Origin of the sequence: Maribacter sp. 1_MG-2023, assembly GCF_030547005.1 — a bacterium.
Classification (GTDB): Bacteria; Bacteroidota; Bacteroidia; order Flavobacteriales; family Flavobacteriaceae; genus Maribacter.
In genome coordinates this window covers 1-115,343 of sequence record NZ_JAUOPN010000013.1, presented here as the reverse complement: position 1 = coordinate 115,343, position 115,343 = coordinate 1, and the positions used below count along the sequence as shown (strand labels likewise).

The following is a 115,343-nucleotide window of genomic DNA, read 5'->3' as shown; positions in this document are numbered from 1 at the left end:
TGGCAGGTTCTGCATCAACAACAAATGCCGCAGCATTAGCTTCTTTTCAAGCGGTTAGAGATAGAGCTGGTTTACCGGCAACTGTTTCAACCATTACTAAAGAAGATCTTTTAGTGGAAAGAAGAGTGGAATTAGCATTTGAGAATCAACGTTGGTTCGATTTACTAAGGTTTGGCGTTGCTGAAGCTGTACTAAGTGCTCATTCTGCTGAAATGGGATATGTATTTGATGCTAGAAAATTATTATTGCCAATTCCGGCAAGAGAAATAAATATAAGCGGCGGACTTTTGACGCAAAACCCGGGATATTAAATTTTAAAACTTTTAAACTATGAAAATTAAACAAAATATTTTCCGAAAAACAACTCTGTTACTCTTTAGTATAGTAATTACAAGTTCTTTTGTTGGTTGTGTTGGTTCAGATACTTTTAGAGATGATTTGCCAGATTCTAATTCAAAGGCAGATACGATATTTCCAGAAGCTAATTTTGATTATACGGCGGATCAAACAGATTTTACTATAATAAATTTTACTGATCTTTCAACTGAAGCGTCTTCCTATTTATGGGATTTTGGTGGCGGTGAAACTTCTACAGATCGTGATCCTACATTTCAGTTTTCTGGTGAAGGTACATTTCCTGTTACTTTGGTTTCAAGTGATGGTAATGGTGTTACATCAACTGTTACATTAGATGTTGTGGTTGTAGATGAGTTGGTAGCGGCTTTTCAGTGTCCAGATTTCTTGTGTGATCCAAGAACACCTTGGGCCGGTGTAGATAGGGGAACTACTAGTTCTTACTCTGCAAGTTCTTCGCCAACACCACCAGAAGATAATGGTGCGGCTAAACTAAGTAGCAGTTCTAACTTTCTTGATCAAAGCATCCGTGTGGTTTCTGGTGCAACTTATGAGATAACGTTCTGGTATGTAAGTAAAACTACCGGTACTTCTGCAGGTACATTATTAATAGAAGATGCAGATACAGGAGATGATTTTCTTTTACAAGAAATTCCGTTAACTGATCAAGCTTCATCATACGTTCAAACATCATTCTCTTTTACAACAGGTGATGATACAGAGAACATGAGATTTAATATTGAATATGCAGGAACAGAATGTAGATTCTCTAAAATTAGTATTGATAGACTGAATTAGTGAAAATTCTTGAAAATGTAATTTAAAAATGCCACTGCAGTTAACAGTAGTTTCATTTTTAGATTACACTTCAAGACATCATGTATATTCTTGAACAGAAATTTAAATTGTTTAAGAAGCATCTAACAAAAAATAAAAAAATATAATATTATGAGTTTAATTAAAAAAGGAATAAGTGCCCTTTTGATAACTGGTCTTATCATGTCATGTGATGAAGATGGTTATGAGCCAATTGAGCCAGTTGATTCTTCTGGTGGTTCTATTGGAAGCGTATTTTCAAGTTTTGATGTATCAGCTAGTGGAGATGGTACCATTGTTACGGTAACACCGTTAACTGTTGGTGTAGATTCGTACGTAATTGATTTTGGTGATGGTAGTACACCGTTAACAGCATTGCAAGGAGAATCCGCTACATATGATTATTCTAATGTTGAAGCATCTGCAGACTATACCATAACCGTTACGACTAAAGCTTCAGGGCAAACTGATCTGGTTAAAACTGAAGATATTACGGTAGAGCATACTGTGCAATCTATTGACAGTGCTCCTGCGTCACCAGAAGTTAAAAGATATAATCTTTTAAACATTTTTACAGACGCTAGTTCTGTTGGTACAGCGGGTACAGGTGGTAAGGCTGTAATTTTGGATTCAGGAAACAATCTATTGGAATTTTCTAGACTACATAGTGATGTAGGTGAATTTGCTTTAAGTGATGAGGTGGTTGCAGCAGACGCATTCTATAGCGGTGTTGGATCAAATGATATTCATTTTGATGTATATTCTGAGTTTGCTACAGGTATAGACAAATTAAAAATAACTTTGGTAGATAGTACAAATGGTACTAGTCATGTAATTGATGATTTAGATTTAACAGATGGTGAGTGGTCAGGTTTTGATTTAGACTTGGCTACAGATTTTTCATCTCCTGTATCGCAATTTGAAACAATCCTTTTTGAATTAGGAAGTACGGGTACAGCAAATGATCATGCAACAATTACGGTAGACAATATTTATATGTCAAGAATGACAGGTTCTTCTATTTTGAACGGTGATTTTGAAGATGGTCAAGATTTTTGGAAATGGACAACATTTACGGATGGGGAAACTAATCCTTTTGGTTCTAGTTCAGATGGTTCTAACCAAGATTATGATGGAGTTGATACGGGTAGTAAAACAAGAGGGGCAAAATGGTCATCAAGTCAATCTGGTGGTGATTTAAGAACTTCTAGTTCTAGATATGCATATCAAGAGCTTAATTTGGTTCCTGGTGCAGATTATATTTTAGAATATCAATATGCAATAAAGGACGATAGTGGTACCGATCCAATTGGTGGTAGAAAAATAGTAGGACTAATTCTAGATGGTCAGTATGATGATGGTGCAGATGCTGTTGACAACATAGGGGATAATTTAGGATTTAACGAAGGCTATGTAGCAGAAGGTAAGTTCTCAGATACCACAGATGGTGCAGGTACCTTAGTGCAGATTCCTTTTACTGCAAATGACAGTGGAGAAGTTGCTATAATGTTCTATGCGGTAACACCAAAAGATGCATACATAGATAATGTGAAGGTTCGTTCAGTGAATCCATAATTTGTAATTCATGCAAAACACCCGAAAAGGAATATTGGTATTTTTAGTATTACTATTTCTATCTGTAAACGCTACTTCTCAAAATCAGAAAAGTAGCGTTTCAGAATCGGATGTAAAACTTAAAAAATCCAAGAAAAGAAAGAAGAAAGTTAAGCTACCGGAAATTGATTTAAGTAACTGGAAGGTTACAATACCAGAAGGTAGTGGTAAAGGAGGGGCAATAAGTGTAGCACCGCCAGAGATTTTGAATTATGCTACAAATGAGGTGCTGAAACCTTACATGTACAATGATTCTACAAAAGGAGCTCTCACTTTTTATGCGTATCCAACAACTGCAACAACTGCCAACACTAAATATTCTAGGTCAGAATTAAGAGAACAAATGGCTCCAGGAAATGACAATGTAAATTGGACATTTAAGCAAGGGGGCACTTTAAAGGCAAAACTGTCAGTTGATGAGGTTTCAAGAGATAAGAATGGTAAATATCATAAAGTAATCATTCTACAAATTCATGGTAGGTTGACCAATGATCAAAAAGATTTAATCAAGCAAAAAGACAATAATGCGCCGCCGGTATTAAAGGTATATTGGCAGAATGGTAAAATTAGAGTCAAAACAAAAAAATTAAAATATGCAGATGTAAATGCTCTTGGCATATTGCATGAAGAAGCTTGGACAGATGATGAAGGATTCAATTTTGAAGAAGAAGTAGGTTTCGGTAAGTTTCAAATTGAAGTGAAAGTTACAGATGGTAAAATGGTAGTCTCATTAAATAAAACAGAATTCGCCGTTTACGATGATTTCAATATGAAAAGATGGGGTGTATTTGAAAATTACTTTAAAGCTGGTAATTATTTTCAAAGCAGAGATAAAGGTTCATTTGCCAAGGTCAGTTTTTATGAACTTGAAGTAAAGCATTAATAAGAATTATATGATTACAAATTATATTTTACGTTTTTGTAAACCAACGATAGCAAATTATTTTTTTGCTTTTGCAATGGCATTTGCCGTTGTAGGTTGTAGTAACGATGCAGAAACGGCAGAAGAGGAAATTGTTCAGGAAGAAGAAGTGGTTGAAGAAGAGGTAGAGGCAACTCCTGAACCAGAAGAGGAAGTGGTTATTGAAGAAGAACAGGTAGAAGGAGTGGACTTTTTTTTGCCGAGTATTGATTTGAGCAATTGGAAAGTAACATTGCCAATTGGTAGTCCTGATGAAGTGGAGCCGCCAGAGATTATAGATTATGCAACAGATGAAAGGTTGATACCTTATATGTATAATGATTCTACTGATGGTTCTTTGGTATTTTACACAACACCAGGTTCTTCAACAGCTAATTCATCTTACTCAAGAACAGAATTAAGAGAACAAATGGTGCCTGGTAGTAATAGTACTAATTGGACTTTTACAGAAGGTGGTCGAATGAAGGGCACTTTATCCGTGCCAGAAATTACTACAGATGCTGGTGGTGATTTTCATAGAACTTTGGTCATGCAAATTCACGGTAGATTAACAAATGATCAAAGAGATTTAATAGGGGAAGATGATAATAATGCTCCTCCAATGTTGAAAATTTATTGGCAGAAAGGCAAAGTAAGAGTGCTTACTAAAAAGCTTAAGGACCTTAATGCTACAGACGAAGAGATTTTGCATACAGATGCTTGGGAAGATAATGAAGGACATACTTTCTCAGAGAATATAGGTGCTAATACATTTACTCTAGAGATTATTTCTTCAGACGGTAGGTTGGAGGTGATTTTAAACGAAACCGATTCCGTTGTCTATGAAGATATACATATGCAAAAGTGGAGCGTTTTTGAAAATTATTTTAAAGCGGGTAATTATTTGCAAACCCTAGATGCTGGCGCATCAGCCAGAGTAAAATATTACGAGTTAGAAGTCACTCATGAGTGATATAAGATAAATATACCTAGTATAAATAAGAAAGTTGTTTGAGTTAGATTTGTTGAAATGAGTTTACCAGTCTTTTTTAAGGCTGGTAAATTTCATTAACATTCGCTGTTTTGAAATATGTAATTATCGTTAAAAATAAAACTTCTTATTTTAGCAAGTGGTTATTATGGTTTTAGGTGAACGAATTTGGTAATCAATTTTCCTTTAAAGCAAGTTATATATGAAATTAGAAATCCTCACAAGGACTGAAAATCAGGAAATACAAAATGAGATTATAGTTCAGCTTAGAGATTTAATGAATAATAAAAATCTTGAACCTGGTGATAAATTGCCGTCTGAAAGAATGCTTTCAGATAAATTCGGAGTTAGTCGAAGCAATGTTAGAGAAGCAATTCAGAAATTAGAATTTTATGGAATTTTAATTTCAAAGCCTCAAAGTGGAACTTTTGTAGCAGATATAGGTCAGATTGCTATGAACGGTATGGTGAACGATATTCTGCGCCTAGAAGAACCTGATTTTAAATCATTGGTAGAAACTAGAATTCTTCTTGAACTAAAAACCGTAAGGCTTGCGGCTAGAAGAAGAACAGATACAGATTTAAAGCAATTGAAAAGTGCTTTGGATGCTTATCGTAAAAAGGTCGAGAATGGTGAAGATGCAGTACAGGAAGATTTGCTATTTCATTTGGCTATAGCAAAAGCTAGCGGAAACAGTACTATGAACACTTTCATGCTTATTATTACACCAGAAATACTTACAAATTTTGAGAAGTACCATGTTTGTGATAAAAATATGGCATTTAGAGGGATAGAAGAGCATCAAGATATTTTTGACGCTATAGAGGAACAGAATCCGCAATTGGCGAAAGCAAAAATGAAAGTTCATTTTAAGAACTTATATCAATTTTGCTATAACATTTAGAAGAATAAGCTAAATAGTTATTGCCTACTAATCTTCGAAATCATTTTTATAATAATAGACCTAAAGAATAAATAAAATGAATAATTCAGCCAAACTATCAATTTGGAAAAAAATATTGGCTTTAGTTTTGGCATTTGGTCCTGGAATATTCGCTATTGGGTATACTATTGGTACTGGTAGTGTAACGTCAATGATTGTGGCAGGTAGTACATATGGTATGCAACTTTTATGGGTGCTACTTTTAAGTTGTATTTTTTCAGGTTTGTTAATGTATGCTTACGGTAATTTCGCTTTAGTCACGGGTGAAACTGCACTTTATGCTTTTAAAAAACATTTAAAGTGGGGTAAGTTAATTGCTATTCTTATAATTCTTGGAATTTCTTTTGGTCAGTGGAATTCATTAATGGGTATTCTTGGTATTTCCGCGAATGTCATTTATGAGATATTTTTAATTTATTTCCCAAATTTGGTAGATTTCAAATATGAGTCTGTTTTAATAATAGCAATAACTGTTATTGTTATATTTTATGGATTGTTAATGGTTGGTAAGTATGCCTTTTTTGAAAAAATATTGGTCATTTTTGTAACTATCATGGGGCTTTCATTCATAATTTCCTTATTTATGGTGTACCCATTACCTGTTGAAGTTGTAAAAGGTTTGATACCGACAATACCAAAAGTTGAAGGGGGTCAGATGATGGTTGCTGCTTTTGTAGGCACGACCATGGCTGCAGCTACGTTTCTTTCGAGACCACTTTTTGTAAAGGGAAAAGGTTGGACGATAAAAAATCGATCGCAACAAAAGAAAGATGCAATAATTGCAGCTTCGCTTGTGTTTTTTATTAGTGCATCTGTAATGGCTGTAGCTTGTGGAGCTTTATTTCATCAAGGGAAACCGGTAACCCAAGTATTGGATATGGTGAATACATTAGAACCCGTTGCTGGTAAATTTGCCCTTACACTTTTCTTTTTTGGAACATTAAGTGCTGGCTTATCATCAATTTTTCCATGTCTACTAATTGCTCCAATATTATTGGCAGATTATCAATCAGGGGAGTTAGATACTAGTTCAAAACAATTTAGAATAATTACAGCAATAGCCTCATTATTTGCGCTGATAGTTCCTGTATATGGAGCTAATCCTATTCAAATGCAAATACTATCTCAAGTGTTTAATGTGTTTGTTTTGCCATTGGTGATATTAGGAATAATACTTCTTATAAATAACAAGAATTTAATGACCAAGTATAAGGCGGGAGTTTGGCTTAATTTAGGACTCTTTGCAGCACTTTTCTTTTCTTGCGTAATTTCTTATAATGGCGTTGTAGCATTGTTGGATTATTTCTAGTTCAAAACAATTTTATAGTCTCGCTTCTGAATAAAATAGGATAAGTAGTATCTTTGTTGACTTGTTTAGAGTTTTAACGGGATATTAGCTCAGTTGGTTTAGAGCGCTGCCTTGACAGGGCAGAGGTCACCGGTTCGAATCCAGTATATCCCACAAATTTTTATCTAGTATATTTAAATTTATAGAAGGTCATTTTTTGTTTAGATTCTAGATAAATACTTGCCCTCTTTCTACAATCTATACTTGTTTCCTACGTTTATTGTCAGAGGCTTGTAGTTTATAATAAACAAGTAGGTTTATAAGTTTTATGCTAAACGGATTAATTAAATATCTTGTGAAGAATAAACTAATTGCATTTGTAATGTTATTAGTTCTTTTGACATGGGGTTTAATGAGTGTTCCAATTACTGTAGACAATGTATTGGTCGGGTCAAATCCGGTTTCGGTAGATGCTATTCCTAATCTTGGCGATAATCAACAAATAGTTTATACAGAATGGGAGGGACAATCACCTCAAGATATTGAAGATCAGGTTACCTATCCTCTTACTTCTAATCTATTAGGGCTTCCGGGTGTAAAATCTGTGCGTAGCTCTTCTATGTTTGGTTTTTCGACTATTTATTTGATTTTTGAAGATGATGTAGAGTTTTATTGGAGCCGTAGCCGAATCTTAGAAAAACTTAGTAGTCTACCATCAGATTTATTGCCTAAAGGCGTTTCTCCAAAACTGGGTCCTGATGCTACAGCTTTAGGTCAGTTATTTTGGTATACGCTTGAAGGTAGAGATGAAAATGGAAAGGTTACTGGTGGGTGGGATCTGCATGAGTTAAGAAAAGTACAAGATTTTTATATTAAAAATGCACTTTCTTCTGCACGAGATGTTGCAGAGGTAGCCTCAATAGGTGGTCATATTCAAGAGTATCAAATTGAGGTCAATCCTCAACTTATGCGCCAATATCAAATTGCATTAAAAGATGTTGTTAAGGCAGTTAGAGAAACGAATAAGAATGTTGGTGCAAAGACCATTGAGATTAATAATGCAGAGTACTTAATACGGGGCTTGGGTCTGGTTAGAAAAATCGATGATATCGAAAGTTCCGTGGTGGTTTCAAATGATTTTGTTCCAATTAGAGTAAAAGATATTGCCAATGTAACCTTAGGTCCAAAAGAACGTAGGGGTATTTTAGATAAAGAAGGAGCTGAGGTCGTAGGTGGTGTGGTGGTAAGTAGATATGGTTCAAATCCTCAAAAAGTAATAGAATCAGTCAAGCTCAAGATAAAAGAGTTGGGGAAGGGTATGCCTTCTAAAAAATTAAATGATGGTTCTATTTCTAAATTGACCATTGTTCCGTTTTATGATAGAACCGAACTCATAAAAAGTACTTTGGGTACTTTAAGTTCGGCACTGTATTTAGAGATATTAATAGCAATATTAGTTGTCCTAATAATGCTACGTAACTTAAAAATATCAATTATAATATCTGCATTATTACCTGTAGCGGTGCTAATGGTTTTTATTGCTATGAAGTTATTTGGTGTCGAAGCTAATATTGTAGCATTGTCAGGTATAGCCATCGCAATAGGTACAATGGTCGATTTAGGTATTATTTTGTCAGAAAATATTGTTAGAAAACTTGAGCAAGATAAAAGTGATAAGTCAATTGACGATGTGGTAATTGAAGGTGTTAATGAGGTGTCTGGTGCAATAGTTACAGCTGGTTTAACAACAATTTTAAGTTTTGTTCCTGTTTTTGCTTTAAGTGGTGAAGAAGGTAGATTGTTTACACCTCTTGCTTTTACCAAAACAGCTGCATTGCTTGCCGCCATGTTGTTGTCTTTATTTGTTATACCTCCAATAATTGCAAAATGGTATAGTATTGACTTCAAGAAATTTAAAGTAAAAAATATTGGTTCTTATCTAATAGGTTTACTCGGTTTACTATTAATATTGTCTGGTTTTTGGATAGGTCTGGTGCTATTAGGTTTAATGATTTTGAACTTATTAAAAGAATATGGGGTAGTCGATAAAAAGTATTTTAAACGAATAAGAGTTTTATATCTAGTATCATCAATACTGCTTATTCTAACCTATTATTGGAATCCGTTAGGGTACGATAATAATTATTTTTCAGACTTTTTGTTTGTGCTATTGGCGGTCTTCTCTATTTTGGGAGTACTTTATGTTTTTCATGAATTTTATGAAAGGATATTGCTTTGGGCAATGTCTCATAAAGCTTATTTTTTAAGCTTGCCTGTATTTTTATTGCTATTGGGTTCATTGGTATACGCATCTATTGGTAAAGAGTTTATGCCGAAATTAAATGAAGGGTCATTTTTGTTAATGCCTACGTCTACAGCTCATTCTGGTATTTCTGAAAATAAAAAAATATTGCAACAATTAGATATGGCAGTTGCATCTATTCCTGAAATCGAAACAGTTGTTGGTAAAGCAGGTCGTGTTAGTTCGGCACTTGATCCAGCTCCATTGTCAATGTTTGAAAACGTAATAATTTATAAAACTGAATTTATGTTAAACGAAAGTGGAAAGCCTCTTTCGTTTAAGGTTTCAGAAGACGGAAAGTTTGAGACTAAGGGTGGAGAATTCGTTGCTACCGGATCGGGTATTTCTCAAAATAATTTAATTGTTGATAGCAACGGTGAATATTATAGAAATTGGCGTTCACATATAAATAGTGCAGATGATATTTGGAATGAAATTGTAAAAGTCACAAGTATACCTGGTGTTACCTCTGCTCCTAAATTACAGCCAATTGAGACTAGGTTAGTAATGCTTCAAACCGGTATGCGTTCATCAATGGGTATTAAAATTTTTGGTCCCGATTTAGAATCAATTGAAAAGTTTGGTTATGAGTTGGAGAGGGAATTAAAACAAATAATAGAAATAGATTATGCCTCGGTTTTTTCCGATAGAATTGTGGCAAAACCTTACATCAATGTTGTATTTGATAGAGATAGGGCAGCGAGATATGGAGTGACTATAAATGAATTGCAAGAAATGTTGGAGTCTGCAATAGGGGGCAAAGTATTGACCCAGACCATTGAAGGAAGGGAGCGGTTCGATGTAACTATTCGATATCCTAGAGAATTAAGGTCTGATCCTAAAGACTTAAAAAATATAATTGTCTCATTACCAGATGGCAGTTCTGTGCCTTTTTCAGAATTTGCGAATATTAAATTCGAAAAAGGACCTCAAATGATTAAAAGTGAGGATGGTTTTTTAACAGGTTATGTTTTGTTTGATAAAGCAGACGGGGTTGCAGAAGTTACGGCTGTAGAAAAGGTGAAAGAAATTATTGAAAACAAAATAACAGAAGGAGATTTGATTGTTCCTGATGGTGTTCGTTATAGATTTGCTGGTACCTATGAGAATAATGTTCATGCTGAGAAAACCTTATCTTTAATTATTCCGTTGGTACTAATAGCGATATTATTTATACTGTATCTGCATTTCAGGTCTTTAGCAGTTTCTTTAATGATATTTTCAGGTGTAGCAGTTGCCTTTGCAGGTGGTTTTATGATGTTATGGCTTTATGGGCAAGACTGGTTTTTAAACCTTTCTTTTTTAGGAAATGATTTAAGAAGTGTATTTAATGTTAGAACCATAAATATCAGTGTCGCCGTCTGGGTCGGTTTTATTGCATTGTTTGGTATTGCAACAGATGATGGTGTAGTTATTGCTACGTATTTAAAACAAAGTTTTGAAGATAAAAAGCCCAATTCAGTGAAAGAAATAAGAATAGCGGTATTGAATGCGGGTAAAAAGAGAATACGACCATGTTTAATGACTACGGCGACTACTTTATTGGCGCTCTTGCCGGTATTAACAGCAAAAGGGCATGGCAAAGATATACTTATACCTATGGCTATACCTGCTTTTGGTGGAATGTTGATAGCTCTAGTGACGCTATTGATTGTACCTGTTTTATATAGTCTTTGGCAAGAATTAATTTTTAAAAAAAATAGCTAATGGGAAACTTAGCAAAGTATTCAAAATACGCGGTCTATTTAGCAGTATTGCTTTTTGGCTTACTGTTAGGGTATTTATTCTTTGGGGAGTCAAAAAATGATAAATCTATTGATGTTGAGTCACATGTTGATAAAGTCACATACACCTGTTCTATGCATCCAGATGTTGTTAGTGAGGAAAAAGGAACATGTCCAATTTGTGGAATGGACCTTGTTAAAATGAGTGTTGAAGTTAGTACGGACTCTGATAATCGTTTTGAGATGAGTGAGCGTGCAGTTGCTTTGGCAAATGTTCAAACAAGCACTATTGGTTTTAATACACAAAATGGACAAGTAACCTTGTCTGGTGAGATTACTTCTAACGATAAAACAAATGCTACTCAGACTACATTATTCGATGGTCGATTAGATAAATTAGAAGTAAATTATATTGGTGAGTATGTTAGAAAAGGTCAAGTTATAGGAACAATTTATAGTCCCGATTTGTATTTGGCTCAAGATAAATTACTGACATCTGCTTCGTATAAAGATACTCACGAAAAATTGTATGCTGCTGCGAGAAATACTTTGGGACTTTGGAAGTTAACTGATCAACAGATAGATGATTTGTTAAAGACAGGTAAACCTATTCAGAATTTTCCTTTAGTTGCTGATGTTGCTGGTACAGTGGTAGAAATTATAGCTTCTGAAGGTAATTATTTTAAACAAGGTGATCCTTTGTTTAAGGTGTCTCGTTTATCAACGGTTTGGGCGGTATTTCAAGCATACGAAAATCAAATGCCACTATTGAAAAAAGGGCAGCAAATTGAAATTAGCTCAGAAGCATTCAAAGGAACTCCGCTTAAAGCAACTATATCTTTCATAGAACCTATACTAGATAGGGGCAGCAGAGTAGTCTCTGTTAGAGCTGATATTTCAAATAAGGAAGGTAAATGGAAACCAGGTATGTTTATTGAGGGTAAGGTAAATGTTGATAGTGCGGATGATAATTTATTGATGGTGCCAAAGAGTGCTGTTCTTTGGACAGGCGAACGGTCTGTGGTCTACAAAAAAGTAAATGCTGTTAAACCTGAATTTGAACTTTTAAGAGTTCAGTTGGGAGAATCTGTTGGTGATAATTACATAGTATTAGAAGGTTTGCAAACCGGTGATGAAATTGTCACCAATGGTACTTTTGTTATTGATGCTGCAGCTCAGTTGCAAGGAAAGAATTCTATGATGTATTCTAATGATAATGAATTGAAGCAAAATAAAAAGCAGCAAGAACATCTAAATAAATTGACTTCAAATCAAAATCAGAAGTTGAAGGAAGTTTTAAAGGTTTATTTTGATTTTAAGGATGAATTAGTTGCATCGAATTCTGATAAGTCAATATTATTCGCCGAGAAGCTGAATAAGGTATTGGTCTCAGTAGATCAAACAGGAATGGATAATAATCTTCAAGGTAATATTAAATCTGCCATCACATCTCTTGTTATGATTGAAAAGAGTAAGGATTTGGAGAAGAATCGTTTAGAATTTAAGAATTTATCAAAGGCTATTATTTTTGTATCTTCTCAAATAACTGATTACGGCAATCCAATTTATATTCAACATTGCCCTATGGCAGATAACAATACTGGTGGTGACTGGCTAAGTTTAGATAAGGCTATTAAAAATCCATATTTCGGTGATAAAATGTTGACCTGTGGTAGTGTAGTGAAGGTCATAAAGTAATATTATAGATAGTCTAAAACGCGTTCTAGAGCCATGCCTCTTGAGCCTTTAATCAAGAAAGAAGATTCCGTTTGTTTAGGCTTGTTAACTAAGTAAGCTTTCAATTCTTCAAAACTCTTTAGTCTAATTGCAGTAGAGTTAGTAGAGTAAAAATTCTCTCCAACCAATATCACTTGTTCAAAATTTAAGCTTGTTGCTAAATCTGAAATATTTTGATGTTCTTCTTTTGCAGACTCTCCTAATTCGAACATGTCGCCTAGAATCAAAACTTTTTGGTCTTTTTTTAACGAATTGAAATTTTCTAATGCCACTTTCATACTCGAAGGGTTGGCGTTATAAGCATCAAGAATAATATAGTGTCCGTTATTATGTAATATCTGAGATCTATTATTGTCTGGAGTATATTCTTCAAGTTCCTTTTTTATTTCGCTTAACTCAACATTGAAATATTTTGCCATAATAATTGCTGCACAGCAGTTCGGGAAATTATAGGCTCCAATTAAATTCGTTTCTATATTAATGTTTTCTACAATTAGATTAACAAAGGGTTGAGCTTCTATTAATTTAATAGTGTAATATTTAGAATCATTACAACTAAAACCGATTTTTTTAGTGTAGGTGCTTAGTTTGTCTTTTTGAATTGGATCGTCGGCGTTTAAGAAAATCGATTTTTTATGGGAAATCAGGTAATCATATAATTCGCTTTTTCCTTTTTTAACACCTTCAATTCCTCCAAAGCCTTCTAGGTGTGCTTTTCCAAAATTAGTGATATAACCAAAATTTGGCTCTGCAATTTTACATAAAAATTCAATTTCCTTTAGATGATTTGCGCCCATTTCAACAATGGCGATTTCAGTGTCAGGTTGAATGGTTAATAAGGTTAATGGCACCCCAATATGATTGTTAAGGTTTCCTCTGGTCGCTATTGTTCTATAAGTATTGCGAAGTACAGCGTTAATTAATTCTTTGGTAGTTGTTTTGCCATTGCTACCTGTTAGACTTATAATCTGCGCTTTAGATTGTCTTCTGTGAAAATTTGCTAGTTGTTGTAGTGTTGTTAAAACGTCTTTTACTAGTATTGTTCTGTCATCAATAAAATATTTCTCTTCATCAATAACAACTAGAGCAGCTCCGTTGTCTAAAGCTTTTTGAGCATAAGTGTTGCCATTAAAGTTATCTCCTTTTAGTGCAAAGAAAATATCGTTCTTTTTAATTTTTCTGGTATCAGTACTGATATAAGGGTTGGCTAGAAAAGCGGAATGTAAATCTTGAATTTTCATAAAATCGAAGATAAAAAAAAGCCCCTTAAGAAAGGAGCTTTTTATAGTTCGTAAAAAGAAAAATTATTTAGCTTTTTTTCCTCTAACTGTTTTGTTTTTTGTTTTTGATTTAGAACCAACTCTAGACATTGCACATCTGAAACCAATATTATCAGTAGCCATGTATTGTGGCAAGTATCTTCTTTGTGCTGGATCTAACCAGTATGCTCTATCTCTCCAAGAACCACCTTTGTATACTCTAACTTCATCATTAATTAATGTAGTTCTGTTGTTTGAAGCATCATAGCCTTTAACAAGGTTTCCTAATGAATCTCTTTCAACAGAATGCTTAGGTGAGTTGTACATTTTCTTGTTTGGATCTTCTTCTTCACCGTCATTAAATCTGTCATAAAATCTTGAAGAACCAGAATCACCATCTCTGTAACCTCTGTTATCACTAGAAGAGAAGTTTGTTCTTAAATATGTTTCTTCCTCATCAACAGCTACCATTTTAATTTCACCTGGTAAGTTTACTGCAACTACTTTTCCGTTCGGTAAAGTATCATAAACAATAGAATCTCTTAATATTTTAACTTTACCATCTTCGCCTATAGCGCTTTTCATGTAAATGTTACCTCTGTAGTAGTTAAAATCACTTACTTCGTCATCAACTATTGGTCGGTAAACATCAGCTGTCCATTCGGCAACATTACCAGCCATGTCATAAAGACCTAAATCGTTAGGCTTATAAGACATTACTTGTGCGGTAATATCGGCACCATCATCAGACCATCCTGCTATTCCGCCATAATCACCTTTACCTTGTTTGAAGTTGGCTAGTTGGTCACCTCTACCTACACGTTGTCCGTTACGAGTGTAATCACCTTCCCAAGGATATTTTTTTCTACCTCTATAGTTATTGTATTCTCTCTGTCCAACTTGAGCCTGAGCAGCATATTCCCATTCAGTTTCAGTAGGTAGTCTATATTCTGGCATAATAACACCACTACTCCTTTTTGCGAAAGTAGATGTGCTATCTTTTTTCTGCTTTCCTTGTAATGAATCAATTTGTCCGTTATAAACAGATTCTGGTCTGTTTAAGTAAGCTTCAGTACTGAAGGTACCTTGAACTTCACCTGTGGCTGCTTGGTATTTCGCATCTTCAGATAAGTAACCTTCTCTTTCTAGCATAACTTCGTTTACACGGTCAGTTCTCCATTCTGCAAATTGTGTAGCCTGAATCCAGTTTACACCTACCACAGGGTATTCTGCGTATGCTGGGTGTCTCAGGTAATTATTTGTCATTGTTTCGTTGAAGCCTAATCTATTTCTCCATACTAAAGTATCTGGTAATGCACCTACATATATGTTAGTGTATTTTGGATTTTCTGGAGGATAAACACTTTTTAGGTAATCAAGGTATTCTAAGTACATTACATTAGTTACCTCAGTTTCGTCCATATAAAAAGACTGAACATGTTGCGAGGTAGGCGTGTTATTCCAATCATGCATCACATCATCTTGTACTTTACCTTTCGTAAATGTACCACCTTCAACAAACACCAATCCAGGAGCAGTTTCTTGCTCTTTAAAATCGGTATTATATTGAAAACCACCTTCTTTGGCATTTATCTTCCAACCTGTAGCTCTAGATGTATTTTTTCCAGATGAGGATTTAGAACAGCTACTTACTGTAAAACCTCCTACTAATACAGTGCATGAGAGTACAACTTTTATTAAATGTTTCTTCATAATTAGGACTTGAGTTCAATTTACATATGCTATAGTAGTTTGGTAGCTACAGAATATGATACTATAATTTCTTTTAATTTGTTTGTCACTTTCGCTCAATAGAACGGTGTTTTTATGAGATTATTTTACAATCGAAAATAATTTTAAAAATCTCACGGCGAACTGTCAATAAATTTAGGCTCGCTTAAATAGGTAAACGCTTAAAACAACTAATTAGTATGGTTTTTGATAATTCTTTTAGAAAGTATAAATAACTATTATTTTTTATGATTAAAGAAGGTAAGAAATAGATGGTTTGTTGGTCTGCTGGCAAATTCTTACAAAATTCTTGTTGCTTATGCAAGATAACGGGAAAAACAGCGTTTACATGTAAAATAATAATAGTAAATATTTTTAAAAGGTATATTTCATCCTTTTTACTAAAAGAACTAATTCTAATGCGAAAAATTTCAATAGTTTTCTTTGTATTAATTATAGGTAAGGTTTTTGCGCAAGACAACCAACGTGTAATTACAACGGCAGTGCCATTTCTAACTATTGCCGCAGATGCAAGATCTGCGGGTATGGGAGATATGGGTGTTGCAACTTCAGCAGATGCTTTTTCTCAACAATGGAATCCTGCTAAATTCGCTTTTGCAGAACAAAAAATTGGTATAGGTGTAAGTTATACTCCTTACTTAGAAAGTATTATCACAGATATTTCTTTGTTGAACGCTAGTTTTTATAATAAAATTAATAATCAAAGTGCTTTTGCAGTAGGTTTAAGATATTTTACGTTAGGTGAAATAGAGTTAAGACGAACTCCTGATGAAATAGGAACCATTGTGAAGCCTAATGAATTTGCTTTAGATGGTTCGTATTCTTTAAAACTAAGTCCAACATTCTCTATGGCTGTAGGAGGTAGGTTCATTAGTTCAAATTTAAAATTTCAAGATTCTAGTGTAGATTCGCAAGCGGCAAGTGCATTCGCGGTTGATGTTGCGGGTTACTATAGGTCTAAAGAGGTGGCTTATAAAAATTTTGATGGTAGATGGAGGGCAGGTTTTAACTTCTCTAATATTGGGGGTAAAATTCAATATGATGCAGGTGGACAAGAAAACTTTTTGCCAAGTAAGTTAAGTTTTGGTGGTGGGTTTGATTTTATTTTGGATCAAGACAATGTTATTGGTATAACAACAGAATTTACAAAGTTACTGGTACCAACACCTCAAGATTATGATGGTGACGGTGAAATAACTTCTGCGGATAATGATATTTATCAAAATGAAAGCGGATTCAGTGGTATTTTTAATTCTTTCTCTGATGCACCAGATGGTTTTAGTGAAGAGCTTAAAGAATTTACCTGGGCTTTAGGTGCTGAATATGTATATCAAGATGCTTTTATGTTAAGAACAGGTTATTTTAATGAAAGTGAAGAGAAAGGGTCTAGAAAGTTTTTTACACTTGGTGCAGGTTTTAAATTTAAAGCGGCACAAGTTGATCTATCTTATTTATTTTCAACCTCGCAAGTAAGAAATCCGTTAGAGAATACGCTTCGTTTTTCTCTTACATTCAATTTAGGTGAAGAGCTTTATAATGATTAATAGATATAGATTTTTGTAAAAAAAACTGCTTTATGCAGGTTTTTTTATGCGTTAACTTTTTATTCTCGTTTATTATTAAGGACAAGTATATATTCGTAGATTGAAAAATAAATTTTAAAATGATCAACCAAAAAAAGATAAGTTTTGATATTACGGTGTACGATTCGTTAACCGAACTTAAAAATAATGATCAAAATCTAATGTCAGCTGCTGTAAAAGCTAGACAAAAAGCTTATGCTCCATATTCTAGTTTTAATGTTGGAGCTTCGGTTTTATTGGAAAATGGAGAAATTATAGAAGGTAATAATCAAGAGAACGCATCATATCCATCTGGGTTATGTGCAGAGCGGGTTGCTGTTTTTTATGCGGGTGCAAAATATCCTAGTATGAAAATAAAAGCGATTGCTATAACCGCGGCATCCTTAAATCATGAAGTAAGTGAGCCGGCTGCGCCTTGTGGTAATTGTAGACAGGCTATTTCTGAATATGAATTTAGACAGCAAGAACCTATAAGAATTCTTTTAATGGGTGAAACCGGTTGTATAATAGAGTGCGATTCTTTGGCAGATTTATTACCACTTGGCTTTAATAGCAGTTTTCTTAATTAAAAAATTCTGCAAAAAGTATTATAAATAAACACGTTATATGCTTTATTTGTTAAGCATGTAATTTCTGAATGGATTTGCTTCTAATATTTTTATCGATTCATTTATATGTGTATTTTTGCTCTTCTGGTATACTTAGGTCATTCTGCCTCTGTTATCAATAAAGAATTTTAAACCTTTAGTTAAAATTGATGAAAAAAATCACCAAGGAAACGTATTTAAAGTGGTATGCAGACATGCTATTTTGGAGAAAATTTGAGGATAAATTAGCTGCTGTTTACATTCAGCAAAAGGTAAGAGGATTTTTACATTTGTATAATGGGCAAGAAGCTGTTTTGGCTGGTGCACTTCATGCAATGGATCTTTCTAAAGACCGTATGATAACTGCTTATAGAAATCATGTTCAGCCAATAGGTATGGGCGTAGATCCTAAAATGGTTATGGCTGAGTTGTTCGGTAAAGTAACTGGTACCTCAAAGGGTATGGGAGGTTCAATGCATATTTTTTCAAAAGAATATCGTTTTCATGGCGGTCATGGTATCGTTGGGGGTCAAATTCCATTAGGTGCAGGTATGGCTTTTGGCGATAAGTATGCAGGTAGAGATAATGTTACCTTATGTTATATGGGTGATGGTGCTGTAAGACAAGGAGCTTTACATGAAACTTTCAACTTGGCTATGTTATGGCAGTTACCTGTTGTCTTTATTTGTGAAAATAATGGCTATGCAATGGGGACTTCTGTGGCGAGAACATCTTTTTCTACAGAAATATGGAAATTAGGTTTGGGTTACGAAATGCCATGTGGACCTGTCGATGGTATGAATCCTGTAACTGTTGCTCAAGAAATGAGTAAGGCAATAGAAAGAGCACGTAGTGGTGGTGGACCAACTTTTCTTGAAATGAAGACTTATAGATACAGAGGTCATTCAATGTCAGATGCACAGCATTATAGAACTAAAGATGAAGTTGAAGAGTACAAAAAAATAGATCCGATTACTCAAGTTTTGGATATTATTAAAGAAAATAAATACGCAACTGACGCTGAAATTAAAGACATTGACAAGAATGTCAAGGTTATGGTTAAGGAATGTGAAAAGTTCGCCGAAGAATCAGATTATCCACCTATAAACCAATTGTATGATATGGTTTATGAACAAGAGGATTTTCCATTTGTTGAACATAAATTTTAATTAGATGGCTATAGTTGTAAATATGCCCCGTTTAAGCGATACCATGGAAGAGGGTACCGTAGCTAAATGGTTGAAAAGCGTTGGAGATAAAATTGAAGAAGGAGATATATTAGCCGAAATCGAAACAGATAAGGCAACGATGGAGTTCGAATCATTTAATGAAGGAACGCTATTGTATATTGGTATTCAAGAAGGTGATACTGCACCTGTAGATAGTCTATTGGCTATTATTGGTGATGAAGGTGAAGATATTTCTGCTTTAGTTAGTGGAGGTAGTTCAACAGTTTCAGTAGAGGAGACGTCTGAGGATAGTCCGGTTGTAGAAGATGAAGAAACGCAAGGCGGTGGTGAAATTCCTGAGGGAGTTGAAATTATAAAAATGCCTCGTTTAAGTGACACCATGGAAGAAGGAACTGTGGCGACATGGTTGAAGAAAGTTGGTGATGATGTTGAGGAAGGTGACATATTAGCAGAGATTGAAACCGATAAGGCTACTATGGAATTCGAGTCTTTCTATAATGGTAAGTTATTGTACGTTGGTATACAAGAAGGAGAATCTTCTCCTGTAGATGCTGTCTTAGCAGTTATTGGGCCAGAAGGTACCGATGTAGATGCTGTTTTAAGTAGCGGGTCTGGTGGTAGTAAAAAAAGTGCTGCAACAGAAACCAAAAAAGAAGCGCCGAAATCTGCAGATTCATCTGATAATAAAGAAGTTTCTAAGCCAGTTGCGGATGGAGCAAGAATTTTTGCATCACCTTTGGCCAAGAAAATAGCTGCAGATAAAGGTGTAGATTTAGCTAATGTTTCGGGTTCTGGTGATAACGGTAGAATTACTAAGAAAGATATAGAGAATTACACGCCAAGTAAAACGGCTGCACCGGTTGCTGCCTCTAACGTAAAAGCAGATAATGCAATAGCATTTCAACCAGTATCTATGGCATTGCCATCTGGTGAAGAAGGTACTGAAGAAGTTAAGAATTCTAATATGCGTAAAGCAATTGCTAAAGCATTAGGTAATTCTAAATTTAACGCACCACATTTCTATTTGACTATTGAAGTTGATATGGATAATGCTAAAGCGTCACGTGCTCAGATAAATAGTTTGCCAGATACCAAAGTGTCATTTAATGATATGGTTTTAAAGGCTTGTGCTATGGCACTTAGAAAGCATCCTCAAGTAAATACTTCTTGGAGTGCAGACGCTACTAAATATCATAAGCATATACATATGGGTGTTGCGGTAGCTGTTGATGAAGGTTTAGTTGTGCCTGTTGTAAAACATGCAGATTTACTAGGTTTAACACAAATAGGTAGCGCCGTTAAAGATTTAGCAGGTAAAGCACGTAATAAGAAAATAGCCCCTTCAGAGATGGAAGGTAGTACCTTTACGGTATCAAATTTAGGAATGTTCGGTATACTTGAGTTTACAAGTATTATCAATCAGCCAAACTCAGCTATACTTTCGGTTGGTGCAATTGTTGAAAAACCAGTTGTTAAAAACGGAGAAATAGTTGTAGGTAATACAATGAAGTTGACACTTGCTTGTGATCACAGAACTGTTGATGGTGCTGTAGGAGCTCAGTTCCTTCAGACATTAAGATATTTTGTAGAGAATCCGGTTACTATGTTAGCGTAGAACTTGATTCTAAAATAGAATTGCTAAAGCATCCTTTTATCGGGATGCTTTTTTTTTATCTTTATATTCTAAATTTGATGTTGTTATGAAATATATAAGTATTGTACTTCTAAGTACTTTGGCTCTAGGTTGTGGTGGCGCGAAAGTTGATCAATCAACAGTTTTGAACCCAACGAATCCTAAAGGTGTTAAGGGTTCGGTTCTGCCTGCATCGAAAAATGCTCAATTGGAAAGTGTAAAGTCAAAAGTTTCTGCTAAGGCGTTATCCGTTGATATAGAAGCAACCATGATTTTCTTGACGTCAGATGAATTACAGGGTAGAGATACTGGAAGTGAGGGAATTGAAAAGGCTGCGGATTATATTCAAAATATATTCAAGAACAATAATGTTCTACCTTATTTTGCATCATATAGAGATACATTGGAAAACTATAGTGACGGTATAGCTTATAATGTAGTAGGTTTTTTACCGGGTACTGATGAAAAACTAAAAAATGAATTTGTTCTAATAGGAGCACATTATGATCATATAGGTTTGATTAGTGGAGATAGTAACGATAAAATTGCGAACGGAGCCAATGATAATGCTTCAGGCACTACAACTGTTCTAGAATTCGCCAAATACTTTGGGAAGTATAAAAACAATAAACGGAGTATAATTTTTGCCTTATTCACCGCAGAAGAAAAAGGATTGGTAGGTTCTAAGCATTTAGCTAAAAAATTAAAGGCTGAAAATATTGATTTGTACACTATGTTGAATTTCGAAATGGTAGGGGTGCCAATGGTAGGTAAAGATCATAGTCTTTATTTAACCGGGTATGAATTATCGAGTTTAGCAGAGTTGAGTAATGGTTATGCAAATAAAAATTTAGTAGGATTTCTTCCGAAAGCAAAAGAGTTTAATTTGTTCAGACGATCAGATAATGCTCCTTTTCACGATGAGTTTAATGTGCCATCTCAGACTTATAGTTCTTTTGATTTCACCAATTTTGGCGAGTACCATAAAGTAGGTGATGAGGCATCGTTGATGGATTATGAATTTATGGCAACAATTGTAAATGAATCAGTACCGATGTTAGAAGGTATTATTAATGCACAGGTAAAAGAAGTAAAGTATAATTAATGGAATACGTAATTGTAACAGGTACCAGTAGAGGAATTGGTTTTGAATTAAGTAAGTTATTAGCTGATGCCGGTTATAAGGTCTTGGCGCTATCTAGAAATGAAAAACCGATTAAAAGTCTTAATCATAAAAATATTGAAGCTTTTTCTTTTGATGTGTCATCGGTAGAAGATAGAGATAACTTGTCTAATTATTTAAAAGATAAAAAGGGAAATGTTATTGCGCTAGTAAATAATGCAGGCAAGCTTATAAATAAACCATTTCTAGAAATAACAGAAGAGGAATTTAAGGCGGTATATGATGTAAATATATTTGGTGTGGCCGCTGTTACAAAACTGGCTATTCCGTTCATGAGTAAAAGCGGTCATGTTCTTACCATTAGTTCTATGGGCGGCATACAGGGTAGTGCTAAATTCCCGGGACTTTCAGCTTACAGTTCAAGTAAAGGAGCGGTATTGACTTTGACGGAATTATTGGCTGAAGAATTTAAAGAAACTGGTCCGTCATTTAACGCATTGGCTTTGGGGGCAGTACAAACAGAAATGTTAGAAGAGGCATTCCCAGGTTATGAAGCTCCGGTAAGTGCAAAGGAAATGGCAGAATATGTAATGGACTTTGCATTAAAGGGACAGAAAATGTATAACGGTAAAATATTACAGGTTAGTAGTAGTACGCCATAATAATGCAGCAAACATTAGCTAAATATCTTCCTGAGTTAGCGGTTAGTCCTTGTTTTGAACTAATTAAGGATACTCAGGTGCATTTAAAAATCGTTAATGAGCGTGTAACTAGGCATGGAGATTATAGAAGAAGAAAAGACGGTAATCATCAAATAACAGTAAATGCTTCTTTAAATAAATACAGGTTTTTAATTACTTTAATTCACGAAATTGCCCATTTAATTGCTTTTGAGAAATATGGGCGTGGTATTAAACCGCATGGTCTAGAATGGAAAAAAACATTTCAACATTTAATGATCCCGTTTATTAGACCAGAGATATTTCCATCGCAATTATTACCGTTATTAGCTAGACATTTTAAAAATCCAAAGGCAAGTAGTAGTACTGACGCTCAGTTATCTATTGCTTTAAAACAATTCGATGAACAACAATCGGAAAAAACTTACGTTTACGAATTACCAATCGGGTGTGTGTTTCGCATCTATAATGGTAAATTATTTAAAAAAGGAAATAAACGAACTAAGCGTTATGAGTGTGTAGAATTATCCTCAGGGAGGATGTTTCTTTTTCAACCAAATGCTGAAGTCGAATTAATAAAAAGCTGACATGAACAAAAATTATTATGCCGTTTTAATGGCAGGCGGAGTAGGATCTAGATTCTGGCCAATAAGTACAAGTGAGAATCCGAAGCAATTTCATGATATGTTAGGTACGGGTGATACTCTTATTCAAAAAACGTTTCAAAGATTAAACAAATTCGTACCTACTGAGAATATTTTGATTCTTACCAATGAACGTTATAATGATTTGGTGTTAGAGCAATTACCAATGGTAAAACAAGAACAAGTAGTTCTTGAACCTGCAATGAGAAATACAGCACCATGTATTTTATATGCCGCAATGAAAATTCAAAAGATGAATGAAAATGCGGTAATGATTGTTGCACCAAGTGATCATTGGATAGAAGATGAAGATGCATTTGCAAAAGATGTTACCGCATGTTTTAAAAAGTGTGAAACCGAAGATGTTTTATGTACGTTAGGTATAAAACCTTCTTTCCCTAATACAGGTTTTGGGTATATAGAGTCTAATAAAACTGATACTGCTTCAATTAAAAAAGTAAATCAGTTTAGAGAAAAACCTGATTATGAAACTGCAAAAGATTTTCTTGCACAAGGTAACTTTTTGTGGAATGCAGGAATATTTATGTGGAGTGCAAAAACTATAGTCAATGCATTTGAAAATTTTCAACCTAAACAATATGCGTTGTTTAGAGATGGTCTAGTGTGCTATAATACTGACGATGAAAAGAAATTTATCTCTGAGAACTATCCAAAGGCTGAAAATATATCCATCGATTACGCTATTTTAGAAAATTCAAAAGCGATCTATGTGAAAGAAGCTACTTTTGATTGGAATGATTTAGGTACTTGGGGTTCGTTATACGACAAGCTAGATAAAGATGAGAATAAAAATGCTATAGTAAATGCTAAAGTGTTGACCGAAGATGCTAATGGTAATATGATTAGATCTAAAGCTGGTAAAGTTGTTGTTGTAGACGGACTTAACGATTATATTATAGTTGATAAAGATGAAGTACTTTTGATCTATCCAAAGACCAAAGAACAAGATATTAAACAAGTTTTAAATAAGGTAAAGGATACCTTTGGTGATGAATTCGCTTAAATATGGAGAACAATCTTAATCAAGATAATATTACCCCTAACAATAATGAGGGTAGTGGTAGTGAAGAAGTGAAAAAAGATTTTCAAGGTCTTTTAGGTAGTGTAAAAAAGTTTCTTTCTGAGTTGTTGGACATTAGAACCAATACAGATCAACAAGCAACTAAAGAAGCTATTATTGCAGATATTCCTTTTAAGGGGCATACTTCTTGGATTTTGATTTGTTCTATTTTTATTGCATCTATTGGTCTTAATGCCAATTCTACTGCGGTAGTAATTGGCGCCATGTTAATATCGCCACTTATGGGGCCTATTTTAGGAATAGGGATGTCAGTTGCAATTAATGATATAGATACATTAAAAAGATCATTAAAGAATTTTGCTGTAATGGTAGTTCTTAGTGTCATCACAGCGTATTTGTTTTATCGCTTTTTTCCTTTAAGGGATGAATCCTCAGAGCTTTTGGCTAGGACAGAACCAGATATTAGAGATGTTTTAATAGCATTTTTTGGTGGTTTAGCATTAGTGATAGCCCGTGCTAAAAAAGGTACAATTGCTAGTGTAATTTTTGGTGTTGCAATTGCCACAGCTTTAATGCCGCCTTTATGTACGGTAGGGTTTGGTTTAGCTATCGGAAACTGGGAGTATGCAAGTGGTGCAATGTATCTGTTCATTATTAATACAATTTTTATAGCCTTGGCAACCTTCTTGGTTATAAAGCTCTTGAAATTTCCCATGGTTCGTTACGTAAATTCGCAACGAAGAAAATTAATAGCTAGGCTAGCTTCTTTATTGGCTGTTTTGGTTATGATACCTGCAGGTTTTACATTCTATAACGTATTTAAAAAGTCATTATTTAATAGGGATGCAGAGTCTTTTATTACAGAAAAAATAGAACCATATCAATTCACTGGCGAAGGTAGATTTCTTAGAGATTTTAGTGAAGTAGCTTACGATGATAAGGGTAATTCTAAAATTGAATTGTTCTTTATGGGTAATGAGGGCATACCTGAAAATGTAATTGCAATGTGGCGTACGCAAATGGCAGGTTATAAACAATTAAATGGTACTGAGCTTGCCGTTGTTCAGGGTTCTAGAAGCGATGAGGCGAATGAACTTAAATATGTAAATGAGTTATATGAATCTCAGAAAAGTATTCTAACCAGTAAAGATGAGAAAATACAGGTTCTAGAGACTGAGTTGATGCGCTTAAATCAAATTTCATCAAATCAAATTCCTTTTCAAGAAATTAGTCTTGAGGCAAAAACAAATTATGAAAATTTAGAGCGAATAGGTTATGCTTATTTAATTTCAACAGATTTTGCTAAAACCGATAGCATACCATTATTTGAGGTGACATGGAAAAAGGAAGCCAAAAGAGCAGAAACGGTTAAAGATATGACCAAGCTACAAGATTGGTTGCGTCTAAGATTGAGTAATAAGAATATTCAGATTAAAGAGGTGCCTATAGAGTAGGCTTAGTTTTGTTCTTTAATATACATTTGGCGTACTTTCTTGAAAAGGTCAGATGAATAAACAAAATTAGTTACCGCTTCATTGTCCGTTTTGAAGATTTCGTTTTTAGTCCCTTCCCATTCTAGGAGTCCGTCTTTTAGGAAGGTTATTTTTTCACCTATTTGCATTACCGAGTTCATATCATGAGTATTTATTACTGTAGTGATATTATACTCCTCGGTAATTTCTTTGATAAGGTTGTCAATAAGAATAGCGGTCTTAGGGTCTAAACCAGAATTTGGTTCGTCACAAAAAAGATATTTAGGATTCATAACTATCGCACGAGCAATAGCCACACGTTTTTGCATACCTCCAGAAATCTCAGATGGAAATTTATGATGCGCATCAATTAGGTTTACCCTTTTTAGCACTGCATCTACACGGTCTTTCATTTCAGATTTAGACTGTTTGGTAAACATTTCTAAAGGGAACTTTACATTACCTTCAACTGTCATACTATCAAAAAGGGCGCTACCTTGAAAAACCATGCCCATTTCTTGTCTAAGGTCACGTTTCTCTTCATCGGCAAGATCAGCATATAATTTTCCGTCATATGCAATACCACCTTCTTCAGGTTCAAAAAGACCCAATAAACATTTTAGAAAAACGGTTTTACCTGATCCACTTTGCCCAATGATTAAATTAGTTTTCCCTTTTTCGAAAGTGGTCGAAATCCCCTTGAGGATATGAGCATCGCCAAAAGATTTATGTATGTCTCGTACTTCTATCATTATCCTAGTAAAAGTTGGGTTAATATGTAGTTGAGTATGATAATTACAACACTCGTCCAAACGAACGCGGTTGTACTTGCCTTACCAACTTCTAGAGCTCCGCCGCGCATATAAAATCCATGGAATGATGGTATCGTCGCAATTGCAAAAGCAAAAATCAAGGTTTTAACAAATGCATATGCAATATGAAAAGGAACAAAATCTGATTGCAATCCTGTAATAAAATCTTCACTAGTTAAAAATCCGCCGAAAACTCCGGCCATCCAACCTCCGAATATTCCAACATACATAGAAATTGCAATGGCGAATGGGTAAAAAAGCATTGCAATAATCTTAGGAAATACTAAGTAATTTAATGAATTAACACCCATTACCTCTAAAGCATCTATTTGCTCGGTTACACGCATAGTGCCAATACTAGATGTAATATAGGATCCTACTTTGCCAGCCATGATAATAGATACAAAAGTTGGTGCAAATTCTAATATTACAGATTGTCGAGTTGCAAAACCAATTAAATCTCGCGGTATTAATGGGTTGGTAAGATTAAGTGCTGTTTGTATGGCTACAACGGCACCGATAAAAAACGAAATGAATATGATAATGCCCAGTGAGCTAAAAATCAACTCATCTATTTCCTTGAATATAAGGGACTTCATTATTCTCCATTTCGTAGGTTTTTTAAAAACCTCGCGGATCATAATTGCATAGCTCCCTACAGATGCTAAATAGTTCATTGATTGAAAATATATTTCTTACCGTAAAAATAACAATAAAGGACCTGATTTAACCTCCGTTTAATCTTTAAAGATGTAAATTATTTTACATTTGTGTTACAATCCTATCCGTATGAAAATGAAAAAATATTTTGTCGCTTCTTTATTTGTAAGCACGATGTTATTGGTAAACGCTTTAAACGCTCAAAAGAAAAATAAGGAAAATTCAAATGATGACCTTTTAAGGGTGAAACCGAAATTGGTAGTTGGTATTGTAGTAGATCAAATGCGTTATGATTATATAACACGTTTTTACGATCATTTTGGCAATGATGGATTCAAAAGACTTGTAGAACAAGGATTTAATTGTAAAAACAACCATTTCAATTATGCGCCAACAAGCACAGGACCGGGGCACACATCTGTATATACTGGTACAACACCTGCAGTGCACGGTATAATCGGTAATAATTGGTATGATAAAGAGATTGGTGAAAGTGTGTATTGTGCCAGTGATGATACGTATACATCTGTAGGGACAACGGCAGATGCAGGAAAAATGTCACCACACCTTATGGGCGTTACCACGATAACAGACGAAGTTCGTTTAAATAATCAAATGCAAGGCAAAACCATCGCCATTGCCTTAAAGGATAGAGGTGCCGTTTTACCTGGTGGTCATACGGCTAACGCGGCTTATTGGTTTCATGGTGCAGATGAAGCAAAATGGATAACAAGTTCTTATTACATGAATCAACTTCCAAAATGGGTTAATGATTTTAATTCATCTGGAACAGCACAATCTTATAAAAGAGAATGGAATACGTTAAAAGATATTAAGGAGTACAAAGAGAGCGGAACTGATAATAATCTTTTTGAAGGAAAATTTGAAGGGGAGTCAACAACTTCATTCCCTCACAATACTCCTGTTTTACTAGATAAGACAAAAGATTTTGATATTATAAAGGCAACGCCATTTGGTAATTCTTTAACTGCAGATTTTGCTATAGAGGCATTGAAGCAAGAGGGTTTGGGTAAAGACGATATAACAGATTTTCTAGCGGTAAGTTTTTCAAGTACTGATTATGTTGGGCATATGTATGGCGTAAATTCAAAAGAAGTTCAAGATACTTATTTAAGGTTAGATGCAGATTTAGAAAGGTTTTTCAAAGCTTTGGATAAGAACGTAGGAGAAGGAGAGTATACGTTATTCTTAACTGCAGATCATGGAGCAGTTGAGGTGCCAACGTATTTAAAAAGTGAAAAAATACCGTCAGGTTATATAAACACAGCGGCGAACAAAAAAAGGTTGGCGGAGTTTTTACAGTATAAGTATGGTACAGAAGAAATTATTAAAAACTATTCTAATGATCAAATATTTTTAGATCATAAAATTGTTAAAAACCTAGACCTTAGCTTGGCTGAGGTGCAAGTCGAAATAGCTCAAGAAGTTTTAGGTTACGATGCAATAGATAGGGTCTATACTGCAAATCAAATGTGGAGTACTAATTACACACATGGTATTCCTTATATCTTGCAAAATGGCTATAACCAAAAAAGATCGGGTGATGTATTGGTAGTTTTAAAACCAGGATTTATTTCTTATAATACTACAGGGTCTACACATGGCTCACCACAAATTTATGATACACATGCGCCATTATTGTTTTATGGTATGGGTGTAAAACCGGGTTCGACAGTTAACAGAACAGAGATTCCTGATATTGCACCAACCATTTCGGCGTTGTTAGGTATATCTTTTCCAAATGGAGCAACTGGTAAGCCTATAACAGAAGTGTTTAAATAATATGGACGATAGGCAAATAGGTATTTTTGATTCTGGTATTGGCGGCACATCTATCTGGGGCGAAATTCAAGAGCTTATGCCTAATGAAGATTGTATTTATTTAGCAGATAGTAAGAATGCACCTTATGGTGAAAAATCTGAAGAGCGAATTCTAGAACTGAGTATAAAGAATACTGAATATTTATTAAGCCAGGGTTGTAAGATTATAGTCGTTGCCTGTAATACGGCAACGACAAACGCTATTGATTATTTAAGGGCAAACTATACTGTTCCTTTTATAGGTATTGAGCCTGCATTAAAACCTGCGGCTATAAATACCAAATCTAAGATTGTGGGCGTTTTAGCTACTAAGGGGACTTTGTCGAGTAGTTTGTTTCATAGTACCTCAAAAAATCATGCTGCAGGTATAACAGTTTTGGAACAACGAGGTACCGGTTTAGTAGAGATGATTGAAAACGGAAATCTTCAAAGCGATGAATTATACCAATTGTTAGAGGGGTATATAAAGCCTATGCTTGAAAAGGGAATGGATTATCTTGTTTTAGGCTGTACGCATTACCCATATTTAATTCCGCTATTGAAAAATATGCTACCAGAAAATGTAACTATAATTGACTCTGGACAGGCGGTGGCTCGACAAACTAAAACAGTTTTAGAGAAAAATGAATTGTTGACAGGTGCTGCACAGCAGGGTACACATCAATTTTACACAAATGACGATGAAAAAGTACTTATTTCGATTTTAGAATCGGCTAAGCCTAAATACACTGTATCTTTTAAAGACTTTTAAGGATATTCTCTTTTTTAACGTAGGTTAAATAAGTGAATGATAACTTGTGTTTTTCGTCTGTTGGGTGAAACTCTTGGTTTGTTAGCATCCAATAGTTCTCGTCAATTTCTGGAAAAAAGGTATCCGCATCTTCAAAAGTGGCATGCACACGGGTTAGTTCTATTTTGTCAGAACGTTTTTCACCTTGCTTATAAATTTCTCCGCCACCAATTATAAAGGCAATTTCATTGTCTACTAAATCTATTGCTTCATCTAAAGAGTGCACAACAATACATTCATCATAGTCTACCGAGTAATTTTTATCTCTGGTAATGATAATGTGAGTTCTATTTGGTAAAGGCTTAGGGAAACTTTCATATGTTTTTCTACCCATGATAATTTTATGACCAGACGTTAATTTCTTGAATCTTTTAAAATCATCTGGCAAATGCCAAAGTAAATCGTTGTCTTTGCCAAGCGCGTTGTTTTCTGCTGCCGCAGCAATCATTATGAGTGTACTCAAAGTAGTTTTTTTTTAGGTTCGGGTTCAATTGAGGTAGGTTGTTTTATTTCCTGTTCAATTTCTTTTTCCATTTCAGCAATACGTTGCTTTTGCTTCGCTACTAATTTTTCTCTTTGAGCGCGTTCCCAGTCATTACCCATGAATTTATTGGTAATAAAGACATTAAAAATATGTAGCACAAACAGAAATCCCCAAAAGGTAATTGCCCAAACAAACCAATTATATTCTTGTCCGTATTTTAATATTTTATTAATAAGCACCAAGAAAACACTACCAACTAAAAATACTACGAAATGCGTGTAAAGGCGTTTTTTTTGTTTAACCCTTTTTTGAGCATTCTCTAATAGCTCATGCTGCTCTAAATCTAATTTGGAGGTATTTTTATTTCTAGAAAACATACTCTTCCTATCTTTGGTATAAAGATACAGGAAATGTATTATACGCTATAATCAATGGAAAAATTTAGAAAAGAATTCCCAGTTTTAAGAAAAGGTATTTATGCGAACACTGCAGTATATGGTTTGCTGTATGATTCTTTGTTAGAATGGCGACAAGAACATGATCTAGACTTTTTAATAGATGGTAGCGATATGCGCGAGCAATCGTTAAAGGTAATTTCAAATACGCGCACTAGCGTTGGTAAGTTCTTTAATTGTAAACGAGAGAACGTAGCTTTAGTGAGCAATTTTTCATCAGGACTTAATGTGTTGTTAGAGGGGTTAAATTCCAAGAAAAAGGTGCTACTTGTTGAGAATGATTATCCTTCTCTTAATTGGAGTTTTGAGAATAGAGATTTTGAGGTTGCCTATATATCTATGACTGCTGATTTAGAAGAGCGTATTCAAGAAACAATATCAAGTCAGAAAATCGATGTGCTTGCTTTGAGTTTGGTACAGTGGCTAGATGGTTTTGCCATTGATTTAGGATTTTTGAAAGATTTAAAAAAACAACATCCTAATTTGATTATCATGGTAGATGGTACTCAATTTTGTGGTAGTGCTAGCTTTGATTTTGATAATTCTGGAATTGATGTTTTAGGAGCTAGTGCTTATAAGTGGTTGTTGGCTGGTTATGGTAATGGATTTATGTTGTTTTCAGATCAAGTAAAAAATGAGTTTGCGATAAATAATATTGGTTTTAATGCTGCTGACGGAGATTTTGATAAAAAAGATGAAATTAGATTCGCTAAGAAACTTGAGCCAGGTCATTTGTCATCGCTGATTTTTGGGAGTTTAAAGTTTTCTCTAGATTTTTTTGAAAGAATAGGGATGGATAAAATAACAGCACATAACCGTAAGTTATCAGAGAAGGCAAAGGCAGAATTTCAAAAACTAGGACTATTATCTGATGAGGTTTTGGGAAGAAAGCAGCATAGCACTATTTTTAATATAAAAGCAAATGAAGCTACTTATCAAAAACTAATAGACAATGATGTGTTTTGTGCTCAAAGAGGTGACGGAGTACGTTTAAGTTTTCATTTCTATAATACCGAAGCAGAAATAGATGCAATTGTAAAAATCTTAAAAACAGGAAAGTAGCTATTCATGATAAAGTAATTTTTCAGGGTTAAATTTCGTTGTACATCTATAAAAAGCATAAATTTTAAGGATTTGATAAAAATCTCTTAAGTGTTGTAAATGAGTATTTTATTATACTAGTTTTGCTTTAAATATTAAATCTAATATCATGGCAATTGCAAAAAAATATTTAAAAACTAAGCCAGTATGTAAGGTTACTTTTACGGTACCTACAGACGATGCAAAAAAAGTAGCTGTTGTAGGCGATTTCAATAACTGGAACGCAAAAAAGAGCGCATTGAAGAAACAAAAAAATGGTTCTTTTAAAGGTACTTTTGATCTTCCAAAAGAGAACTCATTTGAGTTCAAGTACATTGTAGATGGAGAATATGTGAATGATGGTGAGGCTGATCGTTATCAATGGAATGATTTCGCTGGTTCTGAGAATGCCGTGTTAGAATTGTAAAAAGAATAATACTGAAATATACAAAGCCTGCTATTTAAAATAGCAGGCTTTTTTTATTCTATTTAGAAGTAGAATCTAAGCTTTTTTAAAGACACAGTTTTTATAGCCATATGTTTTTGATTCATACGAGGTAGTCATTTTTAAACCAGATTCTTTTGCAAGCCAATTAATTATTTCATCATCATACTTTTGTGAAATTTCGGTATGTATAGTCTCCCATTGGTTAAAGTTGACTGTTAACTCTAAATTTTCAATTTGTACGCTTTGTTCAATTTTCGAAACTAAATAACTCTTTGCAGTTCCTGTTTCGGGGTTATACACTTCCCAATGTAAAAACTGTTCTAAGTCAAAATTTGCACTTAGTTCGGTATTTATTCTAGCAAGAACATTTTTGTTGAATGCTGCGGTAACACCTTCTTTATCATTATAGGCATCTAATATGGTCTGCGGATTTTTCTTTTGGTCAAACCCCATGAACAATAAGTCTTCTGGTTGCATTAGCTTTTGAATCTTATTCATAAAAACAACTGCCGGCTCATGCTCTAAGTTGCCAATATTAGAACCTAAAAACAAAATTATTTTTCTGTTCTCGCGATTGTTTATTTCTTTAAGAGCTTCAAAATATGTTCCTTGAAAAGGTTGAACTTGTACTTCTGGCAGTTCTTTTTCAATAGAATTCTGTAATTGATTTAATGCGTTGTCACTAATATCGATAGGTACATAAGTGAAGTCGATTTTTTTGTCGCTGAATTCTTTTAATAGAATTTTAGTCTTTTTACCATCTCCAGCACCAAGTTCAATTAAGTCAAATGATCCAAAACCGGTAAACAGATTTGAGATTTCTTCTTTATTGCTTTCAAGAATTTCGTACTCAGAATCAGTTAGATAATAAGTAGGCATTGCCATAATATCTTGAAAAAGCTTATCTCCTTTTTTGTCGTAAAAATACATTGAAGATAAGTGCTTAGGGTTGTCGGTCAAGCCTTGAGAAACTTCTTTTTCAAATTCACTTGTATTGGTAAGTGTAGTTTTTGTGTCTTGCATACGTAATCTGTCGTATTTATTTAGCTAACCTTATTCCGGTAAACTGCCATTTTAAATCAGTTGGAAAAAAGTTGCGATAGGTGTGTCTTGCGTGTTTGGTAGGTGTTGCTATTGAGCTGCCTCTAAGTACCTTCTGGTTCACCATAAACTTGCCGTTGTATTCACCTAAAGCGCCATCAACTTTTTTGTAATTAGGGTAGGGGAGGTAGGCACTTTCTGTCCATTCCCAACGTTGTCCCCAATTAAATTGTTCCTGCGCAGCTTCCCACTCAAATTCAGTAGGTAGGCGACATTCTTTATATTGAGCAAAGGCAAATGCTTCAAAATATGAAATATGGGTAACAGGTGCGTCTAAATCAACTTCAGTCAATCCGTTAAGGCTATAGTAATACCATATTCCATCAATCTCGTGCCAATATAATGGTGATGTTATTTGGTTTTGTTGTACCCAATCCCATCCAGCGGCATGCCAAAGGTCGAAACGTTTATACCCGCCTGCCTGTATGAATTCAATATATTCGGCGTTAGTAACAAGTTTGTTTGATATTTGATAATCATGTAGATATACTTTGTGTCTACCTAGTTCATTATCAAAACAGAAGTCAGTAGAATTATGACCTATTTCATAAACGCCTTCGGTCATAGAAATCCAGCTTTGAGTACCTTTCTCAATGGTAAATTCTAGAAAAGTATCTGAGTATTTAGGTAATAGCGGGTTGTTTCCGAGAATATATTTAATATCTGTAAGCAATAATTCTTGATGCTGCTTTTCGTGATGAATACCAATTTCAAGAACAGCTAATAATGTGCTGTCTTCATTAGATTCTAGTAGGCTCTTCATTGCTTGGGTTACATATTGTCTGTATTCATACACCTTCTTTACTGAAGGTCTAGACAGATTACCGCGATCGGCACGAACAACACGTTTGCCTACGGTTTCGTAGTAGCTGTTAAATACAAATGAAAAATCTTCATCAAAAACCGTATAAGATGTATCGTATGATTTAAGGATAAATTCTTCAAAAAACCAAGTTGTATGACCTAGATGCCATTTTGGTGGAGAGACGTCTATGATAGGTTGTACCACATAATCTTCAATTTCTAGAGGCTTGCAAATAGCCTCGGTGTGTTCTCTGGTTTCTAAAAAGAAATCTAAGAACGTATCAGTACTAACCATGAAAACAATTTTTATGGAAAGTTAAATAAAAATGATCAATTGAGTTTAACCTGATAAATTAAGAAATTGATACTATTAAAGCTTGAATATAATGGGAATGGAAAATGGAATCTTTTTTGGGGCACCATTTTGACGACCAGGTTGAAACTTTGGGAGTAAAGAAATAATTCTTCTAGCTTCATTTTCTAAAATAGGTGCAGAGCCTTTTGTTTTAATGTTGCCAACATTTCCTTCTTTGTCAATATAGAACATAATACTTACTCTACCGCTCACTTTTTTTGCAATAGCTTCTTTAGGATAAATAAAGTTAGAACCAATATGTTTTTGCATAAGCGATGTAAAGGTTCTTCTATCAGTTAAATCATCTACTCTTGGTTGATTGGGGAATAGGGGCGTTTCTTCAATGACACCACCTTTGAAAATGAAATTACTATCTAAGGGAATTTTGTTTAATTGATTATTGCTAGTTAAATAATCGTAATTCAAAAAGTATTTTGGTCTGTAATTATCGGGTTTTTTATTATCGACTCTTAAAACATGCAATTCAGCAATTCTTTGATTGAGCTCTTTAGTGAATTTTTTATTCAGTTTTTTATCATTGATGTAAGTATGAGTTCTTTCATCATTAATCTGATTTAAATCATTTAATTCAAAAGTGATTCTTGCTTTTAACGTATCAATTTCCTGGTTCCTTTTTTTAAATAAACCCTCTAGAATATCAAGTACTTCGTCTTCAATTTTATGACTTAAGCAGTCATTTTTATCTAAAGCATCGGCACACTGATCAATAACGATTTCTTCTTGTGGAAAGTAAATAGAATCGTCTTGCGAAAAACAATTCATTGAAATGAAGGTGCAAACGATAAGTAAAATTGATGCTTTTATTTTCATAGTTTAGATAGCTACTTTCCCTTTTATATGAGGATGCGGGTTGTAATCTGCCAATTCAAAATCTTCAAATTTGAAATCAAAAATATCTTTCACATCAGGATTTATTTTCATTTTTGGCAATGCTCTAGGCTCTCTGCTTAGTTGCAATTCAACCTGCTCCATATGATTATTGTAAATATGGGCATCACCGAAAGTATGAATAAAATCGCCGGCTTCATAACCACAAACTTGAGCCATCATCATGGTGAACAATGCGTAAGATGCAATATTGAATGGTACGCCTAAGAAGATATCTGCACTACGTTGGTACAATTGGCAAGATAATTTGCCGTCTGCAACATAAAACTGAAAGAATGCATGGCAAGGGGGTAAAGCAGCTTTGTCGTTAGAAACATTCTCGGAAAAGGATTTAGAAGTATCTGGCAACACGCTAGGGTTCCAAGCAGATACTAACATTCTTCTACTATTGGGGTTCGTTTTTAAAGAGTGTACTACTTCTTTGATTTGATCGATTTCATCATCGTTCCAATTACGCCATTGATGACCATAAACAGGACCTAAATCTCCATTATCATCAGCCCATTCGTTCCAGATTCGAACACCGTTTTCTTGTAAATACTTGATGTTGGTATCACCTTTTAAAAACCAAAGTAATTCATATACAATAGATTTTAAATGTAATTTTTTGGTGGTAACCATGGGGAAACCTTCGCTGAGGTCAAATCTCATCTGATACCCAAAAACACTTTTAGTTCCGGTTCCTGTACGGTCACCTTTTTGGTTTCCTTCATTAAGAACATGTTTTAAAAGGTCGTGGTATTGTTTCATAGCAATAGAATTATGTATACGCCAAATTGATTCATCGACGTATTGCAAAAATACTATTTAGATGAATTTTTGAGCAGAATTTAAAGTATGGGTTATGAAAATCTTATTAACTAAATTAAAGTCGAAAATATAAGCTACCCTAAAATCATACCTGCAATAGTTGCAGAAAGTAATGATGCTAGAGAACCACCAAGAACAGCTTTCATTCCAAATTCAGATAAAGTCTTTCTTTGTCCTGGTGCTAGTGATCCAATACCACCTATTTGAATACCAATAGATGCAAAGTTTGCAAAGCCACATAACATATAGGTAGCCATAATAACAGACTTGTTAAACTTTAAATGTGGTAAGGTGCTAAGATCTTTAAGTTCTGCTAATTGTATATAGCCTACAAATTCACTTGCCACTAATTTAATGCCTAGCAATTGACCCATAAGCATGATGTCTTCATTGGCTACGCCAATTAACCACATTAAAGGGGCAAATATAGTGCCTAGAATTGCTTCAAGAGAGAATTTAGAATACGAGGTATTTTCAGCTATCCAGCTATTTAAGTGAGTAAAATCTCCGGTCCATTCTAGAATACCGTTGACCATCGCAATAATGGCTACGAAAACTAAAAGCATAGCACCTACATTAACAGCTAGCCTTAGTCCTTCTGTAGTACCATTTGCTATAGCATCTAATACGTTGGCGCCAATCTTTTCAGAAGAGACATGAACTTCAGTATTTACTTCTTCTGTCTGTGGATATAGTATTTTAGAAATTACAATCGCTCCAGGAGCAGCCATAACGGAGGCAGCTAATAAATGTTTCGCAAATACCAACTGTAGCAATTCATCTTCACCACCTAAAAACCCAATGTAGGCAGCTAAAACAGCACCGGCAACGGTTGCCATACCACCAATCATAACCAGCAGAATCTCTGATTTGGTCATTTTTTCTAGGTATGCTTTTATTAAAAGAGGTGCTTCTGTCTGCCCAAGAAAGATGTTTCCGGCAACAGAAAGACTTTCAGGTCCTGAAATACCCAAGGTTTTAGAAAGTGCCCAAGCAAGCCATTTTACTACTTTTTGTATTAATCCTAAATAAAATAGTAAGGATGTTAGAGCTGAGAAAAATATGATTGTTGGTAGTACTTGAAAAGCAAAAATGTATCCGAAAGTACCAGTATCAACGACTAAACCTTCAAAAAGGAATTTACTGCCCGCACGTGTAAATTCTAGTATGCTGACAAAGATTCTTCCTATTTGTTCAAAAACTAATTGTACGAAAGGTATTTTTAGTACACCAACGGCAATAACCAATTGAAGCGCCAGACCTATACCTACAGTTTTCCAATTAATGGCTCTTCTGTTAGAGCTGAATAAAAAGGCTAAAAATAATAAGACTACCATGCCTAAAACTCCTCTGCCGAGACTGTTGAAAGAAAATCCTTCATTGATTTCCATTCCCATAACACCAGCAGTAGCAACATCTTCAGCCAAAGTAGTGTCAGTTGTACTTTGTAAAGGTTGAGTTACGTCTACGTCTTGAGCAAAAGTAATTGTGGTAAGAATCAGTGCAAAAAATAGCAACCATTTGCCCTTTTTCATAAACTATAATTTAATGTTTAGTTGCGTTTAGAGATTTCATCTCTCAGTTTTGCCGCCTTTTCGTAGTCTTCGTTGGTGACTGCCTTTTTTAATTCTGCTTCTAATTCATCTATAGTAAGTTCTGTGTAGCCATCGCTTGCACCAGATTCTATTTCTATAGTTTCCCCTTCTTGCAAAATTTCATCGACCATAATACTATCGTCGTTATCTTTTTGATCTTTCTCTTTAGATGAGAATTTCAAGAAAATACCAGCTTTGTCCAATATAGTCTTATAGGTGAATATAGGAGCGTTGAAACGCAATGCCAAGGCAATTGCATCACTAGTTCTTGCGTCAATGATTTCTTCAATACCGTCTCTTTCGCAAATGATGCTAGAGTAAAATACGCCATCCACCAATTTATGTATAATCACCTGTTTGATAACAATATCAAACCTGTCGGAAAAATTTTTAAATAGGTCGTGAGTAAGTGGTCTTGGGGGCTTTATCTCTTTTTCCAAAGCAATTGCTATGGATTGAGCTTCAAAAGCGCCAATGACTATAGGTAATTTTCTATCGCCTTCAACTTCGTTCAAAATAAGAGCATAAGCTCCGTTCTGAGTTTGGCTGTAAGAGATACCTTTTATTTTTAATCGTACTAGACTCATAGGTTTTTAACTAAAAAAGGCTGTTCGAATACTTGGGGTTCCAACTATACGAACAGCCCTTTAAGGGGCACAAAATAACAAAAAATTACCCGTTTTGTGCTTTAAAATCCTTTAATTTTTCAATCAATTGAGGAACTACTTCAAAGGCGTCTCCAACAATACCGTAATCAGCAGCTTTAAAGAAAGGCGCTTCAGGGTCATTATTGATTACAACTTTTGTTTTAGAAGCACTTACCCCTGCTAAATGTTGGATTGCTCCAGAAATACCGATGGCAATATAAAGATTACTTGCAACAGGCTTTCCTGTTTGTCCAACATGCTCACCGTGCGGTCTCCATCCAAGATCAGACACTGGTTTGGAGCAAGCTGTTGCAGCGCCTAAGATATCTGCAAGTTCTTCTATCATTCCCCAGTTTTCTGGTCCTTTCATTCCTCTTCCTGCAGAAACAACAATATCAGCATCTGCTATAGTAGCTTTACCGACAACTTTATCTATTTCAACAGATTTGGTATCATTCGTAGCAGCATCTGCAGCGCCACTAATTTCTTCAACAGAAACTTCTGTCTTGTTTTCGTGAGCACCAAAGGCATTATTAGATACACCCACTATTTTAATATCTGTATCTATTTGAGTGTGTGCAAAACCTTTATTACTGAAAGCAGTTCTTTTAACCATAAATGGTGCAGTGCTATCTGGTGCCTGAACTACATTTGGTGCGTAACCAGCAGATAGTTTGGCAGCTAATAAAGGAGCTAAATACTTTGTATCTGTACTTGAGCTAAGTATCACCACTTTTGCATCTGTACTTTTTACTGCTTCAGCAATAGATGCTGCGAAACCGCCAGCGTTAAAAGTTTCTAATGAGCTGTCTTTAACGTTCATTACTTTAGAAACTCCGTATTCGCCAAGAGATTCACCCTCAGTAGTGTTGAAAGCTATTGCGGTAACAGTTGTACCCATCATTTTGGCAACTGCAGAAGCGTAAGAGGCGACCTCGAACGCATTCTTTTTAAATTTTCCTTGTTCTGATTCTGTATATACTAAAACTGACATCTTTTTTGTTTTTAATTATTACCTAATAAATAGGTTATTAAATGACTTTGGCCTCATTATGTAATAGATCAACTAATTGATCTACACTATCGGCAAGTTTAACTTGACCTTTTGGAGCTGGTTTGTCGAATTTTTTGTCTTCGGTAGCTTTGATAGCCTCAACCGGTTCAAGAACAGAAAGACTTTTCTTTCTTGCCATCATAATGCCACGCATATTAGGTATACGTAAATCACTTTCTTCAACAAGACCTTTTTGTCCACCTACTACTAAAGGTAGTGAACTACTTAATTTTTCTTTTCCACCATCTATTTCTCTAACAGCAGTAACATTGTTTCCGTCAATTTCAAGACTAATACAAGAATTGATGAAATTCATATTTGTTAAAGAAGCCAAAATACCTGGTACCATACCACCATTATAATCAATAGATTCTCTTCCGCCGATTACTAAATCGTAACCACCGTTCTTAACAACTTCTGCAAGTTGTTGAGCAACAGAAAATCCGTCAGTAGGCTCTGTGTTGATTCTAAAAGCTTCATCTGCTCCAATGGCTAGTGCCTTGCGCATTGTAGGTTCAACGGTTGGACCGCCAACAGTAGCTATGTGTACTGTAGCACCTTGTTTTTCTTTAAACCACATAGCTCTTGTTAACCCGAATTCATCATTCGGGTTAATTACAAACTGTACACCGTTGGTGTCAAATTTTGTATCGCCATCTGTGAAATTTATCTTAGACGTAGTGTCTGGAACATTACTTATGCAAACTAATATCTTCATGTTTAAAAAACTTTATATCAATGGTGACGAAGATAGCTATTTAAATCCTAATTTACTATGCATGCATAGTAAATTTTATAACTTTTTTTAAATCTGGCAGTCTATTTTTTGATATTATATTTCATATTTTTGCTTGCTTTATAGCGTATAACAAAGAATAATATTTACCATACATGAAAACACTACAATTTAGGCAAGCAATAGCCGAGGCCATGTCCGAAGAAATGAGGAAGGATGAATCTATCTATTTGATGGGTGAAGAGGTAGCGGAATATAATGGCGCATATAAGGCTTCCAAGGGTATGTTGGATGAGTTTGGCCCAAAGAGGGTTATTGATACTCCAATCTCAGAACTTGGTTTTGCAGGTATAGGCGTTGGTTCGACAATGACCGGTAATAGACCTATTATAGAATTCATGACCTTCAACTTTGCGTTGGTAGGTATTGATCAAATTATAAATAACGCTGCTAAGATCAGACAAATGTCTGGTGGACAATTTCCTTGTCCTATAGTATTTAGAGGTCCTACAGGTTCTGCTGGTCAATTGGCGGCGACGCACTCACAAGCTTTTGAGAGTTGGTATGCCAACTGTCCGGGTTTAAAAGTAGTTGTACCATCTAACCCAGCAGATGCAAAAGGATTGTTGAAAGCTGCAATTCGCGATAATGACCCTGTAATATTTATGGAGTCTGAGCAAATGTATGGTGATAAAGGTGAGGTGCCAGAAGGTGATTACACTATTCCATTAGGTGTTGCAGATATTCGTAGAGAAGGTAAAGACGTAACTATTGTTTCTTTTGGTAAGATTATTAAAGAAGCTGATAAAGCTGCTGATGAATTAGAAAAAGAAGGTATTAGTTGTGAGATTATTGATTTACGTACGGTAAAACCTTTGGATTACGAAGCTATTTTGAAATCTGTTAAAAAGACAAACCGTTTGGTAATTTTAGAAGAAGCTTGGCCATTTGGTAATGTAGCAACAGAAATTACATATCATATACAAGCACATGCATTTGATTACTTAGATGCACCAGTTGTTAAAATTAATACAGCAGATACACCAGCACCATATTCTCCAGTACTTTTGGCAGAGTGGTTACCTAATCATAAAGATGTGGTTGAAGCTGTTAAAAGAGTTTTATACAAATAAAAGATTTACTTTTGTAAAGTACTTTAGCTTCTCCGACCAAGTCTGGAGAAGCTTTTTTTATTAGGATGTTATTTGTTAAAATAATTTTTATTGAACGACGAATTTTAATGAGAGGGATAATTTTCATATTCTTAAGTCTATGTGTCTTCATAGGGCAAGGTCAGACCAAAATTGGTGGTATTGTCATTGATGAGCAGGGTGAGCCTGTATCCTTCGCTAACGTATTCTTTAAAAAATCTACAGAAGGTACCATTACAAATGATGATGGTCGGTTTTATTTAGAGTCTGAAAATGAATATCCTACAGTAATTATATCTTTTATCGGTTATACAGATTACGAACTTCAGTTAGATTCTAAAGTTGCATATGACTTAAAAATAACCATGGTTGAGGCTGCAGAGCAGTTGAACGAAGTGGTGTTGATAGCCGGTAAGCAATCCAAAAAGAATAATCCTGCGGTAGATATTCTTCGAAAAATTTGGTCAAAAAAACGCCAGAACGGTGTTAGGCAGTTTGATCAATACGCTTTTGATAAATATGAAAAGGTAGAGTTCGATTTAAATACAATTGATAGTGCACTTATAAAAAGTAAGGTGTTTAAAGGGCTCGAATTTGTTTTTCAAGATTTAGATACTTCTCGTATTACAGGTAAAACCTACTTGCCAATTTTCTTAAACGAGACTTTTTCTAAAGTTTATGGAGATAACAAAATCAGCGAAGAGAAAGAGGAGGTTTTAGGAAATAAGAATTCCGGATTCGAAAATAACCAAGCTATTATTGCATTCGTAAAAGATTTATATCAAGAGTACGATGTGTATAATAACTATTTAAAGTTCTTTGATAAAAGTTTTACGAGTCCGCTATCAAAAACCGGAGTAGATGTTTATAATTATGCGCTCCGAGATAGTGCTTTTATAGACAATAAGTGGTGTTATAATATTGTATACTATCCGCGTCGGAAAAACGAATTGACCTTCAAAGGAGACTTTTGGGTAAATGATTCTACTTGGGCGGTGAAAAACATTAATCTTCAAGTTACCAAAAGTGCCAATATCAACTGGGTAAAAGAAATCTACATTGAGCAAGATTTTGAAGTAATGAATGATTCTGTGTTTCTTTTGAAGCGCGATTATATGTTAAGTGATTTCAGTTTTAACAAAAAAGAAGAATCAAAAGGGTTGTATGGTAAACGAACAAGTGTTTATGATAATTACGACTTCAACAAGGTTAAACCCAGAGAGGTCTATAAAAAAGATAGAAACCCTTTAGACGTAACGCAGATTATTAAAGACGATGCCTTTTGGGAACGGAACAGGTTAGAGAGCCTAAATAAAGATGAGCAGGGTATTTACAAATTGCTCGACACTCTTAAGACCGTACCCAAATTTAAAACCTATTATAATTTTGTAAGTATTTTAGGGTCTGGGTATGTTGAGGTTGATAAATGGAACCTAGATTTAGGTTCTGTCTATGATTTTTTTGGATATAATAGTGCAGAAGGCGCAAGGGTTAGATTGGGTGCAAGAACCTATTTTGGACAAAATGATCTTTGGCGATTAGAGGGCTTCACTGCTTACGGTTTTAAGGATCATAAATTTAAACATGGTTTAGCAGGTAAAGTACTTTTAGATAAAAACAGTAGATTAATTGTTTCGGGAGGTAACCGAAGAGATATAGAGCAACTTGGTGTAAGTTTAACCGCAACAAATGATGTACTTGGTCGTAGTATTGCTTCATCTGTAATATTTACGGTTGGTGCAAATAATAGATTAACGAATATTAATCTAAGTGCGCTTAATTTAGAGATTGAACCAATAAGGAATTTAAAACTATCTGTTGGTGGTACTTTTAGAACCTTAAGTTCTGCTTTGCCAAATGATTTCAGTTTAGATTATGTTGATCCAGAATCTCCAACGGGCGTGTCCTCTGAAATACGACAATTTGACTTTAATGCTATTGTTTTATATACACCTGGCAAAAAAACTATAGGTTTTGGTGTAGAGCGCAGAGATGTTAATGATACATATAGTACGCTATTATTAAATTTTACGAAAGGAACAAAAGGAGTTCTTGATAGTGATTTTGATTATAGTAAACTTCAGTTTTCATACAGTCAACCTTGGCAATTAGGTGGTTTTGGTAGGTTATTAAGTACGGTTGAACTTGGTAAAACATTTGGTGAGGTCCCTTTGGGTCTGTTGAGCGTTGTACCAGGTAACCAGACATTATTCTCTAATTATGGATCCTTCCCAAATTTAGAGTTCTATGAATTTGTGACCGATACCTATGCTGCAGTGCATCTGCAGCATAATTTTAATGGTCGGTTTTTTTCAAGAATACCATTTCTTAGAAAATATAATTTGAGGGAGATTATAGCTTTACGTGGTGTTTGGGGGGAATTGTCTGATGAGAATATAGCTTTAAGCGCACCCGCAGCGGTAAATACGCCGTTACTTGCGCCTTCAGATAAAATATATTATGAATATTCTTTCGGAATAGGGAACATATTTAAAGTATTCAGATTAGATTTCAATTTTAGAGGAAATTATTTAGAAAATCCCGATGCAAGAAAGTTCGGTGTAACCGGTACGTTTGGATTTGTCTTTTAATTCGATTAATTTTTACAATTATAACAACTTAGTAACGTTTCATAAGAAACTATAAATTAAACAATTTTTAATATGGCAGCAGAAAAAGGCTTAACCTTTGATGTTTTAATAGAAATTCCGAAAGGAAGCAGAAACAAATACGAGTACGATTTTGATTTACATAAAATTCGTTTTGATCGTATGTTATTTTCTTCAATGATGTATCCTGGTGATTACGGATTCATACCTGAAACTTTAGCGTTGGATAAAGATCCATTAGACGTTTTAGTAATGGGAACAGAACCAACGTATCCAATGACGGTGATGGAAGTAAAACCTATAGGTGTATTTCACATGACAGATGAGAAAGGTCCAGATGAGAAAATTATCTGTGTACCAGTTTCAGATCCAATCTGGAGCAATAACAATGATATAAGTGATTTGAATCCGCATAGATTAAAAGAAATCGAACATTTCTTTCAAGTATATAAAGATTTAGAAGAGAAAAAAGTTGATACAGGTGGGTGGAGTGATGCTGCTAAAGCAGTCGAAATTTACCACGAATGTGTTAAGAGATATGATGATAGTGAGCACAAAGCGAAGCGCACTTTTGTGATATAAATAATATTTTACATCATTTAAGCCACTTTTTTTAATAAAAAGTGGCTTTTTTTATTCTATTCTAATTTACTACATTAGTCGAACTAACAACTAACAATAGATTAAATGGAGTCAATGATGATTTACATGCCAATTCTTATGGCAGTATTAGGCCTAATTTACATGGGCATTAAAAGATCTTGGGTATTGAAACAACATGCCGGAGATGGAAAAATGAAAGAAATATCAGATCACATTTATGAAGGCGCCTTAGCCTTTTTAAGTGCAGAATATAGGCTTCTGGCTATATTCGTGGTAGTTGTAAGTATTCTGCTTGCAATCGTTTCTTTCGTAGTGCCAACAACACATTGGCTAATTGTAATAGCATTTATTTTTGGAGCGGTATTTTCTGCCTACGCAGGTAATATAGGTATGAAAATAGCAACCAAGACCAATGTAAGAACTACACAGGCAGCACGTACAAGTTTGCCTAATGCATTAAAAATATCTTTTGGTGGCGGTACTGTTATGGGACTTGGTGTTGCTGGTTTAGCAGTATTGGGACTTACGATATTCTTTATATTATTCTTTCAGTTTTTTATGGGAGGTGTTTGGACATCGACTATGGATATGACAATAGTTTTAGAAACCCTAGCAGGTTTCTCTTTAGGTGCTGAGTCTATCGCACTATTTGCTCGTGTAGGTGGTGGTATTTATACCAAAGCAGCCGATGTAGGTGCAGATTTAGTAGGTAAGGTAGAGGCAGGTATACCAGAAGATGATCCACGTAACCCAGCTACAATTGCCGATAATGTTGGTGATAACGTAGGTGACGTTGCCGGTATGGGTGCAGATTTATTTGGTTCTTATGTTGCAACAGTTTTAGCAGCTATGGTTTTGGGTAACTATGTAATTAAAGATATGGGTGGTAATATTACAGATGCCTTTGGTGGTATCGGACCAATATTATTGCCAATGGCAATTGCTGGTGCAGGTATTATTATATCTATCATCGGTACCATGTTGGTGAAAATAAAAAGCAACGATGCCAAAGAAGCTGAGGTAATGGGTGCTTTGAATATTGGTAACTGGACATCAATTGTTTTGGTTGCAATCTCATGTTTTGGTTTGGTTACTTGGATGTTGCCTGAAACCATGAAAATGGAATTCTTTGGTGAAGGACTTTTAGAAATATCTTCCATGCGTGTATTCTATGCCACTTTGGTAGGTTTAGTAGTAGGTGCAGTGATTTCTTCAGTAACAGAATATTATACAGGATTAGGGAAGTCTCCGATCTTAAAAATTGTACAGCAATCTTCAACAGGTGCGGGTACGAATATTATCGCAGGTTTGGCTACGGGTATGATATCTACATTCCCATCAGTTTTATTGTTTGCAGGTGCTATTTGGGCATCTTATGCATTTGCAGGTTTTTACGGTGTTGCTTTGGCTGCTTCTGCAATGATGGCAACTACAGCTATGCAATTGGCGATTGATGCCTTCGGACCAATTTCTGACAATGCAGGTGGTATTGCTGAAATGAGTGAGCAAGAACCTATCGTAAGAGAAAGAACAGATATATTAGATTCTGTAGGTAATACAACTGCAGCTACAGGTAAAGGTTTTGCTATTGCTTCTGCAGCATTAACATCTTTGGCATTATTTGCCGCCTATGTAACTTTCACGGGTATTGATGGTATTAACATATTTAAAGCTCCGGTATTGGCCATGTTATTTGTTGGTGGTATGGTGCCAGTGGTATTTTCTGCATTGGCAATGAATGCTGTTGGTAAAGCAGCAATGGAAATGGTACAGGAGGTTAGACGTCAGTTTAAAGAGATACCTGGTATTATGGAAGGTACAGGTAAGCCAGAATATGATAAATGTGTAGCAATTTCTACAAAAGCTTCTTTGAAGGAAATGATGCTGCCAGGTTTGTTGACTATTGGTTTTCCATTGGTAATTGCATTCGTTCCTATGTTATTCGGAATGAATAAATTGGCTATCGCAGAAATGTTAGGTGGTTATATGGCAGGTGTTACCGTATCTGGTGTATTATGGGCAATTTTCCAAAACAATGCAGGTGGTGCTTGGGATAATGCAAAGAAGTCATTTGAAGCGGGAGTTGAAATTAATGGTGAAATGACGTATAAAGGTTCAGAAGCTCATAAGGCAGCGGTAACTGGTGATACTGTTGGTGATCCTTTTAAAGATACTTCAGGTCCTTCAATGAACATCTTAATTAAATTGACTTGTTTAATAGGTTTGGTAATTGCGCCAATATTAGGTGGTCATGCAGATGAAGGTGTTGCAACGTTAAATGATACAAAAGAGGTTACTATAGAAATGAATGTAGAAAGTGCAGATTTGGCGGAAGCTATTGTTACGTATTCTACAACGGTAAATGGTGAATCTATTACTGAAGAAGTAGTTTATAATGGTACAAAAGCTGAGGTTGAGGCACAATTGCAAGCATTTGAAAATGCAACAATTGCCAAGAAAGGAACCGCTACAGAAATTACTATAGAAAAAGTGGAGATTAATAAACAGTAATGTTTTACTTGAAATATAAAAACCATCAGCATTGCTGATGGTTTTTTTGTTTTATAACTATTGTAGTTTGAATGTGATAGGAATTGCGAAAGATACTTTTACAGCAGAACCTCTTTGTTTACCAGGAGTCATTTTTGGTAATTTAGATAAAATTCTTACGGCTTCTTTTTCTAATACATCGTGTGGACCTCTTTTTCGAATAGCTCCAATAGTGCCATCACTATTTATCATAAATTGAGTATTCACTCTACCTTGTATATTCATTTCTTGAGCTAATTCTGGGTAACGAAAGTTTTTACGAATATGCTTTTGCATCATGTCATTAAAGCAAGCCCTTTTGTCTTTTTCATTTTCACAACCTGGGAATACCGGAACTTCTTCAATTGTTGTCCAAATAACTTTTACCTCTTCCTCTTCTTCTATAACCTCGAAATCTGATGCGTTTATCACCTCGGTTTCCGTGTTTACTTCGATGGCGATAACTTCAGTTTCTTCAGTTGGATCATCATCAGCGATAATTTCTATCTCAGTTGGTAAAACTGGTGGTTTTGGAGACGGAGTTACTTCTATTTCGAAAATTGGAACTTCTTCATCGTCAATTGAGTCATCAACATCGTTCAAGGCTACATCAATATCATAGATAGGGTCAAATGATTTCCATTCTAATGCGGTGTACACCATACCTAATACTAATAGTAGTCCGATTACAAAGAACGTTCCGCTCTTTTTGTTCAGGTCTTTCTGTGGATTTTTTTTTGGTCTCATAATGTTTGAATTTTAGACTTGCATAAACAAGTAGGGTTATTATTTATTTGCTTGTCTAAAACTATAGTAAACCTAAAGGCTGTGAAACGAGTAATGAGTTAACGCTGCTTTTGAGTGAGTGAAAGAGACATTCATTTGAAACAGGCTCTTATAATTGCTTATAGGTGGTAAAATCAATAATTCTTGAAATAAAAATTTTAAAGGTTGTTGAAAGACCGTAATTTTAACGTCATGGGTATTTTTAAAAAAGATAAACTTCAGATTATTAATTTTCAGTCCTACGGTAGCGCTAATCGTTTGTATGTAAGAGGTAGGGCAATTGAAGATGAAAATATCGATTTAGATCAAAAAGGTTTTTTCAATTTGATTAAAAATACATGGAAGCGTTTTGAAACCGATGAAATTAAAAATGCTCCTTTAAAAATTACATTTTCTAACGGTGAAACAGTAGAAGGTACTACTGATGGTGATGGTTATTATCTAATTGATGAGAATATAGAGGGGCTTCAAGATTTGGCAAATGATGAAGGTTGGGTAAAATTTGAGCTATCGTTTGGCAATACAAATTTAAAAAGGGAGATACTTCTGCAAAATCGTTTTCCCGGTGAGATGTTGATACCTAGTGAACATGCCAAGTTTGGGGTTATCAGCGATATTGATGATACTATTCTGCATACAGGCGTGGTTTCTTCGCTAAAATGGAAAGTGATTTTGAATACCATGTTCAAACGAGCAACCAAGCGATTACAATTAGAGGGAACTTCAGATTTTTACACAAAACTACATCTAGGTAAAACGGGTAATGAGGCAAACCCAATATTTTATGTAAGTCATAGTCCGTGGAATTTATACAGATATCTTGAACTCTTCTTGAAAACGAATAATTTCCCCAAGGGTCCTATTCTATTACGTAGTATGGCGAGCTTTAAAGTGAGAACAAAAAGTGATGAGAAACCGCAGAAGCAAAAAGAGATATCGAACTTATTAAAATCCTATCCAGATTTGAAATTTATACTAATCGGTGATAGTGGTGAAAAAGATGGCGATATTTATCAGGAAATTTCCACACTTTTTCCTGGTAGAATAAAAGCTATTTATTTACGAAGTGTAAATCACTCAAAACGAATGAAGAGAATAGAAAATCTATTTGTAGATTTTAAAAACATTCCCTTTTTAATGGTCAATAAAACAGAAGAAGCTATAGACCACGCCAAGAAAAACGGATTCATTTAGACCTTTAGTCCCTTTTGATGTTCTGAATGGGATTCCACCTGTTTTCATCAAAATCATTGAGTGCATTAACCAACTGAAAACTTTCAAAATTTTGCAGCTCATCTACCGAAATAGATTTCTCGATAATACTATTTTTAGCTAAAAGTCTCGCTCTGCAAGTACCTTCAAGTAGTGGAGTAGAAGGCGTTACTATTTGTTTGCCATCAAAGAAAAGTACGTTTGAGTAAGATGCGTCTGTAACTTGTCTGTTTTTAATAATCAATACATCATCAGCTTCTCCTCTTTGTAAAAAAAGGGCATTTAACTTTTTGCGATTGTTCTTTTTTAAGGCGTAAGAAATGGTGTCGTCACTCACCAACTTTAGTGAGGTCGCTATGTTATTTTCATATTCAGAAAAAGAGAAGCGTGTACCGTTTTGTTTGTAGCCAATGCGCAACTTATATTTTAAGGTATCGTCTAAATTTGTTAGATGTATACCATCGAACAAAGTGTAGGTTGGGTGTGTTTTATACTGCTGCATATAAGACCTATTGAATCTAGCCTCATGGTATGCTGCATTCTTAATTTGGCTATTCTCAATACAAACAGATTCAAATAATGGGTACATATATTTTTTCTAAAAGTTCTTGGTATTCCTCTTCCATCTCGCTCAAGTGAGTAATGCCACCGCCACTTTTGTAAAAAAGCCTTTTATTATTTTTTTCAATAAATCGTATACTTACGGCACTGTCAATTTGGTCTCCATCGAATACACCAAAGATCCCGGTATAGAAACCACGTGGTTCAATTTCCGCTTTAGAAATAATTTCTAAAGTTTTCTTTTTTGGTGCTCCGCTTATCGATCCTGCCGGTAATGTTTTTAGTAATAAAGAGGCGAAGTTATCTTTCCAGTTCTCAGGTAATTCTCCTTGAATTTCGGTACTGGTCTGTAATAGTTCTTGATCTCCTTTTTTAATTTTATCTACGAATCTAAATTTATTTACCCTTACTTTTTTAGCAATCATAGAAAGGTCGTTTCGTATAAGGTCAACGATAGTGTTATGCTCGTACAGTTCTTTTTTATTCGACAATAATAGTTCTTCAGCATTTGGCACATCACTGTTGATAGTGCCTTTCATTGGGTACGAGAAAATGCTTCCGTTCTTTATTTTTAGATAGCATTCTGGTGAGAAAACAACGAATTTGTCTTTGTAAAGAAGCTTATATGGGGCATGGGCTTTTTGATAAATCTCATTTAAATCTACCGCTGTATTGAGAGCAGTAGGGAACGTAAGATTTAGCAAAAAGCTATTGCCATTATTCAATTCTTGCTTGACGGTGTTGAAAGCTCTTTCGTAAATTTCTTTAGAAACCAATGTTGGTTTTAAATCAAAATCGACACCTTCAAGATTAGTTTTAGCAAGATTTTCATCATTACCGTTGCCTTTGATATTGAAGAAGATATTTTCGTTTGCAGCTTCTTCAAACGTAAAAACCTTTTTTACCTCTTTTTCAAAATCTATAATAAAGAAAAACGGAATTTCATCTTGAAGAAAGCTTGTGACTTTTTTTTCAAAATTTTCCAATGGTTTCGGACTTTGCGAAATTGAACTTAAAATAGACCGTTAATTTGAGCGTCAATTTTATTAAGGATACTACCTAAATCTTCAGGATTGTCAACAAAATCTAAATCGTCAACATCGATGATCAATAAGTTTCCTTTTTCATATCCATGAATCCAAGCTTCGTAACGTTCGTTCAATCGGCTTAGATAGTCAATAGAAATAGTGTTTTCATATTCTCTACCTCTCTTGTGAATTTGCTTCACCAAATTAGGAATAGAGCTACGTAGGTAAATCAAAAGATCTGGCGGGTCCACTAAGGTCTCCATCAAATCAAATAAACTAGAATAGTTCTGAAAATCTCTATTGGTCATTAGACCCATAGCATGTAGGTTGGGTGCAAAAATATGTGCATCCTCATAAATAGTTCTATCCTGAATTATTTCTTTACCACTTTCTTTAATTTGAAGAATTTGGCGGTACCTACTGTTTAAAAAGTATATCTGAAGATTAAAACTCCAGCGTTCCATCTGATTGTAAAAATCATCTAAATATGGGTTCTCAACAACATCTTCATAATGAGCTTCCCATTTATAATGTTTTGAAAGTAATCTAGTTAGGGTTGTTTTTCCGGCACCGATATTTCCGGCAACTGCTATGTGCATAGAATTAAATTGATTAATGGTTGTGTTCTTATTTCAGAATAAGATTCTGATGGTACAAGATACAAGATAACTACAGGAAGTAAAAACATATTTGTTGTATGGCATAAAAATAATTATCTGAATTCATTTATTAACAGATATCGATTAAACCAAAAGCGAAAAATAATGTCATACTTCTATATTTAATTCTAGAAAATGAAAAGATTTAATTGGTTTATAGCATTTGCAATTGTTTTTATAGGTGTTACCGGGCAAGCACAAGATTTTCAAGGTAAGGCAGTTTATCAGAGTAAAACTCAAGTAAATTTCGATTTTGGGAACAGAAATATTCCTGAGGATAGAAAAAAAGAAATGTTGGAGCGTATAAAAAAGGCAAATGAAAAGACCTTTGTACTCAATTTCAATCAAACAGCATCAATTTATCAAGAAGAAGAAAAATTAGAACAACCAGGTGAAAGAGGTGGAGGTCGTGGTCCGCGTTTTGGAGCTATGGCCGGTACTGATGGTGATTTGTATAAGGATATTAAAGAGCAACGTTATTTGATAAAAAATGAGCTGTTAGGTAAAATATTCTTGATCGATGATGAACTGGAAGCCTTAGAGTGGAAAATGGGTAGCGAATCTAAGAAAATTGGAAATTACACTGCCTTTAAGGCAACAGCAACTAAAACCATTAAACGACCAAATATGAGTGCTATTTTCAGAAGACCGGGTAGGGGAGAAGAAAATAAAGATGAAGAGAAGAAAGAGGAAGAATTTACGATTAAGGAAGTAGAAATTGTAGCGTGGTATACACCAGAAATTCCAATAAATCAAGGTCCTGGACTTTATTGGGGGCTGCCGGGTTTAATATTAGCGGTAAATGATGATATTACTACAATTGTATGCTCAGAAATCACAATGAATCCTTCTGAGAAAATGGAAATAAAAGCACCAAGTAAAGGTAAAAAGGTATCCCAAGCAGAGTATGATGAAATCTCTCAAGAAAAGATGAAAGAAATGCGAGAGAATTTTAGAAACAGAGGCGGTCGTGGTGGCGGTAGACCAAACTAAATATTGTACTACATAATTCATTCTTTTTTATTGCTATCACATGAGAAATAAAGTATTTATTACCCTGCTTTTATTGGCTGTTGCTATTGGTTCAGCTCAAGAAATAGCATTGTCGGGTACTGTAAAAGATAGTCTGGGCGTTGGTGTCGATATGGCAAACGTAATTGCTATAAATACGGCCACACAAGGTTTGGAATCTTATGGGATAACCAACCATGCAGGTTTATTTAAGCTGAAGCTAAAGTCTGGTCAGCAATACACGGTTAAAATCAGTTATCTCGGTTTTAAACCAGAATCGTTCACATTTACGGCTGGCGAAAACGATGCTGTCAAAGATATTGTATTGCAAGAGCAAGCGGCGCAATTAGATGAGGTAGATGTTACCTATGAAATGCCGGTTTCTGTAAAAGGAGATACAATAGTTTATGATACCGATTCGTTTGTATCGGGTACCGAAAAGAAATTAAAAGATGTGTTGGAAAACCTTCCGGGTATTGAGATAAACGATGATGGTCAAATAGAAGTAGAAGGTAAAACCGTGAATAAGATCATGGTAGAAGGCAAGGATTTTTTTGATGGCGATACCAAATTGGCGGTAGAGAATATTCCGGCGAATGCCTTAAGTAAAGTAGAAGTGTTACGTAATTTCAATGAGGTTTCTCAAATGAAAGGGTTGACTAATGACGATGACAATGTGGCTTTGAATATAAAACTGAAAGAGGGGAAAAAGAACTTTTGGTTCGGAGAAATAACGGCAGGATATGGTCCTGATGATCGCTATTTAGCACATCCTAAATTATTCTACTACAGTCCTAAATACAGCATAAATATTATCACCGATTTAAATAATATAGGTGAAGTACCATTTACACGTAATGATTACAGAAATTTTACAGGCGGATTCAGGAATTTGAATTCTAGAGGAGGAAGCTCCATTTCTACAGGTGCAGATGCGTTAGGACTTTCTTCTGCACAGAATAATAGGGCAAATGATATTGATACCAAATTCACGGCAGCTAATTTTAGCTATGCGCCGATGGATGGTTTGGACCTAAGCGGATTCGGAATTTACTCGTACACTGGTACACTCATGAAATCTGAAGGAACCACATCATATATTGCAAGTAATGATATCGAAAGCACCACAACCAATACAAACCAGACCGTACATTTAGGTTTAGCAAAGTTAAGTGCCAAGTACAAGCCTAATGAAGATTTTCAATTAGATTTTGATGCACTGCTAAAACAGTCAGATGATAATGAAGAGGTAGATGTACTTTCTATATCTTCTATTACCGATCAAATTGCAGAGGTAAAAAAGCAGAAGCCGTTATCTGTAAATCAGAATTTAAATATTTACTATACTTTAAATGAGAAGAACATTTTTGCAGTAGAAGCACAATATTTATATCAAGATGAAGATCCTTTTTATGAAGCAATACGAAACGAATTTGCCTTTGTTGATATTTTTCCGGTAGATGAAACTCAAGACTTATATAATATCAATCAGGCAAAAACCGTAGTAACCAATAAGGTCGATGCCAAGGTAGATTATTATAGGGTTCTAGGTACAAAGAGTAACATCAATCTAACGTTAGGTACAACGCAAAGTAATCAGAATTTCAATTCTAACATTTTTCAGATATTAGATAATGAAGATGTTTTGAATTTGAGCGGAGATGAATTTGGTAATGAAGTAGCGTTTCATGTTTCTGATATTTATGCGGGTCTACATTACAAAGTTATTTCAGGGATATTCACTTTTAATCCTGGTGTAACCTTGCATCAATTTAATGTTAAGAATGAACAATTAGGTACTGTGGTAGAAGATAACTTAACGTCTTTGTTGCCTGATTTGTATATTAATGCACAACTGAAGAAATCAGAAAACCTTCGCTTTAATTATCGTGTATCTCGTTCGTTTACAGATGTCAGCAATTTTGCACAAGGGTATGTGCTCAATAATTACAATTCGTTGTATAGCGGTAATCGCGATTTAGAAAGTGCGTTGAACCATAATGTATCGCTTAATTTTTTCAGCTTTAATATGTTCAATTTCACTAACATTTTTGCTAACGTAGCATATACCAAAAGAATAGATGCCTTAAAAAGTGGAGTGAATATTATAGGTATTAATAGGGTGAGTAGTACTATTAATTCAAATTTTGACGATGAGTCTTTAACCGCAAGCGGAAAGTATGAACGTACCTTTGGTAAAATAAAAGCATCTGTTCAAGGTAATTTGGGGTGGTCCACTACCAATAACTTGGTTGACGATACGCAGCGTACCTCAAACTCTTTAACTCAGAATTATAATGCAGCACTTTCTACTAATTTAAAAGACGCTCCTAATCTAGAATTAGGCTATAGATACACTGTAAATAATTATGAGAATGGAGATTTAGAAACCACATTCTATACGAGCAGACCCTATGCTCGTTTTGATGCCAGTTTTTTAAAGAACTTCATATTTACGGTAGATTATGATTATTATGATTATACCGATGACGCTGATACCATTTCTAATACCTATAGTTTCTTAGAATCTGACCTAACATACCAGAAAAAAGATAGCCGCTGGGAATACGGAATAAAAGGCACTAATTTATTAAACACTACTACGTTAAATAGAGATAGCACCAACGAATTATTCTTTAGTACACAAGCCTATTTTGTACAACCTAGATATCTATTAATGTCTGTGAAGTATGATCTTTAATTCTAGCAGATTTATACTTAGAATTATCAATTCATTTAATTGAGTCAATAAATAACACCATATTAAGAATTGAACAGAACATTTTTTCTATTTTTGCATCTGAATTAAAAAAGTGAGGAGGGATTTGACTGATTGCAACCTCTGTTTTAGCCTTAGGGTATAAAGCGAAAAAAATGCTAAAGCAGTTGATGTTGATATCACTTCGCATCATACTTCTTTTCGGCATTCATTCAAATCCTTTGAAAAAAAAAGATTGTTATGCCATATTTATTTACATCAGAATCTGTTAGTGAAGGACATCCGGACAAAGTTGCGGATCAAATCAGTGACGCGTTATTAGATAATTTTCTTGCCTTTGATCCAGAAAGTAAAGTTGCTTGCGAGACATTAGTAACAACTGGTCAAGTAGTATTAGCGGGAGAAGTGAAAAGTGATACCTATTTAGATGTACAGAACATTGCTCGTGAAGTCATCAATAAAATAGGATATACAAAAGGAGAATACCAGTTCAGTGGAGATTCTTGCGGAGTGATATCGTTGATACATGAGCAGTCTCAAGACATTAACCAAGGTGTAGACCGTGGTTCAAAAGAAGAGCAAGGTGCCGGTGATCAAGGTATGATGTTTGGTTACGCAACTAGCGAGACCGAGAACTACATGCCATTAGCATTAGATATTTCGCACAAAATTCTACATACTTTGGCAGAAATGCGTCGTGAAAATAAAGAGATTTCTTATTTAAGACCAGATGCAAAAGCACAGGTTACTATAGAATATTCAGATGCCAATGAGCCAATACGTATAGATACTATTGTAGTTTCTACACAGCACGATGCTTTTGATGCAGATGATGAGAAAATGTTGGCAAAAATTAAGTCCGACATTATTTCAAAATTGATACCAAGGGTAAAGGCACAATTACCTGTAGATACTCAGAAATTGTTCGATGATCAGATCAAGTATCATATTAATCCAACAGGTAAATTCGTAATCGGTGGTCCGCATGGCGATACCGGTTTAACAGGTCGTAAGATCATTGTTGATACCTACGGTGGTAAAGGAGCTCACGGTGGTGGTGCTTTTAGCGGTAAAGATCCAAGTAAGGTAGACCGTAGTGCAGCTTATGCAGCACGTCATGCGGCTAAGAACTTAGTAGCTGCAGGTGTAGCGACTGAGATTTTGGTGCAAGTTAGTTATGCGATTGGTGTGGTAGAGCCTACCTCTATTTATGTAGATACCTACGGAACATCAAAAGTAGGATTGAGCGATGGTGATATTGCCAAGAAAGTAGCGCAGTTATTTGATATGAGACCTTTTGCTATTGAAGAACGTTTAAAATTAAGAAACCCAATATATTTAGAAACCGCTGCATACGGCCACATGGGGAAACAGCCAACAACTGTTACTAAGGTTTTTGAATCGCCATATAACGGTCGTATCGAAAAAGAAGTGGAATTATTCACTTGGGAAAAATTAGATAAAGTTGCAGAGATAAAGTCAGCGTTTAGTTTGTAATTCATTGCGAGCGAAGCGAAGTAGCTGTTTATGATGAAATCATATTTCAATATGTCATATTTAGCGCAGTCGAAATAGATTGCTGTTAGAAAGTATATTTGATGTAGTATGAGTATTGTATTTCAAGTAATTAGAATATAGGTGCCTCGTGTTTCACGGGGCATTTTTTTTGTCTCAAAATTACTTCACAAGCCAATTAACACCCATTCACAACAAGTTGGCATACTTTGACCACATAATCCATTTTGTAGGAAAAGGATTACATATATTTGAAATGTAATAATTAGAGAATCCCTAATCTCGCCACCTACCAAGATGAAATAGATACTAGTAGTACAAATAAAAATAGACAGGAATAAGTTCAAGTTGAAGCCCCAAAATTCAGCTTAATTTTAAATCTGTTTAAGGTATTGAATCTTTGAAAAACCTATTAAAGTAATAACTTAACCTACGAATGCCATGTCATTAACCCACAGAATTTCTCTTGCATAATATTACAATCTTGCTCAAAAGAAACCGACCTGATTTCTGAGTATGTTGTTTTAGATGCAGACAAAACCGAATATCGTTCGGTGAAAATTTACTCGGATTTTGAAATTGAAAAATCTGAAAAAACAGTTGCATTAATTCCTTTTTCTGATTAAATTCCAACACACTAAACATTAACTTAATGAAAAAACAATTACTCCAAGAAACTACTGTTCAAGAATATAAAGGAGATTTTTTTTCGGGCATACTTATCCTTGTTAGAAAGTTGTTCATGGTATAATCTTGTTCACAATTGCTTCATAAATGCTATCGTCGATAGCATTTATGAAACATTTTCCCCTTCTAAATAACACCGCTTATTTTGTAAATTATATTGAGTCCGCCTATTAATTTGTATTGCGTAGTTGATAATCTATGACGTAATTTGGCAAACTTCAACTTAGGTATTCGATAGGTCAAAATTTTACTGCGTCTACCTATCTATAAATCTTCAAAAATCGAGTAAACTTTCTTAGCTTTAAGAATTCAAATTCTTAAGACATGCCGAAGATTACCATCAAACACTTTTTTACCTTTATTTTACTGGCTACAGTACTTGTTTCCTGTAGAAAAACAGCACCTAAAGTAGCAGATGCAGAAGTTTCTGATACCTACGTTGCAGACAATTACACGAAGAAAGAAGTCGATATCACCATGCGTGACGGCATTAAACTGCACACTACGGTCTATTCGCCAAAAGATACTTCAAAAGAATACCCGATTATCATGCAACGAACTCCCTATAGTTCACAACCATACGGAGAAGGTAAATTCAAGACAAAAATTGCTCCGAATATTCACATGATGCAAGATGGCTATATTGTCGTTTACCAAGATGTTCGTGGGCGTTGGTTAAGTGAAGGTCATTATGAGAACATGCGTGCTTTCAATCCGAACAAAAAATCAGAAAAAGATATTGATGAAAGTTCAGATACCTATGATACGATTGAATGGCTGGTAAACAATGTTGAAAACAATAATGGTAATGTGGGTATTTGGGGAATCTCCTATCCTGGTTACTATTCTACGTATTCCGTTGTAGATGCACACCCGGCATTAAAAGCAGCTTCGCCACAGGCGAGTATTGCAGATTTCTTTTTCGATGATTTTCACCATAACGGAGCATATTTGTTGAGTTATTTTAGGGCAACATCATTATTTGGTACTCCTAGACCAGATGGCGATAAGCCTATTGATACGGCATGGTATACACTACCAGATTTACCTACAGAAGATCAGTACCAATTCTTTTTAGATGAAGGTTCGCTGAAAAATTTAGATCGCTTCTTTGAATATGAAACTACAGATACGCCACGTATGGCAAAAGAAGGTGTAACCGACGATTATTTCTGGAACGAGCTAAAGCAACATCCTAATTATGATGAAATGTGGCAGAGCAAGGGATTAATTCAGCACTTAAAGAATGTAAAACCAACAGTAGCGACTATGGTTGTTGCAGGGGAATTTGATGCTGAAGATTTATACGGACCATTAGAAACCTACAAGAATATTGAAAAGTACAATGCCGATAATTACAACACTTTGGTTTTTGGACCATGGGATCACGGCGGATGGGCACGAAGAAAAGGACAGAATATTGTGGGTAATTATTACTTCGGTGATAATATTTCAGAGTTTTTTCAAGAGAATATAGAAGCCAAATTCTTTGACCATTTCTTAAAAGGAAGCGGAGATAAAAATAGCGGATTACCGGAAGCCTACGTTTTCGATACAGGAAGAAAAGATTGGAAAACTTACGATACCTGGCCACCAGCAGGTGTAGTCAAAAAAGATATGTATTTATCTCCAAATCAAGAACTGACTTTTGAGCCAAAAGGCGTTGAGGAAGTCAAGTTTATAAGTGATATTAAAAAACCAGTACCTTATTCAGAAGATATTAAAACGGTATTTACCCCAAGAAAGTACATGACGGACGATCAGCGTTTTGCGGCTCGCCGTGGCGATGTATTGGTGTTTGAAACGGAAGTGATGGAAAATGATATGACTTTGGCAGGCGATATTCTAGCAAAGCTAAAAGTAGCAACTACAGGTACAGCTGCAGATTGGATCGTTAAAATCATTGACGTTCATCCGGCAGATGAACCAGCCTACGAAGGTATGCAAGACCACTTGAAAATGAGCAATTATCATTTAATGGTTCGTAGCGAGGTGTTGAGAGGACGATTTAGAAATAGCTTTTCAGAGCCAGAGCCATTTGTAGCAAACCAAAAGACAGATGTTACTATTAAGCTGCAAGATGTTTTTCATACCATTAAAAAAGGGCACAAGTTACAAGTGCAAGTACAGAGCACTTGGTTTCCGTTGATAGATTTAAACCCGCAGACCTACGTAGATAATATCTTCGAGGCAGATGAGTCAGATTTTAAAACCCAAACCCATACGGTTTTTACAGATTCTAGTATTGAGTTTTCTGTGTTGGAGTAGGGTATATTTTGATATTATTTATAATTGAAAACAATGAAGAAATGGCTAATTAAGCAAATGGAAAAATTTGGACTTGACGCTTCGAATTTAAAAACAGATGTAGAACTTAAAGGTCGTTTTCTTGAAGTTGGGGAATCGGAAAAAATTATATTTCCAAAAGAATTGGACATAAGTACTGAATGGAGGATTAAAGAATGATTTTTTGAAAAAGGACAATTAGTGAATCCAGGTGATATTGTCGGAGCTGTTGAGAATCAAAAACAAAGGTTCGAGTTTGAATCTCTTGTTGGCGGAAAGTTGAATTATTTTATACTAGTTGGATGCAAAGTTGAGGGCGGCTCAGTTTTGGCTGAAATCACTGGAAATTAAAATTTTGAAACAAAAACATTTTTCGAATTTTCATATATATTTATAGAATGGATAAAATTAATATTACTAACAGTTGAAACATGTGTTTTTTAAAGCTGAATTTTATCCAATCAGAGAAAAAAATTAAAATCAATAATCAATTACAATGTATCTAGCTTAACCTCTTTACCCCTCTCTTTTTGTTTATATAAATTATAGTAAATTCAAATTTAGATCAAAATATATGAGCTCAAGCTTTGTAGAATATTTTACAGATTAAGGCAATTGATTTAATGATTCTTCAGAAATAGCTCTGATAAAATCACCAAATACCATTTGCGGTCTTATAATCAAAATATTAAGTGCTATAGTTTAAAATTTCCCTACTTTTAATACTAATCAAACTCACCAAACAACCAAAATGAATAAACTAATCCTAGCCATAGTAGGTTTACTTTTCCTGTTGCCAATTAGTAGTGAAGCTCAAAAAAGTAAAAATAAAAAGCCGAATATCATTTTCATCATGTCAGATGATCATGCTTATCAAGCCATTAGCGCGTATGATGATAAATTGTTGAATACGCCCAATATTGATCGTTTGGCAAAAGAAGGAATGCTATTTACCAATGCGAGTGTTACCAACTCCATTTGTGCACCATCACGTGCAACAATACTAACAGGTAAGCATACGCATATCAATGGAAAAGTAGATAATTACTTTCCGTTCGATACTACACAAGTCACCTTTCCGCAAATATTTCAAGAGAACGGCTATAAGACAGCCATGTTTGGTAAACTTCATTTTGGTAACAACCCGAAAGGGGTAGATGAGTTTATGATACTTCCGGGTCAGGGCCATTATATCAATCCCGATTTCATTGTCACCAATGGCGATACCATTACCAAGCAAGGTTATGTTACCGATATCATCACAGATGTATCTTTAGATTGGTTAAAGAAAGAAGCTGCAGATGACGAACCATTTATGATGATGTATTTGCATAAAGCACCACATAGACCTTGGTGGCCAAGAGCTGATAAGTTTAAGGAGTTTATACAGAAAACATTCCCAGAACCAGAAACACTTTTTGATGATTATAGCAATAGAGGTTCTGCGGCGAAAACGGCAGAAATGAATTTGCTAACCCACATGATGTATAGTCATGACAGTAAAATAAGACCAGAGACCTTAGCTAAAATGGAAGGTAAAGTATTGCCTGTGGTCGAAGAATTTCCGAATAGTTTTTATGGTCCGTACAACCGTGCTAGGGCAGAACAAAAGGCATTGTATGATCCGGTTTTAGATTCCATCAACGACTTCTTTTATGATAATTGGTCAAAGATGACCGATACCGAAAAAATGAAATGGAAATACCAGCGCTATATGCAAGACTACTTGGGCAGCATTTCTTCGGTAGATGATAATGTAGGTCGACTATTAGACTATTTAGATGAGTCTGGTTTAGCAGAAAATACAATAGTCATTTACACCTCTGACCAAGGATTTTATTTGGGCGAACACGGTTGGTTCGATAAGCGATTCATTTATGATGAATCTTTTAAAACTCCATTATTGGTGCGTTGGCCCAATGTGGTAAAACCAGGTTCTGTTGAAAATGAAATGGTTCAGAATTTAGATTTTGCACAGACCATGTTAGAAGCAGTAGGCATCACGCCGCCAAGTGATATGCAAGGGGAGAGTTTAATTCCGCTACTGAAAGGCGAAAAAGACAAGTGGACAAGAGATGCGGTGTACTATCAGTATTACGAATATCCATCGGTACATATGGTAAAACGCCATTATGGTATAGTAAACAAAGAATTTAAGCTAGTACATTTTTACTATGATGTTGACGAATGGGAACTGTACGATAGATTAAATGACCCCAAGGAAATGAACAATGTCTACCATGATCCAGCGTATGCAGCTACGGTTAAAAAATTAACGGCAGATTTAGTAGAAATGAGAAAATACTACAAAGATTCTCCAGAGCAAGATCAGAAGTATATTGATAAGTATAAGAGTGCTGGTATGATCGATTAGTTTCTGGTTGTTGGTTGTTGGTTGTTGGTTGATGGTTGATTGTTGATGGATGAAAATGTCAGTTCGAGTGTTTTTGACCTAATTTTTCATTATGACAAAGGTGTATCGAGAACTTCAAGGGTCAGCATGATTGTAATTGTTCCTAGTTCAAAAAATAACCTTTAGCAAGCAAGCTTCTCGATACTTGCACGACCTGAAGGCGGGCAATTTTTACTCCCGAAAAGGTCGTAAAAACCATTCGAAGTGACATCCGTACTTAGTTTAGTGAAGTTTTTAAAATTCAAATAGCCGTATTGTCAGTTCGAGTGTTTTTGAGTGTAGTGCAATGGATACTCAAAAATGTATTGAGAACCTCGTAGTTGATGAGGTTTCTCGTTTCCTTGAAACCCGCAGAAAAATAACAACACAACCTCAAATTATATTTTTTTCTTAAAATCTTAGGTTATTAGAAACTTCTGCCCTTATATTTGCTAACTCAAAGTTCAAACACTTATTGAATAGTTATCAAGAAAGGTGGAGGGATTAGACCCTTTGAAACCTTAGCAACCCTTTGTTCAATACAAAGAAGGTGCTACATTCTACCCTTAGGGGATGGATAACAGTAATCGAATTTTCTTCGATATTACTTTCTTATAACTTTTTGATTTTACCTACCCGCATAGTATGCTGGTCAAGGTTTGGCTTTTAATTTTTAATATCCTTAGGATTAACAATTTTTAAAAACAACAAAATCATGAGTAATTACAAACTAGCAACAAACGCATTACACGCAGGTCACGACACAACTACCAATGGTGGTACAAGGGCAGTGCCTATTTATCAAACATCATCGTATGTGTTCAATGATACCGACCATGCTGCAAACTTATTTTCGTTAGCAGAATTAGGTTTCATTTATACAAGATTGAATAACCCCACCAATCAAATTCTACAAGACAGGTTAGCTGCGGTAGAAGGCGGAATTGGAGCGGTGGTTTTTGCATCGGGTACAGCGGCAATCTCAACAGGGTTGTTGACATTGTTGAAAGCAGGTGATCACATTGTGGCATCGAGCAGTTTATATGGTGGTACGTTTAATTTATTGAACGTAACATTGCCAAGATTCGGTATTACAACAACGTTCGTAGATGCATCTGATCCTGAAAATTTTGGAAAAGCTGTACAGGGGAATACAAGAGCATTCTTTGTGGAATCTTTAGGGAACCCTAAATTAGATGTGTTGGATCTGAAAGGAATTGCAAAAGAATCAAAAGCAGCAGGTGTTCCATTTATAGTAGATAATACTGTGGCTACTCCGTCATTATTGAATCCTATTGAACACGGAGCTAACCTAGTAATACATTCATTGACAAAATATATCGGCGGACAAGGAACTTCATTAGGTGGAGCAATTATTGATGCTGGTACTTTTGATTGGACCAACGGAAAATTCCCAGAGTTTACTGAGCCATCTGCTGGGTATCATGGTTTGGTATATAGCGAAGCATTAGGTGCGGCAGCATTTACATTTAAATTAATATTAGAAGGCTTACGTGATTTTGGTGGAGCTTTAAGTCCGTTTAACGCATTCCAAATTATTCAAGGTTTAGAAACATTACCGGTACGTATCAAGCAGCATAGTGCAAATGCATTAGAGCTCGCTACATGGTTAGAAGGTAGGTCAGAAGTGGAATGGGTGAATTACCCAGGACTTAAAAGCAATAAATACAACGAGTTGGCTAAAGAGTACTTGCCAAAAGGACAGAGTGGATTAGTTACCTTTGGCGTTAAAGGCGGATTTGAAGCTGCTAAAAAAGTGACCGATGCGACTAAGATATTTTCGTTGTTAGCGAATATTGGTGATACCAAATCATTAATAATTCACCCAGCAAGTACCACACACCAGCAATTAACTGCAGAGCAGCAAGAAAGCGCTGGTGTAGGTCAAGATTTAATTCGTTTGTCTGTTGGTCTAGAAGATATTGAAGATTTAAAAGCCGATTTAGAACAGGCATTTGCAAGTCTTTAATCTCGGTTACCGTTATAAAGCAAAATTGAAATAATTGGTCATTGATCTAAAACTAAGTGACCGGTTATTTAAAATAGGAAAATAGTACTGGCTGAGTGAAGTTGAAGCCATAAATTGATTTTGAAATAGATGCTACATCAATTACAGATAAAAAAATACAAAACCTTAAGTGGTGCCTCTCAAGATATTCAATTGTCTTATCAGGTATTTGGTAAAGAGCTACATACAGCGCCTATTATTTTGGTGAACCATGCTTTGACCGGTAACTCTAATGTTACTGGAGAAGATGGCTGGTGGTCAGCACTTATCGGTGATGAAAAATGTATCGATACCCAAAAGTATACCATTCTGGCATTCAATATTCCGGGAAACGGACATGATAAATTCGTGATTGAAAACTATAAGGATTTTGTTGCTGGCGATGTAGCTAGAATGTTTTTATTGGGTTTGCAGCAGTTGAAAGTAGACCGTTTATTTGCTTTGATCGGTGGTTCTTTAGGTGGTGGTATTGCTTGGGAAATGGCAGCATTGCAACCAGATTTAACCGAGCATTTAATACCTGTGGCATCCGACTGGAAATCGACCGACTGGTTAATTGCCAATTGTCAAATTCAAGAGCAGTTTTTGGTGAATTCTAAGCAACCGGTACACGATGCACGTATGCATGCAATGTTGTGCTATAGAACACCCGCTTCCTTTAAAGAGCGCTTCAAAAGAAGTACAAATGAAGAGCTAAAGGTTTTTAATGTAGAAAGTTGGTTAATGCATCATGGCGATAAGTTGCAAGAGCGTTTTCAATTATCTGCCTATAAATTGATGAATCAGTTATTGAAAACGATTGATGTCACTAGAGGTGGAGATGAGAATTTCATCAGACTGCAAAATAGTGATACCAATATTCATATTATAGGTGTCGATTCTGATATGTTCTTTACCGCACAGGAAAATAAAGATACGTTTAAGCAGTTGGCGCAAGCGAAGAGTAATGTTACTTATGGCGAAGTACAGTCGCTACATGGGCATGATGCCTTTTTGATCGAGTTTGATCAAATGGAGAAATTGCTTGGTGGTATTTTTAATACCAACGGTAATATCAAGAAAATAAAGATTCTGAAGTTTGGTGGTAAGTCCCTGAGTAATGGAGAAGGACTAGAGCGTGTTTTAGATATCGTTGCCAATAAGGTAAAGAACGATGAGAACATTGCCATTGTTTTATCCGCTAGGGAAAAAGCTACGGATCAGCTAGAAGATATGTTGCAGAAAGCTGCAAAGGGTAAAGACTATCAGTCCGATTTTGTAGCTCTAGAAAAATATCAAAAGCATACCTATAAGAATATCAATTTATCGGCAGAGTTTAAGGGCTTAGCGAAGTTATATGAAGGTGTTTCTTTATTGGGTGATTACAGTGCTAAAATTAAAGATGAGGTACTGGCTTATGGTGAATTGATTTCTGCAAAATTGGTTACTAAATTACTAATAGGTAAAGGCATCAATGCAGTACTGGTTGATACACGTAAGGTGATAAAAACCGACAATACATTTGGTGATGCCAAGGTCTTGGAGGCAGAATCAAAAGAGCAGGTATTACTGAAGTTTGCTGAAATACCGAAAGATACCGTAGCCGTAGTTACGGGCTTTATTTCATCTACATTAGATGGAGAGACAACTACTTTAGGTAGAAATGGCAGTAATTATTCTGCAGCTCTATTGGCTAACTTTTTAGATGCTGAAGAATTACAGAATTATACTCATGTTGACGGAATATATACTGCGAATCCTGATTATGTACCAGAGGCTAAAAAGCTAGAAAATCTGTCGTATGAAGAAGCGAATGAGTTGGCTAATTTCGGAGCAACAATTTTACATGCGAAAACGATTATTCCGCTTATAGAAAAGAACATTCCGTTGCGTATTTTAAATACGTATAATGATGATAGTGAAGGAACTTTAATAAGTGCAAAATCAAGCAAGGAAGGTATTAAGTCGCTTTCTGTAATTGAAGATGTAGCGATGATCAATATTGAAGGTCGCGGATTATTAGGTAAAGTAGGTGTAGATGCCAGAATATTTAAGGCGTTAGAATCAAGTAATATTAGTGTTAGTATAATATCTCAAGGTTCTTCGGAAAGGGGAATCGGTCTTGTGGTGAAGAAAGACAAGGCGAAAAGAGCAAAATTGGCTTTAGAGAATGAATTCAGTAATGATTTCGAATCTAAAGATGTAAATATGATTACGGTGATAGATGATGTTTCAATTATATCTATTGTCGGTCAAGATTTAAGTACGTTCCATAATCCGTTTAACGCATTGATTAAAAACCAGATTGTGCCGTTGTTGTTCAATAACACGGTATCGGGTAACAACGTGAGTTTGGTGGTGAAGAAATCTGATTTGCACAAGGCGGTAAATGTCATGCACGGACAAGTATTTGGTATCAGTAAAAGGATAAATATTCTTGTCTTCGGACATGGAAATGTAGGCGGAACACTGATCGATCAAATTCTGAAATCAGCAAAAACAATTAAGGATCGTAAAAAATTAGATTTGCGCGTATTTGGAATCGCCAACTCTAAAAAGATTTTGTTGAATGAAAAGGGAATCACCAAAAACTGGAAAACGAATCTAAAGCAAAAAGGAAAGGCGTATAAAGTTGAAGATGTTTTTGATTTTGCAAAACGTCATCATTTAGAAAACCTGATAGTCATTGATAATACGGCAAGTAAAGATTTTGTGGCAAATTACTTTGAATTCGTAGAACGCGGATTTGATATTGTTTCATCAAACAAAATAGCCAATACCTTACGATACGATTTTTATCAGCTATTGCGAGAAGAGCTGCAGAAAAATCAAAAGCAATACTTGTATGAAACTAATGTAGGTGCAGGATTACCATTGATAGATACCATAAAGTTACTCCATTTGTCCGGAGAGAATATTACCAGAATAAAAGGAGTGTTCTCGGGGTCATTGAGTTATATATTTAATACCTTCTCAGAAGTAGATGTGCCATTTTCGTCCATTTTAAAAGATGCGATGCAACAGGGATTTACAGAACCAGATCCGCGTGAAGATTTATCAGGAAATGATGTAGGTAGAAAGTTGTTGATTTTAGCAAGAGAATTAGATTTACATAATGAGTTTGCAGATATAAATATTGACAATCTAATTCCGAAGAAATTACAAGACGGCGAAGTGGCTTTCTTTTTAGAGAATTTAGATGTATTAGATGCTAAGTTCAATGAGATTAAAAAGAATCAGAAGCCAAATCATGTATTACGATATGTAGGTGATTTACATGGTAACCTTCAAAAAGAAAAAGGAGTATTAGATGTGAAGTTAATATCCGTACCAAAAGAAAGTGCCTTAGGGCAAGTAAAGGGGTCGGATTCCATTATAGAAATTTACACGGAGTCTTACGGAGAAAATCCGTTAGTAATTCAAGGTGCAGGTGCAGGCGCAGCAGTTACGGCAAGAGGTGTATTTGGAGATATTTTGAGAATTGCGGAGAAAGGGTAGTGAAAAGTACAAAGTCAAAAGTACGAAGTTTATGAAAGTAGAAATTGGAATAGAGAAGAATTAGTGCAATGAAAAAGAACAACAATAAATTTGAAACGAACGCTATACGACAGCAACTAAAGCGTACAGAGAACTTAGAGCATTCTGTACCGTTGTATTTGACATCTAGTTTTGTGTTTGAAGATGCGGAAGATATGCGTGCATCGTTTGCAGAAGAGAAAGAGCGTAATATATATTCTAGATATTCGAATCCGAATTCAACTGAATTTATAGATAAAGTGTGCCAGATGGAAGGCGCAGAGAGTGGATTCGCATTTGCATCGGGTATGGCAGCAGTTTTTTCTACATTAGCGGCATTATTAGATAGTGGTGATCATGTATTATCGGCAAGAAGTATTTTTGGTTCAACGCATTCATTGTTTACGAACTTCTTCCCGAAATGGAATATTGACCATACCTATTTCAAGATAGATGCATTAGAAGAAATAGAAAGTTTAATCACTCCGAAAACAAAAATCATTTATGCAGAGACTCCCACGAATCCCGGTGTAGATGTTTTAGATTTAGAGGAGTTGGGTAAGATTGCGAAAAAGAACAATTTGATTTTGGTTATCGATAACTGCTTTGCATCACCTTATTTACAGCAGCCGATAAAGTTTGGTGCAGATTTGGTCATTCATTCAGGTACAAAACTAATGGATGGTCAAGGTAGAGTATTGGCAGGTATTACGGTAGGTAGTGCAGAGTTGATGGACAAAGTATATCGCTTTTCAAGAATTACAGGTCCCGCTTTATCGCCATTCAATGCATGGGTATTATCTAAAAGTTTAGAGACATTGGCAATACGAGTAGATAGGCATTGCGAAAATGCTTTGAAACTGGCGGAGTATTTAGAAGCTCATGAAAATATAAATTGGGTAAAATACCCGTTCTTAAAATCGCATCCAAAATATGAGATAGCCATTAAGCAAATGAAAGCGGGTGGCTGTGTAGTAGCTTTTGAAGTTAAAGGCGGATTAGATGCAGGTAGAGAGTTTTTCGATTCCATTAAGCTGTTGTCCCTTTCTGCCAATTTAGGAGATTCAAGAACTATAGTTACGCACCCGGCATCAACAACACATAGTAAGTTGAGTATAGAAGAACGTGCTGCAGTAGGTATATCTGATGGCACAGTTCGTATTTCGGTAGGGTTAGAACATATAGATGATATTATCGCAGATATTGCTCAGGCACTAGGGTAGTGTAAAAATAAAAGAAACAAAAAATGCCCGGTATATACCGGGCATTTTAGTATGTATAAATGTTGTTTTATTTACTTAACGTCATGTTGTAAGTAGCGCTAACAGTAGAAGTCCCGAAGAACGATTCAACAGTTTCGTTTAACTCGTAACGAAGCGACATTTTAGAATCATTAAGTTCAACAATAGTGTAGCCAATTTCTTCTTCGCCAGAACCAAAGTATAACGTACTGCCATCTAGTCTCCATTTTTCAGATGCAAAAAAGTCTTCGCCTTCTTGCTCTTGTGTGTCATTTTCTCCTGCTATAGTAGTACTTAATACGGTAGTATAAGAACCTTCGCTAGTGACTACCTGAGGATCTTCAGAAAAAGTTACAATAGTTTGAAAATCTTTACCTACTGCTTTAAAAGTAGCAGGAATTGTGGTTCCTTCAATAGTCGTATCTGATCTACCATCGGTAGCTTCAAGTGCTGTTAGGTTCCATGTGCCTACAACTTCTTCTTCAGTTGCGCTAGATACTGCGCCATCGTCATCATTAGAACAAGATGTGAAGACTAAAGTAAAAACTGTGATAATCGATAATAAGAATACTTTTTTCATAATTAATTTAATGGTTGTGACTGTATAACGACGTTTTGTTGGTTCAAGTATTTAACACATATTTTTTATTTGGCTATCTTAGCATCATGCTCTCGAAAAAGACAAAATATGGGTTGAAAGCACTGGCGTACTTAGCGGCACAATCCGATAAGAAACCAGTTCAAATTTCAGAAATTGCTGAGAAAGAGAATATCTCCCAGAAATTCTTGGAGAGTATACTCTTGAGTTTAAGAAAAACAGGATTCTTAGGTTCAAAAAAAGGCAAAGGAGGTGGTTATTATTTAATAAAATCTCCCGAAGAAATATCTATGACCGATATTATGAGAGTTTTAGAAGGACCAATTGCCATGGTACCTTGTGTAAGTCTTAATTTCTATGAAACCTGTGATGACTGTCCTGATGAAAACACCTGTTCCGTTCATAAGTTAATGCTGCAAGTGCGTGATAGTGCATTAGATGTATATCGTAACAATACATTAAAGGATATCATCTCGTAAATCCCCTTATTTTAATTAATCTTCATTTTGCAGTAACTCTATTCATTGCGAAATATTAATTTTTCATGCTCTTTTGTTAATAATCTACTAAATCTATAGGATAAATGAAATTTATCTAAAATATGGGCGACTACTTTGGAAAATAATACTATTTTTGAAAACTCTATTAAATTAGTAGGGTAATAAAAATTGAGTAAAAGATGATTGCAGATCAACTTATATTAAATAAAAAGGAAAACAAAACTACGTATCAAGATGATAAAACATCTGAAAAGCCAATTCGTAGTATTGCCAAGGCTTTCAGTTGGAGAGTAATAGGTACGGTAGATACGTTAATCATATCTTATATACTTACTGGCGAGTTTTCGGTAGCAGCATCAATAGCCTCTATAGATTTTGTAACAAAAATGATATTGTATTTCTTTCACGAGCGTTTTTGGAATTTAGTAAAGTGGGGTAAATAATAAAGAAAAGGATTATGGCATTGACAGAAGCACAAGTTCAGAAGTTGAACATTCAATTTAAAGGTATACCGCCAGAAGAAATTATTTCTTGGGCGGTAAAGCATGCAGAAACTCCCGTAGTAACAACAAACTTCAGACCATATGAAGTAGCTATTTTACATGCGGTATCTGGTGTAAAAAAAGATATTCCTGTAGTATGGTGCGATACGGGTTATAACACGCCGAAAACGTACAAGCATGCAGATGAGATAATCAACAAGTTGAATTTGAACGTAAAATTGTTTGTACCAAAACAAACTACTGCACATAGAGATGCTGTAATGGGTATTCCGCAAATTGATGATCCAAGACATGCATTATTTACTGAACAAGTAAAGTTGGAACCTTTTAAAAGAGCTATGGCAGAATTTAAGCCAGATGTTTGGTTTACGAACCTGAGAAAAGGGCAGACTGCACACCGCGACAGTTTAGATATTTTAAGTCTAAGCAAAGACGGCGTTTTAAAGGTGAGTCCGTTTTACCACTGGAACGATACGCAATTAGATGCCTATTTAAGAAAGTATAAGTTACCGAACGAGCATAACTATTTTGACCCAACTAAGGTGTTAGAAAATAGAGAATGCGGATTGCATAGTTAATCAGCGGTTGTAGAAAAGAATAAGATAATTTATCTAAGAAAATATAGAATGAGTAATACAAGTACGGAATTGGAAGTAACCCCATCCATAGAACTTTTAAAAGATACCTCTCATATAAATGCCCTTGAAAATGAGGCGATTTATATTATAAGAGAAGTTGCTGCTCAGTTCGAGAAGCCGGTTCTTTTATTCTCTGGAGGAAAAGATTCGATTACATTGGTTCGTTTGGCACAAAAAGCATTTTGGCCATCGAAAATTCCTTTCCCATTAATGCATATTGATACAGGTCATAACTTCCCTGAAACTATCGAATTTAGAGATAGATTGGTAGAAGAGTTAGGGTTAGAATTGATTGTGCGTAATGTGCAAGATTCAATCGATCAGGGTAAGGTAAAAGAGGAATCAGGTAGATACTCAAGTAGAAATAGTCTTCAGACAACAACATTATTAGATGCAATCGAAGAATTTAAGTTCGATGCTTGTATCGGTGGTGCACGTAGAGATGAAGAAAAGGCTCGTGCTAAAGAACGTATTTTCTCTGTTCGTGATGATTTCGGACAGTGGGATGAGCGTAACCAACGCCCAGAGTTGTTCGATATGTTAAACGGACAAATAGAATTGGGTCAGAATGTAAGAGTTTTTCCAATATCTAACTGGACAGAATTAGACGTATGGTCTTATATCAAAGAAGAGCAAATTGAAATTCCTTCAATTTACTTCGCACACAAACGTAAAACTTTCTTAAGAGATGGTATGATATGGTCTGCAGAAGACGGTATCGTATTTAGAGAAGAAGATGAGGTTGTAGAAGAAAGGTTAGTTCGTTTCCGTACGGTCGGCGATATGTCATGTACCGCAGCAGTACTTTCAGATGCAGAATCTATTGATAAAGTAGTAGAAGAAATTAGAGATTCATCTATTTCTGAACGAGGAGCACGTATAGACGACAAGCGTTCAGAAGCGGCAATGGAGAAAAGAAAACAACAGGGATATTTTTAGAATTTTCTTTAGAAAATTCTGCCCTTAGCTTTTGGCTATCGGCTATTAGCCTTATTTAATAATTTAATAGCCAGAAGCTAAAAGCAAATGGCTAACAGCATAAAAATGGAAGTACTAAAAATAGCAACGGCAGGTAGTGTAGATGATGGTAAAAGTACCTTGATTGGGAGAATGCTTTACGATACAAAATCTTTGACCAGTGACAAGTTAGAAGCAATAGAAAAGACTAGTAAGCAAAAGGGATACGATTATTTAGATTTCTCTTTGGCAACAGATGGTTTGGTAGCAGAACGTGAGCAAGGTATTACTATAGATGTGGCTCATATTTATTTCTCTACCGCCAAGAAAAGTTACATTATAGCAGATACTCCTGGGCACGTAGAGTATACCCGTAACATGGTTACAGGTGCATCTACATCTCAGGCAGCAATTATATTGATTGATGCACGTAAAGGCGTAATCGAACAAACGAACAGACACTTTTTTATCAATAATTTATTGCGCATTAAAGATGTTGTAGTAGCTATTAATAAAATGGATTTGGTGGACTATTCAGAGGAAACTTACAACGCTATTAAGGCTGATTTTGAGGAATTGATGGCGAAAAGAGATTATCAAGATCAGAAGATAACCTTCATTCCGGTAAGTGCATTGAAAGGTGATAACGTAGTAAATAAAACAGACAAGACACCTTGGTATACAGGTCCGACTTTGTTAGAACATTTTGAAGCGTTGGATAGAAAAGATATTTTCAATGCAGGTACCCCACGTTTCCCGGTGCAATATGTTATCCGTCCGAAGACAGATGAGCACCACGATTTCAGAGGATTTGCTGGTAAGGTTTACGGTGGTGAGCTAAGTGTTGGTGATGAGGTTGTAGCGCTTCCATCGCAAACACGTTCAAAAATAAAAGAAATTTATTTCCACGATAAAAAGTACAAAACAGCATCAAGACGTTCTTCGGTAACCATAACGTTAAACGATGAAATTAATTTAAGTCGTGGTGATATGTTAGTGAAGGTTGATGATCTACCAACCGTAGATAAGCAATTTACTGCTACTATTTCTTGGATGGATTCATTGCCGTTAGCTGCTGGAAATAAATATATAGTACAACACGGTGTCAATAAAGTATTGGCAAAAGTGGAGCAGGTACATCATAAGATAGCTCCTGATTATTCGGGTATCGATACAGAAACAGATTCGTTGGGTATGAATGATATTGCCCAGGTAAGTTTCCGTTTAAATAAACCAATTTTCTACGATCAATTTAAAAATCATAGAACTAACGGTTCATTTATTTTAATAGACACCAAATCTAATAGTACCGTAGGAGCGGGATTCATTAGTTAAATAGAAAAGGTCAATTTTAATATTGGCTGTTTTAATTAAGTCTATGAAATCTATAGGCAAAATAGAGTAAAAGTTAATTTTAGTACTGAATATTTAATACCGAACGATGCAGAGTTTTAGAACAGAGATAGAGAATCAAGTAGTTGCGAATGATATTTTAGAATTGGAACGCAAGATTCATGAGTTCCATGGCGGCAAATTAGATGAAGAGAAATTTAGAAGCCTTCGTTTAGCTCGTGGGGTATACGGTCAGCGTCAAGAAGGCGTTCAAATGATCCGTATAAAATTGCCATATGGTAAGGTGACTTCTCAGCAATTGCTTCGTATTTGCGATGTGTCTGACGAGTATTCTACAGGTAGATTGCACATTACTACACGTCAAGATATTCAAATTCACTATGTAGATTTGAACAGGACTCCAGAGTTATGGTCGGAACTTGAGAAAGACGATATCACGTTAAGAGAAGCTTGTGGTAACACCGTACGTAATGTAACGGCTAGTGAAACTGCGGGTGTAGATGTCGATGAGCCTTTCGATGTTTCACCGTATGCACATGCATTATTTCAGTATTTCCTTAGAAATCCTGTAAGTCAAGAAATGGGACGTAAGTTCAAGGTTTCTTTCTCGGCAAGTGATGCTGATACCGGATTATCATACATGCATGATTTAGGTTTTATCGCCAAAATCGAAAATGGAGAAGTAGGTTTTAAAGTGATGTTAGGTGGCGGTTTAGGTTCTCAGCCAAGACATGCAGATGAATTATATAGTTTCTTGCCTGCAGATCAGATCATTCCGTTAATGGAAACGGTAATACGTGTTTTTGATCGCTACGGTGAGCGTAAGAGTAGAGCAAAGGCAAGAATGAAGTTCTTATTGAAAGATTTAGGCTTGGACGGGTTCAAAGAATTATTGGCTGCTGAGAAAACGGCTGTGCCTTTTGATACTTTTCCTATTGATCCAGAAGACTATCCGAAAACTAAAGTTTCAGATTTAAAAGTTCCTGCAGTTGAAATAGCAGATTCAAAGGAATTTGAAAAGTGGAAATTAACTAATGTTGTTCCGCAGAAACAACCAGGTTATGTTGCTTTGGGTATAAAAGTTTTATTAGGAGATTTCTATACGGATAAAGCACGTTTGTTAGCGAACCTGGTACAGAAATATGCAGCAGGTGAGTTAAGGTTGTCATTACGTCAAAATATTTTGATTCCGTTTGTAAAAGAAGAGAATGTTGAATTTTTCTATACGGAATTAAAGAAATTAGGTTTTGCAGAAGCGGGTTACAATAAAGCACTAGATATTACAGCTTGCCCAGGTACAGATACCTGTAACTTAGGTATAGCAAGTAGTACAGGTATTGCAGAAGAACTAGAACGAGTTATAAAAACAGAATACCCTGATTATATCAATAACGAAGATGTTGTTATAAAAATCAGTGGTTGTATGAACGCATGTGGTCAACACAATATGGCAAATATTGGTTTCCAAGGAATGTCCGTTCGTACAAAAGATAAATTAGTTGCTCCGGCATTACAAGTATTGTTAGGCGGCAGCACAGATGGTAACGGTCAAGGTCGTTTTGCTGATAAAGTAGTAAAGGTGCCAAGTAAAAGAGGACCTGAAGCATTACGTTTAATTTTGAATGATTTTGATGCTAACGGTGGCGAATTGTCGTTCCCAGATTACTATGCGGAAAAAGGGCAAATGTATTTCTACGATTTTCTGACACCACTATCATCTGTAGATGATTTAACGGCGGAAGATTTTATCGACTGGGGAAATACAGAACGTTATGAAAAAGCAATTGGAGTAGGTGAATGTGCAGGTGTGGTTATTGATTTAATAGCAACGCTTCTTTTTGAAAGTGAAGAGAAAATACAGAATGCACAAGATATGTTCGATGCAGAGAAATGGTCTGCAAGTATCTACCACGCATATTCTTCAATGGTAAATTCAGCGAAAGCGATGTTAACCTCAGAGAATACAAAAGTGAATACGCATGTAAGTATCATTAAAGATTTTGATGAGAAGTTTGTTGCCGATGGTAGAATTGCTGTTGCGGGCGGATTCGAAAAATTGGTACTTCAATTGAATCAGAATGAACCAACAAAAGAATTTGCCGAGTCTTATATAAAGGATGCTAAAGTATTCTTAGAAACGGTTGCAAAGTTTAGAGAACAAGAATTAGCAGAAGCATAACATGCATACTAATAATCTATCCAATCAAAAAACAATCAATTCAATAGTTGATACTCCCTCGCAGAGTCAAGGGAGGTTGACTGTTGTTGGTGCAGGACCTGGTGATATTGAGCTCATCACTTTAAAAGCAATTAAAACTCTTGAAAATGCCGATGTGGTTTTGTATGATGCTTTGGTTAACGAAGAGTTGCTGAAGTATGCCAATAATGCAGAGTTGATTTTTGTGGGTAAGCGCAAAGGATGCTATGCATATCAGCAGGAACAAATAAATGAGTTGATTGTTAGCAGGGCAAACTCTGACGGACACGTGGTAAGATTAAAAGGCGGAGATCCTTTTGTATTTGGTCGTGGTTCAGAAGAGATGGAATATGCAGCTTCACATGGTTTAGAAGTGGCCATGGTGCCAGGTATTTCTTCAAGTTTAAGTGTGCCGGCTTATCAGAATATTCCAGTAACAAAAAGAGGGGTATCAGAAAGTTTTTGGGTAATAACAGGCACTACCAAAGAACATAGGCTATCAACAGATGTTGCTTTAGCTGCAAAAAGTAGCGCAACGGTGGTGATATTAATGGGAATGTCAAAACTACCCCAAATAGTAGAGCTGTTTAAAGGTGAGGGCAAAGCAGAAATGCCAATAGCCATTATTCAAAACGGAACTCGTAAAAATGAAAAAGTAGGTATAGCGACTATTGAAACTATAGCTGAGGTTGTGGAAAAAGAAGAATTATCGAATCCTGCAATCATTATTATAGGTGAAGTGGTAAAACATCGCGAAGCATTAGTAGCAGCGAAAAATCAGTATTCAAAAGAAAATGTTAGTTTGAGCGAAGTCAAAACCTCATAATAGGAAGTATATAGTACATAAACTAAGTGAAATAAAAAGAAGCTAAAAAGTAGTTGTATAGTATGATGTCAACTTTGTACTAATTACTTTTTACTAAAAAGAAGATTATGATTAAAACAGATATGCTCATTATAGGAGCGGGACCAACCGGATTATTTACGGTGTTTGAAGCAGGATTATTAAAATTAAAAACGCATTTAATAGATGCATTGCCACAGCCAGGCGGACAGTGTTCAGAGATATATCCTAAGAAACCTATTTATGATATTCCGGCTTTTCCAGAAATTTTGGCGGGTACTTTGGTAGATAATTTAATGGAGCAAATTAAACCTTTCGAGCCAGGGTTTACCTTGGGTGAAAGAGCAGAGACTTTAGATAAGTTAGAAGATGGTTCTTTTGTAGTAACTACAAATAAAGGAACTCAGCACAATGCGCCAGTTGTAGTTATCGCAGGCGGGTTAGGTTCTTTTGAACCAAGAAAACCGCCTATCTCGAATATTGTAAATTTTGAAGATACCGGTGTTTCTTATATGATTAAGGATCCAGAAGTATATCGAGATAAAAAAGTGGTGATTGCCGGTGGTGGAGATTCAGCTTTAGACTGGGCTATATTTTTAACCGATGTAGCTTCAGAAGTAACTTTGGTGCATAGAAGAGATGAATTTAGAGGAGCTTTAGATTCTGTTGAAAAAGCTGCTGAGTTAGCTAAGTTGGGTAAAATTAAATTGATAACGAAAGCTGAGGTTAAAGAATTGCATGGCAAAGATCATCTTGAAGCTGTTGTTATCAAACATACAGATAAAGAGAAAGACGATACGTATTTAGAAGTTGATAATTTTATTCCGTTGTTCGGTTTATCACCTAAATTAGGTCCGATAGGTGATTGGGGCTTAGATATTCATAAAAATGCGATTAAGGTAAACAATGCAAAAGATTACCAAACAAACATACCTGGAGTATATGCTATTGGCGATGTAAATACATACGAAGGTAAATTAAAATTGATATTGTCAGGTTTTCATGAAGCTGCGGTAATGTGTCAGTTTGCATACCAACAAATTAATCCGGGTAAGCGATATGTAATGAAGTATACTACCGTTGGAGGAGTCGAAGGATTTGATGGTTCTAAGAAAGAAGCTAAGAAAGAAGTAGTACAGAGTATAGCATAAAACACTTAAGTAATATGGCAGAAACCTCTGGTTCTTTAATGATTCAGAGGTTTTTTTATGACAATTCCCCAGAATTTCGTTAACTAAATAACCTATTGAAGTTTTGGATAAGAGCATACTGTGCCGTTACTTTGCAATTAGTTCATAAATATATTGAAACGTTATCAAGAAAGGTGGAGGGACTAGACCCATTGAAACCTTGGCAACCCTTTCCAATATGGAAAAGAAGGTGCTACATTCTATCTTTATTCTGCTTACTTCTGCAGAATGTGTTATTTTAAATAGCATTAAAAAAGACAGATAACTTAAGAAAAGGCATCTAGCCTAACTTTCCTTACTTGATTTCGAATTAGTTTTTTATTGAATGTAGAATCTTTTTACAACGTAAAATGAAGGATATAAAAGAAATTTTAAAAGAGCGAATTCTCATATTAGATGGTGCCATGGGTACGATGCTACAACGCTATAAATTTACTGAGGAAGATTTTAGGGGAGAGCGTTTTAAAGAATGGGAACACCCTTTACAAGGCAATAATGATTTATTGTCTCTAACTCAGCCTGAAGCAATTGCTGAGGTTCATCGTAAATACTTCGCTGCAGGTGCCGATATCGTAGAGACCAATACATTTTCAGGTACTACTATCGCTATGGCAGATTATTACATGGAAGACTTGGTGTACGAGTTGAATTATGAGTCTGCACGTATCGCTAAAATGGTAGCAGATGAATTCACGGCTAAAGAACCGAATAAGCCAAGATTTGTAGCCGGTAGTATAGGACCTACGAATAAAACGGCAAGTATGTCTCCTGATGTAAACGATCCGGGATATAGAGCAGTTTCTTTTGATGAGTTACGTATAGCATATAAACAACAAGTAGAAGCCTTGTTAGATGGTGGTTCAGATTTACTTTTGGTAGAAACTATTTTTGATACGCTGAATGCAAAAGCTGCTTTGTTCGCTATTGAAGAAGTAAAAGAAGAACGAAATATTGATGTTCCTATAATGGTGAGCGGTACAATAACCGATGCATCAGGTAGAACGTTATCTGGTCAAACCGCAGAAGCATTTCTAATATCGATATCTCATATTCCGATTTTATCAGTCGGGTTTAATTGTGCTTTAGGTGCGAATCAATTGGTTCCGCATCTAGAGGTACTGTCAACCAAAAGTGAGCATGCGGTTTCGGCACACCCCAATGCAGGACTACCAAATGCATTCGGAGAGTACGATGAGACTCCTGATCAAATGGCAGAACAAATTAAAGAATACGCAGAAAAAGGATTAGTAAATATAGTAGGTGGTTGTTGTGGAACAACGCCTGAGCATATTACGGCGATAGCAGAAGTAGTGGAAAATTTTGCTCCGCGTCAATTTTAGTTGTTGGTTGTCGGTTGTTAGTTGTTGGATAAAGAAATAGTAATACTATGAAAGTCTATACAGAATTGGATGTTTGGAAGGAGTCAAGAATTCTTGTGAAGGATATTTATACTTTGACCAAGTCGTTTCCAAAAGAAGAGATTTATGGACTTACTAATCAACTTAGGCGATGTGCTGTATCTATTCCTTCTAACATAGCAGAAGGATGCGGGAGAAGGACAGCTGCTGACACGATACAGTTTTTACATATTTTAAGAGGTTCATTGTATGAGTTGGAAACTCAAATTTATATAGCCCTTGATTTGAATTATATTGAGAATGATGATTTTAAAGCTATTAATAAGAGAATTATTAGCTGTAAGAAATTGGTAAATGGATTTATCAATTATTTTAAAAAGTGATATAGATTAAATGAGCAATAGGTCTGAAATACTAACAACCAACAACCAACAACCAACAACCAGATATCTACGGTTGAGCGGATTAGAACCCTTAATAGTCACTCCCGAAACCAACTTTATCAACGTTGGTGAACGGACAAACGTTGCTGGTTCAAAAAAGTTTCTACGTCTTGTAAAAGAACAGAAGTTTGAAGAAGCATTAGCTGTTGCTAGAGAGCAGGTAGAGAATGGAGCCCAAGTTATTGATATTAATATGGATGATGGTTTGATTGATGGTAAGGAAGCCATGGTCAAATTTTTGAATCTAGTTATTGCCGAGCCAGATATTTCTCGTGTTCCCATTATGATTGATAGCTCTAAATGGGAAATTATTGAGGCGGGTCTGCAAGTAGTTCAGGGTAAATGTGTGGTAAACTCTATCAGTTTAAAAGAAGGAGAAGAACAGTTTTTACACCATGCCAAATTGATAAAGCGATATGGTGCGGCGGTTATTGTCATGGCGTTCGATGAGGTAGGTCAAGCAGATAATTATGACCGACGTATTGAGATAGCCAAGCGTTCGTATGATGTTTTAGTGAACAAAGTAAATTTTGCGCCAGAAGATATTATTTTCGATTTAAATATTTTCCCTGTTGCTACAGGTATGGATGAGCATAAACTGAATGCCATCGATTTTATTGAAGCAACAAGATGGGTGCGTGAAAACTTGCCACATGCCAGTGTTAGTGGTGGGGTAAGTAATGTTTCTTTCTCTTTTAGGGGTAACAACCCGGTTCGTGAGGCAATGCACTCGGTATTTTTATATCATGCAATAAAAGCAGGTATGAACATGGGTATCGTAAATCCTAGTATGCTTGAGGTTTATGATGATATTCCTAAAGATTTATTAGAGCGTGTTGAAGATGTTATTCTGAATAGAAGAGACGATGCAACAGAGCGCTTACTTGATTTTGCAGAATCTGTAGTAGGTAAAACAAAGGAAAGTAAGGTAGACTTATCATGGAGAGAAGAACCATTACAAAATAGAATAACACGAGCGTTGGTAAAAGGTATTGACCAATATATAATTGAAGATATAGAAGAAGCTAGGCTTGCCGCAAGTAAGCCAATTGAGGTTATTGAAGGTAATTTAATGACCGGTATGAATGTAGTGGGTGATTTATTCGGAAGCGGAAAAATGTTCTTGCCACAGGTGGTAAAATCTGCCCGTGTAATGAAAAAAGCGGTAGCCTATTTATTACCATATATTGAAGAAGAGAAATTGCTTAATCCACAGGAAGGTGATGATAAGGGTGCAGGTAAAATTTTAATGGCAACCGTAAAGGGCGACGTTCATGATATTGGTAAAAATATTGTAAGCGTGGTGCTTGCGTGTAATAATTATGAGATTGTTGATTTAGGGGTAATGGTACCGCCTGAAAAAATAATTGCAGCTGCTATTGAGCATAATGTAGATATAATAGGACTTAGCGGATTGATTACGCCATCTCTAGATGAAATGGTTCATTTAGCAAAAGAAATGGAGCGTAAGAAATTTAAATTTCCACTGTTAATTGGTGGTGCTACAACAAGTAAAGCGCATACGGCCGTAAAGATAGATACCCAGTACAGTGAAGCGGTAGTCCATGTAAACGATGCCTCTAGGGCGGTAACCGTTGTGGGAGATTTACTTAAAGAAGAAACATCACAAGGTTACAAAAAGAGTATTAAAGATGATTATGATGTATTTAGGGAGAAGTTCTTAAATCGTTCATCAAGCAAAACATATAAGCCTATTTCTGCGGCACGTAGAAACAAGTTTAAAATAGATTGGAAAACGTCTGAGATAGTTAAACCGAATACCTTAGGTATTCAAGTAATTGATGATTTAGATTTAAATCTTTTGCTGCCTTTTATAGATTGGACTCCATTTTTTAGAAGTTGGGAATTACATGGTAAATACCCCGCAATATTAACTGATGATGTTGTAGGTGTTCAAGCAACTGAGTTATTTGCAGATGCTCAAGAAATGCTAAATACCATTATTTCTGAGAAGAAATTAAAGGCAAAAGGTATTTTTGGACTCTTTCCTGCAAACTCCGTCAACGATGACGATATTGATGTCACCTTGAACGCAGTCCAAGGGCGAGATAAAGAGCAGTATACTTTTAGAACCTTACGCCAACAATTAGAGCGTAGAGAAGGTGTAGCAGATTATGCTCTGGCAGATTTTATAGCACCGAAAGAATCTGGAAAACAAGATTACATGGGTTGTTTCTGTGTGTCTACAGGTTTTGGTACTGCGGAATTAGCGGCAAAATATGAAGCCGATTTAGATGACTATAATTCCATTATGGTAAAGGCTTTAGCGGATAGATTGGCAGAAGCTTTCGCAGAATATTTGCATAAGGAAGTCCGGCTGAAACACTGGGGCTATGCGGCAAATGAAGAGTTAAGCAATGAAGATTTAATTAAGGAATCTTATAAAGGAATTCGTCCTGCACCAGGGTATCCTGCTTGTCCTGATCACTTAGAGAAATTGACTATTTGGGATATTTTAAATGTAAAAGAGACTATTGGTGTTGAACTGACGGATAGTTTGGCTATGTGGCCAGCAGCATCTGTAAGTGGGTATTATTTTGGAAATCCGCAGGCACGTTATTTCGGATTAGGAAAAATAAAAGATGATCAGGTTAAAGATTTTGCCGAACGAAAAGGCATGCCATTGGAGGATGCCGAAAGATGGTTGGCACCGAATATAGTTGACTAGTGCGTTAGGGATTGAAGCGGCATCTTTTTCTATTTTAGCAGTGAGGATGAAGTTTTGCTAAAGTTTTTAAATAGAAAAAATAAAGCTGAAAGCCCGCTCGAACGCCACAATAATTAAATTATAACTAATAATGCCTCATTGAGGTCTGCTCACAAAAAGAGTAATAGTATAGCATATGAAAGTAACAGACCATATCATTAATGCAAACGGAAAGACACTTTTTTCATTTGAAATAGTGCCTCCGGTAAAGGGTAAAAATATTCAAGAATTGTATAATAATATTGACCCATTAATGGAATTTAAACCTCCGTTTATTGATGTGACCACATCTCGTGAAGAAACTATTTATATTAAAAAAGAGGGTCTTTTAGATAAGAAGACTACACGTATGAGACCAGGTACTGTGGGTATTTGTGCCTCTATACAGCATAAATATGACGTTGATACGGTACCTCACGTAATTTGTGGTGGTTTTACAAAAGAAGAGACCGAGTACATGTTGGTAGATTGTCATTATTTAGGTATACAAAATGTAATGGCTTTACGTGGTGATGCCCGTAGCGAGCAAAAATATTTTGAACCTACCGATGGCGGACACCCTTTTGCGATTGACTTGGTAAAACAAATTCAAGAATTAAATTGCGGTAAGTATCTGCATGAAACAATAGAAAGCGAACACTGTAGCGATTTTTGTATCGGTGTGGCGGGTTATCCGGAGAAGCACTTAGAATCACCTTCATTACAATCAGATTTAAAACGATTGAAAGAAAAAGTAGATGCAGGTGCCGATTATGTGGTAACACAAATGTTCTTCGATAATAAAAAGTATTTTGAGTTTGTAGAAGCTGCAAAAAGTATGGGAATTACCGTACCAATTATTCCGGGAATAAAGCCTATTGCAGTTAAAAGACATATGCAATTATTACCACAGGTATTTAGAATTGATATGCCACAAGATTTAATAGAAGCGGTAGATGGTTGTGCAACCAATAGAGATGTGCGTAAAGTAGGTATTGAATGGGCAATTCAGCAATCTAAAGAGCTGAAAGCTGCTGGTGTGCCTGTGTTGCATTACTACTCTATGGGGAAATCTGATAATATTAAGGCGATAGCGGAGGCACTGTTTTAGTTTCCGTGAAGCTAGTTTGTCAGTTCGAGTGTTTTTATATCGTAGAGTAACGGAGATGTAAAAATGTATCGAGAATCTTTGGAACATGACAGCTTCTCGATAAAAATTTATTCGTACCTCATAAATTCACTCGAAGTGACATTGTTACTTTTGTAATCACATAATTTGTAAGAAAGAACTTTGTACTTTGTATATGGTACTTCGTACTTATAACTATTTTTGCCCCCGATGAATTTTAAGTTTCTATCCATTTTACTGATTTCAGTAAGTTGTTGTTTCGCACAAGAATCTGGTGAGCAAAAAAAGTATACCCTAGATGCTAGTCAATTCTACGGGTCTATCATTCTGCATAATCCAGATATATCGCATTTGATAACTTCGCATCCTGCGGGAGTGATTTTGAGCTATAACCGAAAAACTTATGGCTTAAATGAGTGGGAGGAGTTGTATAATTATCCTGATTTTGGATATTCTTTCATATATCAGAATTCTAATAATAGTACATTAGGTGATAATTACGGACTTTACGCTCATTACAATTTTTATCTTTTTAAGCGTAACGTGCAGCTTCGCGTTGGGCAAGGGGTCTCTTATGCTACTAACCCGTATGATAAAGTAACAAATTTTAGAAATAACGCATACGGATCAGATGTATTAAGTTCTACGTATTTAATGTTCAATTATCATAAGGAGAATATTATTAAAGGACTAGGATTCAAAGCTGGTATCTCTTTAATACATTATTCAAATGCTAATTTTAGGGCTCCGAATACCTCGACCAATACCTTGGCTTTCAATGCCGGTGTTGTATACGATTTAGATGGAGGTAAAGAAATAGAATATATACATCGAGAAAAAGAAAAAGTTACAGAGCCTTTACGTTACAATTTTGCTTTAAGAACAGGTATAAATGAAAGTGATGTTATTGATTCTGGTCAGTACGGGTTTGTTGTACTCTCTGCCTATGCCGATAAAAGGGTAGGAAGAAAAAGTGCGTTACAATTTGGGGTAGATGCCTATTTCTCGAACTTTTTAAAGGAGTTGATTCGCTATCAAAGTATAGCTTTTCCAGAAAATGGTGTTGATGCAGATGACGATTATAAAAGAGTAGGTGTTTTTGCTGGGCATGAGTTGTTCATAAATAGAACGTCGGTAATTTCTCAGTTCGGTTATTATGTTTATTATCCGTTTGATTTTGAAGGGCGTACATATTTACGTGTAGGGTTAAAACGTTATTTTGGAGAAAAGATATTTGGGGCAGTTACCTTAAAGTCTCACGGAGCAAAAGCAGAAGCAGTAGAATTCGGGATAGGAATACGATTATAAGATGATAAAAATGATAAATAATTCACTTAGTTGTCTGGTCGAGCGCAGTCGAGACCTTATAGTCTTGACGGTAATTTTGGTTTCCCTATTTATTTCTTGTGATTCTGAAAATGCTTCGGATTGTTTTCAAAGTGCTGGTGAGATTATGAGACAAGAAGTTTCGGTTGCCGAGTTCTCTTCAATAACAGTTTTTGAGAATGTAGCTCTAATTATTAAACAAGGAGATACACAAAAAGTAGAAATTGAAACCGGTGAAAATTTGCGTAATGAAGTAGCTGCAGTGGTGGAAGATGGGCGATTACTGCTTACAGATACAAATGACTGTAATTATGTACGTGATTATGGAACCACGGTAGTTTATGTGACCACTCCAAATTTAACCAGTATTCGTAGTAGTACCGGTTTTCCTGTTCAAAGTGACGGAGTTTTGGCTTTTGAAAGTTTAAGCTTGCTGTCAGAGAGTTTTACAGATCCAGAAGCAGAAACTACAGATGGGGAATTCAATTTAGAATTAGACGTTACTAGTTTAAGTATTACAAGCAACGGAATATCATATTTCAATTTAAAAGGAAATGCTGAAAGCTTCAATATTAGCATTGCAGCAGGCGATTCTAGGGTAGAGGCAGAAGAACTGATAACCCAGCGGGTAAATTTTAACCATAGAGGTTCAAATGATATTTTAGTAAATCCGCAAGAAAGTTTAATTGGAGTTTTAAGAGGTCCAGGAGACCTGCAGAGTTTTAACCGACCGGCAACAGTGGATGTTGAAGAATTGTATAACGGACGCTTGATCTTTGTGGAATGAACCCTATACTTAAATATCTGAAAAACATGTTTGCTGCTAAACGTATTTTGGCGGATGATACTGAGTTAACAGGATTGGTAAAAGTAGATTACCTACTTCAACAATTAATAATAGAAGATAAAGTACCCGGAATTGCAATTACGGTTTTAAAAGAGGGAAAGTCAGTTTTCCAAAAAGGGTATGGGTATGCCAATATTAAGGAGAAACAATATGTAGACCCTAAAAAATCTATTTTTAGAATTGCTAGTGTCTCAAAGCCTATTGCTGCAACAGCATTGGCTTATATGGTGCAAGATGGTCTTATAGATTTAGAGGAATCTTTCTATACATATCTTCCAGATTATCCTAAGAAAGAATGGGATTTTACTATTCGTCAATTAGCTAGTCACACAGCAGGCATAAGAGTTTATAAAGGCAAGGAATACGGATTGAACGAACCTTTGTCAATAAAAGAAGGTTTAAATGTATTTAAAGATGATCCTTTGGTATATGAACCGGGTACCGAATATTTGTACAATAGTTTTGACTGGGCAATGATTTCTGCGGCAATGCAAGAAGCAAGCGGAATTCCGTTTGAGGAATATGTGCAAAAGAAGGTGCTGAATCCGCTAGGGATGAATTCTACTTATTGTCCCCAATGTTATTATGAGTCAGACTCACAAGGCAGTAGTGAAAACCCTGATGCTCTTGAGGTAAAAGATATTTCGGCATTGAAGGAGCAAAACCTTGTTACTGCATTTTACACAAAGAGCATTTCAGGATTTAGAAAGGCGATACCTGTAGATAATTTTTACAAATTAGCTGGCGGTGGTTATTTATCTACGTCAGAGGACATCGCAAAATTCGGACAAGCATTTTTAGATAAGAAAGTTAATGTCAAAGAGGCTATTCTAAATCAATTTTTAACCGCTCAGCAAGTTGATGGTAATTCTACGTACTACGGTTTAGGTTGGCAGGTAAGCGAAGATGCAAAAGGCAGAAAGTTCTTTGGGCATGTTGGTAACGGAGTAGGAGGGTATGCTAATTTCTTTGTCTACCCCAAAGAGCAACTTGTTTTTTCAATTTTTATTAATTGTACAGATCCTAAAATACAAGAAGATTTGGATGCTGTTATTGATAGTATTTTAAGTGCAAAATAAACTTTAATAAAAAGTTACCATTCCTGCTAAATGTGATACTGCTACAATTTTGACTTCTTTTTTCAGTTAGTGCTTAATATTTGTAATGTAAATATTAACAAACAACCAATCGTAATTATGAAAAAACCGAATTTATTTATCCTGTTCTTTTTAAGTCTTATCATTTTTTCTTGTTCAAATGATGATAGTAATGAAAGCCTCTCTGGTGATATTGATCCAGATGGAGTTAATGTAAAAGAAGAAGTTTTATTAGATGTAAATGCAACCTCTTCTGGTATAGTAATAGATGGGGCAACAATGAATGATGGCGGGGTAACGCCAACAGGAGGTGTAGATTTCAGCTTAGATTATACTACTCAAACTGCATTTCAAGATCATGGATTTGAAATAATATTTGATGCACCAACAGATTTTGCTGGAGCATATATTCAGTTGTTTGATGAAAACGGAATGGCTGATAGTTATATAGATGTACCTTCAAGTGCAACGGAAACTTATTACGGAGGTAAATTTTTATCAAAAGAAAGAAAAGATATTTTCGCTAAAAAAGAAGCATCTACTCAAAAAGATGAAGATACGGTAATAGATGTTAATTTTTCTAACGCTATTCCTGCCGGTACATTCTGTTATGCTATTTGTGTTTATGACAACCAAGGTAATATTAGTCAGCCAGTAGAAGTTTGTGTAACAGTTGAATCTTGGGGAGGTAATGTAAATCTTGTAGGTGAATGGGATTTTACAAAGCAAATTGATAACGGAGAAACAATTGAAGTGGGTGAGGAGTCATGTGAGAGCTACGACTCTACATTATACTGTGAAAATGGAAATCAAGTAGATGTTGAATTGGATGAATGCTATGCACTTAACGAACTAGCAATAACATTTAATGAAAACGGAACCTATTTCTTTAGCCAAGAATCTGATTATAAAAGTTTGGATTACACTGCATCTAATGAAGCATGCGAAGTTGTATATGAAGAAGATGGTGGAGAATCTTATACTTCAACAGGTAACTGGGCTTTTAACGAAGAGGAGGGTATTTTGACCTTGGTAGAATTTGAATATACTGAAACTGAAGATGGTGAAACTTATACTGATGCAGAGCCAGATGGTTATTTATTGTTAGAAGGTGAAATTAGTCTTTCACCTAGTGAATTGATCATTTCTGAATCAGATACATTTTCTGGTGAAACATATCTTTACGAATATTTTTTCAGTAAAAAATAAAGTAGTGTCCTTTAACTTATTCAAAAGACCTCTTTCTAGAGGTCTTTTTTTATTTCTAATAGTAATTCATATTTCATTCAATTTTTAACACAAAACCTTCGCTTTTTGAGATAGAAATTGATTTTTTTAAAATAATAAAAAGGAAAACATCCATTTTTAAATATAATTACTACTTTAGCCAAAGTTTACAAGCACAATGACAAAACAATATTTCTGGAACGGTTTTTATTTTTACTTCTTTTTTAAGAGAGGTACGGGACTGTTGTAGTATATTTTAAATATAAAATAGAATCTAAGTTCCGATATATATCGGAACTTTTTTTTTGTTCAAAAATTGAATTCATCCTGAACGTAGTCGAAGGGTGTTGCAGAAAGTTGAAATGTGAATTATGAGTTTAAAAATAGCCATACAGGGAATTAAGGGAAGCAACCATCATCAGGTAGCAAAAGATTGTTTTGGTGACGATATCGAGTTGGTAGAATGTCTTTCTTTCGATGCTTTGGTAGACAAGTTATTGTCTAATGAAGCGGATCAAGGGGTTATGGCAATCGAGAATAGCATTGCGGGTTCAATAATACCGAATTATGCATTGGTCAATCATAATAACTTGCACATTATAGGTGAGTATTACTTAAATATTCATCATAATTTAATGATGTTGAAGGGGCAGAAAATTGAAGATATAACAGAGGTCAGTTCCCACCCGATGGCTTTGTTGCAGTGTAAAGAATATTTTAAACAATATCCACATATAAAACTGGTAGAAGATGTTGATACAGCAGAGACGGCTAAACGTATTCAAGAGAAGAAATTAAAGCATGTAGCCGCTATTGCACCTCAAGTCGCGGCAGAATTATATGGGTTGGACATCGTAGCGAATGACATACAGACGATACAAAATAACGCTACTCGTTTTATCATTGTAGAGATAAAAAATAATGTGTTGCCAGAGGCTGATATTACAAAGGCTTCATTACGGTTCATAACCGACCATAAAAGGGGAAGTTTAGCGGCTGTGCTTAATGTTATGAGCGATTGTAGATTGAATTTGACAAAAATACAGTCGTTACCAGTAATAGAAACACCATGGAAATATGCATTTTTTGTGGATGTTACTTTTACCGATTATGCAGATTTTACTAAGGCTAAAAGTCTATTGAACATCATGTCAGAAGACTTTAAAGTTTTGGGCGAATATAAAAATGTAAGACAATGATACGTACAGCCGAAAGGTTAAATACCATACAGGAATACTACTTCTCAAAAAAGTTGAGAGAGGTACGCGGCTTAATGGCACAAGGTAAACCAATCATAAATATGGGTATTGGTAGTCCGGATCTGACTCCGTCTCAAGAAGTATTAAATGCAATACAGAACGCGGTATTAGAAAACGGTGCACATCAATATCAAAGTTACCAAGGGTTACCTCAGTTAAGAGGTGCAATTGCTGATTTTTATAAGAACAGGTTTAATGTTGATGCCAACCCTGATACTGAGATTTTACCATTAATGGGATCAAAAGAAGGTATAATGCATATTAGCCTTTCTTTTTTGAATGAAGGAGATGAGGTTTTAATTCCTAATCCGGGATACCCAACGTACACTTCTGTAACTAATTTGGTAGGTGCAGTGCCTACATATTATGATTTGACAGAAGATAATGGCTGGTTTCCAGACCTAGAGGCATTGGCAAAGCAAGATTTATCTAAGGTAAAGATTATGTGGTTGAGTTACCCACATATGCCAACAGGTGCTTCGGCAACTAAAGAGCAGTTTGTGAAAATAGTAGACTTTGCGAAGCAGCATGATATTCTGTTAGTAAACGACAATCCGTATAGTTTTGTCTTAAATGACGAACCTGCGAGTATTTTGAGTATACCGAATGCAAAAGAGGTGTGTTTAGAATTGAATTCATTGAGCAAAACCTTTAACATGGCCGGTTGGCGTGTAGGTTTTGTATTAGGTAGCGAAGAGCATATCAATGCTATTTTAAAGGTGAAGAGTAATATGGACTCTGGTATGTTCTACGGAATTCAGAAAGGAGCCATAGCAGCATTAGAAAGTACCGATGAATGGTTCGAGAACTTGAATGCCGTATATAGTGAGCGTAGAGAGTTGATTTTTGAATTGGCAGACACGCTTGGGTGTACATATGATAAAAATGCCGTTGGCTTGTTCGTATGGGCAAAATTACCAGAAGGCAGTGTGTCATCAGAAGAATTTATAGATAATGTATTGTATACAAAAGATTTGTTCATAACTCCAGGAACCATATTTGGTAGTAATGGCGAAGGTTATATTCGCTTTTCTCTTTGTATCACAAAAGACAAAATAAAAGAAGCAATTAAAAGATTTGATTAGTTAAAAGAAAAATAACTAAAGCGTAGCTTTAATAATGAATGTATTTGTAATAGGTATCGGTTTAATAGGAGGTTCTTTAGCGAAAGACATAAAGTCGGCAGTCGACAATGTTACCGTTTATGGCATAGAATCTAATGAAGCAAATTTAGCTGAGGCATTGTCTTTGGGTATAATCGATAAGACGGCTACCTATCAAGATTTACAATTAGCAGATATGGTCATTGTAAGTATACCTGTTGATGTTATGGTTACAGAGCTTCCGGTAATATTAGATGCTGTTCATGAAGACTGTGTAGTTTTTGATGTGGGATCCACCAAATCTTTAATCTGTAAGGTTTTAGAGAATCATCCTAAGAGAAGAAACTTTTTGGCATGTCATCCCATTGCAGGAACAGAATTTTCTGGACCATCTGCAGCAATAAATAATTTGTTCAAAGACAAAACGAATATTATTTGCGAGGTAGAATTAACAGCATTTAAGCTTCAAGAAAGAGCTTTGAAAGTTTTTCAGGCAGTTGGTATGAGAATCAGGTATATGAATCCTATTGCTCATGATAAGCACATTGCTTACGTTTCTCATTTATCGCACATAAGTTCATTTATGTTAGGTAAAACAGTGATTGAAAAAGAGAAGAACGAGCGCGATATTTTTGATATGGCGGGTAGTGGATTTGAAAGTACAGTGCGTTTGGCAAAGAGTTCACCAGCCATGTGGACGCCGATTTTTAAACAGAATAAAGAGAATGTAGTCGAGACATTAGAAGAGTACATTCAAAATCTTACGGCATTTAAAGAAATGCTGCAGAAAGATGATTACGAGGGCATTTATAATGAAATGAATAATACGAATAAGATTAAAGGAATACTAAAAAGAAATACCGTTAAACAAGAAATAGAATAAGTAAAAATGGAAAATTCAAAACAAATGAGAACATGGTTGGATGATTTAAACCTTGACCATCCACTAGTAATAGCAGGGCCATGTAGTGCGGAAACAGAGGAACAAGTGTTAGGTATAGCACACTCTCTAAAAGATACCGATGTAAATTATTACAGAGCCGGTATTTGGAAACCTCGTACTCGCCCAGGAAATTTTGAAGGTGTAGGCGCTTTAGGGCTTAAATGGCTTCAGAAAGTTAAGGCTGAAACAGGTATGAAAACAGCAACAGAAGTTGCTAACCGTGCACACGTTGAATTAGCTTTAGAGCATGATATTGATTTATTATGGATCGGAGCAAGATCAACGGTAAGCCCGTTTATCGTTCAAGAAATTGCCGATGCATTAAAAGGAACCGACAAAGTGGTGTTGGTAAAGAATCCTGTAAATCCAGATTTAGCTTTATGGTTAGGAGCCGTTGAGCGTTTGGCTACTGCAGATATTAAAAATTTAGGAGTAATACATAGAGGTTTCTCTACGTATGAGAAAACTAAATATAGAAATATTCCAGAATGGCAAATGGCTATTGATTTACAGACTAAATTTCCAGATTTACCTATTATCAATGATCCATCGCACATTACAGGAAATAGAGAAATGATTTTTGATGTATCACAAACTGCTCTTGATCTTAATTTTGACGGATTGATGATAGAAACACATCATGATCCAGATAATGCATGGAGTGATGCTGCACAGCAAGTGACGCCAAGCAAATTGGTTCAGATCATGAGAGATCTTAAGATTCGTAAAGAGGATAATACCGAGGCTGAGTATAATGCAAAGCTGAACAACCTTAGAGCCAATATTGATATTATTGATAATCAATTAATTGAAACTTTAGGTAAGCGTATGAAAACTTCAGATGCAATCGGAGAGCTTAAAAAGGAGAAAAACGTAGCAGTGTTGCAAAGTACACGTTGGAACGAAATTTTAGGAGCTATGATACTTGAAGGAGAAAGCAAGGGGCTAAGTGAAGAGTTTGTTCTTCGTATGTTCAAAGCAATTCACCAAGAGTCTATTCGTCATCAAGAGAAGATTGTAAACGCTTAAGATTCGCTTAACGTTATAAAAACAAAACATCCGTATTATGCGGATGTTTTTTTTGTTTAAATTTTAATAAATAAGAAAAGTAGTATATTGATTATCTTTCTAATGTTTGTGTCAATAACTTCAAAAGCATATTAGTTAGAATTTTATAAATTAAAATCACGGCAATTAATTCAAAACTAAATGACCATGAGTAATAATATAGCGACCTTATTTGTTATCAAAAATAGGTTGTTCTATGATAATTAATTTTTGTTACTAGGGGGGTAAGTTGTTAATACGTTATAAGAGAATATACTTAATAGATTTTTTTTTGAAAAGTTGTAGAACAAAGAGTGACGTAAAAAGTATACAGTCATTAAAAGCTATTGAGATAGTTGTAGACAAAAAAAGACCCGATGCTAAAAGCAACGGGTCTATAATATAAAGTGAATTTTCTATTGAATAGAGAAATCGAAAACAGATTGGTTTTCTCTACCCTGAGGTACTTGACCTTGATAAATGAAGCAATACTCGCCTGGCTCTAAAACGTCGGGAGTAACCTTAAATTTATTCCCTTCAATTTCTTCGATAGAAAAGTTAAGTGCGTATTCCGGGTCAATACCACTAGTGCTACTTATTCGACTTTTTTTACCGGTAATTACTTCTCTAAGGTTTTTCTTTTCTTTTACTGTAAGTTTTACCAAAACAAATTCATTTGGGTTGCTAGCAATTCTAAACCACCAGTTAAACATACCAGTATCGCCACCTTGATTGTTTTGCATATTGTCAACTTCGGTGACACTTGGGTCAAAAATGAAGGTGAACTCAGGTTGGTTCTGACGAATAACGTTGTTCGATTGTGTTTTTGGTAGTTGTGCTTTCTGTTTAGAATTTAAATAGTTAGAAACTAGTACCTGGGCAATTGCATTAGAATTCGAGCCAGAAAAAACACTTGGCTGAACTAATTGGTCTTCACCGCTAGCATCGGTATAATAAATTCCAGTTTTAGATTTAGTATTCTGTTTTGATTTATCCATTATTAAGGATAAAATTTCAGAAGATACGCCCGCTTTTTTCATTTGTCCGAGAGCTGAAATAGAAGCATCGAATTTAACATCTGAAGTGTTTATTTTATCGATAATCATATAATCGTCAAAACCAAGTTCGACCATTTGTACTACAGATTCGTTTGTGATAGTTTCTTGTGCAGACCCAAAAGTAAGTGCAAATAATGCAAGAATCAGCAATGATATATTAATGAATTTCATTTTCTTGTTTTCGGTTATTATTTAATGTTATATTTCTAATTTCTAATTTCTAATTTCTAATTTCTAATTTCAAATTTCAAATTTATGTTAATTTTTATATTTAAAGCAGTTACTTTGTATAAAAGGAAGGTATTTTGGACAAATGGTAGGAATTGTTTATAAATCTACGGGAAGTTGGTACACTGTTAAGGCAGAAAATGGTGATTTCTATGAATGTAGAATAAAAGGGAAGTTTAGAATAAAAGGAATAAAAAGTACGAATCCCGTTGCTGTAGGCGATAGCGTTCGCTTTGAGGTTGAGACCATCGGCGATGATACCATCGGTATTATCAATGAAATTGAAACCCGTAAAAACTATATTATTCGTAAGTCTGTAAACTTATCAAAACAGACACATATCATAGCTGCAAATTTAGACCAGGTATTTTTATTGGTTACATTGAATAATCCGCCTACGTATCCTGTTTTTATAGATCGCTTTTTGATAACGGCAGAAGCATACGAAATACCTGCGGTTTTACTTTTTAATAAGGTAGATACTTACTCCCCAGAAGAGCTGGATGAAATTAAATTCTTGGCTGCATTATATCGTAATATCGGTTATACCTGTTTAGGTATTTCGGCAGCCACAGGTAAAAATGTAGATAAGGTCAAAGAAATGATGGTAGGTAAGACCTCTATGTTTTCTGGTCATTCTGGGGTAGGTAAATCGACACTGGTAAATGCCATAGAGCCTAACTTAGATATTAAAACAAAACAAATTTCTCAACAGCATGCACAAGGTCAGCATACCACTACGTTTGCAGAAATGTTCGATTTAAGTTTTAATGCTAGAATAATAGATACACCCGGCATAAAAGGATTTGGAATTGTAGATATGGAAAAGGAGGAAATAGGGAACTATTTTCCAGAGTTCTTTAGGCTGAAACAACATTGTAAGTTTAATAACTGTATTCATGTAGACGAACCAAAATGTGCTGTAAAAGATGCCTTAGAAACTGGCGATATTGCATGGAGTAGGTATAATAGTTATTTGCAGATGATAAAAGGCGAAGATGAGCATTATAGGGTAGATATACATGACGAGAAAAAATGAGAGCAGTAATACAGCGCGTTTCCAAAGCTAGTGTAACGGTTGATGGAAAACAGATTAGCGCCATCGAACAAGGTGTTTTAATACTCATCGGCATTGAAAATGAAGATACACAAGACGATATCGATTGGCTTACGAATAAAATAGTCAACCTTCGTATTTTTAATGATGACAACGGAGTAATGAATATGTCACTTTTAGCTACAAAAGGCGATGCAATTGTGGTTAGTCAATTTACGCTACACGCTAGTACTAAAAAAGGCAATCGCCCATCATACATAAAAGCAGCAAGACCAGAAGTAGCTATTCCACTATACGAAGCTTTTATTGCTACCATAGAATATAAAATGGATAAGAAAGTAGGTACAGGCATATTTGGGGCAGATATGAAGGTAGAATTGTTGAATGATGGACCGGTTACAATTTTAATAGACACGAAGGATAAAACTTAGGATTCAATAATATTTCCACATATTTTGTAAGAAAAATTATATTTCATCGTTAGTATTGCTTAGCCAAACTAAAAATAATGCGTTTTTTTTTATTACTGAGCTTGATCTTTACCACGGTCCTAAGTGCTCAAACAAACTACTCTATTCTATCAATAAATGACTCTTTAAAAGAAAATGCCAATGCGGTAGTTCGCTTAGATGAGACAATTGTTGAAATCACTGCAAAAAATAAAATGGAGGTAACCAATCATAGGGTTATTACCATCCTAAAAAAAGCTGGTGAGAGTTCAATTAACCCTTATGCATTTTATAGTTCCAAAACTAAGATAACAGATATTTTAGCGCATGTTTATAATGAACAGGGCGAAGAAATTGAAAAAATTAAACGAAAGGATTTTATTGATATTAGTGCAGTTGATGGCGGTACATTATATGGTGACTCTAGGGTTAAAGTATTTCGGTATACACCAACTTCTTACCCATATACCGTTGATTTTTCTTACACATATACAACACCTAACACGGCATTTTTACCAAGATGGATGCCTATAGATGATTATATGGTTAGTGTTGAGAAAAGTGTTTTTAATATGCAAATAGCTGAATCATTAAAATGGCGGAAAAAAGAAAAGAATTTTGATAATTATGTTATTATAAATCGATCATCCGAATCACTTGTAAGTTATGAGATGAATCAAATTCCGGCACAAAAAAGAGAAGCATTAAGTCCTTCTTTTTATTATTATGAGCCTCAGCTTATGGTTGCATTAGAGGAGTTTCATCTTGAAGGAGTAGATGGCTTCGCTACAGATTGGGAGTCTATGGGGAATTGGCAGTATAATAGTTTGCTTTCTAACCGTGATAAACTACCTGAGAGTACTGTAAGTCTTATGAAAGAAAAGCTTACAGGGATTACTGATAGGGAAGAGAAAATAAAGAAAGTATATGAATATGTTCAAAACAATACCCGTTACATTTCAGTACAACTTGGTATTGGAGGTTGGCAACCAATTTCTGCCGAAGAAGTAGATAGAGTAAAGTATGGGGACTGTAAAGGGTTGACCAATTACACAAAAGCACTTTTGAAATCTCAAGGAATAGAGTCGTTTTACAGTGTGGTACATGCAGGTCAAACAAAACTAGATATGGAAAAGGATTTTGCGATCATGCAAGGTAACCATGTTATTCTGAACGTACCTAACGAAGAAAATGATATATGGCTAGAATGTACAAGTCAAAAAATTCCATTTGGATTTTTAAGTGATTTTACTGATGATAGGGATGTGTTGGTAGTTACGCCTGAAGGGGGGAAGATAAAACATACTCAATCTTATTTGAATGATGAAAATTCACAGATAACCACAGGTGATTTAGTGCTTGACAATGTTGGGGATATTAAGGCAAATTTGGAAATTAAGACCTACGGGTTACAGTATGATAAACATTCTCAGGTAGTAACAATGTCTGGCAAAGATCAGAATGATTATTATACGGAATATTGGAATAATATTAATGCCTTAGAATTAGAGGGTGTTGTTTTTGATCATGACAAGAAAAATGTCTATTTATCTGAGAAAATAAAGGTGTCCGCTCAATCTTATGTAACGAAAATCGGCGATAATTTACTGTTTAAACCTAATGCTTTTAATGTAAGTAAATACGTTCCGAGTAGGTATACGGATAGAAAATTGTCTTTTGAAATTGATAGAGGCTATACAGATAGCGATGAGATCAGTATAAAGCTTCCCGTCGATTTTAAATTGGGAAAATTACCCGATCCTGTCGTGATTACTTCTGAATTTGGTAATTACGAAATGGCGATTCAATTAATCGATAAAAATCGATTGAAATATACAAGAAAAATTCAGCTAAAAAATGGATTATATGACAAAAGTAAATATGATGATTATCGAAATTTTCGTAAAAAAGTTAAAAAGTATGATAACATTAAAATAGTACTAAATAGATAAACTTTAAATATGTCCCAAACTAAATTAATTATTTTAATATTCCTGTTTTTTTCAGTAATCAGTAACGCTCAAGATTATGAATTTGGAAAAATATCAAAACAAGAATTAGAGGAGAATCTATATTTACCTGATTCTTCTGCTGTTGCCGTCTATCTTTATAAATTTAGAAAAACTTATTATGTGTATAGCCAAAATAGTGGATTATCACTTATTACTGAGATTCACGAACGTGTAAAAGTATATGATAAAGCCGGCTTTGATTACGCTACAAAAATAATAAACTTAAGCAAAGGTGTTGGTAGTGCAGAGACTATTTCTAAAACTAAAGGCTATACCTATACATTGGTGGAAGGGGAAATAGTAGAGACTAAATTGGAAAAAGACGGTATATTCAAATCTGAGTTCTCAAAAGGAATTAATCAAGTGAAATTAACTATGCCAAAGGTGAAGGAGGGTAGTATTCTTGAGTATAAATATAGGATAGCTTCTCCATACTATACTAGTTTAGATGAGTTTCGTTTTCAGGAAGAAATACCTATTAAAAAGCTTCGGGCAAGTATGGCTATTTTTGATTATTTCAGGTTTAATCAGCGCCAAAAAGGCTTTTTGATTCTAAAACCTACTACAAAAAGGGTAATGAATAATCAAGTAGGTACCTATGATATTATAACCTCTTATGATTTAGAAAATATTCCAGCGTTAAAAGAGGAAAGTTATGTAAGTAATATTAATAATTATAGAGCAGGAGTAGATTTTGAAATTGTATCTGTTCAAATTCCCGGTGAGATCACGGAAAATTTTGCAAAATCCTGGGAAAATGTTGTGGAGACAATTTACAAAAATACTTCATTTGGGAATGAGTTGAAAAAGAAAAACTTTTTTGAAGAAGATTTGGACAAAGACCTGGAAGGGATTGCAGATGAGAATCGACGAGCACAGGCCGTTCTAGCATTTGTAAAAGAAAAGGTCAAATGGAATAAAAATTACGGTGTTGGGACTGAGGAAGGTGTAAAAAAGGCATATAAAGAAGGTATAGGTAATACTGGTGATATAAATTTATTTTTAGTGACCTGTTTAAAATATGCAGGTCTAGACGCTTATCCTGTAATTTTAAGCACTAGGGATCATGGCGTTCAATTATTTCCCACTTTAAAAGGGTTCAATTATGTAGTCGCTGGTATAAAAAATGGCGATTCTTATGCTGTCTTAGATGCAACTGCAAAGTATAGCGCTGTTGATGTTTTGCCAATGCGAGATTTAAATTGGTTTGGTAGAGCGGTTCAAAAAGATGGTACCGGGGTGATGGTGGACATGTCTCCGGAAAGAAAATCTATTGAGACTACCATGGTGAATTTGGTTCTTGGTGATGATTTAAATTTTAAAGGTTCTGTGAAACAGCGTTATTCAGATTATTATGCAATGCTTTTAAGAGAAAAGTATAATAATGTAACCGAAGCTGAATATATTCAAGATTTAGAAACAAAATATGAAGGGCTTGAAATATCAGATTTTAAAATAAAGGATGCAGCTCAATCTGGCAAAAAATTAAACCAAGCTTATAGCGTTAGTTTAGAAGAAAGTGTTGATGATACCGGAGACAAATTATATTTTTCCCCATTATTATACTTATCTCAATTAGAGTCACCTTTTAAAGCTGAAAAAAGGGAGTTTCCAGTTGATTTTGGTTATCCATGGGAAGATCGTTTTATAATTAATATTGAACTTCCAGAAAATTATCAAGTAGGAGCTTTACCGGAGAATAAAATACTTTCTTTACCAAATAAATTAGGACAATTTCACTTTCAAGTAACTAATTTGAAAAATACACTTCAAATTTCTTCTAAAATCAGTTTTAATAAATCTTTGGTTTCTAGTGAAAATTACGAACAATTGAAAGAATTTTATCGCCAGATTATTGAGAAGCACTCGGAAAAAGTCATGTTAGAGAAAATTTAGGAAACTCAAGAATCAAGTTTGAGGATAATTCTTTATCTAATAATATTCATCAATTTATTACTATTTATTTATGCCCTATTTTAGAGTAACAACAATTTTTTGCGCATTATTTTTTTACTTTCAAAGCGGTATCTCTCAAGAAAAACCAGAGTTTGGTGCTATTTCACAATCAGAAAGTGCATTTACATCTTATGAAAAAGATGAAGAAGCAACAGCAGTTTATCTGTATGAGTACGGAGATAATTATTTTGAAATTAGAGATGATTATATATTACTAATTACAAAATACCATGCTAAAATTAAAATACTAGAAAAAGAGGGTTTTGAATATGCGAATATTGAAATTCCTCTTTACCGTTCTAAGACAAGAAAAGAGAAAATAGTTAATATAAAGGCACTCACGCATAACGGTGAAATTAAACATTCAGTAAATACGGGTGAATTTTTCAATGAAGAAGTCAATGAAAAATGGTCACAAACAAAATTCACTTTTCCTAACGTTAAAGTTGGGTCTATTATCGAATATGAATTTGAGATGCAATCTCCTTTTTACTTTAATTTTACAGGGTGGGATTTTCAATCTGATATTCCTAAGGTATACTCTGAATTTAATGCTAAAATACCCGGTAATTGGCTATATAATAGAAGTTTAAAAGGAAATTTGGGCCTAGATGTCAATGATGCTAATGTTGTAAAAGGGTGTTTTAAATTTCCAGGGACCAAAGATGATAGCGATTGCGAGTCTTTAAAATATGTAATGAAAGATATTCCTGCATTCAAAGATTCTGAAGCATATATGTTATCATCCAATAACTATAGGTCAAAATTAGAATTTGAACTATCGGAGTATAAAAGTTTCTATGGTGGTACCGAAAAGTATACGAAATCATGGAAAGATGTAGATAAAGAATTTAAAACGGATAAGGACATTGGTAGTCAGCTTCGTAAAAAGAGTTTTTTTGAAAAAAATGTAGATAAAAGTTTATTGACGGAAGGCGATGAAATTACCCGTGCCAAGAATATTTATGAGTTTTTAAAAAATCATTTCACTTGGAATGAAAAATATAGTATTTGGCAAGGTAACAAGGTTAAAAAAGCTTTTGATGAGAAAAAAGGTAATGTAGCCGAAATAAATATTGCATTAATAAACCTTTTAAATGCAGCTGATATAGAAGCGAACATGATGGTTATGGCTACTCGAAAAAGAGGATTACCAAAGAAGACACATCCGGTTATGAATGATTTCAATTATATAGTTGCAAAAGTTGATATTGATGGCGAGTCATATTTGTTAGATGCTACTGATAAATATATGCCTTTTGGCATGTTGCCATTTCGTTGTCTTAATTACTATGGCAGAGTTATGGATTTTGATAAAGAAAGTTATTGGTACGATATTGTAGCCGAGAAAAAGAATTCAATTATGCTACGTGCACAAATGTCTATAGATTCAAATGAAAAAAAGTTAGAAGGTGTATTTGACTTAATTAATACAGGTTATAAAAAAGTTTCTCAAGATGAAGTGTTAGCAACAATAAAAGAAGATAGTTATATTGAGAAATTAGAAGAAGAGATTTCAGATGATTTCTATATTATTTCTCACGAAAAGAATTTAAAATATTCTAATGAGAAAAAGTTGACTGAGCGATTCAATTTTGAAATTGAAAACTTATTTCAAGGAGATAATATTTATCTTAATCCGTTTGTGATTAAATTCTTTGATAAGAATCCTTTTGTAGCTTCAGAGAGAAACTATCCGGTAGATTTTGGTTATCCAATGAAATATCAATATGTCGTAAATATTAAAATACCAGATGGGTATAATGTAAAGTCGATACCCGAGAATAAAAATTTTAGTATGCCAGATAATGGAGGTATCTTAAAACTAAATGTATCTGATAATAACAGTGGTGCCCTTAATTTATTTTTTACTTTTGATTTGAATTCTGCACATTATAATAATGCATATTATGAGGGGTTGAAACAACTTTTTAATGAAGCTGTAAAAAGTCAGAGCCAATCTTTAATTGTTTTTGAAAAAATTTAGAATAACATATGAATATCGAAAACGCACAACTAGAAGTAGATAACTGGATCAAGGAACATGGCGTTCGTTATTTCAACGAGCTTACCAATATGGCACAGTTGACAGAAGAAGTAGGCGAGGTAGCTAGAATTATTGCTAGACGCTATGGTGAGCAAAGCGAAAAGGAATCTGATAAGAACAAAGATCTGGGCGAAGAATTGGCAGATGTAATGTTTGTGGTATTATGTTTGGCAAATCAGACAGGTATCGATTTACAACAAGCTTTTGATAAAAAGTTAGATTTAAAAACAAAGCGTGATCATGACCGTCATCACAACAATAAAAAGTTGAAATAGGCGTATATTTGGCGTTCTATTTTTAAAACCATACGCTTTGAAACTTCACTTAACCGGTCCGTCAAATCATCAATTAAAAGATACTATAACTATTACAGGTTCTAAAAGTGAATCTAACCGTAGTTTATTATTGGCGGCACTATACCCAGATATTAAAATTGAAAATATTTCAAATTCTGATGATGCTCAGGTAATGGCAAAAGGTTTGGAAATTTCAGAGGGTACGGTAGATATTCATCATGCTGGTACGGCAATGCGTTTCTTAACAGGGTATTTCTCTTCTCAAGAAGGTAAAGATGTAATTCTTACCGGATCTAAAAGAATGACCGAAAGACCTATTAAAATTCTTGTGGAAGCTTTAAGAACATTAGGGGCAGAAATCTCTTATGTACAAGATGAAGGGTATCCGCCTATAAAAATTAAAGGTCAACGTATTGAAAAAGATAAAGTAAGTCTGCCTGCTAATGTGAGCAGTCAGTACATTTCTTCTTTGTTATTAATTGCACCAAGTTTAGAAAACGGACTAGAATTAGAACTGGTCGGTAAAATTACTTCGGTACCTTATATTAAAATGACTTTAGCATTGCTTGAAGAAATAGGTGTAGAAACCTCTTTTGAAGGTAATATGATTAAAGTTTCACCGAAAGTAAAAGTAGTACCTACAACCTTGGTGGTAGAATCTGACTGGAGTTCGGCATCTTACTTCTATGGTATTTGTGCACTTGCAGCACCAGGTACTGAAATTACCTTATCTGCCTATAAAAAGAAAAGTCTTCAGGGCGATAGTGTACTTGCAGATATTTATAAAGCCTTCGGAGTAGAAACTACCTTTGGTGAGAATAAAGTCACCTTAAAAAAGACCGATAAAAAAGTATTGGTAGCAAATGAATTCGATTTAGCCAATGCGCCAGATATTGCACAAACTATTGCAGTTACTTGTTTCGGATTAGGAGTTGGTTGTCATTTAATTGGTCTACACACTCTAAAAATCAAAGAAACTGATCGATTGGAAGCATTACATACAGAGCTTTCTAAATTAGGTGCGAATATTTCGGTAACTGATAAAACACTTACTATAGAGCCAACGACTGAAATTAACGCAGATGTAGCTATAGATACCTATAACGATCATAGAATGGCAATGGCTTTTGCACCGTTGGCAATGAAAACTACTCTTTTTGTGAATGATGCAGAAGTGGTTTCTAAGTCATATCCTGATTTTTGGAATGACCTAAAGCAACTAGATTTCAGTATAAAAGAATTATAATTAACGTTTTACTTGACAAGGCCTATCTGCAGATTGTATATTTGCAGCCGCAATTTGCTACAATAAATATAACAGCTACATGAAATTATCAAATTTTAGTTTTGAGCTTCCAGACGAATTATTGGCGGAGCATCCATCTGAAAATAGAGATGAGTCTAAATTAATGGTTATCCACAGAGAGACCGGAAAAATTGAGCACAAGATGTTCAAAGACATGATCGACTATTTTGATGAAGGTGATGTTATGGTTCTTAATAACACTAAAGTTTTTCCTGCTCGTTTATACGGTAACAAGGAAAAAACAGGTGCACGTATAGAGGTTTTTCTTTTACGTGAGTTGAACGAAGAACAACGTCTATGGGATGTTCTTGTAGATCCGGCACGTAAAATACGTATTGGTAACAAGCTATATTTTGGTGATGATGAAACGTTGGTAGCTGAGGTTATTGATAACACTACTTCTAGAGGTAGAACATTACGTTTCTTATATGATGGTGCTTACGTAGATTTCAGAAGAAAACTAAGAGAGCTAGGGGAAACGCCGTTACCTAAGTATATTAAAAGAGATGTTGAGCCAGAAGATGAAGGTCGTTACCAGACTATTTATGCAAAGCATGAAGGTGCGGTTGCAGCCCCTACTGCTGGTCTTCACTTTTCTAAACACTTATTAAAGCGTTTAGAAATTAAAGGTGTTGATTTTGCTGAATTAACTTTACATGTTGGTTTAGGTACATTTAACCCAGTAGAAGTTGAAGATCTTTCTAAGCATAAAATGGATAGCGAAGAGCTATTTATTGATGAGAAAGCTACAGATATTGTTAATAATGCTAAGAGAGAAAAGCGTCGTATTTGTGCTGTAGGTACAACTGCAATGAGAGGTTTAGAAAGTGCGGTTTCATCGAAGCATACTTTGAATACTTATGAAGGTTGGACAAATAAGTTCATTTTCCCTCCTTATGATTTTAGTATCGCTAATGCAATGATTACTAATTTCCACTTACCAAAATCTACATTATTGATGATGGTATCTGCATTTATGGGTCATGATTTAATGAACAAAGCATATAAAGAAGCAATACTGGAAAACTATAAGTTCTATTCTTATGGTGATGCCATGTTGATTATATAAGTTCAAAATATATCCTTTCTAAAAAGGACAAAATAATAAAATCCCGCTTTATCACATATTGAGAAAGCGGGATTTTTATCACTAGTAATACCTACCTTTAAAAAGATGGAAGAAATAAAGAAAAAAGATATTCGGGCACTAACGCGAGAGCAGCTTAGAGAATTCTTTGTTTCTAACGGTGACAAAGCTTTTCGTGGTAACCAGGTGTATGAATGGTTATGGCAGAAAGCAGCTTATTCTTTTGATGTGATGACTAATCTATCAAAAGAAACTAGAGAAATGCTAGAGGCTAATTTTGTAATCAACCATATTAAGGTAGATTTAATGCAGCGTAGTAGCGATGGTACCATTAAAAATGCCGTTCGTTTACATGACGATTTAATTGTAGAGTCGGTCTTGATTCCTACGAAGTCAAGAACCACTGCCTGTGTATCTAGTCAGGTAGGTTGTAGTTTAGACTGTAGGTTCTGTGCAACGTCTCGTTTAAAACGTATGCGAAATTTGAATCCTGATGAGATTTATGATCAAGTTGTTGCTATAGACAATGAAAGTCGCTTGTATTTTGAAAGACCATTGAGCAACATTGTTTTTATGGGGATGGGAGAGCCTTTGATGAACTATAACAATGTCTTGAAGGCAATTGATAAGATTACTTCTCCTGACGGATTGGGGATGTCTCCAAAACGAATTACGGTTTCAACTTCTGGTGTGCCTAAGTTAATTAAGAAAATGGCAGATGATGAGGTGAAATTCAAATTGGCTGTTTCATTACATTCCGCAATCGATGAAATTAGAACATCTATTATGCCGTTTAATGCTAAGTTTACATTGAGTGACTTGCGAGAGTCTTTAGTGTATTGGTATGAGAAAACAAGAAGTAGAATTACTTACGAATATGTAGTTTGGGACGGAATTAACGACGCTCAAAAAGATGTTGATGCCTTGGTAGAATTCTGCCGTTTCGCACCATCTAAGGTAAATCTAATAGAATATAACCCTATTGATGATGGCGAGTTTAAACAAGCTTCTAACGCAGCCATAGACCGCTATGTTAATACATTAGAAAAGAATAATATAGTTGTAACCGTTCGTCGTTCTAGAGGAAAGGATATTGACGCTGCATGTGGACAGTTGGCAAATAAAAGTTAGAAGTACAAAGTATTAAGTAAGAAGTAAAAAGTGGAATAGGGAAAATAGAATATTTAGTAAAACGAATTACTAGAGCTATTGCTAGCATAATATCTAAGTAGTTTATACTTAATACTAAAAAACGCGAAGCGTTAAAGCCAAAAGCCAAAAGCATTTTTGAGCTTGAACTTGAACTTATTTTTTTTCCAACAACCAACAACCAACAACCAACAACCAATCCCTTTAAACCATTATCTCTTCTCGGAGTACTGTTAACTGCTTGCTTTTGACTAATTTTGCCGTTCTAATACAGAGCAACTGAAAATAGTAGCACAAATAAAGGAACCTGTCTATCAGGAAATGGAGCTGTTTGAATCTAAGTTTAGAGATTCAATGACCTCTAAGGTTGCGCTACTCAATAGAATTACCCATTACATCGTAAATCGCAAGGGGAAGCAAATGCGCCCTATGTTCGTTTTTCTAACAGCAAAACTGTTGAATGACGGAGAGGTGAATGAGCGTACCTACCGTGGTGCTTCGGTTATAGAATTGATACATACGGCAACATTGGTTCATGATGATGTGGTCGATGAAAGCAATAAACGCAGAGGATTCTTCTCAATAAATGCCCTTTGGAAAAATAAGATTGCCGTTTTGGTTGGCGATTATTTACTGTCTAAAGGCCTTTTATTATCCATAGATAACGAAGATTTCGATTTGCTCAAAATTATCTCTGTCGCCGTTCGCGAAATGAGCGAGGGCGAATTATTACAGATAGAGAAAGCAAGGCGTCTAGATATCACTGAGGATGTCTATTACGATATTATCAGACAAAAAACGGCAACGTTAATTGCAGCATGCTGTTCTCTCGGTGCTTGTTCAGTAAAGCCCGAAAGCGAAGATGTAGAAGCTTTCAGGAAATTCGGAGAACTTTGCGGTATGGCATTTCAGATCAAAGATGACCTTTTTGACTATGGAACTAAACAAATAGGAAAGCCAACCGGTATTGATATTAAAGAGCAAAAAATGACTTTGCCATTAATATATGCGCTAAACCACTGTACCAAAAAAGAGAAAAGCTGGGTCATTAATTCTATCAAAAACCATAACCAGGATAAAAAGCGCGTCAAAGAAGTTATCGCTTTTGTAAAGGATAAAGGCGGATTGGATTATGCGGTAACTAAAATGCTGCAGTATAGAGATGAGGCGTTAAATCTGCTAAGTACATATCCTGATTCTGAGTACAAAAGTGCTTTAGAGTTGATGGTGAATTACGTGGTGGATCGTAAAAAGTAATTCCCTAAAACAAAATATAATCTTTTTTATTTTTAAGTAACTGTATTTCAGTATTTTAAAAATTAATTTTAATTTTTGTTTATCTTCAGGCAACTATATCTGCTTCTTCTGCGTCTATGCTAATAGAAGACCAAACCAATATTTTGAAAATTATACCTTTTTATAAAAACGAGAAGCAGCTCATTAAAAAAGCAACATCGGGTAACCGCGATGCGCAAGAGCGTTTGTATAAAAAACATGCTCCAAAAATGTTGAGTGTCTGCCGTCAGTATATTAAAGATATTCATTTTGCGGAGGATGTAATGGTGCAAGGTTTTCTGAAAATGTTCAATAAGCTAGATACGTTCAAGTTCGAAGGTAGTTTTGAAGGATGGTTGCGGCGGATAATGATTCGAGAAAGCATCTCTTATTTAAGAAAGCAGCAGTTTGTGGTTTATGACGATGAGGTGTATGAAAAGAATCAATCTGAAGAAATATCGCAAAGTACCGATTTAGATACCGAGCATATTCAACAATTAATAGATGCTTTGCCGCAAGGTTATAAAATGGTATTTGTGTTGTATACCGTAGAAGGGTATAAGCATAAAGAAATCGCAGAAATGCTTTCCATAACGGAAAGCACTTCAAAAACACAGTTATTAAAAGCCCGAAAATTGCTTCAAGAACAATTAAGGCAACAAAATATTATAGGGTATGGAAACCGATAAATTCGAAAAACATATAAAAACCAAGTTGCAAGAGCGGGAGATTAATCCGTCAGAAAATGGGTGGTCCAAAATTTCATCAGAATTAAATACTGATACTGCAAAAAAGAAACCTGTGTATTTATGGTTGGGCGTTGCAGCAAGCATTGTAGTGTTGCTGGGTGTTGCATTATTTTATTTTAATGGTACTAATGAGTTGAACGAATCAACAATAGAGTTGGTAGATATCGAAAATGAAAATAAGGTTGAAGAGGTAATCACTGAAGATCTAAATCAGCTTGAAAAAGAACACATAGTTGTTTTGCAAACAGAAACAAAACCGGAGAGTATAGCTTTAGAAGAGGTAGAAATTGAAGTGCCTGATGCAAAAGAGAATATCATTTTAAATAAAGCTATAGAAGTAGCAGCTGTAGAACATGTCACTTCAGATAATTCCAATACTAAATTAAAAATATCAGACGAAATCATAAATTCTAAAGTAGTAGATATAGTCGCTCAAATAGATGTTTTAGAGCAGTATAGTACGGTTACCGATGCAGAAGTAGATTCGTTATTAAGACGTGCTCAAGATGAAATATTAAGAGATAAAATATTTAATACAGATAAATCTGTCGATGCAATGGCTTTGTTGACAGAGGTTGAAGAAGAACTTGATCAATCTTTCAGAGACCAAATTTTTAATTCTTTAAAAGCCGGTTTTATAAAAGTGCGAACTGCAGTGGCAGACCGCAATAATTAATCAAACACAAATCGTTTTATCCTACATCTCTATAAATTTTATAGGGACAGGGAGCGGAGTTTTATTCATCAAAAAAATCAAAATCGAAATGAGAACAATTACAATGTATTTAATAGTGGTGTTGACACTTTTCATGGTGCAATATTCAGCAGCACAAGAAGATTATCAAAAGAAAATTGAAACTTTAAAAGAACAAAAAGCTAAAATTACCCAGCAAGAAAAGGAAGCTTTAAAATACGAAGTTGAAAACATTAATGAACGACTCCAAAACGGAAGTATAACGGTTGACGAAGCAAATTCAAAAAAACAAGAAGCGGCTGAAAAAAGGGCTTTGAATATTGAAAATAGAATTTCAATCATAGAGAATCAAATTAATCTATTAGAACGTAATGAAGGTAAAACATTAGTTTTAATTGAGTTTGATACTATTTCAGATAAAGGTCTTCGTTTGGGTGTGGATATTAACGGAAAACCTGCGGTATTTTTTAAATCTAAGAATTGGAAAAGTGAAATTCGGTATGACAGAAGAACGTATTCGGATTTTGTAATGGCCGTAGGTCTTAATAACGCAATTGTTGAAGGTCAATCTCTTAACGATTCACCTTACAAGATAGGTGGTAGTAGATTTTTTGAAATGGGATGGCAATGGCGAACTAGGGTGTTTAAAAACACCAATTTTCTTAGATTTAATTACGGATTTTCATTTCAGTTTAACGGATTAAAACCTAAAGATAATCAGTATTTAGTTTCGCTAGAGAATGGACAGTCTGAACTTCAAGAGTTTGAATATGAGTTAAATAAATCTAAGTTTAGAATGGATAACCTGGTTTTTCCTATTCATTTTGAATTTGGACCTTCCAAGCTAAAAACCACAGAGAAGACAATTCGCTACTCATTAAAAGATCAATTTAGGTTGGGTCTTGGAGGGTACGGTGGGTTTAATTTGGGTACACGCCAAAAATTGAAATACAACCTTGACGGTGATAATGTAAAAGACAAACTAAAGCGTAGTTACAATACCAATGATTTAATTTACGGTTTAAGTGCTTATGCAGGTGTTGACGGTTTTCTATTATATGTGAAATATGATTTGAATCCTATATTTAAAGATGCCGTTGTAGAACAGCACAACATTTCCTTAGGCCTTCGTTTCGACCTTTAAATAAGAAATTCATCAATCAAATTAGCTGTGGTACCGTGTTTAATTACCGGTTACTACAGCTAATTATTTGTTTTAGAAAGTTCCAAATTCATCTCTTCGGTAAACTCATTCTCATAATAACCACTTTTACAGTAACTACATTCTATCGTAGTAGTACTGGAAATTTTAAATAGCTTGATCCAAAAGATATGAAAATAGTTCTTTTGGATAATAGCACTTAAAGTTCCGCGTTGCTGGCAATACGGACATGTACTGTTAAAAAGTTTTTTAGTTTCTGGCTTTCCTGATCTAGTGCCAAAGAATAGAATCATTATTACTATTTTTGATAGTTCTAATTTACCAAAATTATTTATCTCCTTCAGAGGGGTTAAGGTCGAAATATGATTTCAAAAATTACCATCGATAAAGTATATGAATCCGCTCGACTAGAAGAGGTTATTGGTGATTTTGTACAGCTAAAAAAATCAGGGTCTAACTTTAAAGGACTTAGCCCTTTTTCTGATGAGAGATCGCCAAGTTTTATGGTATCGCCGGTAAAGCAGATTTGGAAAGATTTTAGTAGTGGTAAAGGCGGTAATGTGGTAGCTTTTTTAATGGAGCATGAGCATTTTACGTATCCTGAGGCTATTAAATACTTAGCAAAGAAATATAATATTGAAGTAGAGGAGACTGAGCAATCTAACGAACAAAAAGAACAGGCCAGTGAGCGCGAAAGCATGTACTTGGTGTCTGAATTTGCCCAAACGCATTTTAAAGAAATGTTGTGGGAATCTGAGTTGGGTAAGGCAATAGGACTTAGCTATTTTAAAGAACGTGGTTTTACAGATGAAACCATCAAGAAATTTGAGTTAGGGTATTGCCTGGATCAATGGGACGGATTTACAACTGCAGCGCTAGATAAAGGGTATAAACTAGAATACCTTTCAAAAACAGGATTGACCATAGTAAAGGACGACCCTAACAACCCTAATGGGTCTAGAAAATTCGACCGATTCAAAGGTAGGGTGATGTTTCCTATCCATTCTTTAAGTGGTCGTGTGCTTGGTTTTGGTGGGCGTATTTTAACGAACGATAAAAAGGCAGCCAAGTACCTAAACTCCCCTGAAAGTGACATCTACCATAAGAGTAAGGTGTTGTATGGTATTTACCATGCTAAGCAATCTATCGCTAAAGAAGACAATTGTTATTTGGTAGAAGGGTATACCGATGTTATTCAATTTGTACAACGCGGTATTGATAACGTAGTATCATCTAGTGGTACTGCCTTGACACCAGAGCAGATTAGGCTTATTAATAGATTGACCAAAAATATTACGGTATTATTTGATGGTGATGCGGCAGGTTTACGAGCGTCGCTACGTGGTATCGATCTTATTTTGGAGCAAGGCATGAATGTACGTGTTTGCACATTTCCAGAAGGCGAAGATCCAGACAGTTTTGCTAAGAATAATGAGTTAGAAGATGTCATGACCTACCTTAATGACAACGCTAAAGATTTTATTCAGTTCAAGGCGTCGCTTCTGGTAAAAGAGGCAGATAACGATCCAATAAAGAGAGCAGATACAGTAAGGGATATAGTGAACAGTATTGCTAAAATTCCCGATCGAATTCAAAAAGAAATCTATATTCAAGAGTGTGCTCAGATCATGAATATATCTGAAGCGGTATTATTTAATACCCTTGCGCAGATAGAGAAGAAAGAAGATAAGGATGTAAAGAGCCAGCCTAAAGAAGAGCAGAAAGCTTTTGATGTAGTTCGTGGTAAAGATGTAGATGAGCAAAAGCAAGAGAAAGTTGATGTACAATATGTTTTAGAGCGAAAAATTATAGAATCGCTTATGCTTTATGGTAATCTTAAAGAGCAGTTTGAAGATTTAGTATTAAAGGAAAATGATGCCGGAGATTTGGTATTAGAGCCAGAATTATCAGAGATTAAGGTGTACGAGAAAATTTATTTAGATCTGCAAGAAGATGAAATAGAATTGGCGAATGAAGATTTCCGTAAAATGTATGCTAGATTGATAGAAGCCTTAAATGAAAAAGAAGATTTTTCGATCACCAATTTTGTTAATGGTTTAGAGCAAGAAATGGCAAACCAGATTTCTTCTATTTTAATGGAAGAGGAGCGGTATATGTTACATGATTGGGAGCGTAAAGAGATTTTTCCGAAGAGTAAAGAAATTGGTGTTGCGCAGTTGGTAAGTGAGACGATACTTACGTTGCGTTGTTTTTTGATTAAAAAGAGAATGAATACTTTGCAAAATACAACTCAAGATTCTACTACAGATCATAGAGAAGTTCTTGAAGAGATTATGAATTACATTCAGTTGAATAAATTACTAAATAAGAAATTAAATAGAGTGTTATCTTAATATTGAAAAGATGTCATAAAATAAAAAAAGACCTGCTAAAAGCAGGTCTTTTTTTATTTTATTCAGTTGTAAGAATTTAGTACAATTCTAAGGCTTTTGCCTGTTGTAATAAATCTACCATGTTGTCTACATTTAATTTTTTCATTAAACGAGCTTTGTAGGTACTAACTGTTTTTTCATTTAGGTTCAAGCCTAATGCAACTTCTTTGTTACGTTTACCACTAGCTAAAAGTTTTAATACTTCTATTTCTCTAGTTGATAATTTTCTAAAGAACCTTCTTGGTTTTTTAGTTCCTTCATCGAAAGCAAGACGTTGTGCAAGTTCGTTTGTAATGAACATGCTACCTTCACTTACTTTAGTTACTGCTGCAGTAATGTATTCTACACCAGAAGATTTCGATAAATATCCGAAAGCACCAGCTCTAATGGCACTTAAGGCGTAAACATCTTCAGATTGACCGCTGTACATAAGGACTTTTACGTCCGCGTAATCTTTTTTAATTCTGCGTAATGCCGCTATTCCATTAACATCAGGAATATCCATTTCTAGCATGACTACATCGGGGGTTGTGTCTTTAAGTTTTTCAAAAAGATCTTCGGTAGTAGCTACCTCATCGATCAGTTCAAATCCCTCAGCGGATTCTAGAACCTTCCTAACTCCCATTCTTATGATAGGGTGGTTATCCGCTATTAAAACTTTGATCATTAATTGTTTTTTTATATAGATTTTGGAACCTTTTTGTCTGAAAAGACAACATGCAATGTAAGGCTTAAAATTCTAAATTAGAAGTCAAAGTTGCATTATTTTACTTTTAATGTAAAATTTTCGGCTTTATTTTCGATTTAATACCTTGATTCTTAGTTGAGTTGTTATTTTAACTCTTTTGGTATCTCACAAACCGGTATAGGTAGCATTTTATGCTGGTTCATTGTATTTAACCTTGTAAAGATAGTATAAACTTCCTTTTTTCTACCCTCAAAATCATCAATTTTTTTACCCTCGTCTTTCATGTTCATCGCCCATTCTAGCTCAGGGTAAGAAGCACCGATTTGATCTTCATCTGTTCTATCATCGCCCCACAATCCATCAGTTGGTGCAGCGCCGATTATCTCTTCGTTAATGCCTAAAACCTTTGCAATGGCATATACTTCAGTTTTCATTAAATCTGCGATCGGACTCAAATCTACTCCACCATCTCCGTATTTAGTGTAAAATCCTACGCCGAAATCCTCCACCTTGTTACCAGTTCCCGCTACAAGGTAGCGTTCAAGTGCTGCAAAATAGTATAAGCTGGTCATACGTAAACGAGCTCGTGTATTTGCCAAAGACATAAATCTGTCCTCTTCATTATCAACAGCTGGTAAAGTAGCAACCAAACTATCGAACACCGGTGTAAGGTTTACCGGTTGTCTTTTTACATTTTTGAAATTCTCTTGTAACCACTCAATATGGCGAGATGCACGGTCGCTTTGATTCTCGGCTTGGTGAATCGGCATTTCTAAACAAAGAAGTTCTAAACCTGTCTTTGCGCATAGGGTTGAAGTGACCGCAGAATCAATTCCGCCAGATATACCAATGACAAAACCTTTCTGTTTTGCGTTTGTGGCATAATCCTTTAACCAATTAACAATGTGCTCAATTACCTTTTCCGTTTGCATACCGCTCTAATTATTTAGTAAAATCAATTAACTTTGCCATAAAAATAAGTTGAACACTGTGAATAATAAAATGTATTCTAAAATACTTACCAAGGTCAAACCTATTTTTATACTATTATCAGTTTTTTTCATTCTTTCTAGCTGTAATGATAGTGATAAGGTAGCTGAAGAGATTTCTGCCATACCGATAGATCTAAAGATTTCGCGATTTGATCGTGAGTTTGCCGCTTCTGGCGAAAAAGGTTTACCGGCATTGCGTAAAATGTACCCGTATTTGTTTCCGGCACCAGATAGTGTTTGGATCGCCAAGATGGAAGATTCTCTTCAAATAGAATTGTTTCAAGAGGTGGGTAATGCCTTCCGTAGTTTTGAAGATGAGGAAGAAGGGTTGGTACAACTATTCAAGCACATCAAATATTATTTTCCAGAATACAAGGTGCCAAAAGTACTTACGGTAACCAATGATGTAGATTATAATAATAGAATCATTTTAACCGATAGTTTATTATTTATTAGTCTTGATAATTACTTGGGTTCTGAGCATAAATATTATGGCGGATTTCAACGATACATAGCACAATCTTTAGATCGCAATTATTTAGTGAGTGATGTAGCAAGTGCATTTGCCAAGCAAGTTGTGCCAAGACCTAGAGATCGTACATATCTTGCCCGTATGGTTTATTTCGGTAAAGAATTATACCAGAAAGATAAATTAATGCCAGAGGCTGCTGATAGTAAAAAAATAGGATACTCTGAATCTGAAATGGAATGGGCTATAGCAAATGAAGAGCCTATGTGGAGAAATTTTATAGAGAACGAATATTTATACAGTACCGATAATAAATTGAATCAGCGATTTTTAGATCCTGCTCCGTTTTCAAAATTCGGATTAGAATTAGACAACGAATCGCCGGGGAGACTAGGTCGTTACATAGGGTGGCAAATAGTACGTGCCTTTATGGAAAATAATGATGTAAGCATGATGCAATTAATGCCGATGCCTGCGGATGAAATATTTAAAAAATCAAATTACAAACCGAGAAATTAGATGGCAGATTTACATACTTCAGAAATTACACTGCGCGTAGGATTAGATGAAAATAGAATTCCTGAAAAATTAAACTGGTCTGCACAAGACGGTGGTATTGAAAATGAGGAAGTCAAAGCTATGTTATTATCTGTTTGGGATAGTAAAAACCAAGAGTCTTTAAAAATTGACTTGTGGACAAAAGATATGCCTGTTGATGAGATGAAAACATTTTTTCACCAGACATTGGTTTCTTTGACCAATACTTTTCAAAAGGCGACACAAGACGATAAAATGACGGCTACCATGAAAGATTTCTGTGATTACTTTGCTGAAAATCTAAATCTTAAAGAAAAAGACTAAGCTGTTTTTAACTTCTTTTTTCCTTTCGTTTTTTTAATCCAGTAGATAATATAGACAGTGCCTAAAACAGATGGGGTAATCCACGCCCATAAGGTGTCTTGGTGCATACCTGCAACTATAAATGCGGTAACCGAGGCTATAAGTGCACCTAACATTCTACTAAGGTGATTTATGAGCCAAAGCTTCCTGTTTTCTAATGTGGTCTTAAATAGTTTATAATCTCCGTAAGGTAGAAATAGACCTATTATTCCGAAGAACAGAAAAAGAATACTGTGAGAATAGCCGTTTAGGAGTCCGGTGACACCAAAGCCAATCATCAATAAAGCTGATAAAGCCATAATACCTGAAACCAATTTATCGGTCAAATTTGCTTTTGTTTTTATGACAGATTTAAATGTGAGCGCTCTATTACCAGCGAGCACCATATAAATAGTAAAAATACCAATCAAGAATAAAAAGGTATTGATGTGGTTGGGCATTCTCGCAATCACCAAAGAAATTGCAGAACTAATAATCATAGACCATGAAAACCATTTGCCCAATCGTTTATGGTTTAGCCTTCCTTTTTTAACAACAATACTCGCAATGCCGGTAAGTAGTCCCACACCGCCAAAAAAGGCATGTATGAAAATGAAGATTTCAATGATATTTTCCATGGTCAGTTGGTTTTATATTACTCAAAGATGGAGGAATTATTCTATGGAAAATAAGTTAAGTTACTCAATTGTAAGTTTTGGGTGCTGAATTGTTTTGGGAAGTTTTAAGTACAAGGTACAAGGTAAGAAGCACAAAGTCTTAAGTAAAAAGTATACGTCATTGCGAGGAGAATTTCGCAACGAGGCAATCTGTGGTCTTAATATTATCAATGTCAGTTCGAGTGTTTTCTAAAAGAAAATGTATCGAGAACAGGTTTGTAACACGCAAAGGTTCTCGATACAAATTTTCTCATCCTTCAAAAATTTACTCGAACTGACAATACGTTTTGCTATGGTAAAGAGTATTTAGTGTTTAGTGAAAAGTATGTGGCATTGCGAGAAGTTTTTCACATCGTGGCAATCTGTGGTCTTAATATTATCAATGTCAGTTCGAGTGTTTTCTGAAAGAAAATGTATCGAGAACAGGTTCGGTACACGCGAAGGTTCTCGATATAAATTTTCTCATGCTTCGAAAATTCACTCGAACTGACATTTCGTTTTGTAATAGTAAAGAGTATTAAGTAAAAAGTATACGTCATTGCGATGAGAATTTCGCGACGTGGCAATCTGGTTGCTAGAAGAACAAAACTACTCTAACAGAAATTTCATTTTTCATTTTTCATTTTTCATTTTTTAACTTTTACTAATTACTAATTACTAATTACTAATTACTAATTACTAATTACTAATTACTAATTACTAATTACTAATTACTAATTACTAA

The 115,343-nt window shown here is 35.1% G+C and carries 96 protein-coding genes, 1 tRNA gene and 2 riboswitches (1 of these 99 running past the window's edge); of the genes, 73 read left to right on the top strand and 24 right to left on the bottom strand.

Going from position 1 to position 115,343, the window contains the following annotated elements:
- From Q4500_RS14555 to Q4500_RS14510, 10 genes are all read left to right on the top strand, one after another.
- Positions 1-311, top strand: the end of a protein-coding gene (locus Q4500_RS14555) for a RagB/SusD family nutrient uptake outer membrane protein (protein WP_303600354.1). The gene continues 1,132 nt to the left of window position 1, outside the view; 311 of the gene's 1,443 nt are visible here — the last part of the coding sequence; its start codon lies beyond the left edge, outside the window; it ends in the stop codon at positions 309-311.
- 19 nt (positions 312-330) lie between these two features.
- Positions 331-1,152 (top strand): PKD domain-containing protein, encoded by an 822-nt coding sequence (locus tag Q4500_RS14550; RefSeq protein WP_303600353.1) that lies wholly within the window; start codon positions 331-333, stop codon positions 1,150-1,152.
- A 150-nt stretch (positions 1,153-1,302) separates the two neighbouring features.
- Positions 1,303-2,745 carry a hypothetical protein gene (locus Q4500_RS14545; protein ID WP_303600352.1) on the top strand — a complete coding sequence of 481 codons (1,443 nt, stop codon included), beginning with the start codon at positions 1,303-1,305 and terminating at the stop codon, positions 2,743-2,745.
- 10 nt (positions 2,746-2,755) lie between these two features.
- Positions 2,756-3,667, top strand: a complete 912-nt coding sequence (locus Q4500_RS14540; protein WP_303600351.1) for a polysaccharide lyase family 7 protein — start codon at positions 2,756-2,758, stop codon at positions 3,665-3,667.
- A gap of 10 nt (positions 3,668-3,677) precedes the next feature.
- On the top strand, positions 3,678-4,658 hold the full coding sequence (locus Q4500_RS14535) for a polysaccharide lyase family 7 protein (protein WP_303600350.1): 981 nt from the start codon (positions 3,678-3,680) through the stop codon (positions 4,656-4,658).
- 220 nt (positions 4,659-4,878) lie between these two features.
- A complete protein-coding gene (locus Q4500_RS14530; protein ID WP_303600349.1) occupies positions 4,879-5,580 on the top strand; it encodes a FadR/GntR family transcriptional regulator in 702 nt (233 codons plus the stop codon).
- A gap of 76 nt (positions 5,581-5,656) precedes the next feature.
- Positions 5,657-6,928 carry an Nramp family divalent metal transporter gene (locus Q4500_RS14525; RefSeq protein WP_303600348.1) on the top strand — a complete coding sequence of 424 codons (1,272 nt, stop codon included), beginning with the start codon at positions 5,657-5,659 and terminating at the stop codon, positions 6,926-6,928.
- A 78-nt stretch (positions 6,929-7,006) separates the two neighbouring features.
- Positions 7,007-7,081, top strand: a tRNA-Val gene (locus tag Q4500_RS14520).
- Positions 7,082-7,235: 154 nt separating this feature from the next.
- Positions 7,236-10,916, top strand: coding sequence for an efflux RND transporter permease subunit (locus tag Q4500_RS14515; RefSeq protein WP_303600347.1), 3,681 nt, complete (start codon positions 7,236-7,238; stop codon positions 10,914-10,916).
- A complete protein-coding gene (locus Q4500_RS14510; RefSeq protein WP_303600346.1) occupies positions 10,916-12,631 on the top strand; it encodes an efflux RND transporter periplasmic adaptor subunit in 1,716 nt (571 codons plus the stop codon). Before Q4500_RS14515 ends, Q4500_RS14510 begins: the two co-directional genes overlap by 1 nt.
- Positions 12,632-12,633: 2 nt before the next feature.
- Here Q4500_RS14510 and murF read toward each other — a convergent pair whose 3' ends face one another.
- Positions 12,634-13,911: a UDP-N-acetylmuramoyl-tripeptide--D-alanyl-D-alanine ligase gene (gene murF, locus Q4500_RS14505; protein WP_303600345.1), complete on the bottom strand. Its 1,278-nt coding sequence runs from the start codon at positions 13,909-13,911 to the stop codon at positions 12,634-12,636.
- Positions 13,912-13,974: 63 nt separating this feature from the next.
- Positions 13,975-15,642: a gliding motility lipoprotein GldJ gene (gene gldJ, locus Q4500_RS14500; protein WP_303600344.1), complete on the bottom strand. Its 1,668-nt coding sequence runs from the start codon at positions 15,640-15,642 to the stop codon at positions 13,975-13,977.
- Between the two features lie 437 nt (positions 15,643-16,079).
- On the opposite strand from gldJ, the gene porV reads away from it, so the two are divergent.
- From porV to Q4500_RS14455, 9 genes are all read left to right on the top strand, one after another.
- Positions 16,080-17,225 carry a type IX secretion system outer membrane channel protein PorV gene (porV, locus tag Q4500_RS14495; RefSeq protein WP_303600343.1) on the top strand — a complete coding sequence of 382 codons (1,146 nt, stop codon included), beginning with the start codon at positions 16,080-16,082 and terminating at the stop codon, positions 17,223-17,225.
- Positions 17,226-17,347: 122 nt separating this feature from the next.
- Positions 17,348-17,833: a cytidine deaminase gene (cdd, locus tag Q4500_RS14490; RefSeq protein ID WP_303600366.1), complete on the top strand. Its 486-nt coding sequence runs from the start codon at positions 17,348-17,350 to the stop codon at positions 17,831-17,833.
- A gap of 188 nt (positions 17,834-18,021) precedes the next feature.
- Positions 18,022-19,020 carry a pyruvate dehydrogenase (acetyl-transferring) E1 component subunit alpha gene (gene pdhA, locus Q4500_RS14485; protein ID WP_303600342.1) on the top strand — a complete coding sequence of 333 codons (999 nt, stop codon included), beginning with the start codon at positions 18,022-18,024 and terminating at the stop codon, positions 19,018-19,020.
- Positions 19,021-19,024: 4 nt separating this feature from the next.
- Positions 19,025-20,656 carry a pyruvate dehydrogenase complex dihydrolipoamide acetyltransferase gene (locus Q4500_RS14480; protein ID WP_303600341.1) on the top strand — a complete coding sequence of 544 codons (1,632 nt, stop codon included), beginning with the start codon at positions 19,025-19,027 and terminating at the stop codon, positions 20,654-20,656.
- An 85-nt stretch (positions 20,657-20,741) separates the two neighbouring features.
- Positions 20,742-21,779, top strand: a complete 1,038-nt coding sequence (locus Q4500_RS14475; RefSeq protein WP_303600340.1) for a M28 family peptidase — start codon at positions 20,742-20,744, stop codon at positions 21,777-21,779.
- Positions 21,779-22,459 carry an SDR family oxidoreductase gene (locus Q4500_RS14470; protein ID WP_303600339.1) on the top strand — a complete coding sequence of 227 codons (681 nt, stop codon included), beginning with the start codon at positions 21,779-21,781 and terminating at the stop codon, positions 22,457-22,459. Before Q4500_RS14475 ends, Q4500_RS14470 begins: the two co-directional genes overlap by 1 nt.
- A gap of 2 nt (positions 22,460-22,461) precedes the next feature.
- Entirely contained in the window at positions 22,462-23,064 is a 603-nt protein-coding gene (locus tag Q4500_RS14465; RefSeq protein WP_303600338.1) for a SprT-like domain-containing protein, read from the top strand.
- Between the two features lies 1 nt (position 23,065).
- Positions 23,066-24,145, top strand: coding sequence for a mannose-1-phosphate guanylyltransferase (locus tag Q4500_RS14460; RefSeq protein ID WP_303600337.1), 1,080 nt, complete (start codon positions 23,066-23,068; stop codon positions 24,143-24,145).
- A 2-nt stretch (positions 24,146-24,147) separates the two neighbouring features.
- Positions 24,148-25,617 (top strand): DUF389 domain-containing protein, encoded by a 1,470-nt coding sequence (locus Q4500_RS14455; protein WP_303600336.1) that lies wholly within the window; start codon positions 24,148-24,150, stop codon positions 25,615-25,617.
- Between the two features lie 2 nt (positions 25,618-25,619).
- On the opposite strand, the gene Q4500_RS14450 is transcribed toward Q4500_RS14455, so the two are convergent.
- Positions 25,620-26,387 carry an ABC transporter ATP-binding protein gene (locus Q4500_RS14450; protein WP_303600335.1) on the bottom strand — a complete coding sequence of 256 codons (768 nt, stop codon included), beginning with the start codon at positions 26,385-26,387 and terminating at the stop codon, positions 25,620-25,622.
- Positions 26,387-27,124: an ABC transporter permease gene (locus Q4500_RS14445; protein ID WP_303600334.1), complete on the bottom strand. Its 738-nt coding sequence runs from the start codon at positions 27,122-27,124 to the stop codon at positions 26,387-26,389. The genes Q4500_RS14450 and Q4500_RS14445 overlap by 1 nt, the downstream gene beginning before the upstream one ends.
- Before the next feature lie 118 nt (positions 27,125-27,242).
- Here Q4500_RS14445 and pafA point away from each other — a divergent pair, with 118 nt between their 5' ends.
- Together pafA and murI are read left to right on the top strand one after the other, a co-directional pair.
- Positions 27,243-28,910: an alkaline phosphatase PafA gene (pafA, locus tag Q4500_RS14440; protein WP_303600365.1), complete on the top strand. Its 1,668-nt coding sequence runs from the start codon at positions 27,243-27,245 to the stop codon at positions 28,908-28,910.
- A 1-nt stretch (position 28,911) separates the two neighbouring features.
- Positions 28,912-29,700 (top strand): glutamate racemase, encoded by a 789-nt coding sequence (murI, locus tag Q4500_RS14435; protein WP_303600333.1) that lies wholly within the window; start codon positions 28,912-28,914, stop codon positions 29,698-29,700.
- On the opposite strand, the gene Q4500_RS14430 is transcribed toward murI, so the two are convergent.
- A complete protein-coding gene (locus tag Q4500_RS14430) occupies positions 29,687-30,187 on the bottom strand; it encodes a dihydrofolate reductase (protein ID WP_303600364.1) in 501 nt (166 codons plus the stop codon). The two genes, murI and Q4500_RS14430, sit on opposite strands and share 14 nt — an antisense overlap.
- An 11-nt stretch (positions 30,188-30,198) precedes the next feature.
- Positions 30,199-30,600: a 2TM domain-containing protein gene (locus tag Q4500_RS14425; protein WP_303600332.1), complete on the bottom strand. Its 402-nt coding sequence runs from the start codon at positions 30,598-30,600 to the stop codon at positions 30,199-30,201.
- Positions 30,601-30,654: 54 nt separating this feature from the next.
- Here Q4500_RS14425 and Q4500_RS14420 point away from each other — a divergent pair, with 54 nt between their 5' ends.
- Positions 30,655-31,740, top strand: coding sequence for an aminotransferase class V-fold PLP-dependent enzyme (locus tag Q4500_RS14420; protein ID WP_303600331.1), 1,086 nt, complete (start codon positions 30,655-30,657; stop codon positions 31,738-31,740).
- Between the two features lie 148 nt (positions 31,741-31,888).
- On the top strand, positions 31,889-32,185 hold the full coding sequence (locus Q4500_RS14415; RefSeq protein WP_133674658.1) for an isoamylase early set domain-containing protein: 297 nt from the start codon (positions 31,889-31,891) through the stop codon (positions 32,183-32,185).
- Between the two features lie 75 nt (positions 32,186-32,260).
- Here the strand turns inward: Q4500_RS14415 and egtD are convergent, their stop codons facing one another.
- The 8 genes from egtD to Q4500_RS14375 form a co-directional block, all read right to left on the bottom strand.
- Complete coding sequence (gene egtD, locus Q4500_RS14410; protein WP_303600330.1) at positions 32,261-33,229, bottom strand: L-histidine N(alpha)-methyltransferase; 969 nt, start codon at positions 33,227-33,229, stop codon at positions 32,261-32,263.
- A gap of 16 nt (positions 33,230-33,245) precedes the next feature.
- Positions 33,246-34,406 (bottom strand): ergothioneine biosynthesis protein EgtB, encoded by a 1,161-nt coding sequence (egtB, locus tag Q4500_RS14405; RefSeq protein WP_303600329.1) that lies wholly within the window; start codon positions 34,404-34,406, stop codon positions 33,246-33,248.
- Positions 34,407-34,481: 75 nt separating this feature from the next.
- On the bottom strand, positions 34,482-35,297 hold the full coding sequence (locus tag Q4500_RS14400; protein WP_303600328.1) for an energy transducer TonB: 816 nt from the start codon (positions 35,295-35,297) through the stop codon (positions 34,482-34,484).
- Positions 35,298-35,300: 3 nt separating this feature from the next.
- Positions 35,301-36,125 carry a thymidylate synthase gene (locus tag Q4500_RS14395; protein ID WP_303600327.1) on the bottom strand — a complete coding sequence of 275 codons (825 nt, stop codon included), beginning with the start codon at positions 36,123-36,125 and terminating at the stop codon, positions 35,301-35,303.
- A 134-nt stretch (positions 36,126-36,259) separates the two neighbouring features.
- On the bottom strand, positions 36,260-37,582 hold the full coding sequence (locus tag Q4500_RS14390; protein ID WP_244534077.1) for a NupC/NupG family nucleoside CNT transporter: 1,323 nt from the start codon (positions 37,580-37,582) through the stop codon (positions 36,260-36,262).
- Positions 37,583-37,737: 155 nt separating this feature from the next.
- On the bottom strand, positions 37,738-38,367 hold the full coding sequence (locus Q4500_RS14385) for a bifunctional nuclease family protein (protein WP_073247103.1): 630 nt from the start codon (positions 38,365-38,367) through the stop codon (positions 37,738-37,740).
- 85 nt (positions 38,368-38,452) lie between these two features.
- A complete protein-coding gene (locus Q4500_RS14380; RefSeq protein ID WP_303600326.1) occupies positions 38,453-39,421 on the bottom strand; it encodes an electron transfer flavoprotein subunit alpha/FixB family protein in 969 nt (322 codons plus the stop codon).
- Between the two features lie 37 nt (positions 39,422-39,458).
- A complete protein-coding gene (locus tag Q4500_RS14375; protein WP_303600325.1) occupies positions 39,459-40,199 on the bottom strand; it encodes an electron transfer flavoprotein subunit beta/FixA family protein in 741 nt (246 codons plus the stop codon).
- A gap of 173 nt (positions 40,200-40,372) precedes the next feature.
- Here Q4500_RS14375 and Q4500_RS14370 point away from each other — a divergent pair, with 173 nt between their 5' ends.
- The 4 genes from Q4500_RS14370 (at position 40,373) to Q4500_RS14355 (ending at position 47,091) form a co-directional block, all read left to right on the top strand.
- Positions 40,373-41,350, top strand: coding sequence for a pyruvate dehydrogenase complex E1 component subunit beta (locus tag Q4500_RS14370; RefSeq protein ID WP_073247098.1), 978 nt, complete (start codon positions 40,373-40,375; stop codon positions 41,348-41,350).
- Between the two features lie 107 nt (positions 41,351-41,457).
- Entirely contained in the window at positions 41,458-43,959 is a 2,502-nt protein-coding gene (locus Q4500_RS14365; protein WP_303600324.1) for a DUF5686 family protein, read from the top strand.
- A gap of 72 nt (positions 43,960-44,031) precedes the next feature.
- A complete protein-coding gene (locus tag Q4500_RS14360) occupies positions 44,032-44,559 on the top strand; it encodes an inorganic diphosphatase (protein ID WP_303600323.1) in 528 nt (175 codons plus the stop codon).
- Between the two features lie 105 nt (positions 44,560-44,664).
- The gene (locus tag Q4500_RS14355; protein ID WP_303600322.1) at positions 44,665-47,091 is read left to right on the top strand and encodes a sodium-translocating pyrophosphatase; all 2,427 of its coding nucleotides are present in this window, start codon (positions 44,665-44,667) and stop codon (positions 47,089-47,091) included.
- Between the two features lie 57 nt (positions 47,092-47,148).
- Here the strand turns inward: Q4500_RS14355 and Q4500_RS14350 are convergent, their stop codons facing one another.
- On the bottom strand, positions 47,149-47,856 hold the full coding sequence (locus Q4500_RS14350; protein ID WP_303600321.1) for an energy transducer TonB: 708 nt from the start codon (positions 47,854-47,856) through the stop codon (positions 47,149-47,151).
- 207 nt (positions 47,857-48,063) lie between these two features.
- Here Q4500_RS14350 and Q4500_RS14345 point away from each other — a divergent pair, with 207 nt between their 5' ends.
- On the top strand, positions 48,064-49,089 hold the full coding sequence (locus Q4500_RS14345) for an App1 family protein (RefSeq protein ID WP_368389771.1): 1,026 nt from the start codon (positions 48,064-48,066) through the stop codon (positions 49,087-49,089).
- A 4-nt stretch (positions 49,090-49,093) separates the two neighbouring features.
- Here Q4500_RS14345 and Q4500_RS14340 read toward each other — a convergent pair whose 3' ends face one another.
- Genes Q4500_RS14340 through Q4500_RS14330 form a run of 3 tightly spaced genes read right to left on the bottom strand, consistent with a single transcriptional unit; the run spans position 49,094 to position 51,295 of the window.
- Positions 49,094-49,696, bottom strand: a complete 603-nt coding sequence (locus Q4500_RS14340) for an aminotransferase class IV (protein WP_303600320.1) — start codon at positions 49,694-49,696, stop codon at positions 49,094-49,096.
- Positions 49,680-50,654, bottom strand: a complete 975-nt coding sequence (locus Q4500_RS14335; RefSeq protein ID WP_303600319.1) for an aminodeoxychorismate synthase component I — start codon at positions 50,652-50,654, stop codon at positions 49,680-49,682. The genes Q4500_RS14340 and Q4500_RS14335 overlap by 17 nt, the downstream gene beginning before the upstream one ends.
- A 26-nt stretch (positions 50,655-50,680) precedes the next feature.
- Positions 50,681-51,295, bottom strand: coding sequence for a deoxynucleoside kinase (locus tag Q4500_RS14330; protein ID WP_073247082.1), 615 nt, complete (start codon positions 51,293-51,295; stop codon positions 50,681-50,683).
- Between the two features lie 195 nt (positions 51,296-51,490).
- Here Q4500_RS14330 and Q4500_RS14325 point away from each other — a divergent pair, with 195 nt between their 5' ends.
- The 9 genes from Q4500_RS14325 to Q4500_RS14285 all read left to right on the top strand — a co-directional run bounded on the left by Q4500_RS14325 (position 51,491) and on the right by Q4500_RS14285 (position 68,712).
- Positions 51,491-52,348: a GLPGLI family protein gene (locus Q4500_RS14325; protein WP_303600318.1), complete on the top strand. Its 858-nt coding sequence runs from the start codon at positions 51,491-51,493 to the stop codon at positions 52,346-52,348.
- Positions 52,349-52,388: 40 nt separating this feature from the next.
- Positions 52,389-55,067, top strand: a complete 2,679-nt coding sequence (locus Q4500_RS14320) for a TonB-dependent receptor (protein WP_303600317.1) — start codon at positions 52,389-52,391, stop codon at positions 55,065-55,067.
- Positions 55,068-55,325: 258 nt separating this feature from the next.
- Positions 55,326-56,582, top strand: a complete 1,257-nt coding sequence (metK, locus tag Q4500_RS14315) for a methionine adenosyltransferase (RefSeq protein WP_303600316.1) — start codon at positions 55,326-55,328, stop codon at positions 56,580-56,582.
- 1,029 nt (positions 56,583-57,611) lie between these two features.
- Complete coding sequence (locus tag Q4500_RS14310) at positions 57,612-59,555, top strand: CocE/NonD family hydrolase (protein WP_303600315.1); 1,944 nt, start codon at positions 57,612-57,614, stop codon at positions 59,553-59,555.
- Between the two features lie 33 nt (positions 59,556-59,588).
- Positions 59,589-59,753, top strand: coding sequence for a hypothetical protein (locus Q4500_RS14305; protein ID WP_303600314.1), 165 nt, complete (start codon positions 59,589-59,591; stop codon positions 59,751-59,753).
- Between the two features lie 571 nt (positions 59,754-60,324).
- Complete coding sequence (locus Q4500_RS14300; RefSeq protein WP_303600313.1) at positions 60,325-61,947, top strand: sulfatase; 1,623 nt, start codon at positions 60,325-60,327, stop codon at positions 61,945-61,947.
- A 498-nt stretch (positions 61,948-62,445) separates the two neighbouring features.
- Positions 62,446-62,549: riboswitch (SAM riboswitch) on the top strand.
- Positions 62,550-62,680: 131 nt separating this feature from the next.
- The gene (locus Q4500_RS14295) at positions 62,681-63,955 is read left to right on the top strand and encodes an O-acetylhomoserine aminocarboxypropyltransferase/cysteine synthase family protein (RefSeq protein WP_303600312.1); all 1,275 of its coding nucleotides are present in this window, start codon (positions 62,681-62,683) and stop codon (positions 63,953-63,955) included.
- Positions 63,956-64,084: 129 nt separating this feature from the next.
- Positions 64,085-67,471, top strand: a complete 3,387-nt coding sequence (gene thrA / locus Q4500_RS14290; RefSeq protein WP_303600311.1) for a bifunctional aspartate kinase/homoserine dehydrogenase I — start codon at positions 64,085-64,087, stop codon at positions 67,469-67,471.
- 68 nt (positions 67,472-67,539) lie between these two features.
- On the top strand, positions 67,540-68,712 hold the full coding sequence (locus Q4500_RS14285) for a PLP-dependent aspartate aminotransferase family protein (protein WP_303600310.1): 1,173 nt from the start codon (positions 67,540-67,542) through the stop codon (positions 68,710-68,712).
- A gap of 67 nt (positions 68,713-68,779) precedes the next feature.
- Here Q4500_RS14285 and Q4500_RS14280 read toward each other — a convergent pair whose 3' ends face one another.
- On the bottom strand, positions 68,780-69,310 hold the full coding sequence (locus tag Q4500_RS14280) for a hypothetical protein (RefSeq protein ID WP_303600309.1): 531 nt from the start codon (positions 69,308-69,310) through the stop codon (positions 68,780-68,782).
- Positions 69,311-69,396: 86 nt separating this feature from the next.
- Here Q4500_RS14280 and Q4500_RS14275 point away from each other — a divergent pair, with 86 nt between their 5' ends.
- From Q4500_RS14275 to Q4500_RS14180, 20 genes are all read left to right on the top strand, one after another.
- Positions 69,397-69,807: an Rrf2 family transcriptional regulator gene (locus tag Q4500_RS14275; RefSeq protein ID WP_303600308.1), complete on the top strand. Its 411-nt coding sequence runs from the start codon at positions 69,397-69,399 to the stop codon at positions 69,805-69,807.
- A 200-nt stretch (positions 69,808-70,007) separates the two neighbouring features.
- Positions 70,008-70,271: a DUF2061 domain-containing protein gene (locus Q4500_RS14270; protein ID WP_036156290.1), complete on the top strand. Its 264-nt coding sequence runs from the start codon at positions 70,008-70,010 to the stop codon at positions 70,269-70,271.
- Between the two features lie 14 nt (positions 70,272-70,285).
- On the top strand, positions 70,286-70,909 hold the full coding sequence (locus Q4500_RS14265) for a phosphoadenosine phosphosulfate reductase family protein (protein WP_133688882.1): 624 nt from the start codon (positions 70,286-70,288) through the stop codon (positions 70,907-70,909).
- 48 nt (positions 70,910-70,957) lie between these two features.
- The gene (cysD, locus tag Q4500_RS14260; RefSeq protein WP_303600307.1) at positions 70,958-71,908 is read left to right on the top strand and encodes a sulfate adenylyltransferase subunit CysD; all 951 of its coding nucleotides are present in this window, start codon (positions 70,958-70,960) and stop codon (positions 71,906-71,908) included.
- Positions 71,909-72,013: 105 nt separating this feature from the next.
- Positions 72,014-73,261, top strand: a complete 1,248-nt coding sequence (locus tag Q4500_RS14255; RefSeq protein WP_303600306.1) for a sulfate adenylyltransferase subunit 1 — start codon at positions 72,014-72,016, stop codon at positions 73,259-73,261.
- A gap of 106 nt (positions 73,262-73,367) precedes the next feature.
- Positions 73,368-75,458: a HEPN domain-containing protein gene (locus tag Q4500_RS14250; protein WP_303600305.1), complete on the top strand. Its 2,091-nt coding sequence runs from the start codon at positions 73,368-73,370 to the stop codon at positions 75,456-75,458.
- 1 nt (position 75,459) lies between these two features.
- On the top strand, positions 75,460-76,302 hold the full coding sequence (gene cobA / locus Q4500_RS14245) for a uroporphyrinogen-III C-methyltransferase (protein ID WP_303600304.1): 843 nt from the start codon (positions 75,460-75,462) through the stop codon (positions 76,300-76,302).
- Between the two features lie 107 nt (positions 76,303-76,409).
- The gene (locus Q4500_RS14240; protein WP_299801028.1) at positions 76,410-77,471 is read left to right on the top strand and encodes an NAD(P)/FAD-dependent oxidoreductase; all 1,062 of its coding nucleotides are present in this window, start codon (positions 76,410-76,412) and stop codon (positions 77,469-77,471) included.
- Positions 77,472-77,629: 158 nt separating this feature from the next.
- Positions 77,630-77,742, top strand: a riboswitch (SAM riboswitch).
- Between the two features lie 118 nt (positions 77,743-77,860).
- Positions 77,861-78,850, top strand: coding sequence for a homocysteine S-methyltransferase family protein (locus Q4500_RS14235; RefSeq protein WP_303600303.1), 990 nt, complete (start codon positions 77,861-77,863; stop codon positions 78,848-78,850).
- A 47-nt stretch (positions 78,851-78,897) separates the two neighbouring features.
- On the top strand, positions 78,898-79,251 hold the full coding sequence (locus Q4500_RS14230; RefSeq protein WP_303600302.1) for a four helix bundle protein: 354 nt from the start codon (positions 78,898-78,900) through the stop codon (positions 79,249-79,251).
- A gap of 10 nt (positions 79,252-79,261) precedes the next feature.
- Positions 79,262-82,000, top strand: a complete 2,739-nt coding sequence (metH, locus tag Q4500_RS14225) for a methionine synthase (protein ID WP_303600301.1) — start codon at positions 79,262-79,264, stop codon at positions 81,998-82,000.
- Between the two features lie 175 nt (positions 82,001-82,175).
- The gene (gene metF, locus Q4500_RS14220) at positions 82,176-83,129 is read left to right on the top strand and encodes a methylenetetrahydrofolate reductase [NAD(P)H] (protein WP_303600300.1); all 954 of its coding nucleotides are present in this window, start codon (positions 82,176-82,178) and stop codon (positions 83,127-83,129) included.
- A gap of 228 nt (positions 83,130-83,357) precedes the next feature.
- On the top strand, positions 83,358-84,455 hold the full coding sequence (locus tag Q4500_RS14215) for an acyloxyacyl hydrolase (protein WP_303600299.1): 1,098 nt from the start codon (positions 83,358-83,360) through the stop codon (positions 84,453-84,455).
- Between the two features lie 10 nt (positions 84,456-84,465).
- Positions 84,466-85,260, top strand: a complete 795-nt coding sequence (locus tag Q4500_RS14210; protein ID WP_303600298.1) for a head GIN domain-containing protein — start codon at positions 84,466-84,468, stop codon at positions 85,258-85,260.
- The gene (locus Q4500_RS14205; RefSeq protein WP_303600297.1) at positions 85,257-86,399 is read left to right on the top strand and encodes a serine hydrolase; all 1,143 of its coding nucleotides are present in this window, start codon (positions 85,257-85,259) and stop codon (positions 86,397-86,399) included. Before Q4500_RS14210 ends, Q4500_RS14205 begins: the two co-directional genes overlap by 4 nt.
- 117 nt (positions 86,400-86,516) lie before the next feature.
- Positions 86,517-87,626, top strand: coding sequence for a hypothetical protein (locus Q4500_RS14200; RefSeq protein ID WP_303600296.1), 1,110 nt, complete (start codon positions 86,517-86,519; stop codon positions 87,624-87,626).
- 389 nt (positions 87,627-88,015) lie between these two features.
- A complete protein-coding gene (locus Q4500_RS14195; protein ID WP_303600295.1) occupies positions 88,016-88,843 on the top strand; it encodes a prephenate dehydratase in 828 nt (275 codons plus the stop codon).
- On the top strand, positions 88,840-89,988 hold the full coding sequence (locus Q4500_RS14190; protein ID WP_303600294.1) for a pyridoxal phosphate-dependent aminotransferase: 1,149 nt from the start codon (positions 88,840-88,842) through the stop codon (positions 89,986-89,988). Before Q4500_RS14195 ends, Q4500_RS14190 begins: the two co-directional genes overlap by 4 nt.
- 34 nt (positions 89,989-90,022) lie before the next feature.
- Complete coding sequence (locus Q4500_RS14185; protein ID WP_303600293.1) at positions 90,023-90,889, top strand: prephenate dehydrogenase; 867 nt, start codon at positions 90,023-90,025, stop codon at positions 90,887-90,889.
- 6 nt (positions 90,890-90,895) lie between these two features.
- Positions 90,896-91,978 carry a bifunctional 3-deoxy-7-phosphoheptulonate synthase/chorismate mutase type II gene (locus tag Q4500_RS14180; protein ID WP_133674701.1) on the top strand — a complete coding sequence of 361 codons (1,083 nt, stop codon included), beginning with the start codon at positions 90,896-90,898 and terminating at the stop codon, positions 91,976-91,978.
- 434 nt (positions 91,979-92,412) lie between these two features.
- Here the strand turns inward: Q4500_RS14180 and Q4500_RS14175 are convergent, their stop codons facing one another.
- Positions 92,413-93,225, bottom strand: coding sequence for a hypothetical protein (locus tag Q4500_RS14175; protein ID WP_303600292.1), 813 nt, complete (start codon positions 93,223-93,225; stop codon positions 92,413-92,415).
- Positions 93,226-93,367: 142 nt separating this feature from the next.
- Between Q4500_RS14175 and rsgA the strand changes: the two genes are divergently transcribed.
- The 13 genes from rsgA (at position 93,368) to Q4500_RS14110 (ending at position 108,503) form a co-directional block, all read left to right on the top strand.
- Positions 93,368-94,321 (top strand): ribosome small subunit-dependent GTPase A, encoded by a 954-nt coding sequence (gene rsgA, locus Q4500_RS14170; RefSeq protein ID WP_303600291.1) that lies wholly within the window; start codon positions 93,368-93,370, stop codon positions 94,319-94,321.
- Complete coding sequence (dtd, locus tag Q4500_RS14165) at positions 94,318-94,770, top strand: D-aminoacyl-tRNA deacylase (protein WP_303600290.1); 453 nt, start codon at positions 94,318-94,320, stop codon at positions 94,768-94,770. The genes rsgA and dtd overlap by 4 nt, the downstream gene beginning before the upstream one ends.
- A 77-nt stretch (positions 94,771-94,847) precedes the next feature.
- Positions 94,848-96,740 carry a DUF3857 domain-containing protein gene (locus Q4500_RS14160; RefSeq protein WP_303600289.1) on the top strand — a complete coding sequence of 631 codons (1,893 nt, stop codon included), beginning with the start codon at positions 94,848-94,850 and terminating at the stop codon, positions 96,738-96,740.
- Positions 96,741-96,749: 9 nt separating this feature from the next.
- A complete protein-coding gene (locus Q4500_RS14155; RefSeq protein WP_303600288.1) occupies positions 96,750-98,696 on the top strand; it encodes a transglutaminase in 1,947 nt (648 codons plus the stop codon).
- 70 nt (positions 98,697-98,766) lie between these two features.
- Positions 98,767-100,743 carry a DUF3857 domain-containing protein gene (locus Q4500_RS14150; RefSeq protein WP_303600287.1) on the top strand — a complete coding sequence of 659 codons (1,977 nt, stop codon included), beginning with the start codon at positions 98,767-98,769 and terminating at the stop codon, positions 100,741-100,743.
- 8 nt (positions 100,744-100,751) lie between these two features.
- Positions 100,752-101,078, top strand: coding sequence for a nucleotide pyrophosphohydrolase (locus Q4500_RS14145; protein WP_073247028.1), 327 nt, complete (start codon positions 100,752-100,754; stop codon positions 101,076-101,078).
- Positions 101,079-101,115: 37 nt separating this feature from the next.
- Positions 101,116-102,345: a 3-phosphoshikimate 1-carboxyvinyltransferase gene (gene aroA / locus Q4500_RS14140; protein WP_303600286.1), complete on the top strand. Its 1,230-nt coding sequence runs from the start codon at positions 101,116-101,118 to the stop codon at positions 102,343-102,345.
- Between the two features lie 79 nt (positions 102,346-102,424).
- Positions 102,425-103,474 carry a tRNA preQ1(34) S-adenosylmethionine ribosyltransferase-isomerase QueA gene (gene queA / locus Q4500_RS14135; RefSeq protein WP_299325305.1) on the top strand — a complete coding sequence of 350 codons (1,050 nt, stop codon included), beginning with the start codon at positions 102,425-102,427 and terminating at the stop codon, positions 103,472-103,474.
- 105 nt (positions 103,475-103,579) lie between these two features.
- Positions 103,580-104,623, top strand: a complete 1,044-nt coding sequence (gene rlmN, locus Q4500_RS14130; RefSeq protein ID WP_073247022.1) for a 23S rRNA (adenine(2503)-C(2))-methyltransferase RlmN — start codon at positions 103,580-103,582, stop codon at positions 104,621-104,623.
- A gap of 297 nt (positions 104,624-104,920) precedes the next feature.
- Positions 104,921-105,898, top strand: coding sequence for a polyprenyl synthetase family protein (locus Q4500_RS14125; protein ID WP_303600362.1), 978 nt, complete (start codon positions 104,921-104,923; stop codon positions 105,896-105,898).
- A 143-nt stretch (positions 105,899-106,041) separates the two neighbouring features.
- Positions 106,042-106,605, top strand: coding sequence for an RNA polymerase sigma factor (locus Q4500_RS14120; RefSeq protein WP_036158614.1), 564 nt, complete (start codon positions 106,042-106,044; stop codon positions 106,603-106,605).
- The gene (locus Q4500_RS14115; RefSeq protein ID WP_303600285.1) at positions 106,592-107,341 is read left to right on the top strand and encodes a hypothetical protein; all 750 of its coding nucleotides are present in this window, start codon (positions 106,592-106,594) and stop codon (positions 107,339-107,341) included. Before Q4500_RS14120 ends, Q4500_RS14115 begins: the two co-directional genes overlap by 14 nt.
- Positions 107,342-107,429: 88 nt before the next feature.
- Complete coding sequence (locus Q4500_RS14110; protein ID WP_303600284.1) at positions 107,430-108,503, top strand: hypothetical protein; 1,074 nt, start codon at positions 107,430-107,432, stop codon at positions 108,501-108,503.
- Between the two features lie 59 nt (positions 108,504-108,562).
- Here the strand turns inward: Q4500_RS14110 and Q4500_RS14105 are convergent, their stop codons facing one another.
- Positions 108,563-108,814 carry a zinc-ribbon domain-containing protein gene (locus tag Q4500_RS14105; RefSeq protein WP_303600283.1) on the bottom strand — a complete coding sequence of 84 codons (252 nt, stop codon included), beginning with the start codon at positions 108,812-108,814 and terminating at the stop codon, positions 108,563-108,565.
- Positions 108,815-108,883: 69 nt separating this feature from the next.
- On the opposite strand from Q4500_RS14105, the gene dnaG reads away from it, so the two are divergent.
- A complete protein-coding gene (gene dnaG, locus Q4500_RS14100; protein ID WP_303600282.1) occupies positions 108,884-110,875 on the top strand; it encodes a DNA primase in 1,992 nt (663 codons plus the stop codon).
- 76 nt (positions 110,876-110,951) lie between these two features.
- Here the strand turns inward: dnaG and Q4500_RS14095 are convergent, their stop codons facing one another.
- Positions 110,952-111,581, bottom strand: coding sequence for a response regulator transcription factor (locus tag Q4500_RS14095; protein WP_303600281.1), 630 nt, complete (start codon positions 111,579-111,581; stop codon positions 110,952-110,954).
- 164 nt (positions 111,582-111,745) lie between these two features.
- Entirely contained in the window at positions 111,746-112,534 is a 789-nt protein-coding gene (gene nadE / locus Q4500_RS14090) for an NAD(+) synthase (protein WP_303600280.1), read from the bottom strand.
- 70 nt (positions 112,535-112,604) lie between these two features.
- Between nadE and gldB the strand changes: the two genes are divergently transcribed.
- Positions 112,605-113,582, top strand: coding sequence for a gliding motility lipoprotein GldB (gene gldB / locus Q4500_RS14085; protein WP_303600279.1), 978 nt, complete (start codon positions 112,605-112,607; stop codon positions 113,580-113,582).
- Positions 113,583-113,924, top strand: a complete 342-nt coding sequence (gene gldC, locus Q4500_RS14080; RefSeq protein WP_303600278.1) for a gliding motility protein GldC — start codon at positions 113,583-113,585, stop codon at positions 113,922-113,924. It begins immediately after the preceding gene.
- Here gldC and Q4500_RS14075 read toward each other — a convergent pair.
- Complete coding sequence (locus Q4500_RS14075) at positions 113,921-114,580, bottom strand: hypothetical protein (RefSeq protein WP_303600277.1); 660 nt, start codon at positions 114,578-114,580, stop codon at positions 113,921-113,923. The two genes, gldC and Q4500_RS14075, sit on opposite strands and share 4 nt — an antisense overlap.
- Between the last annotated feature and the right edge of the window lie 763 nt (positions 114,581-115,343).

Bases quoted from the DNA above. Each gene is read 5' to 3' on its own strand.
- Q4500_RS14215 (WP_303600299.1), top strand. From the start codon at position 83,358: ATGAATTTTAAGTTTCTATCCATTTTACTGATTTCAGTAAGTTGTTGT.
- Q4500_RS14200 (WP_303600296.1), top strand. From the start codon at position 86,517: ATGAAAAAACCGAATTTATTTATCCTGTTCTTTTTAAGTCTTATCATT.
- dnaG (WP_303600282.1), top strand. From the start codon at position 108,884: ATGATTTCAAAAATTACCATCGATAAAGTATATGAATCCGCTCGACTA.
- Q4500_RS14205 (WP_303600297.1), top strand. From the start codon at position 85,257: ATGAACCCTATACTTAAATATCTGAAAAACATGTTTGCTGCTAAACGT.
- metH (WP_303600301.1), top strand. From the start codon at position 79,262: ATGAGCAATAGGTCTGAAATACTAACAACCAACAACCAACAACCAACA.
- pafA (WP_303600365.1), top strand. From the start codon at position 27,243: ATGAAAAAATATTTTGTCGCTTCTTTATTTGTAAGCACGATGTTATTG.
- Q4500_RS14190 (WP_303600294.1), top strand. From the start codon at position 88,840: ATGATACGTACAGCCGAAAGGTTAAATACCATACAGGAATACTACTTC.
- rsgA (WP_303600291.1), top strand. From the start codon at position 93,368: ATGGTAGGAATTGTTTATAAATCTACGGGAAGTTGGTACACTGTTAAG.
- Q4500_RS14075 (WP_303600277.1), bottom strand. From the start codon at position 114,580: ATGGAAAATATCATTGAAATCTTCATTTTCATACATGCCTTTTTTGGC.
- Q4500_RS14445 (WP_303600334.1), bottom strand. From the start codon at position 27,124: ATGAACTATTTAGCATCTGTAGGGAGCTATGCAATTATGATCCGCGAG.
- Q4500_RS14265 (WP_133688882.1), top strand. From the start codon at position 70,286: ATGGCATTGACAGAAGCACAAGTTCAGAAGTTGAACATTCAATTTAAA.
- cysD (WP_303600307.1), top strand. From the start codon at position 70,958: ATGAGTAATACAAGTACGGAATTGGAAGTAACCCCATCCATAGAACTT.
- Q4500_RS14255 (WP_303600306.1), top strand. From the start codon at position 72,014: ATGGAAGTACTAAAAATAGCAACGGCAGGTAGTGTAGATGATGGTAAA.
- Q4500_RS14105 (WP_303600283.1), bottom strand. From the start codon at position 108,814: ATGATTCTATTCTTTGGCACTAGATCAGGAAAGCCAGAAACTAAAAAA.
- queA (WP_299325305.1), top strand. From the start codon at position 102,425: ATGAAATTATCAAATTTTAGTTTTGAGCTTCCAGACGAATTATTGGCG.
- rlmN (WP_073247022.1), top strand. From the start codon at position 103,580: ATGGAAGAAATAAAGAAAAAAGATATTCGGGCACTAACGCGAGAGCAG.
- Q4500_RS14270 (WP_036156290.1), top strand. From the start codon at position 70,008: ATGATTGCAGATCAACTTATATTAAATAAAAAGGAAAACAAAACTACG.
- Q4500_RS14465 (WP_303600338.1), top strand. From the start codon at position 22,462: ATGCAGCAAACATTAGCTAAATATCTTCCTGAGTTAGCGGTTAGTCCT.
- gldJ (WP_303600344.1), bottom strand. From the start codon at position 15,642: ATGAAGAAACATTTAATAAAAGTTGTACTCTCATGCACTGTATTAGTA.
- gldC (WP_303600278.1), top strand. From the start codon at position 113,583: ATGGCAGATTTACATACTTCAGAAATTACACTGCGCGTAGGATTAGAT.
- Q4500_RS14400 (WP_303600328.1), bottom strand. From the start codon at position 35,297: ATGAAAATAAAAGCATCAATTTTACTTATCGTTTGCACCTTCATTTCA.
- Q4500_RS14320 (WP_303600317.1), top strand. From the start codon at position 52,389: ATGAGAAATAAAGTATTTATTACCCTGCTTTTATTGGCTGTTGCTATT.
- Q4500_RS14280 (WP_303600309.1), bottom strand. From the start codon at position 69,310: ATGAAAAAAGTATTCTTATTATCGATTATCACAGTTTTTACTTTAGTC.
- egtB (WP_303600329.1), bottom strand. From the start codon at position 34,406: ATGGTTAGTACTGATACGTTCTTAGATTTCTTTTTAGAAACCAGAGAA.
- Q4500_RS14310 (WP_303600315.1), top strand. From the start codon at position 57,612: ATGCCGAAGATTACCATCAAACACTTTTTTACCTTTATTTTACTGGCT.
- Q4500_RS14515 (WP_303600347.1), top strand. From the start codon at position 7,236: ATGCTAAACGGATTAATTAAATATCTTGTGAAGAATAAACTAATTGCA.
- murI (WP_303600333.1), top strand. From the start codon at position 28,912: ATGGACGATAGGCAAATAGGTATTTTTGATTCTGGTATTGGCGGCACA.
- Q4500_RS14325 (WP_303600318.1), top strand. From the start codon at position 51,491: ATGAAAAGATTTAATTGGTTTATAGCATTTGCAATTGTTTTTATAGGT.
- Q4500_RS14355 (WP_303600322.1), top strand. From the start codon at position 44,665: ATGGAGTCAATGATGATTTACATGCCAATTCTTATGGCAGTATTAGGC.
- Q4500_RS14110 (WP_303600284.1), top strand. From the start codon at position 107,430: ATGAGAACAATTACAATGTATTTAATAGTGGTGTTGACACTTTTCATG.
- Q4500_RS14180 (WP_133674701.1), top strand. From the start codon at position 90,896: ATGGAAAATTCAAAACAAATGAGAACATGGTTGGATGATTTAAACCTT.
- Q4500_RS14525 (WP_303600348.1), top strand. From the start codon at position 5,657: ATGAATAATTCAGCCAAACTATCAATTTGGAAAAAAATATTGGCTTTA.
- Q4500_RS14535 (WP_303600350.1), top strand. From the start codon at position 3,678: ATGATTACAAATTATATTTTACGTTTTTGTAAACCAACGATAGCAAAT.
- Q4500_RS14250 (WP_303600305.1), top strand. From the start codon at position 73,368: ATGCAGAGTTTTAGAACAGAGATAGAGAATCAAGTAGTTGCGAATGAT.
- Q4500_RS14145 (WP_073247028.1), top strand. From the start codon at position 100,752: ATGAATATCGAAAACGCACAACTAGAAGTAGATAACTGGATCAAGGAA.
- Q4500_RS14470 (WP_303600339.1), top strand. From the start codon at position 21,779: ATGGAATACGTAATTGTAACAGGTACCAGTAGAGGAATTGGTTTTGAA.
- Q4500_RS14365 (WP_303600324.1), top strand. From the start codon at position 41,458: ATGAGAGGGATAATTTTCATATTCTTAAGTCTATGTGTCTTCATAGGG.
- Q4500_RS14295 (WP_303600312.1), top strand. From the start codon at position 62,681: ATGAGTAATTACAAACTAGCAACAAACGCATTACACGCAGGTCACGAC.
- dtd (WP_303600290.1), top strand. From the start codon at position 94,318: ATGAGAGCAGTAATACAGCGCGTTTCCAAAGCTAGTGTAACGGTTGAT.
- cobA (WP_303600304.1), top strand. From the start codon at position 75,460: ATGCATACTAATAATCTATCCAATCAAAAAACAATCAATTCAATAGTT.
- metK (WP_303600316.1), top strand. From the start codon at position 55,326: ATGCCATATTTATTTACATCAGAATCTGTTAGTGAAGGACATCCGGAC.
- Q4500_RS14330 (WP_073247082.1), bottom strand. From the start codon at position 51,295: ATGCACATAGCAGTTGCCGGAAATATCGGTGCCGGAAAAACAACCCTA.
- Q4500_RS14530 (WP_303600349.1), top strand. From the start codon at position 4,879: ATGAAATTAGAAATCCTCACAAGGACTGAAAATCAGGAAATACAAAAT.
- Q4500_RS14285 (WP_303600310.1), top strand. From the start codon at position 67,540: ATGAAAAAGAACAACAATAAATTTGAAACGAACGCTATACGACAGCAA.
- Q4500_RS14425 (WP_303600332.1), bottom strand. From the start codon at position 30,600: ATGTTTTCTAGAAATAAAAATACCTCCAAATTAGATTTAGAGCAGCAT.
- Q4500_RS14380 (WP_303600326.1), bottom strand. From the start codon at position 39,421: ATGTCAGTTTTAGTATATACAGAATCAGAACAAGGAAAATTTAAAAAG.
- Q4500_RS14210 (WP_303600298.1), top strand. From the start codon at position 84,466: ATGATAAATAATTCACTTAGTTGTCTGGTCGAGCGCAGTCGAGACCTT.
- Q4500_RS14150 (WP_303600287.1), top strand. From the start codon at position 98,767: ATGCCCTATTTTAGAGTAACAACAATTTTTTGCGCATTATTTTTTTAC.
- Q4500_RS14545 (WP_303600352.1), top strand. From the start codon at position 1,303: ATGAGTTTAATTAAAAAAGGAATAAGTGCCCTTTTGATAACTGGTCTT.
- Q4500_RS14415 (WP_133674658.1), top strand. From the start codon at position 31,889: ATGGCAATTGCAAAAAAATATTTAAAAACTAAGCCAGTATGTAAGGTT.
- Q4500_RS14550 (WP_303600353.1), top strand. From the start codon at position 331: ATGAAAATTAAACAAAATATTTTCCGAAAAACAACTCTGTTACTCTTT.
- porV (WP_303600343.1), top strand. From the start codon at position 16,080: ATGCGAAAAATTTCAATAGTTTTCTTTGTATTAATTATAGGTAAGGTT.
- Q4500_RS14540 (WP_303600351.1), top strand. From the start codon at position 2,756: ATGCAAAACACCCGAAAAGGAATATTGGTATTTTTAGTATTACTATTT.
- Q4500_RS14480 (WP_303600341.1), top strand. From the start codon at position 19,025: ATGGCTATAGTTGTAAATATGCCCCGTTTAAGCGATACCATGGAAGAG.
- Q4500_RS14095 (WP_303600281.1), bottom strand. From the start codon at position 111,581: ATGATCAAAGTTTTAATAGCGGATAACCACCCTATCATAAGAATGGGA.
- Q4500_RS14305 (WP_303600314.1), top strand. From the start codon at position 59,589: ATGAAGAAATGGCTAATTAAGCAAATGGAAAAATTTGGACTTGACGCT.
- Q4500_RS14510 (WP_303600346.1), top strand. From the start codon at position 10,916: ATGGGAAACTTAGCAAAGTATTCAAAATACGCGGTCTATTTAGCAGTA.
- metF (WP_303600300.1), top strand. From the start codon at position 82,176: ATGAAAGTAACAGACCATATCATTAATGCAAACGGAAAGACACTTTTT.
- Q4500_RS14460 (WP_303600337.1), top strand. From the start codon at position 23,066: ATGAACAAAAATTATTATGCCGTTTTAATGGCAGGCGGAGTAGGATCT.
- egtD (WP_303600330.1), bottom strand. From the start codon at position 33,229: ATGCAAGACACAAAAACTACACTTACCAATACAAGTGAATTTGAAAAA.
- Q4500_RS14360 (WP_303600323.1), top strand. From the start codon at position 44,032: ATGGCAGCAGAAAAAGGCTTAACCTTTGATGTTTTAATAGAAATTCCG.
- Q4500_RS14455 (WP_303600336.1), top strand. From the start codon at position 24,148: ATGGAGAACAATCTTAATCAAGATAATATTACCCCTAACAATAATGAG.
- Q4500_RS14275 (WP_303600308.1), top strand. From the start codon at position 69,397: ATGCTCTCGAAAAAGACAAAATATGGGTTGAAAGCACTGGCGTACTTA.
- Q4500_RS14475 (WP_303600340.1), top strand. From the start codon at position 20,742: ATGAAATATATAAGTATTGTACTTCTAAGTACTTTGGCTCTAGGTTGT.
- Q4500_RS14240 (WP_299801028.1), top strand. From the start codon at position 76,410: ATGATTAAAACAGATATGCTCATTATAGGAGCGGGACCAACCGGATTA.
- pdhA (WP_303600342.1), top strand. From the start codon at position 18,022: ATGAAAAAAATCACCAAGGAAACGTATTTAAAGTGGTATGCAGACATG.
- Q4500_RS14195 (WP_303600295.1), top strand. From the start codon at position 88,016: ATGAGTTTAAAAATAGCCATACAGGGAATTAAGGGAAGCAACCATCAT.
- Q4500_RS14175 (WP_303600292.1), bottom strand. From the start codon at position 93,225: ATGAAATTCATTAATATATCATTGCTGATTCTTGCATTATTTGCACTT.
- Q4500_RS14115 (WP_303600285.1), top strand. From the start codon at position 106,592: ATGGAAACCGATAAATTCGAAAAACATATAAAAACCAAGTTGCAAGAG.
- thrA (WP_303600311.1), top strand. From the start codon at position 64,085: ATGCTACATCAATTACAGATAAAAAAATACAAAACCTTAAGTGGTGCC.
- Q4500_RS14300 (WP_303600313.1), top strand. From the start codon at position 60,325: ATGAATAAACTAATCCTAGCCATAGTAGGTTTACTTTTCCTGTTGCCA.
- murF (WP_303600345.1), bottom strand. From the start codon at position 13,911: ATGAAAATTCAAGATTTACATTCCGCTTTTCTAGCCAACCCTTATATC.
- Q4500_RS14155 (WP_303600288.1), top strand. From the start codon at position 96,750: ATGTCCCAAACTAAATTAATTATTTTAATATTCCTGTTTTTTTCAGTA.
- Q4500_RS14375 (WP_303600325.1), bottom strand. From the start codon at position 40,199: ATGAAGATATTAGTTTGCATAAGTAATGTTCCAGACACTACGTCTAAG.
- Q4500_RS14420 (WP_303600331.1), top strand. From the start codon at position 30,655: ATGGAAAAATTTAGAAAAGAATTCCCAGTTTTAAGAAAAGGTATTTAT.
- Q4500_RS14395 (WP_303600327.1), bottom strand. From the start codon at position 36,125: ATGAAACAATACCACGACCTTTTAAAACATGTTCTTAATGAAGGAAAC.
- Q4500_RS14430 (WP_303600364.1), bottom strand. From the start codon at position 30,187: ATGATTGCTGCGGCAGCAGAAAACAACGCGCTTGGCAAAGACAACGAT.
- Q4500_RS14235 (WP_303600303.1), top strand. From the start codon at position 77,861: ATGAAGGATATAAAAGAAATTTTAAAAGAGCGAATTCTCATATTAGAT.
- Q4500_RS14390 (WP_244534077.1), bottom strand. From the start codon at position 37,582: ATGGGAATGGAAATCAATGAAGGATTTTCTTTCAACAGTCTCGGCAGA.
- Q4500_RS14370 (WP_073247098.1), top strand. From the start codon at position 40,373: ATGAAAACACTACAATTTAGGCAAGCAATAGCCGAGGCCATGTCCGAA.
- Q4500_RS14350 (WP_303600321.1), bottom strand. From the start codon at position 47,856: ATGAGACCAAAAAAAAATCCACAGAAAGACCTGAACAAAAAGAGCGGA.
- Q4500_RS14185 (WP_303600293.1), top strand. From the start codon at position 90,023: ATGAATGTATTTGTAATAGGTATCGGTTTAATAGGAGGTTCTTTAGCG.
- Q4500_RS14385 (WP_073247103.1), bottom strand. From the start codon at position 38,367: ATGAGTCTAGTACGATTAAAAATAAAAGGTATCTCTTACAGCCAAACT.
- Q4500_RS14450 (WP_303600335.1), bottom strand. From the start codon at position 26,387: ATGATAGAAGTACGAGACATACATAAATCTTTTGGCGATGCTCATATC.
- Q4500_RS14230 (WP_303600302.1), top strand. From the start codon at position 78,898: ATGAAAGTCTATACAGAATTGGATGTTTGGAAGGAGTCAAGAATTCTT.
- nadE (WP_303600280.1), bottom strand. From the start codon at position 112,534: ATGCAAACGGAAAAGGTAATTGAGCACATTGTTAATTGGTTAAAGGAT.
- gldB (WP_303600279.1), top strand. From the start codon at position 112,605: ATGTATTCTAAAATACTTACCAAGGTCAAACCTATTTTTATACTATTA.
- Q4500_RS14160 (WP_303600289.1), top strand. From the start codon at position 94,848: ATGCGTTTTTTTTTATTACTGAGCTTGATCTTTACCACGGTCCTAAGT.
- Q4500_RS14340 (WP_303600320.1), bottom strand. From the start codon at position 49,696: ATGTACCCATTATTTGAATCTGTTTGTATTGAGAATAGCCAAATTAAG.